The 110,860-nt window shown below is 68.2% G+C and carries 115 protein-coding genes and 1 tRNA gene (2 of these 116 cut by a window edge); 71 read left to right on the forward strand and 45 right to left on the reverse strand.

Annotated features, from left to right (window positions below):
• The 3 genes from NO998_RS04985 to NO998_RS04995 form a co-directional block, all read left to right on the forward strand.
• Positions 1-27 carry the end of a PKD domain-containing protein gene (locus NO998_RS04985; RefSeq protein ID WP_267645965.1) on the forward strand. It extends 2,877 nt beyond the left edge of the window, so the window shows 27 of its 2,904 coding nt (coding positions 2,878-2,904); its start codon lies beyond the left edge, outside the window; it ends in the stop codon at positions 25-27.
• Between the two features lie 99 nt (positions 28-126).
• Positions 127-393: an HAH_0734 family protein gene (locus NO998_RS04990; RefSeq protein WP_267645966.1), complete on the forward strand. Its 267-nt coding sequence runs from the start codon at positions 127-129 to the stop codon at positions 391-393.
• Between the two features lie 91 nt (positions 394-484).
• Positions 485-772, forward strand: coding sequence for a hypothetical protein (locus tag NO998_RS04995; RefSeq protein ID WP_267645967.1), 288 nt, complete (start codon positions 485-487; stop codon positions 770-772).
• A gap of 10 nt (positions 773-782) precedes the next feature.
• On the opposite strand, the gene NO998_RS05000 is transcribed toward NO998_RS04995, so the two are convergent.
• A complete protein-coding gene (locus NO998_RS05000) occupies positions 783-3,155 on the reverse strand; it encodes a DUF2298 domain-containing protein (protein ID WP_267645968.1) in 2,373 nt (790 codons plus the stop codon).
• Between the two features lie 197 nt (positions 3,156-3,352).
• Between NO998_RS05000 and NO998_RS05005 the strand changes: the two genes are divergently transcribed.
• From NO998_RS05005 to sufD, 3 genes are read left to right on the forward strand one after another with little or no spacing between them, the layout of a single operon-like run.
• The gene (locus NO998_RS05005; RefSeq protein WP_267645969.1) at positions 3,353-4,258 is read left to right on the forward strand and encodes an ABC transporter ATP-binding protein; all 906 of its coding nucleotides are present in this window, start codon (positions 3,353-3,355) and stop codon (positions 4,256-4,258) included.
• Positions 4,259-4,261: 3 nt separating this feature from the next.
• Positions 4,262-5,692, forward strand: coding sequence for a Fe-S cluster assembly protein SufB (gene sufB, locus NO998_RS05010; protein WP_267645970.1), 1,431 nt, complete (start codon positions 4,262-4,264; stop codon positions 5,690-5,692).
• Positions 5,692-6,906, forward strand: a complete 1,215-nt coding sequence (sufD, locus tag NO998_RS05015) for a Fe-S cluster assembly protein SufD (RefSeq protein ID WP_267645971.1) — start codon at positions 5,692-5,694, stop codon at positions 6,904-6,906. Before sufB ends, sufD begins: the two co-directional genes overlap by 1 nt.
• 31 nt (positions 6,907-6,937) lie before the next feature.
• Here the strand turns inward: sufD and NO998_RS05020 are convergent, their stop codons facing one another.
• The gene (locus tag NO998_RS05020; RefSeq protein ID WP_267645972.1) at positions 6,938-8,149 is read right to left on the reverse strand and encodes an MFS transporter; all 1,212 of its coding nucleotides are present in this window, start codon (positions 8,147-8,149) and stop codon (positions 6,938-6,940) included.
• 134 nt (positions 8,150-8,283) lie between these two features.
• Between NO998_RS05020 and NO998_RS05025 the strand changes: the two genes are divergently transcribed.
• The 3 genes from NO998_RS05025 to NO998_RS05035 all read left to right on the forward strand — a co-directional run bounded on the left by NO998_RS05025 (position 8,284) and on the right by NO998_RS05035 (position 9,361).
• Positions 8,284-8,781: a ferritin family protein gene (locus NO998_RS05025; protein WP_267645973.1), complete on the forward strand. Its 498-nt coding sequence runs from the start codon at positions 8,284-8,286 to the stop codon at positions 8,779-8,781.
• On the forward strand, positions 8,778-9,212 hold the full coding sequence (locus tag NO998_RS05030) for a metal-dependent transcriptional regulator (RefSeq protein ID WP_267645974.1): 435 nt from the start codon (positions 8,778-8,780) through the stop codon (positions 9,210-9,212). Before NO998_RS05025 ends, NO998_RS05030 begins: the two co-directional genes overlap by 4 nt.
• A 46-nt stretch (positions 9,213-9,258) precedes the next feature.
• Positions 9,259-9,361, forward strand: a tRNA-Gln gene (locus tag NO998_RS05035).
• A 45-nt stretch (positions 9,362-9,406) separates the two neighbouring features.
• On the opposite strand, the gene NO998_RS05040 is transcribed toward NO998_RS05035, so the two are convergent.
• Positions 9,407-11,203: a hypothetical protein gene (locus NO998_RS05040; protein WP_267645975.1), complete on the reverse strand. Its 1,797-nt coding sequence runs from the start codon at positions 11,201-11,203 to the stop codon at positions 9,407-9,409.
• A 196-nt stretch (positions 11,204-11,399) separates the two neighbouring features.
• Between NO998_RS05040 and NO998_RS05045 the strand changes: the two genes are divergently transcribed.
• From NO998_RS05045 to NO998_RS05055, 3 genes are all read left to right on the forward strand, one after another.
• Positions 11,400-12,389, forward strand: coding sequence for a VOC family protein (locus NO998_RS05045; RefSeq protein ID WP_267645977.1), 990 nt, complete (start codon positions 11,400-11,402; stop codon positions 12,387-12,389).
• Between the two features lie 195 nt (positions 12,390-12,584).
• Positions 12,585-12,800, forward strand: coding sequence for a DUF3311 domain-containing protein (locus tag NO998_RS05050; RefSeq protein ID WP_267645978.1), 216 nt, complete (start codon positions 12,585-12,587; stop codon positions 12,798-12,800).
• Between the two features lie 29 nt (positions 12,801-12,829).
• Entirely contained in the window at positions 12,830-14,326 is a 1,497-nt protein-coding gene (locus NO998_RS05055; RefSeq protein ID WP_345781125.1) for a sodium:solute symporter family protein, read from the forward strand.
• Between the two features lie 35 nt (positions 14,327-14,361).
• On the opposite strand, the gene NO998_RS05060 is transcribed toward NO998_RS05055, so the two are convergent.
• Both NO998_RS05060 and NO998_RS05065 read right to left on the reverse strand, forming a co-directional pair.
• On the reverse strand, positions 14,362-14,745 hold the full coding sequence (locus NO998_RS05060; protein WP_267645979.1) for a DoxX family protein: 384 nt from the start codon (positions 14,743-14,745) through the stop codon (positions 14,362-14,364).
• Positions 14,746-14,802: 57 nt separating this feature from the next.
• On the reverse strand, positions 14,803-15,561 hold the full coding sequence (locus tag NO998_RS05065; protein WP_267645980.1) for an alanyl-tRNA editing protein: 759 nt from the start codon (positions 15,559-15,561) through the stop codon (positions 14,803-14,805).
• A gap of 171 nt (positions 15,562-15,732) precedes the next feature.
• On the opposite strand from NO998_RS05065, the gene NO998_RS05070 reads away from it, so the two are divergent.
• Positions 15,733-16,428: an HD domain-containing protein gene (locus NO998_RS05070; RefSeq protein ID WP_267645981.1), complete on the forward strand. Its 696-nt coding sequence runs from the start codon at positions 15,733-15,735 to the stop codon at positions 16,426-16,428.
• A 30-nt stretch (positions 16,429-16,458) separates the two neighbouring features.
• Here the strand turns inward: NO998_RS05070 and NO998_RS05075 are convergent, their stop codons facing one another.
• Entirely contained in the window at positions 16,459-17,451 is a 993-nt protein-coding gene (locus NO998_RS05075; protein WP_267645982.1) for an NAD-dependent epimerase/dehydratase family protein, read from the reverse strand.
• A 194-nt stretch (positions 17,452-17,645) separates the two neighbouring features.
• Here NO998_RS05075 and NO998_RS05080 point away from each other — a divergent pair, with 194 nt between their 5' ends.
• On the forward strand, positions 17,646-17,960 hold the full coding sequence (locus NO998_RS05080) for a hypothetical protein (protein WP_267645983.1): 315 nt from the start codon (positions 17,646-17,648) through the stop codon (positions 17,958-17,960).
• Positions 17,961-17,990: 30 nt separating this feature from the next.
• Here the strand turns inward: NO998_RS05080 and NO998_RS05085 are convergent, their stop codons facing one another.
• Entirely contained in the window at positions 17,991-19,184 is a 1,194-nt protein-coding gene (locus NO998_RS05085) for a pyridoxal-phosphate dependent enzyme (protein WP_267645984.1), read from the reverse strand.
• 134 nt (positions 19,185-19,318) lie between these two features.
• On the opposite strand from NO998_RS05085, the gene NO998_RS05090 reads away from it, so the two are divergent.
• The 3 genes from NO998_RS05090 to NO998_RS05100 all read left to right on the forward strand — a co-directional run bounded on the left by NO998_RS05090 (position 19,319) and on the right by NO998_RS05100 (position 21,912).
• Complete coding sequence (locus NO998_RS05090) at positions 19,319-20,497, forward strand: thiolase domain-containing protein (protein WP_267645985.1); 1,179 nt, start codon at positions 19,319-19,321, stop codon at positions 20,495-20,497.
• Positions 20,494-20,868 (forward strand): Zn-ribbon domain-containing OB-fold protein, encoded by a 375-nt coding sequence (locus NO998_RS05095; protein WP_267645987.1) that lies wholly within the window; start codon positions 20,494-20,496, stop codon positions 20,866-20,868. Before NO998_RS05090 ends, NO998_RS05095 begins: the two co-directional genes overlap by 4 nt.
• 138 nt (positions 20,869-21,006) lie before the next feature.
• On the forward strand, positions 21,007-21,912 hold the full coding sequence (locus NO998_RS05100) for a hypothetical protein (protein ID WP_267645988.1): 906 nt from the start codon (positions 21,007-21,009) through the stop codon (positions 21,910-21,912).
• Here NO998_RS05100 and NO998_RS05105 read toward each other — a convergent pair.
• Positions 21,818-22,405: a signal peptidase I gene (locus NO998_RS05105; protein WP_267645989.1), complete on the reverse strand. Its 588-nt coding sequence runs from the start codon at positions 22,403-22,405 to the stop codon at positions 21,818-21,820. The two genes, NO998_RS05100 and NO998_RS05105, sit on opposite strands and share 95 nt — an antisense overlap.
• Positions 22,402-22,971, reverse strand: coding sequence for a DUF7344 domain-containing protein (locus tag NO998_RS05110; protein ID WP_267645990.1), 570 nt, complete (start codon positions 22,969-22,971; stop codon positions 22,402-22,404). Before NO998_RS05110 ends, NO998_RS05105 begins: the two co-directional genes overlap by 4 nt.
• Positions 22,972-23,445: 474 nt before the next feature.
• Between NO998_RS05110 and NO998_RS05115 the strand changes: the two genes are divergently transcribed.
• From NO998_RS05115 to NO998_RS15720, 3 genes are all read left to right on the forward strand, one after another.
• Complete coding sequence (locus tag NO998_RS05115) at positions 23,446-24,816, forward strand: choice-of-anchor W domain-containing protein (protein WP_267645991.1); 1,371 nt, start codon at positions 23,446-23,448, stop codon at positions 24,814-24,816.
• Between the two features lie 92 nt (positions 24,817-24,908).
• Positions 24,909-25,862 carry a SipW-dependent-type signal peptide-containing protein gene (locus NO998_RS05120; RefSeq protein WP_267645993.1) on the forward strand — a complete coding sequence of 318 codons (954 nt, stop codon included), beginning with the start codon at positions 24,909-24,911 and terminating at the stop codon, positions 25,860-25,862.
• A 105-nt stretch (positions 25,863-25,967) separates the two neighbouring features.
• Entirely contained in the window at positions 25,968-27,095 is a 1,128-nt protein-coding gene (locus NO998_RS15720) for a SipW-dependent-type signal peptide-containing protein (RefSeq protein WP_303648139.1), read from the forward strand.
• 63 nt (positions 27,096-27,158) lie between these two features.
• On the opposite strand, the gene NO998_RS05130 is transcribed toward NO998_RS15720, so the two are convergent.
• Complete coding sequence (locus NO998_RS05130) at positions 27,159-28,175, reverse strand: alpha/beta fold hydrolase (protein ID WP_267645994.1); 1,017 nt, start codon at positions 28,173-28,175, stop codon at positions 27,159-27,161.
• 102 nt (positions 28,176-28,277) lie between these two features.
• Between NO998_RS05130 and NO998_RS05135 the strand changes: the two genes are divergently transcribed.
• The 4 genes from NO998_RS05135 to NO998_RS05150 are packed head-to-tail and all read left to right on the forward strand — an operon-like array spanning position 28,278 to position 31,583.
• Positions 28,278-28,952, forward strand: a complete 675-nt coding sequence (locus NO998_RS05135; protein ID WP_267645995.1) for a metal-dependent transcriptional regulator — start codon at positions 28,278-28,280, stop codon at positions 28,950-28,952.
• 2 nt (positions 28,953-28,954) lie between these two features.
• Positions 28,955-29,728, forward strand: coding sequence for a TMEM165/GDT1 family protein (locus NO998_RS05140; RefSeq protein WP_267645996.1), 774 nt, complete (start codon positions 28,955-28,957; stop codon positions 29,726-29,728).
• A 42-nt stretch (positions 29,729-29,770) separates the two neighbouring features.
• Positions 29,771-30,490 carry a LysE family translocator gene (locus NO998_RS05145; protein ID WP_345781114.1) on the forward strand — a complete coding sequence of 240 codons (720 nt, stop codon included), beginning with the start codon at positions 29,771-29,773 and terminating at the stop codon, positions 30,488-30,490.
• Between the two features lie 46 nt (positions 30,491-30,536).
• A complete protein-coding gene (locus NO998_RS05150) occupies positions 30,537-31,583 on the forward strand; it encodes an NAD(P)-dependent glycerol-1-phosphate dehydrogenase (RefSeq protein ID WP_267645997.1) in 1,047 nt (348 codons plus the stop codon).
• A gap of 391 nt (positions 31,584-31,974) precedes the next feature.
• Here NO998_RS05150 and NO998_RS05155 read toward each other — a convergent pair whose 3' ends face one another.
• Positions 31,975-32,382: an HIT family protein gene (locus NO998_RS05155; RefSeq protein ID WP_267645998.1), complete on the reverse strand. Its 408-nt coding sequence runs from the start codon at positions 32,380-32,382 to the stop codon at positions 31,975-31,977.
• Between the two features lie 84 nt (positions 32,383-32,466).
• Between NO998_RS05155 and NO998_RS05160 the strand changes: the two genes are divergently transcribed.
• Both NO998_RS05160 and nth read left to right on the forward strand, forming a co-directional pair.
• The gene (locus tag NO998_RS05160) at positions 32,467-33,072 is read left to right on the forward strand and encodes a DUF420 domain-containing protein (protein WP_267645999.1); all 606 of its coding nucleotides are present in this window, start codon (positions 32,467-32,469) and stop codon (positions 33,070-33,072) included.
• A 93-nt stretch (positions 33,073-33,165) separates the two neighbouring features.
• A complete protein-coding gene (gene nth, locus NO998_RS05165; RefSeq protein ID WP_267646000.1) occupies positions 33,166-33,849 on the forward strand; it encodes an endonuclease III in 684 nt (227 codons plus the stop codon).
• 32 nt (positions 33,850-33,881) lie between these two features.
• Here the strand turns inward: nth and NO998_RS05170 are convergent, their stop codons facing one another.
• A complete protein-coding gene (locus NO998_RS05170) occupies positions 33,882-34,361 on the reverse strand; it encodes a DUF7321 family protein (RefSeq protein ID WP_267646001.1) in 480 nt (159 codons plus the stop codon).
• 92 nt (positions 34,362-34,453) lie between these two features.
• Here NO998_RS05170 and NO998_RS05175 point away from each other — a divergent pair, with 92 nt between their 5' ends.
• From NO998_RS05175 to NO998_RS05205, 7 genes are all read left to right on the forward strand, one after another.
• A complete protein-coding gene (locus NO998_RS05175; RefSeq protein ID WP_267646002.1) occupies positions 34,454-35,311 on the forward strand; it encodes a DUF7319 domain-containing protein in 858 nt (285 codons plus the stop codon).
• Between the two features lie 104 nt (positions 35,312-35,415).
• Positions 35,416-36,009: a plastocyanin/azurin family copper-binding protein gene (locus NO998_RS05180; RefSeq protein WP_267646003.1), complete on the forward strand. Its 594-nt coding sequence runs from the start codon at positions 35,416-35,418 to the stop codon at positions 36,007-36,009.
• A complete protein-coding gene (locus NO998_RS05185) occupies positions 36,009-36,398 on the forward strand; it encodes a DUF7318 family protein (RefSeq protein ID WP_267646004.1) in 390 nt (129 codons plus the stop codon). The genes NO998_RS05180 and NO998_RS05185 overlap by 1 nt, the downstream gene beginning before the upstream one ends.
• A 3-nt stretch (positions 36,399-36,401) precedes the next feature.
• On the forward strand, positions 36,402-37,208 hold the full coding sequence (locus NO998_RS05190) for a cytochrome b (protein WP_267646005.1): 807 nt from the start codon (positions 36,402-36,404) through the stop codon (positions 37,206-37,208).
• A gap of 4 nt (positions 37,209-37,212) precedes the next feature.
• Positions 37,213-37,974, forward strand: coding sequence for a cytochrome b family protein (locus NO998_RS05195; RefSeq protein WP_267646006.1), 762 nt, complete (start codon positions 37,213-37,215; stop codon positions 37,972-37,974).
• 3 nt (positions 37,975-37,977) lie between these two features.
• Positions 37,978-38,310 carry a DUF7315 family membrane protein gene (locus tag NO998_RS05200; protein ID WP_267646007.1) on the forward strand — a complete coding sequence of 111 codons (333 nt, stop codon included), beginning with the start codon at positions 37,978-37,980 and terminating at the stop codon, positions 38,308-38,310.
• 134 nt (positions 38,311-38,444) lie between these two features.
• Positions 38,445-38,714: a DUF7314 family protein gene (locus NO998_RS05205; RefSeq protein WP_267646008.1), complete on the forward strand. Its 270-nt coding sequence runs from the start codon at positions 38,445-38,447 to the stop codon at positions 38,712-38,714.
• Between the two features lie 453 nt (positions 38,715-39,167).
• Here the strand turns inward: NO998_RS05205 and NO998_RS05210 are convergent, their stop codons facing one another.
• The 3 genes from NO998_RS05210 to NO998_RS05220 are packed head-to-tail and all read right to left on the reverse strand — an operon-like array spanning position 39,168 to position 41,714.
• Positions 39,168-39,608, reverse strand: coding sequence for a DUF7313 family protein (locus NO998_RS05210; RefSeq protein WP_267646009.1), 441 nt, complete (start codon positions 39,606-39,608; stop codon positions 39,168-39,170).
• Positions 39,609-39,634: 26 nt separating this feature from the next.
• Complete coding sequence (locus tag NO998_RS05215) at positions 39,635-40,351, reverse strand: NAD(+)/NADH kinase (protein WP_267646010.1); 717 nt, start codon at positions 40,349-40,351, stop codon at positions 39,635-39,637.
• A gap of 46 nt (positions 40,352-40,397) precedes the next feature.
• Entirely contained in the window at positions 40,398-41,714 is a 1,317-nt protein-coding gene (locus NO998_RS05220) for a M28 family peptidase (protein ID WP_267646011.1), read from the reverse strand.
• Positions 41,715-41,815: 101 nt separating this feature from the next.
• On the opposite strand from NO998_RS05220, the gene NO998_RS05225 reads away from it, so the two are divergent.
• Both NO998_RS05225 and NO998_RS05230 read left to right on the forward strand, forming a co-directional pair.
• Positions 41,816-43,087, forward strand: coding sequence for an FAD-dependent oxidoreductase (locus tag NO998_RS05225; protein WP_267646012.1), 1,272 nt, complete (start codon positions 41,816-41,818; stop codon positions 43,085-43,087).
• Positions 43,088-43,149: 62 nt separating this feature from the next.
• The gene (locus tag NO998_RS05230) at positions 43,150-43,929 is read left to right on the forward strand and encodes a DUF7839 domain-containing protein (RefSeq protein ID WP_267646013.1); all 780 of its coding nucleotides are present in this window, start codon (positions 43,150-43,152) and stop codon (positions 43,927-43,929) included.
• Position 43,930: 1 nt separating this feature from the next.
• On the opposite strand, the gene NO998_RS05235 is transcribed toward NO998_RS05230, so the two are convergent.
• Both NO998_RS05235 and NO998_RS05240 read right to left on the reverse strand, forming a co-directional pair.
• Positions 43,931-44,209 (reverse strand): amphi-Trp domain-containing protein, encoded by a 279-nt coding sequence (locus tag NO998_RS05235; protein WP_267646014.1) that lies wholly within the window; start codon positions 44,207-44,209, stop codon positions 43,931-43,933.
• A 46-nt stretch (positions 44,210-44,255) separates the two neighbouring features.
• Complete coding sequence (locus NO998_RS05240) at positions 44,256-44,936, reverse strand: J domain-containing protein (RefSeq protein WP_267646015.1); 681 nt, start codon at positions 44,934-44,936, stop codon at positions 44,256-44,258.
• 69 nt (positions 44,937-45,005) lie between these two features.
• Between NO998_RS05240 and NO998_RS05245 the strand changes: the two genes are divergently transcribed.
• The 3 genes from NO998_RS05245 to NO998_RS05255 all read left to right on the forward strand — a co-directional run bounded on the left by NO998_RS05245 (position 45,006) and on the right by NO998_RS05255 (position 48,146).
• Positions 45,006-46,808, forward strand: a complete 1,803-nt coding sequence (locus tag NO998_RS05245) for a S9 family peptidase (protein ID WP_267646016.1) — start codon at positions 45,006-45,008, stop codon at positions 46,806-46,808.
• 82 nt (positions 46,809-46,890) lie between these two features.
• Positions 46,891-47,337, forward strand: a complete 447-nt coding sequence (locus NO998_RS05250) for a pyridoxamine 5'-phosphate oxidase family protein (protein ID WP_267646017.1) — start codon at positions 46,891-46,893, stop codon at positions 47,335-47,337.
• Between the two features lie 113 nt (positions 47,338-47,450).
• Complete coding sequence (locus NO998_RS05255; RefSeq protein WP_267646018.1) at positions 47,451-48,146, forward strand: DUF4013 domain-containing protein; 696 nt, start codon at positions 47,451-47,453, stop codon at positions 48,144-48,146.
• Positions 48,147-48,171: 25 nt separating this feature from the next.
• On the opposite strand, the gene NO998_RS05260 is transcribed toward NO998_RS05255, so the two are convergent.
• Entirely contained in the window at positions 48,172-48,336 is a 165-nt protein-coding gene (locus tag NO998_RS05260) for a hypothetical protein (protein WP_267646019.1), read from the reverse strand.
• A 68-nt stretch (positions 48,337-48,404) separates the two neighbouring features.
• Positions 48,405-49,793, reverse strand: coding sequence for a permease (locus tag NO998_RS05265; protein WP_267646020.1), 1,389 nt, complete (start codon positions 49,791-49,793; stop codon positions 48,405-48,407).
• A 317-nt stretch (positions 49,794-50,110) separates the two neighbouring features.
• Here NO998_RS05265 and NO998_RS05270 point away from each other — a divergent pair, with 317 nt between their 5' ends.
• The gene (locus tag NO998_RS05270) at positions 50,111-50,482 is read left to right on the forward strand and encodes an SHOCT domain-containing protein (protein ID WP_379821336.1); all 372 of its coding nucleotides are present in this window, start codon (positions 50,111-50,113) and stop codon (positions 50,480-50,482) included.
• A gap of 33 nt (positions 50,483-50,515) precedes the next feature.
• Here NO998_RS05270 and NO998_RS15815 read toward each other — a convergent pair whose 3' ends face one another.
• A complete protein-coding gene (locus tag NO998_RS15815) occupies positions 50,516-50,671 on the reverse strand; it encodes a rubrerythrin-like domain-containing protein (RefSeq protein WP_345781115.1) in 156 nt (51 codons plus the stop codon).
• 106 nt (positions 50,672-50,777) lie between these two features.
• On the opposite strand from NO998_RS15815, the gene NO998_RS05275 reads away from it, so the two are divergent.
• From NO998_RS05275 to NO998_RS05285, 3 genes are all read left to right on the forward strand, one after another.
• Positions 50,778-51,194, forward strand: a complete 417-nt coding sequence (locus NO998_RS05275) for a cobalamin B12-binding domain-containing protein (RefSeq protein ID WP_267646021.1) — start codon at positions 50,778-50,780, stop codon at positions 51,192-51,194.
• The gene (gene meaB / locus NO998_RS05280; protein WP_267646022.1) at positions 51,191-52,249 is read left to right on the forward strand and encodes a methylmalonyl Co-A mutase-associated GTPase MeaB; all 1,059 of its coding nucleotides are present in this window, start codon (positions 51,191-51,193) and stop codon (positions 52,247-52,249) included. The genes NO998_RS05275 and meaB overlap by 4 nt, the downstream gene beginning before the upstream one ends.
• Positions 52,250-52,372: 123 nt before the next feature.
• On the forward strand, positions 52,373-52,840 hold the full coding sequence (locus tag NO998_RS05285; RefSeq protein ID WP_267646023.1) for an ester cyclase: 468 nt from the start codon (positions 52,373-52,375) through the stop codon (positions 52,838-52,840).
• A 35-nt stretch (positions 52,841-52,875) separates the two neighbouring features.
• Here NO998_RS05285 and NO998_RS05290 read toward each other — a convergent pair whose 3' ends face one another.
• Together NO998_RS05290 and NO998_RS05295 are read right to left on the reverse strand one after the other, a co-directional pair.
• The gene (locus NO998_RS05290; protein ID WP_267646024.1) at positions 52,876-53,871 is read right to left on the reverse strand and encodes an NAD-dependent epimerase/dehydratase family protein; all 996 of its coding nucleotides are present in this window, start codon (positions 53,869-53,871) and stop codon (positions 52,876-52,878) included.
• 56 nt (positions 53,872-53,927) lie between these two features.
• Entirely contained in the window at positions 53,928-54,662 is a 735-nt protein-coding gene (locus NO998_RS05295; protein ID WP_267646025.1) for a competence/damage-inducible protein A, read from the reverse strand.
• Positions 54,663-54,808: 146 nt separating this feature from the next.
• Here NO998_RS05295 and sugE point away from each other — a divergent pair, with 146 nt between their 5' ends.
• Entirely contained in the window at positions 54,809-55,126 is a 318-nt protein-coding gene (gene sugE / locus NO998_RS05300; protein WP_267646026.1) for a quaternary ammonium compound efflux SMR transporter SugE, read from the forward strand.
• Between the two features lie 52 nt (positions 55,127-55,178).
• Here the strand turns inward: sugE and proS are convergent, their stop codons facing one another.
• Entirely contained in the window at positions 55,179-56,666 is a 1,488-nt protein-coding gene (gene proS, locus NO998_RS05305; protein WP_267646028.1) for a proline--tRNA ligase, read from the reverse strand.
• A 126-nt stretch (positions 56,667-56,792) separates the two neighbouring features.
• Between proS and NO998_RS05310 the strand changes: the two genes are divergently transcribed.
• Positions 56,793-57,503, forward strand: coding sequence for a DNA methyltransferase (locus NO998_RS05310; protein ID WP_267646029.1), 711 nt, complete (start codon positions 56,793-56,795; stop codon positions 57,501-57,503).
• A gap of 24 nt (positions 57,504-57,527) precedes the next feature.
• Here NO998_RS05310 and NO998_RS05315 read toward each other — a convergent pair whose 3' ends face one another.
• Positions 57,528-58,058 (reverse strand): 8-oxo-dGTP diphosphatase, encoded by a 531-nt coding sequence (locus tag NO998_RS05315; protein WP_267646030.1) that lies wholly within the window; start codon positions 58,056-58,058, stop codon positions 57,528-57,530.
• Positions 58,059-58,251: 193 nt separating this feature from the next.
• Here NO998_RS05315 and NO998_RS05320 point away from each other — a divergent pair, with 193 nt between their 5' ends.
• Positions 58,252-60,183 (forward strand): beta-CASP ribonuclease aCPSF1, encoded by a 1,932-nt coding sequence (locus tag NO998_RS05320; protein WP_267646031.1) that lies wholly within the window; start codon positions 58,252-58,254, stop codon positions 60,181-60,183.
• A 153-nt stretch (positions 60,184-60,336) separates the two neighbouring features.
• Here NO998_RS05320 and NO998_RS05325 read toward each other — a convergent pair whose 3' ends face one another.
• Both NO998_RS05325 and NO998_RS05330 read right to left on the reverse strand, forming a co-directional pair.
• Positions 60,337-61,209: an endonuclease III domain-containing protein gene (locus NO998_RS05325; protein WP_267646032.1), complete on the reverse strand. Its 873-nt coding sequence runs from the start codon at positions 61,207-61,209 to the stop codon at positions 60,337-60,339.
• A gap of 54 nt (positions 61,210-61,263) precedes the next feature.
• A complete protein-coding gene (locus NO998_RS05330) occupies positions 61,264-61,740 on the reverse strand; it encodes a DUF371 domain-containing protein (RefSeq protein WP_267646033.1) in 477 nt (158 codons plus the stop codon).
• Positions 61,741-62,022: 282 nt separating this feature from the next.
• Between NO998_RS05330 and NO998_RS05335 the strand changes: the two genes are divergently transcribed.
• The 3 genes from NO998_RS05335 to NO998_RS05345 all read left to right on the forward strand — a co-directional run bounded on the left by NO998_RS05335 (position 62,023) and on the right by NO998_RS05345 (position 65,305).
• On the forward strand, positions 62,023-62,946 hold the full coding sequence (locus NO998_RS05335; RefSeq protein ID WP_267646034.1) for a coiled-coil protein: 924 nt from the start codon (positions 62,023-62,025) through the stop codon (positions 62,944-62,946).
• 141 nt (positions 62,947-63,087) lie between these two features.
• Positions 63,088-64,092, forward strand: a complete 1,005-nt coding sequence (sppA, locus tag NO998_RS05340) for a signal peptide peptidase SppA (protein ID WP_267646035.1) — start codon at positions 63,088-63,090, stop codon at positions 64,090-64,092.
• Positions 64,093-64,162: 70 nt separating this feature from the next.
• Positions 64,163-65,305 carry a DUF373 family protein gene (locus NO998_RS05345; RefSeq protein WP_267646036.1) on the forward strand — a complete coding sequence of 381 codons (1,143 nt, stop codon included), beginning with the start codon at positions 64,163-64,165 and terminating at the stop codon, positions 65,303-65,305.
• Here the strand turns inward: NO998_RS05345 and NO998_RS05350 are convergent.
• From NO998_RS05350 to NO998_RS05365, 4 genes are all read right to left on the reverse strand, one after another.
• The gene (locus NO998_RS05350; protein WP_267646037.1) at positions 65,302-66,072 is read right to left on the reverse strand and encodes a hypothetical protein; all 771 of its coding nucleotides are present in this window, start codon (positions 66,070-66,072) and stop codon (positions 65,302-65,304) included. The genes NO998_RS05345 and NO998_RS05350 overlap by 4 nt on opposite strands.
• 132 nt (positions 66,073-66,204) lie before the next feature.
• The gene (locus NO998_RS05355) at positions 66,205-67,443 is read right to left on the reverse strand and encodes a digeranylgeranylglycerophospholipid reductase (RefSeq protein ID WP_267646038.1); all 1,239 of its coding nucleotides are present in this window, start codon (positions 67,441-67,443) and stop codon (positions 66,205-66,207) included.
• Between the two features lie 137 nt (positions 67,444-67,580).
• Positions 67,581-68,444: a 2-oxoacid:ferredoxin oxidoreductase subunit beta gene (locus NO998_RS05360; RefSeq protein ID WP_267646039.1), complete on the reverse strand. Its 864-nt coding sequence runs from the start codon at positions 68,442-68,444 to the stop codon at positions 67,581-67,583.
• Positions 68,441-70,192, reverse strand: coding sequence for a 2-oxoacid:acceptor oxidoreductase subunit alpha (locus tag NO998_RS05365; RefSeq protein ID WP_267646040.1), 1,752 nt, complete (start codon positions 70,190-70,192; stop codon positions 68,441-68,443). The genes NO998_RS05360 and NO998_RS05365 overlap by 4 nt, the downstream gene beginning before the upstream one ends.
• Positions 70,193-70,348: 156 nt before the next feature.
• Here NO998_RS05365 and NO998_RS05370 point away from each other — a divergent pair, with 156 nt between their 5' ends.
• From NO998_RS05370 to NO998_RS05380, 3 genes are all read left to right on the forward strand, one after another.
• The gene (locus NO998_RS05370) at positions 70,349-71,005 is read left to right on the forward strand and encodes an FAD-dependent oxidoreductase (protein ID WP_267646041.1); all 657 of its coding nucleotides are present in this window, start codon (positions 70,349-70,351) and stop codon (positions 71,003-71,005) included.
• A gap of 134 nt (positions 71,006-71,139) precedes the next feature.
• Entirely contained in the window at positions 71,140-71,775 is a 636-nt protein-coding gene (locus NO998_RS05375) for a plastocyanin/azurin family copper-binding protein (RefSeq protein WP_267646042.1), read from the forward strand.
• 212 nt (positions 71,776-71,987) lie between these two features.
• Positions 71,988-72,629 (forward strand): plastocyanin/azurin family copper-binding protein, encoded by a 642-nt coding sequence (locus NO998_RS05380; protein WP_267646043.1) that lies wholly within the window; start codon positions 71,988-71,990, stop codon positions 72,627-72,629.
• A gap of 1 nt (position 72,630) precedes the next feature.
• Here the strand turns inward: NO998_RS05380 and NO998_RS05385 are convergent, their stop codons facing one another.
• Complete coding sequence (locus NO998_RS05385; RefSeq protein WP_267646044.1) at positions 72,631-73,689, reverse strand: glycosyltransferase family 4 protein; 1,059 nt, start codon at positions 73,687-73,689, stop codon at positions 72,631-72,633.
• Positions 73,690-73,978: 289 nt separating this feature from the next.
• Positions 73,979-74,242: an MTH865 family protein gene (locus NO998_RS05390; protein WP_267646045.1), complete on the reverse strand. Its 264-nt coding sequence runs from the start codon at positions 74,240-74,242 to the stop codon at positions 73,979-73,981.
• 142 nt (positions 74,243-74,384) lie between these two features.
• Here NO998_RS05390 and NO998_RS05395 point away from each other — a divergent pair, with 142 nt between their 5' ends.
• Together NO998_RS05395 and NO998_RS05400 are read left to right on the forward strand one after the other, a co-directional pair.
• Positions 74,385-75,431, forward strand: a complete 1,047-nt coding sequence (locus NO998_RS05395; RefSeq protein ID WP_267646046.1) for a M42 family metallopeptidase — start codon at positions 74,385-74,387, stop codon at positions 75,429-75,431.
• 208 nt (positions 75,432-75,639) lie between these two features.
• Positions 75,640-75,771 (forward strand): DUF7560 family zinc ribbon protein, encoded by a 132-nt coding sequence (locus tag NO998_RS05400; protein WP_267646047.1) that lies wholly within the window; start codon positions 75,640-75,642, stop codon positions 75,769-75,771.
• Here the strand turns inward: NO998_RS05400 and NO998_RS05405 are convergent, their stop codons facing one another.
• Positions 75,772-76,224 carry a pyridoxamine 5'-phosphate oxidase family protein gene (locus NO998_RS05405; protein WP_267646048.1) on the reverse strand — a complete coding sequence of 151 codons (453 nt, stop codon included), beginning with the start codon at positions 76,222-76,224 and terminating at the stop codon, positions 75,772-75,774.
• A 36-nt stretch (positions 76,225-76,260) separates the two neighbouring features.
• A complete protein-coding gene (locus NO998_RS05410) occupies positions 76,261-76,899 on the reverse strand; it encodes a helix-turn-helix domain-containing protein (protein ID WP_267646049.1) in 639 nt (212 codons plus the stop codon).
• Positions 76,900-77,038: 139 nt separating this feature from the next.
• Between NO998_RS05410 and NO998_RS05415 the strand changes: the two genes are divergently transcribed.
• The gene (locus NO998_RS05415; RefSeq protein WP_267646050.1) at positions 77,039-77,416 is read left to right on the forward strand and encodes a helix-turn-helix domain-containing protein; all 378 of its coding nucleotides are present in this window, start codon (positions 77,039-77,041) and stop codon (positions 77,414-77,416) included.
• Positions 77,417-77,425: 9 nt separating this feature from the next.
• Here the strand turns inward: NO998_RS05415 and NO998_RS05420 are convergent, their stop codons facing one another.
• Complete coding sequence (locus NO998_RS05420; protein ID WP_267646051.1) at positions 77,426-78,091, reverse strand: helix-turn-helix domain-containing protein; 666 nt, start codon at positions 78,089-78,091, stop codon at positions 77,426-77,428.
• A gap of 125 nt (positions 78,092-78,216) precedes the next feature.
• On the opposite strand from NO998_RS05420, the gene NO998_RS05425 reads away from it, so the two are divergent.
• The 5 genes from NO998_RS05425 to NO998_RS05445 all read left to right on the forward strand — a co-directional run bounded on the left by NO998_RS05425 (position 78,217) and on the right by NO998_RS05445 (position 86,085).
• The gene (locus NO998_RS05425) at positions 78,217-79,857 is read left to right on the forward strand and encodes an NADH-quinone oxidoreductase subunit D (protein ID WP_267646052.1); all 1,641 of its coding nucleotides are present in this window, start codon (positions 78,217-78,219) and stop codon (positions 79,855-79,857) included.
• 109 nt (positions 79,858-79,966) lie between these two features.
• Positions 79,967-81,667, forward strand: a complete 1,701-nt coding sequence (locus NO998_RS05430; RefSeq protein ID WP_267646053.1) for an acyl-CoA mutase large subunit family protein — start codon at positions 79,967-79,969, stop codon at positions 81,665-81,667.
• A gap of 141 nt (positions 81,668-81,808) precedes the next feature.
• Positions 81,809-83,797 carry an acetate--CoA ligase gene (gene acs, locus NO998_RS05435; protein WP_267646054.1) on the forward strand — a complete coding sequence of 663 codons (1,989 nt, stop codon included), beginning with the start codon at positions 81,809-81,811 and terminating at the stop codon, positions 83,795-83,797.
• 116 nt (positions 83,798-83,913) lie between these two features.
• A complete protein-coding gene (locus tag NO998_RS05440) occupies positions 83,914-84,831 on the forward strand; it encodes an NAD(P)/FAD-dependent oxidoreductase (RefSeq protein WP_267646055.1) in 918 nt (305 codons plus the stop codon).
• A gap of 6 nt (positions 84,832-84,837) precedes the next feature.
• Positions 84,838-86,085 (forward strand): ABC transporter substrate-binding protein, encoded by a 1,248-nt coding sequence (locus NO998_RS05445; RefSeq protein WP_267646056.1) that lies wholly within the window; start codon positions 84,838-84,840, stop codon positions 86,083-86,085.
• A 25-nt stretch (positions 86,086-86,110) separates the two neighbouring features.
• Here NO998_RS05445 and NO998_RS05450 read toward each other — a convergent pair whose 3' ends face one another.
• The 4 genes from NO998_RS05450 to NO998_RS05465 form a co-directional block, all read right to left on the reverse strand.
• Positions 86,111-87,460 (reverse strand): MFS transporter, encoded by a 1,350-nt coding sequence (locus tag NO998_RS05450; protein WP_267646057.1) that lies wholly within the window; start codon positions 87,458-87,460, stop codon positions 86,111-86,113.
• A 39-nt stretch (positions 87,461-87,499) separates the two neighbouring features.
• Positions 87,500-88,504: a YeiH family protein gene (locus tag NO998_RS05455; protein ID WP_267646058.1), complete on the reverse strand. Its 1,005-nt coding sequence runs from the start codon at positions 88,502-88,504 to the stop codon at positions 87,500-87,502.
• A gap of 189 nt (positions 88,505-88,693) precedes the next feature.
• Positions 88,694-89,452, reverse strand: a complete 759-nt coding sequence (locus NO998_RS05460) for a GNAT family N-acetyltransferase (protein ID WP_267646059.1) — start codon at positions 89,450-89,452, stop codon at positions 88,694-88,696.
• A gap of 378 nt (positions 89,453-89,830) precedes the next feature.
• Positions 89,831-90,943 (reverse strand): OBG GTPase family GTP-binding protein, encoded by a 1,113-nt coding sequence (locus NO998_RS05465; protein ID WP_267646060.1) that lies wholly within the window; start codon positions 90,941-90,943, stop codon positions 89,831-89,833.
• A 186-nt stretch (positions 90,944-91,129) separates the two neighbouring features.
• On the opposite strand from NO998_RS05465, the gene NO998_RS05470 reads away from it, so the two are divergent.
• From NO998_RS05470 to artA, 7 genes are all read left to right on the forward strand, one after another.
• Entirely contained in the window at positions 91,130-92,161 is a 1,032-nt protein-coding gene (locus NO998_RS05470) for an AI-2E family transporter (RefSeq protein WP_267646061.1), read from the forward strand.
• Positions 92,162-92,209: 48 nt separating this feature from the next.
• Complete coding sequence (locus tag NO998_RS05475) at positions 92,210-92,518, forward strand: DUF7541 family protein (RefSeq protein ID WP_267646062.1); 309 nt, start codon at positions 92,210-92,212, stop codon at positions 92,516-92,518.
• A 68-nt stretch (positions 92,519-92,586) separates the two neighbouring features.
• Positions 92,587-92,823, forward strand: a complete 237-nt coding sequence (locus tag NO998_RS05480) for a DUF6684 family protein (RefSeq protein ID WP_267646063.1) — start codon at positions 92,587-92,589, stop codon at positions 92,821-92,823.
• Between the two features lie 598 nt (positions 92,824-93,421).
• A complete protein-coding gene (locus tag NO998_RS05485; RefSeq protein ID WP_267646064.1) occupies positions 93,422-93,694 on the forward strand; it encodes a DUF7520 family protein in 273 nt (90 codons plus the stop codon).
• Between the two features lie 849 nt (positions 93,695-94,543).
• Positions 94,544-95,299 (forward strand): VOC family protein, encoded by a 756-nt coding sequence (locus tag NO998_RS05490; protein ID WP_267646065.1) that lies wholly within the window; start codon positions 94,544-94,546, stop codon positions 95,297-95,299.
• Positions 95,300-95,704: 405 nt separating this feature from the next.
• Positions 95,705-98,518, forward strand: coding sequence for a DUF7827 domain-containing protein (locus tag NO998_RS05495; protein WP_267646066.1), 2,814 nt, complete (start codon positions 95,705-95,707; stop codon positions 98,516-98,518).
• Positions 98,519-98,669: 151 nt separating this feature from the next.
• Positions 98,670-99,719, forward strand: a complete 1,050-nt coding sequence (gene artA, locus NO998_RS05500; RefSeq protein WP_267646067.1) for an archaeosortase A — start codon at positions 98,670-98,672, stop codon at positions 99,717-99,719.
• On the opposite strand, the gene dph5 is transcribed toward artA, so the two are convergent.
• Positions 99,716-100,513, reverse strand: a complete 798-nt coding sequence (dph5, locus tag NO998_RS05505; RefSeq protein WP_267646068.1) for a diphthine synthase — start codon at positions 100,511-100,513, stop codon at positions 99,716-99,718. The genes artA and dph5 overlap by 4 nt on opposite strands.
• Positions 100,514-100,592: 79 nt before the next feature.
• Here dph5 and NO998_RS05510 point away from each other — a divergent pair, with 79 nt between their 5' ends.
• Complete coding sequence (locus tag NO998_RS05510) at positions 100,593-101,894, forward strand: PrsW family glutamic-type intramembrane protease (RefSeq protein WP_267646069.1); 1,302 nt, start codon at positions 100,593-100,595, stop codon at positions 101,892-101,894.
• Here NO998_RS05510 and NO998_RS05515 read toward each other — a convergent pair.
• Positions 101,887-102,861, reverse strand: a complete 975-nt coding sequence (locus NO998_RS05515; protein ID WP_267646070.1) for an ABC transporter permease subunit — start codon at positions 102,859-102,861, stop codon at positions 101,887-101,889. The genes NO998_RS05510 and NO998_RS05515 overlap by 8 nt on opposite strands.
• Before the next feature lie 154 nt (positions 102,862-103,015).
• On the opposite strand from NO998_RS05515, the gene NO998_RS05520 reads away from it, so the two are divergent.
• The 3 genes from NO998_RS05520 to NO998_RS05530 all read left to right on the forward strand — a co-directional run bounded on the left by NO998_RS05520 (position 103,016) and on the right by NO998_RS05530 (position 105,531).
• Positions 103,016-104,200, forward strand: a complete 1,185-nt coding sequence (locus NO998_RS05520) for an ABC transporter permease (RefSeq protein WP_267646071.1) — start codon at positions 103,016-103,018, stop codon at positions 104,198-104,200.
• A 71-nt stretch (positions 104,201-104,271) separates the two neighbouring features.
• Entirely contained in the window at positions 104,272-105,207 is a 936-nt protein-coding gene (locus tag NO998_RS05525; RefSeq protein WP_267646072.1) for a hypothetical protein, read from the forward strand.
• Positions 105,208-105,249: 42 nt separating this feature from the next.
• A complete protein-coding gene (locus NO998_RS05530) occupies positions 105,250-105,531 on the forward strand; it encodes a DUF7526 family protein (protein ID WP_267646073.1) in 282 nt (93 codons plus the stop codon).
• On the opposite strand, the gene NO998_RS05535 is transcribed toward NO998_RS05530, so the two are convergent.
• The 4 genes from NO998_RS05535 to NO998_RS05550 are packed head-to-tail and all read right to left on the reverse strand — an operon-like array spanning position 105,516 to position 109,662.
• On the reverse strand, positions 105,516-106,199 hold the full coding sequence (locus tag NO998_RS05535; protein ID WP_267646074.1) for a DUF7546 family protein: 684 nt from the start codon (positions 106,197-106,199) through the stop codon (positions 105,516-105,518). The two genes, NO998_RS05530 and NO998_RS05535, sit on opposite strands and share 16 nt — an antisense overlap.
• Positions 106,196-108,709, reverse strand: a complete 2,514-nt coding sequence (locus NO998_RS05540; protein WP_267646075.1) for a heavy metal translocating P-type ATPase — start codon at positions 108,707-108,709, stop codon at positions 106,196-106,198. Before NO998_RS05540 ends, NO998_RS05535 begins: the two co-directional genes overlap by 4 nt.
• Positions 108,706-109,476: a sulfite exporter TauE/SafE family protein gene (locus NO998_RS05545; protein ID WP_267646076.1), complete on the reverse strand. Its 771-nt coding sequence runs from the start codon at positions 109,474-109,476 to the stop codon at positions 108,706-108,708. Before NO998_RS05545 ends, NO998_RS05540 begins: the two co-directional genes overlap by 4 nt.
• Before the next feature lie 3 nt (positions 109,477-109,479).
• Complete coding sequence (locus NO998_RS05550) at positions 109,480-109,662, reverse strand: DUF8131 family protein (RefSeq protein WP_267646077.1); 183 nt, start codon at positions 109,660-109,662, stop codon at positions 109,480-109,482.
• 99 nt (positions 109,663-109,761) lie between these two features.
• Between NO998_RS05550 and NO998_RS05555 the strand changes: the two genes are divergently transcribed.
• Positions 109,762-110,860, forward strand: partial view of a halocyanin domain-containing protein gene (locus NO998_RS05555; protein WP_267646078.1) — the 5' portion only. It continues 119 nt past the right edge of the window; the window shows 1,099 of its 1,218 coding nt (coding positions 1-1,099); it begins with the start codon at positions 109,762-109,764; its stop codon lies off the right edge, out of view.

A 110,860-nucleotide genomic window follows, 5' to 3' on the forward strand; every position in this document is an offset into this window, starting at 1 on the left:
TCCCTCTTGCTGCTCAGACGGGACTGACCTCCGTTCGACGGTCGGCGTTTTCAGACGCGACGCGATGCCGTGTTCCGCGGTATGCGACCGAAGCGATTAAGCACCAAACCACCGAACCTCGTGCGCATGAAGCAGCTTATCGTCCACGGGGACGCGGGGTTCCGACGCGACGCCGTCATCGAGGTCGACGGCGAGGAGCTGGTCTGTTTCGGCATGGCCAAGCAGGGCGACTGGCACGGCCCCGACGAGCCCCAGATGTGGTGTACGGTCGGCACCGCGGACGAGCGCGAGGCCTACGAGAAGCGCCAGTACGTCCCCCACTGGCTCGACACCGAAGCCGTCGACGCCGAGGACGTCGAGGTCCTCAGCGAGAAGAACCCACTGAACGTCTGAGGCGCCGAACGTCGCCACCGGTGCCGACGCGTCGCAGTTTATTTTCACCCGACTACGAGATGCTTTATCGAAGCGCCCCCATACGCTCTCCATGGGGCCCTCCGAACACGACCACGGTGGTCCACCCTTGACCGATCGGCTCGTCACCTACTCCCGGCGTCCCGAGGAAACCGCGGTTGAAGCGATCGTGATGGCATTCGAGGCCATCGACGCCGACGTGACCGAACGCGAGAAAAGCCTCCACGACTGCTTCCCGACTGACGCCGTCAACCGACTGGTCCGCGGCGACGCCGTGTTCCGCCTCCGGCTCTCGGTCTGGGGCCATCCGCTCGTCCTCACCCCGGAAGCGGTCACAGTTTACGCCGCCCCGAGCGAGTAGGGCTGCCCGCTCACTGGGGCAGTTCGTCCCGGTCGACCTCGTACACCACGACGTTCCCCTGCACGAACACCGGTTCGTAGCCCGGGCGTTCGTTGAAGTTCACCAGTTCGCCCCCGTAGCGTCCGCGCTCGGCGGCGCCGACCCAGACGTACTGCACGTCGTACTCACGGATCAGCGACGCCGCCTGCTCGGGCGTGCCCATGTAGAACGTGTCGACCGCCTCGGCGCGTCCGTAGTAGGCGTCGGGGCCGCGGTAGCCGACCTCGTGGGCCCACCCGGCGACGGTGGGCACGCCAGTCAAGCTTGACGCGATCGAGGACTCCCAACTGTACATCCCGGGGGTGCTGCCGGTCGCGGGTGCCGAGACGATCACGGTCTCCCCGTCGGCGTTTCGGTCGAGCCAGTCGACCGCCGCGAGTTCGTCGTCCTCGTAGCCGTGCCAGTCGGGCAACTCCGTCGCGTCGAGGGTCGCATCGCGGTCGGTGTCGAAGTGCCCCGTCAGCGCGAAGCCGCCGTAGAGCGAGGTCGAGACAAGGACCAGGACGACGGCGACGACGCCGACACTGCCGAGTGCGCGCTTCATGGGCGCCTCCGCCCGGTCGGCGGCGGCGCCGACGGCGCCGCGTGCGGCGGCGAAGAGCCCGGCGACGGCCGCGCCCGCGCCGACCGCCCAGAACACCCACACCTGCATGTACACCTTGAACACCGTGTTCATGCGGAGCGGGCCGGCCTGCTCGTTGACGAAGACGAGTTCGACGATGGTCACCAGCCCCGCGCCGGCGACGATGAGCACGGTCTCGTAGCCGACGTCGCCGAAGCGCAGGAGCGCCCACCCGAGAACTAACAGCGGGAGCGTGAACGCCAGCACGTCGAGCGGGAGCACGAGCGCGACGGCGGCGACGACCCCCACGGCGGCGACCAGCGAGAACTGCCGGTCGGTTCGGGTCCGTGAGAGGAGGAACAGGCCGAACACGAGCAGGAACGCCCCGTGGACCGCGAACAGTTCGAACACGCCGCTCCGTGCCGCCGCGGGGAGGAACTCGATCGTTCGGCTGCTCCCGCCGGTCGCGCGGGTCAGGAACGGGAGCGCCAGCGCGGCGGCGACGAGCGTGAGGCCGCCGACGATCCCGAGGGGGACGAGCAGCCGTTCGAGTTCATCGACCGCGCGGCGGGTCGTCGACGCGTCCCCGTCGCCGGCCAGTTCGTCGGCCAGCCGTTCGCGGACGCTACGGACCCGTTCGACGCCGCCGTCGGGGAGCAGCATCGTCGATCCGGCGGGGCTCAGCGCCAGCGCGAGGTAGGTGATCCCGAAGATCGACGGGAAACTCCAGGTGCTCGTGACGATCTGGAAGAAGCCGAGCAGGGGAACCACCGCGAGCAGCCCTAGACGGCGCCGACGCTCGGCTGCGGGGGTCCGGTAGAGCGCGAACCCGATCGCGGCAGCGAGCAGGAGGAACGGCGTGCCCATCATGTGGGCGTGCATGTCGCCGTTGAGCCACGCGAACAGCGGGAACTCGTTGATCGTCGGGAACGTCGTCCCCTCGACGGTGTCGGTGATCACCCGGCTGGCGTCCCAGTAGCTGAACCCCTCACCCGAGAGCGGCATGGGCTCGATGCCGGGGGCGAGCGACTCCCGAAGCCCGGTCGGGAGGAAACCGAGGGCGATCCGTCCGACCGTCGCCAGGTTGCTGGCGAAGCCGACGAAGAACGCCGCGAACGCGCCGCCGGTGACGGGGTCGACGCCGTTGTCGGCGGCGACGTTCGACGCGAGGTCGTAGGCCGCGGCCACGAGCATTGCGTAGAAGCCCGCGAGCGCGAGGTTGTACGCGAGTTCGGGGGCGGTCCCGGTCAGGTAGGTGAGGATCGCCGCGAGCAGGTGGCCGCCGTAGTAGTACGCCACCGGTTCGCCGGCGAACCAGAAGTCCTCCGGCGGGAGCGTCCCCGAGCGCAGGAGTGTCCGGAGCATCCCGTAGTCGAGGTACTTCTCGCCGCCCACGGCGTGGACCGCCGGGTCGGCCGACCGGATCGCCACCAGCAGGAAGAACGCGGCGACGAACACCGTCGCCACCTCGGCGATCGCACGGCGGTTCACGGCGAGGTCGGGCGCCACTCGAAGCTCCCGCTCGCGGAGCGCCTCCCTGTCGAGGCCGAGCGCGGCGGCGACGCCGACGAGGACGAGGACGCCCACGAACACCGTCGCCGGCCCGAACGAGAGTTTCCCCAGCCAGTACACCGGCAGCCAGACCGTCAGCAGCGCAAGCGGGAGGGCGAAGCCGACCCCCGCACTCCGGAACCGGCCGAACAGCCGGGCCGCGAGCGGGTAGCCAAGGACTCCCAGCCCCGCGAAGATGACGAGCCATACGAGCACGGCGAGATACTGCATCGGGAACATCAGCGGTCCGCGGCCGGAAACGCCTTTCGGGTGGCTCCAGCAGTCCCACCCTCGAAATCGCCCCCCACCGGCACGCCCGCCGACGGTTTTTGAAATGCGAAGAATTATTCACGAAGGAAAAACCCCACGGGGGGTGATGCGTAACGTTCATGGGTGTAACGAGCCCACCTACACGCACGAGGCTACGAATGGCAACACTCGAAATCAACAATCTGCACGCGCAAGTCGCCGAGAACGGGGAGCGCATCCTGCGTGGGGTCGACCTGGAGGTCAACTCCGGCGAGATTCACGCCCTGATGGGTCCGAACGGGTCGGGGAAGTCCACGACCGCGAAAGTCATCGCCGGCCATCCGGCCTACGAGGTCACCGATGGGGAGATCCACCTCCACCTCGAGGACGAGGACGTCGCCGACGTCGACGCCGACGAGGACGAACTCACGTGGGACCTGCTCGACCTCGAACCGAACGAGCGGGCCGCACTGGGTATCTTCCTCGCCTTCCAGTACCCTGCCGAGATCGAGGGCGTCACCATGACGAACTTCCTCCGTCAGGCGCTCAACGCCAAGCTCGAAGAGCGCGAGGAGCTGTTCGAGGACGACGACGAGGCCGAGGCAGAAGACGAGGACGAGGGCTACGATACCTCCCCGATGGAGGGCCCCGCCGACGAGGGCGAAGTCGGCGTCGCCGAGTTCCAGCAGATCCTGAGCGAGAAGATGGAGCTGCTCGACATGGACGAGAAGTTCGCCCAGCGATACCTCAACGCCGGCTTCTCCGGCGGCGAGAAGAAGCAGAACGAGGTCCTGCAGGCCGCGATCCTCGAACCCAGCATCGCGGTGCTCGACGAGATCGACTCCGGGCTGGACATCGACCGACTGCAGGACGTCGCACAGGGAATCAACCGACTGCGTGACGAGCAGGGCACCGGCGTCCTGCAGATCACCCACTACCAGCGGATCCTCGACTACGTCGAGCCCGACCGCGTCCACATCATGCTCGACGGCGAAGTCGTCATGGAGGGCGACGCCGAGCTCGCCGAGGAGCTCGAGGAGAAGGGGTACGACTGGGTGCGCGAGCAGGTCTACGAGACGGCATAACCCATGAGTTCAGACCAGGACCACCTCAAAACGACCGACACCGAGGAGCGCTTCGACTTCAAGAAGGACTCCGAGGCCGCCTACGCGGCGGAGAAAGGGCTGACCGAGGAGACGATCCACGCGATCTCCGACGACAAGGACGAGCCCGACTGGATGCGTGAGCGACGCCTCCGCGCGCTCAAGCAGTTCCAGGCGATGCCGATGCCGACCGACTGGCCGGGCCAGCCCGACCTGTCGGAGATGGACATCAACGAGATCGTCCCGTACATCCGCCCGGACATCGAGACCCGTGGCGGCGTCGACGACTGGAAGGACCTCCCCGACGAGATCAAGGACACCTTCGACAAGCTGGGTATCCCGGAAGCCGAGAAGAACGCCCTCTCGGGCGTCGGCGCCCAGTACGAGTCGGAAGTCGTCTACCAGAACATGCTGGAGCGGTGGGAGGAGAAGGGCGTCGTGTTCATGAACATGGACCAGGCGGTCCAGGAGCACGAAGAGCTCGTCAAGGAGCACTTCATGACCGACTGTGTCCCCCCCAGCGACAACAAGTTCGCGGCGCTCCACGGCGCCATCTGGTCGGGCGGCTCGTTCGTCTACGTCCCCGAGGACGTGACCGTCGACATGCCCGTGCAGGCCTACTTCCGGATGAACTCCGAGGGGATGGGCCAGTTCGAACACACCCTCATCATCGCCGAGGAGGGCTCGGAGGTCCACTACATCGAGGGCTGTTCGGCCCCGAAGTACTCCGCGTTCAACCTCCACTCCGGCGGCGTCGAGGTGTACGTCGGCGAGAACGCCCACGTCCAGTACTCGACCGTGCAGAACTGGTCGAAGAACACCTACAACCTCAACACGAAGCGCGCCCTCGTCGAGCAGGACGGGCGCATGGAGTGGATTTCGGGCTCGATGGGCTCGAAGGCGACGATGCTCTACCCCTCCTCGGTGCTGAAGGGTCGGGGCGCGTCGGACAACCACATCACCATCGCCTTCGCGGGCGAGGGACAGGACATCGACACCGGCGCGAAGGTCTACCACAACGCGCCGAACACGAAGTCCACCATCGAGTCGAAGTCCATCAGCAAGGACGGCGGCCGCACGAACTACCGCGGCCTCGTTCACATCGCCGACGGCGCCGAGAACTCCTCGACGGCCGTCGAGTGTGACGCGCTGATGTTCGACAACGAGTCGACCTCCGACACCATGCCGTACATGGAGATCAACGAGTCGAAGGTCGACGTGGCCCACGAGGCGACGGTGGGGAAGATCGGCGACGAGGACATCTTCTACCTCCAGACCCGCGGGCTCGACGACGACGACGCCAAGCAGATGATCGTCTCCGGCTTCATCGAGCCGATCACGGAGGAGCTCCCCATCGAGTACGCGGTGGAGCTCAACCGACTGGTCGAACTGGAGATGGAGGGGAGCCTCGGATAATGAGCGCCACGATCAAGCAGGGCCTCACGGCGGACACCGTCCGCGAACTCTCCGAGGCCCGCAACGAACCCGAGTGGCTGCTCGAACGCCGCCTCGACGCGCTCGACGCGCTCGAGGACGCACAGCTGCCGGACGTGATCCAGACGCCCGGGCGTCGGTGGAGCAACCTCACCGAGCTCCAGTTCGGCAAGCTGGTCGACCCGCTGAACCAGGTCGACGAGACCGAGCGCGTCACCGATGAGGGTATCGAGGTGCTCGACTTCGAGACCGCCCTCGACGAGCACGAGGACCTGCTCCGCGAGGAGTTCGGCGCCACGCTCGACCCGGAGACCAACTACCTCACCGCGCTGTCGGCGGCGCTGTTCACCACCGGCACGCTGATCTACGTCCCCGAGGGCGTCGACGCCGAGGACGTGAAGATCCGGACCGAGATGCGCTCGCGCTCGCTGTTCAGCCACACGCTCGTGGTGACCGAGGAGAGCGCCTCCGTCACCATCCTCGAAGCCATCGGCGACGAAGGTCCCACCGAGGACGACGAGGGCCGCTACTTCAGCAACCTCGTCGAGGTCGCTGCCGGCCCGAACTCGAACGTCCAGTTCGGCTCGCTGCAGGACCTCTCCTCGGACGCCTACTGCTACACGCTCAAGCGCGGCGACGCCGGCGACCACGCCACCATCGACTGGATCGAGGGCAACTACGGCACCCAGATGACCCGGTCGGACGTGGAGACGGAACTCAACGGCGAGGGCAGCGAGTCCCAGATCGTGGGCTCCTTTTTCGGCCACGAGGACCAGCACTTCGACGTGAACGCCCGTGTCTGGCACAACGCCGAGCACACGACGGCGGACCTCGTGACCCGCGGCGTGCTCGACGACACCGCCCGCTCGGTCTACGAGGGTGTGCAGGACGTCGGCCGCGACGCCTGGGACACCTCGTCCTACCAGCGTGAGAACACCCTGATGCTCTCAGACGAGTCCGAGGCCGACGCCTCGCCGAAGCTGATCATCAAGAACCACGACACCGAGGCCAGCCACTCCGCGACGGTCGGACAGGTCGACGAGCAGGACCTGTTCTACATGACCTCGCGGGCGATCAGCCCGGAGCAGGCACGCAACATGCTCGTCGAGGGCTTCTTCGTGCCCGTGCTCGAGGAGATCGCCGTTGAGGAGTTCCGCGACGACGTCGAGGAACTCGTCCAGCAGCGCCTCGACTGAGGCGCCGCGACTCGCCGGCCGCTCTCCCGGCCTAACTGAACATCTTTTCGCGTTGGATCTGGAGCCGGAGGAACGCCGGGATCGCCACCAGCGCCAGCAGGACCTCGGCGCCGCCGGCGAAGCCGAACGCCGCGGGGTAGCCGAGGTCGTCGGCGACCAACCCGCCGCCGACGACGCCGGCGAGGAAGCCCAGACTGCCGGCGATGTTGAACCCCGCCAGCGCGACGCCGCGCTCCCCTGTCGGCGCGAGGTCGACGACCAACGCCATCGTCGCCGGCGCCATCAGCGCGCCGAGGACGCCGACGGCGACCATCCCGAACTGCACCGCCAGCAGCGCCTCGCCCCGGGCGGGGAACACCGACTCGGCGGCCCCGATCCCGAGCACGACGATCCCGTAGAACGCCGAGCCGGCGACGATCGGGACGGTTCGGCCGAAGCGATCGGAAAGCCGGCCGAAGGGGTACTGCAGCAGGCCGAACGGGGCGAAAAACAGCGCGAGCGTGAGCCCCGTTTCGGCCGGCGAGAGGTCGAAGGCGGTGCGGAAGTAGACGGTGCCGACCAGCGCGAAAAAGCCCGCCGTCAGCCGGTCGGCGAAGCCGAAGGCGAACGGGACCGCGAGCGACGGGGTCCGCCGGAGCGCGCCGAACGCCTCGCGCACGCCCTCGTGGTCGCCCTCGGGGGCGTGGTCGGCGACGAGGAACGTGGCGACGCCGATCAGCAGCAGGAGGCCGGCGCCGGTCCAGAGCGGCACGAACGGGCCGACGGAGTAGAGTTGCCCGCCGAGGGGCGCACCGAGTGCGGTACCGAGGCCGATGGCGATGCCGGCGGCGCCCATGTTTCGGCCGTTCCCCTCGCCCAGGTCGGCGAGCATCGACATGGCGAGCGAGAACGCGCCGACGGTCGCAGCCCCCTGGAGGAACCGGACGAGGAGAACGAGTTCGAACGCCGGCCCGGTCGGGCCGAGGAGGGCGAGCACCCCGTAGCCCAGCGCGCCGAGTACCGCGCCGGCGGCGACGAAGGGAATGCGGCGGCCCGCCGTGTCGCTGGCGGCGCCCCAGACGCCGGCGGCGAGGGCGAACGCCGCGAACTCGGCGGCGAGGAACCACGTGCTGGCGTCGAGGTAGTCCCCGCTCCCGAACCCCATCGCGGCGACCAGCCGGTCGACCCCGGGGTAGAGCAGCGTCTGGGAGAGCATCACCGCCCAGACGACGAGTGCGAGCGCGGTCCGGTCGCGGGAGGACACGCGCGGCCGTTCGTGCTCCGCGGGCTTCCGACTTCCGGGTCCGGCCAACCCCGCGAAGGGCCGGGCTTAAGTCCCTCCCTGACAGAGTCGGGACTGATGAGCACGGTATCGGCCGCCAGCCGGGGGAGGTCGCCGTGAGCGTCGACCAGCGGGTCGACTCCGACCACCAACTCGCCCGCCTGCTCCAGATCGGCGTGGTTCTCGAGGAAGTGGTCGAGGCACGCGCGTACCGACACTACCAAAGTCTCGCCGAGGAGGACCGCGACCTCGAGGCCGACGTGGAGGCGCTCCTGGCCGACGCCGCCGAGGAGTCGGCCCGCCACCGCGAGCGCTTGGAGGAACTGGTCGACGAACTCGACGCCGAGTCGATCCCCTTCGGCGACGTGGAGACGCTGGTCGAGGCCCGCTACGGCCGGACCAAGCCCGAGGATTTCGACGGCGTCCTCTACGACCAACTCTGTAACGAGGAGACGGCCTACAAGTTTTACGACGACCTGATCGACGCCATCGGCGCCAGCGACGCCGAGTTCTCGGTCGACCGCGAGCGCCTGCTCGGGGTGCTCTCGGAGATCCGCGACCAGGAGGCCGCGGGCGTCGAAGAAGTTACGCGGATCATGGAGGCTCGGGAATGAACACGGCCGATCAGTACCTCAAGGCGATCTACCTCGTCCAGCGCACCGACGACGGCCCCGCGGCGACGGGTCGTGTGGCCGACTCACTCGACGTGAGCCCCGCGAGCGCGAACGAGATGATCGGTAAGCTCGAGGAGCGCGGGCTCGCAGAACACGAGAAGTACAAGGGCGTCTCGCTCACCGACGACGGGATCGCCCGCGCGGAGGACGCGCTCCGGACGTACTGCATCATCGAGCGCTTCCTCGCGAACGTCCTCTCCGTGGAGGAGTTCCGCGAGGAAGCCCGCCAACTGGAGCCGGTGATCGACGAGACGGTCGCCGACCGACTGGACACCATCATCGATCGCGCCGACGAGTGTCCGGACTGCTTCGACGCCGAGGCCGACGCCTGTTGCTATCTCGCCGGGACGTGTGAGCAGGGCGCGGACTGACCGGAACGGTAATACTCTTGTACGGCGCCCCGCTTCTCCCGAGTGCAGTCCCGTGGTGTAGTGGCCAATCATGAGGGCCTTTGGACCTGCTCGGCGTCGCCGGGCGGGGGAGACAGCCTTCGACGGCGGTTCGAATCCGCCCGGGACTATCCTCTCGGTTCACTGGACCGGCCAGCAGCGCGACCCGTCCGCGCTCAGTTGACCGCTTTCGAGAGCTCCGCACCCGCTTTGAACTTCACGTCGTTCGACGCCGCGTCGGCGTCGACGAGGTGGAGGACCGGCGCATCGAGCGTTCCGATGACACAGACCGGATGGATGTCGGGGTCCTGATCGTCGCAGTCACCGCCGCCGTCGGCGAGCGCCGCCCGCGACTGGACGGCCCAGTAGCTGTGCCCCTCGCTCGGACAGGCCGAGCGGACGTTCGTCGGCAGCGTGTCGCCGTCGTCGTCCTCGTCGGGGGCGAACGCCTTCCGCAGGACGATGTCGCCGTACTTCGCCCGGCCGGGGCGCTTCCGGCGCGTGGCGAGTGACTCCAAATCAGTCCCGCCCTCCTCGATGTCCGACCGTGTGACGCCGGCGAGGACGTTGGGGCCGTCGGCGACGAGGAGCGTCGCACTGTCCTCGTAGAGCGCGCCGTCGTCGAGCAGCCAGCCGCCGGCGTAGAGGTACTGATCGTCGTGGCTGAGTCGTCGCACGTAGAGCAGCGCCGGCATCGGGGACGGGCAGTCCGGCGGCGTCGCGAGCACCGGACAGACGAACGTCGCGGAGGCCGCGACGCCACCTTGGGTCCGCTCGTCGCCCCACGACCCGAGCGTTCTCGGCGCCTCGATACGCCCGTCCGTCGAGATGCGCAGTAGCTCGTGACTCTCCTCCACGGCGGGGCACGCCCCGGTGACGACGACGCTACCCTCCTCGGCGGTCGCGAAGACGTGGCGCTGTTTCTCCGTCTCCTCGGCCAGCGTCGCCGTGAGGAGGTTCCGGCAGGCGAGGTCGCGGTGGACCACCACGGGGCCGTCGATCTCCCCGCAGCGGTCGTCGCCCTGCTCGCCGATCAGGTAGTCGAGCACCCGCCGCGGGGTGAGCTCGTCGGCCAGCGCGGGGCCGTCGTTCGGGAGCCGGGCGTCGGGGAGGCTGACGACGAAGCGCTCGCCGATCGTCCCGTCGCCGTCGAGGTAGGCGTAGAGGTCCTCGGTGCCGTCCCCGAGGCCGTCGCCGTCGCTGTCGAGGTCGCCGCCGATGAGCTTCAGGTCCGAGTCGACGATCTCCCGGGCCTCCCGGAGCGAACTCGCCGCTTCCTCCCACTCGGCGGCGGCGACGGCGTCGCGGGCCGACCGCCCGAGGTCGCGTCGCCCGTCGGCGTGCTCGCGGACGGTCACACATACCTCCGAGCCACAGCGATCCAGCGTCCCCCGGACTTCGGTGACCCACTCGACGAAGCTGTCGAGGGAGGCCGTCGCTTCGGCTGCCGACCGGGCGTCGACGGCCGCGATGGCCGAATCGAGGTGGATCGAGAGCGCCCGCTCCATGTCCAGTACCGTCGCGAGTGTTCTCGCGGCGTCGTCGTAGCCGTCGCCGTCGAGGTCAGGTACCCAGATCGGTTGGGTTCTGTTCGAGCGCGAGGAGTTGTGGTTCTGGGCCCGCGTGGTCGTGCTGGTAATCCAGCCGTCGAGGTCGACGCGCTGGCCGCGGGCTCGGAGCCCCGCCGGCACGTAGCGGACCTCGGTCGCGCCGCTGGGGAGGTGCTGGCGCTCCCCGTCCGACTGATCGGCCCAGAGGGCCGGGTCGCCGCTGTAGAACGCGGCCGGCGACGCCGAGGTGGTTCCCAGCGCCGCGTCGGCGGCGCGGTTCAACACGCCGTCGAGGGCGGCACAGCCGGCCAGCCCCGACAGCGCGACCGCTCCGCTCGCCGCGAGGACGCGTCGACGCGTCGTGTGGAGGGTGCTCTGGGGGCTGTCCGCTGTCCCGGTGGTCGGCTGGCTGTTCGCGTCCATCGGTAGCTGGTACGTCGGCAACGTATATAGGGTAGTACGCTCCTACCGACCGAACACCGGCAATAGTGGGCTCGAAAACCCCGTTTTCGGGATACGGGCCGGAGTCGGGTCGCCGCTGCCGCCGCGCTCGCCGCGAGCCCCGCGGTAACACTCACGTCAGCGCGAACTCAAGTCCCTCCGGCGCCTATTCACGGCCATGGCTGACCCAACACCGACGCCGGGCATCCACCACGTCACGTGCGTCGCCGGCGACCCGCAGCGCAACATGGACTTCTGGGCCGAGACGCTCGGGATGCGACTCGTGAAGCGCTCCATCAATCAGGACGACCCGAGCACGTACCACTTCTTCTTCGGCGACGCCGAGGGGACGCCGGGGACGAGCATGACGTTCTTCCCGTGGGAACACCTCTCGCAGGGGAAGATCGGCTCCGGGCAGGTCTCCCGGGTCGCGTTCCGGGTCCCCGAGGGGAGCCTCGACTACTGGGAGTCGCGCTTCGACGACCACGGCGTCGACTACGACGACCGGGTCGAGCGGTTCGGCGAGACCGTCCTGCCGTTGCGCGACCCCGACGGCCTCCCCGTCGAACTGGTCGAGAGCGACATCGGCGCCGACGACCCGACGACGCCGTGGACGGAGTTCGTCCCGGCCGACGCCGCCATCCGCGGCTTCCACTCCGTGACGCTCTGGCTCGCCGACCCCGACCCGACCGAGGAACTGCTGGAAACGATGGGGTTCGAGCGCCTCGGCACCGAGCAGGCCGAGGGTGACACCCCCGGCGACGAGCGAACTCGCTTCGCCGCCGAGGGCCCCGTCGGGAAGTACGTCGACGTGCTGCCGACGATTCAGGGCGGCCGCAACGGCCACGGCACCGTCCACCACGTCGCGTTCCAGACGCCGACCGACGCCGATCAGGAAGCGATGCGGAAGGCCGTCCGCTCGCGCGGACTCAACCCCACCGCACAGGTCGACCGCCACTGGTTCCGCTCGGTCTACTTCCGCGAGCACGCCGGCGTGCTGTTCGAACTGGCGACCAACGGCCCGGGCTACGACAGCGACGAACCCCTCGACGACCTCGGCGGGCGACTCGTGCTCCCCGGGAAGTTCGAGGCCCGCCGTGACCAGATCGAGGCCGGGCTCCCGGACGTCACGATCCCGCGGGCCGAGACAGCCGAAGCCGACGACTGAGCTCGCAGCGACCCTCTTCCCCACCCCCCGTTTTCTCGCCGACGTGAACGTCGACACCGGCGGCGCTATCCACGCGCCGGGGGCCGACGACTGATCGTGTTCGACGCCGTGAGTGAAGAAGAATTCTCTTCGAAAATCGAGCTTGTTCGAATACCCGGTACAGTTTTCACAGTTCGGCGGCAACGAGCCTCCATCATGCCGGATCGAACCGACTCGCTCGTGTGGGGCGTGGTGTTCGCGCTCCTGTTGTCACTGGCCGTCCCGTGGTTCCTCTGGGACGTGTCGACGGTCGCCGCCGGACTCCCGGTCTGGCTCTGGTGGCACGTCGGCTGGATGGTGCTCGCGTCGGCCGTCTTCGCCGTGTTCACCCGCTACGGTTGGGGCGTCTGGATGGGGGGGATGTCGTCGTGATCCCCCTGCAGTCGGCCGTCGCTATCCAGATGGGCATCGTCGTCGCCTACCTCATCGTCACCCTCGGCGTGGGGTTGGTGGCCTACAGACTGACCGACCGTACTGCCGAGGACTACTACCTCGCTTCGCGCACGCTGGGGACCGTCGTCCTGCTGTTCACGACGTTCGCCACGCTGCTGTCGGCGTTTACGTTCTTCGCCGGCCCGAACATCGCCTACGCGAACGGGCCGGAGTGGATCCTCGTGATGGGGCTGATGGACGGGCTGATCTTCGGCGTGCTCTGGTACGTCGTCGGCTACAAGCAGTGGCTGGTCGGGAAGAAACACGGCTACGTCACGCTGGGAGAGATGCTCGGCGACCGGTTCGGCTCGCCGAGGCTGCGGGCGCTGGTCGCCGGCATCTCGCTGTTCTGGCTGTTCCCGTACGTGATGCTCCAGCAGGTCGGTGCCGGCGGCGCGCTCTCGGCGCTGACCAACGGCGCGGTTCCCTACTGGGCGGGCGCGGGGCTGATCACCGTGTTCATGATCGGCTACGTCGTCCTCTCGGGGATGCGCGGCGTGGCGTGGACCGACACGCTCCAGGGGCTGTTCATGCTCACGATGGTCTGGGCGGCGTTCGTCTGGGTGCTCGGCTCGGTCGGCGGCATCGGCGCCGCCACCGACGCGCTGGCGTCGTCGAACCCCGAGTTCCTCTCGCTGGGCGGTGGCGTCTACTCGGCCCCGTGGATGCTCTCACAGGCCATCGGGATCGCCTTCGGCGTCGCCATGTTCCCGCAGGTGAACCAGCGCTTCTTCGTCGCGAACTCCGAGAAGGTGCTCAAGCGCACGATGGCGCTCTGGCCGCTGGTCGTCCTCCTCCTGTTCGTGCCGGCGTTCATGCTCGGCGCGTGGGCCGCCGGGTTGGGCGTGCCGATGCCCGAGAGCGGCAACATCCTCCCGGGCGTGCTCGCGGAGTACACGCCGACGTGGTTCGCCGCGCTGGTCGTCGCCGGCGCGATGGCGGCGATGATGTCCTCCTCGGATTCGATGCTGCTCTCGGGGTCGTCGTACTTCACGCGGGATCTCTACCGGCCGTTCATCAACGACGCCGCCAGCGCGCGCCGCGAGGACCTCATCGCCCGCGTCGGCGTCGCCGTCTTCGCGACCCTGGCGTTCCTCGCGAGCCTCTACAACCCACCCTCGCTGTTCGTCATCGGCGACACGGCGTTCGGCGGCTTCGCGCAGTTGGCGCCGCCGGTGATCGTCGCGCTCTACTGGCAGCGGACGACGCTCTCGGGGATGGTCGCGGGGCTGCTCGGCAGTCAGCTGTTCTACATGGTCACGACGTTCACGCCCGCCGCGGGCGAGACGACGACGGTGCTTGGCGTCGTCGTCCCGGGGGTGATGGAAAGCTTCGCGGGGTGGTCGTCGTCTATCGCGGGCATGGTCGTCGGGCTTGTGCTGGTCGTGGGCGTCTCGGCGGTCACGGCGCCGGCACCCGCAGAACGGCCGGCCGTCCTCGGTGGGTCGAGCGAGACCGACGACTGAGCGCGGTCCCGTTTTCCCGCCTCAACTCCGCCCGCTCAGTCCCGCCGCCACGCCTCGCGCAGGAACACGAGTACGCCGCCGAACATCGCGAGGTTGCCGAAGAAGGCCAGCCGGTCGCCGCCGCCCTCCCCCTCCTCGGCGTTCCAGAAGTCGTGCATCGTCGTCGTCACGACGGCGAGGAACGTCGCCGCCGCGCCGGTCGCCAGCCGGGGGAGCTTCCAGAGCGCGATTCCCAACCCCGCCGCGAACATCGTCCCCGACGCCAGCGGCGCGAGCGTCTCCGGCATCGGCACGCCCGCGGATTCGGCGTACTCGATGGTGTCGTCCATGTCCCGGAAGTCCTCGAAGGCCTGCAGCGCGAGCCCGAGACCGAGTGCGATCCGTCCAAGCCGCGAGAGCGAGCGGTCGTCGTCCGTCATGGCTGACGGTTTCCGTCGGTACCCCCAAAAGCGTGTCTGCGGCGACGATGGGCCGGGTCAGGCCAGTTCGAACGTCAGTCGCTCCTCCTCGCTTCCCTTCGTCTCCCGGCCGGTCACGGTGACCTCGCCGATTTCCTCGGTGTTGGAGACGTGGGTCCCTGCACAGGCAGTGCGGTCGAACGGCTCGTCGTCGCCTACCCCACCGACCTCGACGATCCGGATCTCGGTGATCGAGTCGGGTAGCAGCGCCAGCCGCGTCCGCTCGGGGTCGAGTTCGTCCTCGGCGGTCTCGCGGTCGAGTACGTACCACTCCACGGGCCGGGCGTCGTCGACCAGTTCGTTCATGCGGTCCTCGATCCGCCGGAGGTCGTCCTCCTCGAAGCGCTCGTAGGCACAGTCGAGCGTTGCTTTGTAGTCCCGAACCTGATTCCCGGTGGTCTCGGCGTCGAACTCGTCGAGGAGCAGCGCCGACAGCAGGTGTTGGGCCGTGTGGTAGCGCATGTGGCTGTACCGGCGCTCCCAGTCGAGTTCGCCCGTGACCGTCGCGCCGGCTTCGGGGAGCGCGTCGGCGCCGTCCCCGTCGACGCCGGCCCCGGGTTCGAGATAGTGGTGGATCCCGTCGTGTTTCTGTACGTCGACGACGTGCCACTCGCGGCCGTCGTCGGTGCGGATGGTGCCGTGATCGGCCGGCTGGCCGCCGCCCTCGGGGTAGAAGTGGGTTCGGTCGAGGACGACGCGGTCGTCGCTCACTGTCCGCTCGACGGTCGCCTCGAACTCCCGCACCGTCGAGTCGTCGAGGTAGAGCTGCTCGGTCATGGTGGGTCGGAGCACGCCGGGGCACCTAACGGTTCGGTCGGCGGCAGCGTCGTCGGGCCTTGCGGCCGCTCGAAGCTCTGTGTTCCCGGTCCCGTAACGACTAAGAGCGAAACGAGCCTCTTCTCAAGCAATGAAACACGACAGCCGAACGACCGAGTCGAGGGGAGGGCCGTGGGCGTCGAAATAAGGGATGCGCCCGTCTCCGCCGAGGAGTTCGCCGCGATGGAGGAGTTCGTTCACGACTACCTCGCCGCAAGCGTCGAGAGCGAGGACGACGGCGGTCGGATGCGCTGGTACCCGTGGCACTCCGCGGACTACCGCTTCAACCACATCCGGAACGTCGTCGAGATCGCCACCGACATCGCCCGGGCGGAGGGCGCGAACGTCCACGTCGTCCGTGTCGCCGCCGTCTTCCACGACGTGTCCAAACTCGAAGCCGAACAGGACCGCCACGCCGACGCCGGCGCCCGGGTCGCCCGGGAGTACCTGACGAGCCGCGGGGACTTCCCGGACTCGTTCATCGACGAGGTCTGCAACGTCGTCTCGGACCACTCCTACCAGGGGCCGCTCTCGGACGTGTCGCTGGAGACGCAGTGCCTGATCGAGGCCGACGTGCTGGACAAGGTCGGCGCCAACGGGACGGTGCTGATGCTCCTGCGCATGGGCTACGAGGCCCGGACCCACATGGACGCCGCGGAGATGGTCGACCGCGTGCTCGAACGCGGGAAGGAACACACCGAGCGCGTCGAGAGCGACACCGCCGAGTCGATCGGTCACCAGCGGCTCAAGCGGGTGAAGTGGTTCCGCGAGTGGCTGGAAGAGGAGGTCGCGGGGATCAGCCCCGAGAGCCGGTCGATGGAGTTCTGAGCGGCCCGACACGCCGCGTTCGGTTCCGTTCTAGAGCGTATCCAGTACGTCCAGCACCGCCTCTTCGTTCTCACGGCCGGGGTCGTACTCGCTCCCGTCGCGATCGCTCTCGCGGTGTTCCTCGACGGTTCGAGCCATCGCCTCGTCGAGCGGCGTCGACTCCCAGCCGAGGTCGGCGAGCTTGTTCGTGTCCAGCAGGTGCGGGTAGTCCCGGTAGAGCACGAAGTCCTCGGGTTCGAGGTCGGCGGCGCCGAGTTCGTGTTTGCCGGCGTGGACGACCTCGACCTCGGTGTCCATCGCGTCGGCGATCAGGCCGAGCATCTCTTCGAGGGTGACGGCGCGCTGGTCGCCGACGTTGTAGAACTCGCCCGGTTCGCCCTCCTCGGCGACGACGCGGAGCGCCTGGGCCACGTCGGCCGCGTAGGCGCGGTGCCAGAGGTTCTGGCCGTCGCCGGGGACGACGACGCGGTCGTGGTTGTCGACGCGGTCGAGCCAGTAGTCCATCCGCTCGGTGTAGTCGTAGGGCCCGTAGACGATGCAGGGCCGGACGGACATCGCGTTCACGCCGTCGTCGGCGGCGGCGACGATCTCGCGGTCCCCCTCGGCCTTGCGGTTGCCGTAGGTCTCCCCCGAGTCGTCGACGGCCTGCTCGTCGGTGCAGGGTCGCATCGGCGTGGTTCCCTCGCGCTTGGGGATCCACTCCTCGCCGTAGGCGTCGCCCGAGGATATGTAGACGTAGCCGTCCACGTCCGAGAAGATGTCCGTGGCGATGGCCACGTCGGCGGGGTAGTAGGCGACACAGTCGATGACGATGTCGGGTTCGACGGAGAGCTTCGCGGCCTTGAGGTCGGTCTCGTCGGTGCGGTCGCCCTCGACGTGGTCGACGCCCTCGCGGTCGGCGAAGGGGTTGTCGTGGTTGCCGCGGTTGAAGATCGTGACGTGGTAGTCGTGGTCGAGCAGTTCCTCGACGGTGTGGCGGCCGATGAAGCGGGTGCCGCCGATGATCAGCGCGCTGTCGGACATGGCTCGGGGTTGGAGGGGGGAGGGGAAAGCGTCCCGGAAGCCGGCCGGACGTTCCGGGGTTCGTTCGCTCCTGCTTGGGGGAGCCCTTGGCCGGGAGCGCCCCGGCCCTGCCACGGCGCCGTTCTGCCGGGAACACGGGAAATCCGACAGTTCGGCCGCCGTCTTCTTCCCACGGGCCCCCGAACCACGGCACCATGCCGATGGAGACGTACATCCTCGTCGTCCGGGAGACCAGCAGGCACGACGGGATCGACGCCGACCTGATCGACGACGACGGACTCGTCGAGACAACCACCCAACTGGCCTACGGCGATTACGACGTGACGGCCGAGCGCGGGGACGACGAGGGACCGGACCGCATCGAGGAGCGGTTCACCGTCGACGCCAGCAGCGTCGGGATCGAAGTCGAACGCGAGGACGGGGAGTTCGTGTTCCGCGCGGTCGCCGACGGCGAGGAAGCCGCCCGGATCGAGGTCTCAGACACCGAGTGGGCGCTGCTTCAGTCCTGACGCCGCCCCGGTCGGTACGGAACCGCCCGGTCAGACGCCCTGGCCCATCAGGTGGCTCCGGAGCACGTCCGGGGCCTTCGTCGCCGCCTCGGTGTTGAGCACGACCGCCTCGTCGTCGGCGCCGAGGGTGCCGTCTTCCGCGAGCGCCCAGAGCCCCGCAGCGGCGACGCCGCCGGCCAGTCCCACCTCGACGGTCTCGGTCGACGCCACCGCAACCGCGCTCTCCAGCGCCTCGTCGTCCGCCACGGTCAGCGCCGCGCCGTCGGTCTCCCGGATCGCCGCGAGGGCGAGCGCGCCGCCCGGCGGGTCGGCCACTTCCAGTTCGCCGACGATGGTGTCGGGGGTCTCCCACGGTTCGGTCTCCCCCTTCCCGACATCGAACGAGGCCGCGATCGGCGCACAGCCCGCCGGCTGGACGGCGTAGACGGGCGGAAGGTCGTCGATCAGTCCCAGTTCCACGCACTCCCGCAGGCCGTCGACGACGCCCACGACCAGTTCGCCCGTGCTCGCGGGGAGGATAACGGCGTCCGGCGCGTCCCAGTCTCGGTCCGCGAGGAGTTCGTAGGCGACCGTCTTCAGCCCGTCGTGGCGATAGGGGCTGGCGAAGGCCCCGAGGTCGAGGTAGTCCGACACCAGTTCGGTCGCCAGCGACTCGACGGCGTCACCGAGGCGGCCGGGGACGACCTTCATGTCCCCGCCGTGGACGTTCACCATCGCCTTGTTCGAGAACGGCGAGCGCGTCGGGACGAACGAGTAGGAACGCAGGTCGGCCTGTCCCGCGTAGGCCGCCATCGACTGTCCGGCGTTGCCCGGAGACGCGCAGGCGATCAGGTCCGCCCCTGATTCGGCGGCCGCCGTGACAGCGACGGAGAGGCCGCGGTCGAGCACCGAGCCGGTAGGGTTCCGGGACTCGTCCTTGATCTCGACGCGCCCCACGCCGAGTTCGTCGGCGATCCGGGGGGCGTCGACGCTCGGGGTGCCACCCTCCGCGGCCGTGAGCGCCGTCTCGGCGTCGAAGGGAAGCACGGTGTCGCGGTCCCACGCCCGCAGTCCCGTTCGGACCGATTCGGCGTCGACGGCGTCGAGGTCGTACTCCGGCACGCGGGGCGCGCCACAGTCCGGGCACGGGCCGGCGCCGGCGATGGCTTCGGGGTCGGTGTCGTCCACCGCGAGAGTGGCGTCGCAGTCGGTGCAGGCGAGTCCGACGAACGCGTCGCTGAACATGGCCCGACGATGGGGCGGGGCCGGGAAGGGCTTGCCGGAACGCCGTCGTCGCCGCCGTCGGCCGCCCGACGGATCAGGCCCCCACGACAGCGACTCCGGCAGCCCTTTAGCCGGACCCGCCCAAGCCCCAAGCCATGTCAGGCGTGCGCGTGGCTGGTGTGGGGCTGACCCACTTCGGCTCGCACCCAGAACGAACCGGCCGCGACCTGTTCGCGGAGGCGGCGCTCTCCGCGAAGGAGGACGCCGGCGTCCCGCTCGACGACGTCGAACAACTGAACGTCGGCAACTTCGCCGGCCCGCTCTCGGAGGGACAGGGACACTTGGCGCCGCTGCTCGGGGAGGCCGCCGGCCTCTCCTGCCCGGCGACGCGCTACGAGGAGGCCTGCGCCTCGGCGGGCGTCGCCGTCCGCGAGGCGGTCCGGACCGTCCGATCCGGCGAGGCCGACGTGGTGCTCGCCGGCGGCGTCGAGCGGATGACCAACCACGACACCCCCGAAGTCACGGAGTCGCTGGCGATCGCCGCCGACGAACTGTTCGAGGTCCGCGCTGGCGTGACCTTCCCCGCGGCCTACGCGCTGATGGCGGAGGCCTACGCCGACAGCTTCGGCATCGACGAGGCCGACCTCAAGACCGACCTCGCGAACGTCGCCTCGAAGAACCACGACAACGCGATCCCCAACGAGTACGCCCAGTACCAGCGCGAACTCACCGTCGAGCAGGCTCTCGACGCACCCCCAGTGGCCGAACCCCTCGGGCTGTTCGACTGCTGTCCGATCACCGACGGCGCCTCGGCGGTCCTGCTCGTCAGCGAGGAGTACGCCGCCGATCACGACCTCGACGCCGAAGTCGCGGTCGTCGGGACGGGACAGGGCGCCGACCGCATGGCCCTCCAAGATCGAGAGCACCTCGCCCGCACGCCTGCCGCCGACGACGCGGCGGCGATGGCCTACGACGACGCCGGCATCGACGCCGACGCCGTGGATGTGGCGGAGGTCCACGACTGCTTCACCATCGCCGAGGTGCTGGCGATCGAGTCGCTCGGCTTCTACGACCCCGGCGAGGGACTCGGCGCCGCCCGCCGCGGGGAGACCCGCGCCGATGGCGACCTGCCGGTCAATCTCTCCGGCGGCCTCAAGGCCAAGGGTCACCCCGTCGGCGCGACCGGCGGCTCCCAGATCGCCGAGATGGCCCGGATTCTCCGTGGTGACCACCCCAACAGCGACAAGGTGGCCGACGCGGAGGTCGGCGTCACCCACAACGCGGGTGGGACGGTGGCCTCTGCAGTAGTTCACGTGCTGGAGGTGGCGGAATGAGCGACGCCGGCTTCGACGAGTGGCTCCACGCCTTCGTCGCCGACGACGGCTACTACGTCGAGTGTGCGAACGGCCATGGCCACCTGCCGCCGCGGCGCATCTGCCCGGACTGTGGCTCGACGGCGTTCTCCGAGGAGGCGCTCCCTGAATCGGGGACCGTCGAGACGATCACGACCGTCCACGTCGCCGCGCCGTCGTTCGAGTCTGACGCGCCCTACGACACCGCCGTCGTGGACTTCGGCCCGGCGCGGGTGACCGGTATCGTCGTCGACGCCCCTACCGGCGCGGTCGAGATCGGCGACGAAGTCGAACCGGACGTCGGCGCGAGCGAGACCACCGGCGACGACGTGCTCGTCCTGCGACCGGTCTGACCGGCCAGAGAGGGTCTCCCCGCGTCCGGGGTCGGGAGGTCGTCGCCGCCAAGACTCGCAGTCGAGTTCTTCGTCGTTGCGGTACTGTTCGTGCTGGTGGTGTTGGCGGTAGAGTTGGTACCGGTAGCGGAGTCGAGTGTGCTGTTCACGCTGCTCGTGTCGTTCGTGGTCGCCGAACCGTTGGTCGTCCCGGTCGCGTTCCGCGTCGTGGAGTCGTTCGTGGTCGCCGAGCCGTTCGTCCCCGTCGGCGTCGAACCGTTCGGGGCGGCGGTCGTGGCGTTCGCGGCCGTCGTGTTCGTCGCTGTGGTGTTCGTCGCTGTGGTGTTCGTCGCTGTGGTGTTCGTCGCTGTGGTGTTCGTCGCTGTGGTGTTCGTTGCCCTCGGCGGAGTCGTCGTAGGCGTGACTTCAGTCGTTGGACCCGCCGTCGCCGTCCTGGTTCCGCCGCCCGTCCTCGTCGGTGTGCCGGCTTCGCCGCCCAGCTTGGCAACGTCGACCGTAACGGGGGCCCGGCCCACGAACTGCCGGTCGTACGTCCACCAGCCGCTGATGACCAGTTCGTACTCGCCGGGCTCGTCGACGAGGCCGGCGATCCGCCGCTCGCTGACCTCCAGCGTGCACTCGCGGTCGCACGTGACGTTCGACGCGGCGACGGGGACGAGCCGGTCGGCGCCCGCGACGGAGAGGGTGAACTCCGAGACGCTCACCTCCTCCGGGGCGCGGACGCCGAGCTCGACGATCACCGTCCCGCTGGCGTTCCTCGCGACCGTTCCGGGGGTCAGTTCCACGGCCTCGACTTCGACGGTCAGGTCGCTCGCGGCGTCGAACGACGATTCGGCAGCCTCCTCGTCGTGGAGGGCGCCCAGCGTCGGGGTGAGCCCGCTCGCACTGACGACCATCCACACGAGCAGGCCCAGGGCGACGAACGCGAGTGCACGGTGGCCGAGATCGGTCATGGATCCCCCTCCCCGGCGTCATCCGCCACAGCGTGACCGGCGCCGTCGCCGCCGTCGCCGCCGTCGGTGCCGTCGTCGCGCGCCGCGGTGACCAGCCCCCACAGCTCCGAGGCGGCGAGGAGGAACCCGGGGACGGCGACGAAGGTGAGGACGCCGGTGTCGCTGTTCGCGAAGGAGAACAGCCAGCCGACCTCCGGGATGCTGAACCGGACCGTGCCGATCAGGGCGTCCGCCGGCACCAAGCGGCCGTCCGGCTCCTCGTTCGCGTCACCCTTCGTCCGGAAGTACCGGTCGCCGTCCCGATCGACCACCTCGACCACGCGGTGTGTGGTCCGCTTCTGGTCCCCCGCGACGCGATCGAACGCGATCACGTCGTCCGTCGCGACCCGCTCCGGTGGCGTGTCCGCGACGATGACCACGTCGCCGGTCCCGATACTGGGCTCCATGCTCCCCGAGAGTACCACGTAGCTGTGGTCCGCGCCGACCACCGCCGGGAACGCCACGATTGCGGTGACGAGCAGCGCGACGACGAGAACGACGGTGCCCGTGATGTTGAGCGCGCGGCGGAGTCGCCCCCCCGTCATGTCGGTGGCTCCTCGCCCGCGCCGAGGCGATGGTTCGTGTCGTAGTGACAGTGGTACAGCGCCGAACCGAGGAACAGGAGCGTGATGATGCCCGCGAGCCAGAGACCGGGGATCCACGTCAGCGGAACCACCCCCAACCCCGCCGAGGCGACCGACATCGCGGACAGCGAGCCGAGGCCGGCGTAGTACTTGCTCCACGGGATCTCCTCGTGAGGGACGACTTCGAGGTACACCTCGAGCTCGGCGGCCTCCTCGGTCAGGACGACCGTCCCGCGGTTCGCGTCGAACTCCACGATCCCCTCGGTGTCGAGTTTCGGCAGGTGGAGCTGCCGGAGGGACGTGTAGACGCGCATGCGTTGGTCGTACGTTACGTCGACTGGCGGCACGCCGTTCTCCCACGCCGCCAGCTGCTCGGAGAGCTCGCGTAGCTCGACGGTCCGGTCGACTTGCAGCAGGTAGTGAAGGACGTGTCGCCGTCGACGTGCGCTGAGCACGTCGAAAGCCACCCGTTGGGTGATGTCCGGTTCGCTCTCTACGGGCTCCCGGGTCGCTTTCGCGGTACTCACGGTCGAATCACTCGGATAGACCGTCCGAAACCGCCCGACGTAGCGACTGACGTGCCCGATCCATCCCACTCCTGTGTGCGCCTGCGGTCTCTCATCTGACTTCGACCGAGCGAGGCTATCAACAGTGTACGGTTTGTTATTCTTCGTGTATCGTTTTGATACACGATCGTTCACGGACGTTTCAGTCGATTAACCACCCTCTTACGCCACCTGAACGGGGCTCTCAGGCTTTGAAACCCGAGAAGCCGGTGTGAAAGCCCGAATTCACGGGTCGGGGAACGGTTACCAGCCGGCTTATCGGGCGAAAGCCGCCCTTTCGCGTCCACTATGGTGGTCCTCGTACTTCTCTCGCCGGGCGTATGAACCCGTCAACACACTCATATATACTGGGGTATCCGGGCAAGGAGTTCCCGTCCGCCTCGGTGGCCCGCGTCGACGACCCGTCGACGCCCCCCGAGGTAGCGACGAGAAACCATGTCCGACGACAACAGCAAGTTCGACCTGACGCGACGCAAAGTCCTCGGCGGCCTCGGCGGCATCGGCGCCGGCGCCGCGCTCGGTGGCACCGGCACGATGGCGTTCCTGAACGACACGGAGGAGACCTCCGGCGTGATGACCGCCGGGGAGCTCGACCTCATCGTGGAGTACTACTCGTACTGGAGCCAGGGAAGCGGCGGTGACTACGTCTCCGGCGAGATCGACGGGGACGCGGTGACCGGCGAACTCAGCGACGTCAAGCCCGGCGACAGCGGGCTGGTCGCGCTCTGCCCGCGTATCGAGACCAACCCCGCGTACCTGTGGCTGTGCGGCGAACTCACCGCGAACAACGAGAACGGGATCACGGAGCCCGAGAGCGAGGTCGACTCGACGGGCGGCGACGGCAACGGTGAGCTCGCCCAGAACGTGGATGTGACGCTCAAGTACTGTACCCTCGACGACGATATCGGCGACGACGGCGGCTTCAACGCGGACGACGTCGAGAGTTCGACCGACATCTGGTCGGGGACGCTCGCCGAACTCTTCGACGCCATCCAGTACGGCGTCCCGCTTGACGGCGAGGGGACCACCCCGGACAACGGCGACGGCTTCTTCGAGCCGGGTGCCCAGGCCCACTACCCGGGTACGGGTGACAACGGCGAGGGGCCCTGCCTCTGTCTCGACTGGGAGGTCCCCTACGAAGTCGGGAACATCATCCAGTCCGACAGCCTGAGTTTCGACCTCCAGCTCTACGCTCAGCAGTCCCGGCACAACGAGGGCACGGACAACCCGTGCGCCAGTGTCACGACCGAGGCCGGCGACGGGTTCGCGAAGGTCGCGGAGAGCTTCAACGGCAACGAAACGATCACCGGCGGCGCCCGCGCCCGCTACGGGAACAACGGTTCCTCCGGCGCGTGGGAGCTAGCCGTCGGCGACGAACCCGGCGTATCCGGCGAGTTCGCGGAGGAGAACTACGTGTGGACGAGCGGCCAAACCGTCGACTGGTCGGTCTCCTACGACGAGAGCAGTGACGAACTCTCGTTCACCTTCGACGGGACCACCATCAGCGACACGCTCGACGACCCGCAGCCGGACGGTCGCATGGCCATCCAGGGGAAGGCCGACGAGGCGACTGTCGAGGCGTCCATCGACAGTCTGTCGATCGGCGGCACCTCGATCTCGCTCAACGGTCCGAACGGGGGTTCGGTGACGAACGACGGTGAGGGTCGGCAGACCCGATACCTCCTCGTCAACACGGCTCTCGACGGGTCGACGGACTTCGAACTCAGCGGCGAGGCGACCGTGACCCTCCAGACCGACTACGCTGGCGGCAACGAGGGCGTCGCATTCGACGTCGTGTTCGAGTAGGACCGGCTGCCCGGCCTTCGCGGGTGCCGGCCTTCCGGGCCGCGGCGGTTCGACTCCGCCGGTGGGTCTTCCCCTTTGGGGGAGTGACGAACATGGACGACAAACTCGATCTAACCCGACGCAAAGTCCTCGGCGGTCTCGGCGGCATCGGCGCCGGCGCCGCCCTCGGCGGTACGGGGACGATGGCGTTCCTGAACGACGCGGAGACCACGTCGGCCGGGGTGACCGCGGGCGAACTGGACATCCAACTCGACTGGCGCACGATGCACAACGGCGAGGAACTCTCCCACCAGGAGTCGCCGGTCGACACGAACAGTCAGAACCAGCCGATCCTGACCCTCGACGACGTCAAACCGGGCGACGACGGCTGCATCGTCATCAGTATCCACAACGACACGAACCCCGCGTGGATCTGGCACCAGATGCGGTTGTCCGATAGGGACGACCACGGGCTGACCGACCCGGAGGCATCGACGGACAGCACCGGCGGCGAAGGGGAGGGCGAACTGCAGGACCACTTGGAGGTGCGTGCGTTCTACGACGACGACGATGACTGCGAGTGGAACCCCGACGAGGAGTGCAAGCTGACGTCGTGGCGGAAACTCACCGAGTACCTCAGCATAGAGACGTTCACCGGGGACGGGATCCTGCTCGACGGGCTCCGTGGGACGACGGTCTACAACAGGCAGGAGGCGATAGACGGCGTTCCGGGGAAGAACATCAATCTGTCCCCGTTTTTCCCCACCCCGGGAGGGGCGGACGACGAGTTCGAACGCTGGTACGACACCACGTTCTCGTCGAGCTACAGCCAGAGTCTCCTCGCGGACCAGACCGGGACCCAGTACATCACCTACCAGTGGCGACTCCCCGAAGAGGTCGGGAACGTTGTCCAGGGCGACTCCGTCGACATCACCATCGAGTTCCACGCCCAGCAGGCCCGCCACAACGGCTTCCCGGAGAACCCGTTCGTCGGCGGCGACCCCGCCTTCTCAGTTGACCTCGCCCCCGGCGTCGATCCAGGTGGTACCGATCACTTCACGGGATAATCCCGGTATGCGGCCACCCAGGCCGCCCTGGGCCGTCCCACGTCCGGTGACTGCACGGCGGTTCGACTCCGCCGGTGGGAGTTCCCCTTTCGGGGAGTGACGAACATGGACGACAAACTCGAACTGACCCGACGCAAGGCCCTGACGGGGCTCGGCGGCATCGGCGCCGGCGCCGCCCTCGGTGGCACGGGGACGATGGCGTTCCTGAACGACACCGAAACGAGCGCCGGCAACACCGTCACCGCCGGCGAACTGGACCTCAAGATCGATTGGGAGGAGCACTACAACGGCAGCATGATCGAGGACCAGGCGCTGACGGACAACCCCGGCCCGGTCTTCGACCTCGGCGACGTCAAGCCCGGCGACAGCGGCGAGGCGACGATCAGCCTCCACGTGTTCGACAACCCCGCGTGGGTCCACATGGCAGGGGAACTCACGAAGAACGCCGAGATGGGCGTCAACGAGCCCGAAAGCCACGCGGCGGGCGAGGACGACACGATGGAGGGCGGCGGCGACGACATGAGCGGCGAACTCGCCGACGAGATCCTCGTCGACGTCTGGTACGACGGCTCCGAGGCGGACGCGGACGGTGAGGGCGGCAACAACGTCTACGAGTCCGAGGAGGTCCCGATCGCGAGCGGGACCCTCCGGGACGTGATGGCCGAACTCGAGGATGGACGGCTTCTCAGCAACCAAGCCCCGGCTGCTACCGACGTGGGAACCGCCAGCAACGGCGGCGAGGCGTGTCTCACCGGCGACGAGTGGAAGATCGACGACACCCCTGTCGTCGGCGACACCACCCCGAACGGCGACATCGAGATCACGGCCGTCGAGGAGGAGGCCGGCGAGGTCGTCGGCGTCGAGTGGGAGAGCCAGCGCGAGATCTGTCTCGTGGCGGTGAAGGGCGGCCCCTCGACGACGACCTACGAGTACGACTGTGCAACCTCCGGCGGCGTCGACTACGCACCCGAGAACGCGGGCAACGACAACCGCACGTACTACGAGATCAGCAACGTGCAGTTCTACTACTGTGAGGGCGAGGACGGGAACGGTGGCGGCGACAACGGCGACGACTGCTGGCCGAACTCCACGACCCAGTACATCGGGTTCTCGTGGGAGCTCCCCTTCGAAGTCGGCAACGAGATCCAGAGCGACGAACTCCAGTTCGACCTGGAGTTCCACGCCCAGCAGTGCCGACACAACGACGACCCGCGGAACCCGTACGCTGACTGATCAGCCGGCGTCACGCTTCCGCCGGTCCCCGTTCGCCGGGTCGGCGACGGGGCCCCGACGTGGCTACTCCTCGTCCTCGTCCGCTGCTTCCGTTTCTACCGCCTCCCCCTCCTCGCTCGGGTCGTACTCCCGGATCACCGAGAAGTCCTCTGGCAGGTCGCCGTCGAGCAGGTAGTCGAGCAGCGCGTCGGCGCGCTCGACGTGGGGGAGCAGCTTCGCGCGGTCGAAGACGAGCAGTTCGGCGCCCGCGGCGCGGGCCAGCTCCTCGCCCTTCGAGACGGGCGTCATCTCGGTTTCGCGGCCCCAGACGATGGTCGTCGGCACGTCGAGGTCGGCGAGCGTGCCGCCGAGGTCGAGTTCGCTGTCGAGGTCGCCCGCGAGGAACGCGGCGGGGGCGAAGCGGGCGTTCTCCTGGTGGGCGGTCCGCCACTCGTAGTCGGCCCATTCGGGCTCGGCGCCGCTGGGGTCGGCGTAGCCGTGATCGGCGTTGAAGTACTCGATGGCCGGCTCGGAGGTGACGAGGTTGAACAGCGCCTCGCCCACCAGCGGCGACCGGATCAGTTCCCGGACGAACGTGCCGCCGCCCGGCCCGGTCGTCGTCGTCGGGCAGATCAGGACGAACCGCGAGACAGGGACGGTCTTCGCGGCGGCGGCAGTGTAGGCGGCGGTGAGCGAGGAGGCCATCACCGCGGGCCCCTCGTCGTCCCCGAACTCGCCGATGAACGACTCGACGAACGCCTCGTACAGCGCCGCGGAGTACCGAACCGGCGGCCGGTCCGAGCGGCCGTAGCCCGGCAGGTCCGGAGCGATCACGTGGTACTCCTCGGAGAGGGCGTCGAACACGCCGCGCCACTCGCCGGATGAGGCGGCGGCGTTGAGGCCGTGGAGCAGGACCAGATCGGGGTCGTCGGGGTCGCCGGCCTCGGTGTAGGCGACGTTCATCCCGCGCCAGCGGTAGGTGCGCTGCATACCGTCGAGGGCGGGCGGGAGGTCGCCCGCGTTCCGCGTGAGGAGGGCGTTCGTGGCCGCGGTGGCGCCGATACCGAGCGTCGCGTAACTCAGGGCGCGTCGGAGCTTCATTCACGATAGGCTAGGGATCCCGGGGGCTTAACTCCACAGTTCCCGACCCGGCGCGCCGGCCACACCAGACCGTTTTTGCCGCGTCGAAACGTACGTTTGTCCATGCTGAGCGATGCGATGGAGGACTACCTCAAAGCCATCTACGTCCTCCAGCGCGAGGAGGGCCCGCCCGTCTCGACCTCCGCGGTCGCGGAGTACCTCGACAAGACCCCGCCGACGGTCACCAGCATGATGGAGAAGCTGGCCGAACGCGGCCTCATCGAGCGCGAGAAGTACCGCGGCGTCGAACTCACCGAGGAGGGCCGAACCGTCGCGCTCGAAGTGATCCGGCACCACCGACTGCTGGAGGCCTACCTCGCGGAACACCTCGACTTCGACTGGTCGGAGGTCCACGACGAGGCCGACACGCTCGAACACCACATCAGCGAGGCCTTGGAGCGCCGCATGGCCGACGCGCTGGGCGACCCCGCGGTCGACCCGCACGGCGACCCGATCCCCGCCGAGAGCCTCGACCCCGTCGACGAGGACGCCGGCGACCGGCTGAGCAGTTTCGGAGTCGGTGACCGCGTCGTCGTCTCCCGGGTCCCGCACCGCGACCAAGCCGAACTCGACTACCTCGCGGAGGCGGGCCTGATGCCCGGAACCGAGGTCGAGGTCGTCGACGTGGCACCGTTCGGGATGGTGACGGTTCGCCTCGGCGACGGGGACGAGCAGAGCCTCCCCGAGGACGTGGCCGACGCCATCAGGGTTCGGCCCACGATGAACGAGGCCACCTGACTATGCCCGCGGCGGTTGCGCTGCCCCTCCAGTCCGGGCTGGACGCCGTCGTCTCCCGGTACTCCGGCAACGGCCCGCTGGCCGCAGCGTTCTTGGCGAACCTCCTCGCGACGTTCGGCGACAAGGGGCAACTGGTGGTGATCACGCTGGCCACCCGTCAAGACGCCAAGAACGTCTTCCTCGGCGCCATGGGGGCGTTCACGCTCTGGTCGGCGCTGGAGGTCGTGTTCGGCCAGTACGTCGTCTCGGTTCTCCCCGCCGGCACCGTGACGCTGCTCACTGGCGGGCTCTTCCTCGTGTTCGGGCTCTGGACCGCTCGATCGGCGGCGACGGCGCTCGGTGACGGGGCGCAGTCCCGGTCGATGACTGCCGGCACCGGCCTCGACGTCGGTCTCACCGGGCGATTGATCCCGGAGCCGATGCTCGCCCGGATCGGGAGCTACGGCGGCCTCCTGACGGCGTTCCTGTTCGTGCTGTTCGCGGAGTTCGGCGACAAGACCCAACTGCTGACGATCAACCTCGCGGCGACGTTCCAGCACGCGCCGGTCGCAGTGTTCGTCGGCGTGATCGGCGCGTTGGGACTGAGGACCGGCGTCGACGCCGTCATCGGCGACCGGGTCGAGGCCGCGCTCCCGACCGCGTACATCGAGGCCGGCGCCGCCGTGGTGTTCCTCGCATTCGGTGCGGTCGTCCTCGGGGCGCCGGTCGCCGTCCTGTACGCTTCCGTCGGGGCGCTGATCGTGGCCGCAGTCGTCGGCCTCTCCCGTCGTCGCTGAGAAACCGGGCGATTTTTCGCGTTTTCGGCCCTTCAGTAGGTCGTGATCGAGGTCGTTCCGACGCTGTTCGCGGGCGCGGTGTTCGGGCTGGCGCTGGCCGCGCCGCCCGGGCCGATGAACGCCGTCATCGCCGAGGAGAGCGTGCTCCGCGGCTGGCTGGCCGGAATCAAGGCCGGCCTCGGCGCCGGGCTGGCGGACTTCGTCTTCTTCCTGCTCGCCCTTGCGGGCGTCGTCGGAATCGTCGACCGCTCGCCGACGCTGAAGGGCGTCCTGTTCGGCGTCGGCGGGCTACTGATGCTCTACTTCGCCTACGACGCCGCCACGAGCGTACGGGCGTCGTTCGCGCCGGAGAGCGTCGACGCCGCCGAGGGCGGGGCGAGTGGGGTCGACGCGGTCGACCACGGGACGTCGACGGGCTTCCGCCGCGCGTTCGCGCTCGCTCTCACGAACCCGTACCAGATCCTCTTCTGGCTGACCGTCGGCGTCGGGCTGCTGGACCCGGGAACCCTCGACGTGCTGGCGGTGCTGCCGGGGGTCGGCGACGCGCTCGCCGGCGTCTTCGTCGTCGAGACCGGCAGCGTCGCGCTGATCGTCGGGCTGTTCGGCGGGATCGGGCTCTGGCTGGCGTGTTTCCCCGCGGCGTTGGTGCGGGCGGGCCGCCGGATCGAGTCGTTCGCGCCGGCGGTCGCCGCGGTGAGCGCGCTGGTGCTCGGGGGGTTCGGCGTCGCCTACCTCTTCGAGGCGTGGCGCGTCCTCGCCTGAGAACCCGTCGCGAACCGTTTTTCACGTCGGGGCGTGACCTCAGCCCATGTTCGACAAATCGTCGTGGATCCGTCTCCCGCGGAACGTCCTCGTCGGTCACGGGATGCTCGACGACCTCGGGGCGGCCGTCGACGAACTCTACCTCTCGGGGAGCCCCCTGATCGTCACCAGCCCGTCGCCCGACCAGATCGTCGGCGAGCGGGTCCGGAGGCAGCTGCCGAACCCCGAGACGGTCATCGTCGGCGAGGCGGGCTTCGACCAAGTCCAGAAAGTCATCGACGCCGCGCGGGCGATGGACGCGGGCTACCTCGTCGGCCTCGGCGGCGGGAAACCGATCGACACCGCGAAGATGGCCAGCGACGAACTCGGCGTCGGCTTCGTCTCGGTGCCGACGGCCGCCAGCCACGACGGGATCGTCTCCGGCCGGGGGTCGATCCCGGAGGGCGACACGCGCCACTCCGTCGCCGCCGAGCCGCCGCTGGCGGTCGTCGCCGACACCGAGGTGATCGCCGACGCGCCGTGGGAGCTGACCACCGCGGGCTGTGCGGACATCATCTCGAACTACACCGCCGTCGCCGACTGGCAGCTCGCCCGCCGGCTCAAGGGCGTGGAGTACTCTGAGTACGGTGGCGCGCTCGCCCGGATGACCGCCGAGATGCTCGTCGACAACGCCGACCTGATCCGGCCGGGGCTGGAGGAGTCGGCCTGGATCGTCGTGAAGGCGCTCGTCTCCTCGGGCGTCGCGATGTCGATCGCCGGCTCCTCGCGACCGGCGTCGGGCGCCGAGCACCTCTTCTCGCACCAACTCGACCGGATCGCGCCGGGCCGGGCGCTCCACGGCCACCAAGTCGGCGTCGGCTCGATCATGACCGCCTACCTCCACGACGGCCCGGACGGGATGTGGCAGGACATCCGCGCCGCGCTGGACAGCCTCGACGCGCCGACGACGGCCGCGGACCTCGACGTGACCGAGGACGAACTGCTGGAGGCGCTGACCACCGCCCACGAGATCCGTGACCGCTACACGGTGCTGGGCGACGGGATCACCGAGAAGGCAGCGCGGGAGATGGCTGAGACCACCGGCGTCATCTGACCGGCCTTTTGCTGTGGTCCTCGTTTTCACCGGCCCCCGGCGAACGCGCTAGCAAAAGGCCCGAGCAATAGCCATCGTCACTTCCTCTGGGGGTTCCTCGGCCCCAGCGAGGGACCGCTCGCCGTCGACGTACCCGAGCCGGCGGCTACGTGGAGTGAGAACAGCCCCGAGCGGGGAGCAATCGCTCGGGTGCTGAGAACCGCCGCGCGACCTGTCCTGGGTCGCGCGGCGAAAGTGGTCGGTCGAGCCGGTGGCGCCAGATCCGCCGCGCCGTGGGGGCCACCCCGTCGCGGCGGGAGTCGGCCCGTCCGACCGGAGACGGGTGCGTCGCCATCACCCGTACCTGACACTGATGCGTGGTCGCTGATAAACTTCGGGGTATCGGCTCGACTCAATCGCGGTCGCGGACCGCGGCAGCGAGGTCGGCGGCGTCGGCGTGGTCCAGCGCGGTGCGGTCGAGCGAGAGCGACACGTCATCGTTGTCAGCCCGTGGAACGAGGTGGACGTGGGCGTGGTCGACCGAGCCGACCAGCGAACCCGAGGTGTAGAAGACGCTGAACCCCTCGGTCCCGAGCACGGCCCGGAGATCACCCGCCAGGCCGTCGACGGCTTCGAAGACGCCGGGAGTGGCCGCTTCACTGACGCCCAGCAGTTCCTCTCGGTGGGATTTCGGCATCACGACCGCGTGCCCCTCGCGTGCGGGGTTCTCGTCGAGGAAGGCGAGGACCCCCTCACGGTCGAAGAGGACGTGGACGTCGCGCTCGCCGGCGGCGATCGAACAGAACTCACAGGCAGCCATACCGGTCCAACGTGGCGGGTCGGGAAAGCGTTGGTCCCGGCCGGAACCCGGAACCGCCTTGTCGCTCCGGAGCCACCCACCGATATGCTCGAAGACCTCCGCTCTCGTGCACGCGCACGGCCGCGAGCGACCGTCGCCGTGCTCTCGGTCGTCGGCTACGCGCTGGTGATCGGCACGTTCGCCGGTGTCATCCCCGAGCGCGTGTTCCCCGACCTGACGAACGCGCAGGTGAACCTCTTCTCCCACGCCATCGCGGCGATCAACACCACCGCGACGGTGCTGTTGATCCTCGGCTGGAAGTGGATCCGCGACAACGAGGTCGACAAACACCGCGCGGCGATGGGGAGCGCCTTCGGCCTGATCATGGTGTTCCTCGTGCTCTACCTCTGGAAGATCGGCGGCGGGGGGACCAAGGAACTGGTGGGCGCGCCCGACCTCGTCTACTACGCCTACCTGCTGATGCTCGCGGTCCACATCATCCTCTCGGTGATCTCGGTCCCGGTCGTGCTCTACGCACTGGTGCTCGGGCTCACCCATACGCCCCACGAACTCAGGACCGAGACGCCCCACAAGAAGGTGGGCCGCATCGCCGCCGGCGCGTGGATCCTCTCGCTGTCGATGGGCGTGCTGACCTACGTGATCCTCAACTGGGTCTACAGCTACGAGTTCGCCGCCGGCACCGGGATGTAGGCCTCGGCGGCCGTCGACGCCACTCGTCCCCGCGTCGACGCCGTTCCGATGCGGGACCGAACCGTTCAACCCCCGGCGAACGGAACGCCGGGTATGGGCGAGCCACTCGACCCCCGGCGCGAGCAGGCGATCGAAGTCATCGACCGTCTCGAAACTGAGTACCCCGACTCCACCATCTCGCTGAACTTCGACAGCCGACTCCAACTCCTGATCGCGGTCGTCCTCTCCGCGCAGTGTACCGACGAGCGCGTCAACGAGGTCACCGCGGACCTGTTCCAGAAGTACGAGACCGCCGCGGACTTCGCGGCCGCCGACGAGGAGCAACTCGCCGAGGACATCTACGGGATCACCTTCCACAACAGCAAGGCCGGCTACCTCAAGAGCATCGGCGAGGACATCGTCGAGAAACACGACGGCGAGGTGCCGGACACGATGGGTGACCTCACCGACCTCTCCGGCGTCGGCCGGAAGACCGCCAACGTAGTCCTGCAGCACGCCCACGACGTGGTCGAGGGCATCGTCGTCGACACGCACGTCCAACGGATCTCCCGCCGGCTGGGCCTGACCGAGGAGGAACGGCCCGAGGCCATCGAGCAGGACCTGCTCGAGTTCGTGCCCGAGAACTACTGGCAGCAGTTCACCCACCTGTTCATCGACCACGGCCGTGCCGTCTGTACGGCTCGAAACCCCGACTGCAGCGACTGCGTGCTGGCGGACATCTGCCCTTCCGAGAAGGGCGACAGCGCGGTCGATCTGGCCAGCGGCGAGGCGTGGTGAGCGCACTCGGCTCCTAACTGGTCACTAGACTCTTAGAACACGTATCGCGTGAGGTACTGGTAGACCCCGAGGACGTAGGCGAGTAGCCAGAGGAACGTGTAGCCGAACACGCCGACTCGGAGCCGTCGGCGCCACGCACCCATGTTCTCGTGGAGGGCGTCGATGTCGGCGTCCGGGTCGGGGTTGCGGTAGAGGTCGGCCTGTCGCTTGGCTTGGAAGATACGGACGATCCCCGTGAGCGCGAGCGCGAGCAGCGCGTACGCTTGGAGCCCGAGGAACGCATGTAGCGCGGTGACGCCGCTCATCTGCTGGAAGAGCCGCGGGATCATCCACAGCACCATCGGCGCCGTCGTGAGCACGAGTCCGGTGCCGACGAACTTCAGGTGATAGACCAGCCGGTCCCACGTCATCACCTCCGTCTCGATCGCGTACCACGCCCCGTAGAGGAAGAAGGGGAGACTGATCGTGACCGAGAGCGCCGCGAGCCCCGCGGCGGTCGACTCCGAGACCATCAACCCGGGCTACGCGGGTCGAGTGCCTAAAGGGTCCGACTCCGGCGCGCCGCTCGCGAAGCGCTTAACGGCGCGCCAGCCCAACGACGTCCATGGCCGACACCGCCGACGACGACCCGGCTGGCGCGCGCGAGCGCCCCGACGAGAGCGGCGGCGACGACGACGCCGACGACGTCGAGGGGCGAAGCCCCGCGGACGGTCGGGCCCCGCTCGACGATACCGAGTCCACCGACCTCGACGAACTACGGGAACAGGTCGAGGCCCGGTACGACTTCGAGGAGTTCGGTCCCGCCGACATGGCGGAGATGGAACGCGAGGAGTGGGAGGCGGTGTTCGACCCCGACACGTGGATCACGGGGCCGGAGCTGATCGACCGGATCGAACGGGACCTGCAGAACCGGATCGCCACCCGCGAGGTCTTCGCGCGGCTGGAACGCCACGGCGGCCCCGAGGGCGACCGGCTGCTCGCGTACTCCGACGAGGGGTACGCGATCATCAACCCCGACGGCAGTATCGAGGGTGAGGGGACCGTGCTCCGGGACGTGGAGCCGACGGTGGCACTCTGTTCGATGGAGGACTACGAGCCGCCGGAACCGCCGGCGAACGCGACGCTCCCCGATCCCGAGGACGTGGAGTCGGGCACCGGCGAACTCGGGAACACGATGCTGCAACTGATCGCGGCCGCGCAGGTCGTCGCCGGGCTCGGGCTGTTGGCCGGCTGGCTCTTCCTCGACCTCCAGCCCGACATCGTGCAGGGGGACGTGATCGCGCCGGCGGTCGGGATCGGGTTCCTCCTGATCGGCGTCTTCCTCTTCATCGTCGTCGCCAACGCCCGCCTCTCGGACCGTTTCCGGGCCGAGGAGTACCGCGACCGGCTCCGAGCCGTCGACGAAGCCGGCGAGCGCCCGGAGTTCGTTCCCCAGTTGAGTGACGACGGGGAGCGCGAGTGACTGTCGGTCGACCGTCCAAGCGCTTCGGTTCCGGCCACTGATTGGGGGTTCGGGGCCGGGTGAAACGGTGGGTTTAAGCGCAGCCCGTTCCAGCTTTTGGCCGTATGAAGAGGCGGGATTTTCTCCGAGCGACCGGCGGCTCAGGCGGGGCCGTCGCCATCGGTTCGGGGGTCGCAGCCGGGCAGGAAAGTACCGGCACCGACACCGGATCGGGAGGCGGCGGTAGCGGGCCGACCGAGACAGTGACCGTCGGCCCGGGTGGGAGCCTCGTGTTCGAGCCGGCAGAGCTCACCATCGCGACCGGGACGACCGTGAACTTCGTCTGGGACAGCAACACGCACAACGTGGTCCCTACCAGCCAGCCCGAGGGCGCCGACTGGGCGGGCGAGGGCGAACAAGGGGTCACGTTCGACTCGGGCCACGAATACTCCTACACGTTCACCACGACGGGGGCCTACGAGTACGTCTGTACGCCCCACGAGTCCGCGGGCATGGTCGGCTCCATCGAGGTCGTCGAGGAACTGGAAGCCGCCGGCGGTGGTGGCGAGCGTGAACTCCACGATATCGGTGCCCCGATCCACCCCCACTGGGTGGGGGTCGGTACCATCCTGATGATGTTCGTCAGCCTCGTGTTCACGTTCTACATCCTGAAGTACGGCGAGTCACCGAACACCGGTAACACTGGAGGTGGCGAGTAATGTCCACATCTGGATCCACCTACGGCGACATCCACCGGTACGAACCGGCGCGTGAGAGCACGGCGGCGGCCATCGCCATCGTGCTGCTGACGCTGCTCGAGATCGTCTTCGTGTTCATGTTCACCTGGGGGCTGGTGTCCGGGTGGGCACTGACCGCCGACGGGAACATGTTCCTCGGCGGCCTCCTCGCCGTGGTGTTCATCGACCTGGCGTTCATCCTCGCCATCTACCGGAAGGAGTTCCTCCCGGACGTGATGGTCGTCAAGAAGCGCCGCCGCAAGTGGGAGGACCTCTACGTCCGCGGCGAGGACGTCGACGGCGAGCAGCTCGAAGGCGCCGGCGTCTGGGACCAGGTCAAGCGCGCGGTCTACCCCTACTACAAGCGATAACCAATGAGCCTCAAAGAGAAAGACGAACACGACCACCTCGGCTGGATGGAGGGCAAGCAGCTCTCCGCCATCGAGCGAGGGTACCTGTTTACCCTCATCTGGCTCGACAAGCGGTTCCGGGTCGTCGACTACCTGGAGATCCTGGAGTCGCTCTACTACAGAGTGAACCTCCAGATGCCCAAGAGCCACACCGAGCAGTACAACCTCGACAACAAGTTCTGGTACTGGTACCCGCTGTACGCCCTGGGCTCGTTCTCGACGATCGCGTACGTCGTCGCGGCGTTGTCAGGCGCCCTGCTAGGGTTCTACTACACGCCAGCCGTCGGTGCCGCGGGACCGGGTGAGGCGACGATCGCCTACAGCCAGATCGCGTTCATCATGCAGGACCTCCAGTTCGGCTTCATGCTGCGCTCGATCCACCGCTGGGCGGCGCAGGTGATGACCGCCGCGGTGTTCCTCCACATGCTCCGTGTCTACTTCACCGGCGCGTACAAGGAACCCCGTGAACTGAACTGGCTGCTCGGCATCGTGCTGATCAGTCTGACCATGGGCTTCGGGTACACCGGCTACCTGCTGCCGTGGGACCAGCTCGCCTACTGGGCGGGCCAGATCGGCGTCGAGATGGCGCTGTCGGTCCCGCTGATCGGCGAGTGGGCCGCCCAACTGGTGTTCGGCGGCTTCTCGCTTGGCCCACCGACGCTCCAGCGGATGTACATCATCCACGTGTTCCTGCTGCCGTTCGTGGTCACCACGCTGATCGCGATCCACATCGGTATCGTCTGGATGCAGGGCATCGCGGAACCCCACTGATACAATGAGCGACGACACCCAACACGACGCACGAACCGACGGTGGCACGGGGATCGTCCCCCCCGACGACGACACGCCCACGTGGAGCGAGCGCAAGAGTCGTCGGGCCGGACTCCCCCGTCTCACGTACGAGTACTTCGAGCGGGCCCGCCGTGAGGACCAGGACCTCCGGCAGGAGTCCACCTACGTGGAGCGCGACGTGCTCGCGTTCCCGACGTGGCCCCACGAGCTGATCCGCAACCTCGCGCTGACCAGCTTCTTCGTCGGCATGCTGCTGCTGCTGTCGGCGACGCTCCCGCCCCACATCGGCGACCCGGCGAACCCGAGTTCGACGCCGTCGATCATCCTGCCCGACTGGTACCTCTACTGGTCGTTCGGTCTGCTGAAGCTCAACGACCTCAACCCCGCCATCTCGCTGCTGGGCGAGCAGAAGCTGATGGCCGACCGCACGTTCGGCGTGCTCGCGAACGTCGTCGTCGTCGGCGCCATCTCGGTCGTTCCGTTCCTCAACAAGGGGAGCGCCCGACGACCCGTCGAGCAGCCGTTCTGGGCGGCGATCGGGATGGGCGGCGTCACCTTCGCGCTGACGCTCTCGCTGCTCTCGATCAAGAACCTGATGCCGATGGACGTGCACCTGCTGTTCGACCTGACGTTCCTCGCACCCATCGTCATCGGCTGCCTGACCTACGCGGTGCTGAAAACCATGCGGGAGGGGTACATGTACGACCTCAACCGCCGCTACTACCGGCTTCGGCCGCCGAAATAGGTCGTGACCGACGACGATCGCGGACCCGACGGCCGCGGGGGGCGTGACGTGGAGGTGCCCCTGCGGCTCTACAAGACCGTCACCGTCTTCTCGACGATGATCGCGGTGTTCGCGGTCGTGTTCGGCTTCCTCTTACTCGACGCCGCGGCGCTCGGCACGGGACTCATCCGGGGAGCGGTGCGGTCGCTCCTCTCGGCGCTCTCCCTGTCCCCCTCGGACTCGCTGCTGTCGGCGCTGTTCGCCGTTCTCGGCCTGCTCTCCATCGCTATCGGCGCCGTAGTGTACGTTCTCGGCACGCGGTTCCAGGCGGCGGGGATGGGTGACGGCGACAACTGAGTCCGGCCGGCGCTCACGCTCGTCCCTTCCACCCTCGCCCGGTCGGCCTATCGGTGTCCTCGATACGGCCTCGTGGTCGGTGTCGGCCGGCGGGATGGGAAACGCTGAAGAGGGTTCGCAGCCCACTTCCGATAATGGCTGACGAGTTCATGAAGGGGTTCGGGCTGTTCAGTATCGCCAGCTTCCTCTGGCTGATCTCGGCGAGCTGGTACCGAACGCCGAGCTTCGAGAGCAACCGACAGTTGATCTCCCCGCCGCCCGCCGAACCGGGAACGGTGTTCGACTCCGTGGGGATCTTCCTCGGCGACCTGATGTTCTGGACCGCGCTGGTCGGCGCGTTCACCTTCTGGGTCATCATCCCCGCCGGGCGACAGGCCCGCAACGCGATGGTCGTCGACGAATAACCACGCTCTCTCTCGGCGGCGTCTCGCCGCCACGCTCGTTTCTGTCCTCCCGAGAGGCCTCTATCCCACAGTGCCTTCCGGAGGCGCGTTCGCCGTACGTTCCATCCGTGGCTCACGTCCCACCCTGCTCCCCCTCCCACCTCACAGACGGCTCTCCTCGTTGATAGCGTCGCCGTGGTAGCGTGTGCGGTATGGAGCGCGTGATGCCCGACCAAAGCACTAGCAACCGGCCCCATGGACACACGACGCCGCATGCGAGAATCAGGTACTAATCGAGGCCGTATGGGACCGACGCCGCCGGGTCGACCGCCTACCGATGTTGACGACCGACTGTCTATCGCCGCTGACGACAGCCTATCGACGCCGACGTGCCGGATACAGCCAAGCGTGTACCGTACTCAACGGGTAGAACTGCTCGGGCGGAAAACGAAGGAAACCGACGGGGCTGTGACCTCAGACGATGGAGACCCACTGTTCCCGAACGATCCAGAACAGGGAGATGTAGGCGGCGTAGCCGAGCGAGAGCAGGCCTGCCGCGATCGCGGCCTTCGGCCGTTCCAGTTCGAGGTCGTTGCGTGCCTCCACCAGTCGGGACTCGAACTCGAAGAAGTCCGTCAGCACCGTCCCGGTGACGAGCACGGATATCACCATCCCCGAGTGCGGGTGGACGATCATGTACAGGAACGAGGCGGCGACCGCCAGCGCCGAGACGACGACGTGGGGGACCGAGCGACTCAGCGACTCGGCACCATCGTCGACGGCGCGCTCGTGGCTACTGTACTCGAAGTGTCGCGTCACGAGGCTCAGGACGATGAACGCCAGAATCGCGTAGGGCAACTCCCCGGCGACCGATTCGAGCGCCCCGACCGGGACGGCGAACTGCAGTGGGCTCATATACTCCCACATCGGCACAGGACGGTTTAGTGCTTTTCCAATTCCGCGCGCCCCCCCGCCAGCGGCCGGAGCGCGGTGAACCCATCGACGACGGCCATGCCGACCCGGTCCCCCGGCGCGACATCGCCGTGTTCGGCCCCGTCGACGTACAACGACACCGCGCCCTCGTCGCGTTCGACGGTCAGTGAGAGCGGGCCGGGGACCACCCACGGGCTGGCCCGTGTCGAGAACGGGGAGACGGGGACGACCGAGAGGCCGCCGCCGGGGGCGACCACTGGGCCCCCGGCCGCACGACCGTACGCCGCCGAACCGAGCGGCGCGGAGACGACGATACCGTCGGCACGCACGTCGAACAGCCGCTCGTCTTCGACGGCGAGGGCGTACTCCGAGATCCGTGCCGGCTCGGCGGTCATGAGCGTGGCGTCGAACACGCCGCGGGTGACCGGCTCACCATCGACTGTCACCTCGAAGACGGGGTGAGAGACGGTCCGGTAGTCGCCGTCGGCCAGCGCCGCGCCGGCGGCCAGGAGCCCGTCACGGTCGGTCCCGTATCGGCCGTCGTCGACGCCGACGACGAGCACGGGCGTCGACGTGTCGGACAGCGCCGCGTCCCCGACCGCCGCGTCGTCGAGGGCGACGATGGCGTCGGCGTCCTCGTCGGCGTCGACGGTCTCGAGCGGGCCGAGGTCCGCGTCCGGGGCGCCGTGTAGGCTGACCCGACTGATCGGCGGCGACTGCGTCATGCTCGTTCGTCCGACGGCGCGGGTAAAAAACAGCCGTGGTCCGGCGCTACTCGAAGTCGTAGGGCCAGCCGCCGGTCTTCTTCATCCCGATCGCTTGGTCCTCCTGTTTCAGGTAGTCAGCCATCGTCTCTGGCTCCTCGTGAGGGATCTCCACGCTGCCGTCGGCGACTTCCACGACCAGTTCGGTGAGCAGGATCGACTGCTCGCGCAGCGTGCGGGCCTCGAGCTTGTCGAGCGTGTCGGCGCTGGTGTGGCCCCAGCCCCGACCGGCGCTCTCGGACTTGCTCGACACCATGTACCCCGGGACGCCCCAGCGGACGAACGGCCAGTGGTCGGAGTGGGGGACCGTCCGTGGAACCGTGGCGATCGGGTGGTCGAAGCGCTCGGCGACCCGCCCGGCGGCCGCGTCGAGTTCGTCGAAGCGGTGGGTGGTGAGTTCGAGCGTCCGGTCGCCCATGTTGGAGTCGACGTTGACGATGGCCTTGATCGCCTCCAGGTCCGCGTTCTCGGCCTCGACCTCGGAGCCGACCAAGCCGACCTCCTCGGCGCCGTAGGCGATACACTTCACGCGGGTGTCCAGTTCGTCCTCACGGGCGGCCAGTGCCTTGGCGACCTCGACGATGGTCGCGGTCCCGGCGCCGTTGTCACGCGCGCCCTCGGCGATGTCGTGGGCGTCGACGTGGCTCGAGAGGATGACGTACTCCTCGGTGTCGGGGCCGAGTTCGGCCACCGCGTTCCCCGACTCGGCGTCGGGCGTCTCACAGTCGACGGAGACGGTCACGTCGGCGCCGTCGAACCGGCGCGCGAGTCGGGCACCGGTTTCGGACGACACGCCGACCGCGGGGATGTCGCCGATGGGGCCACCATCGCTGCCGCCGACGCTCCCCGTGGGGGGAAGCTGACCGGGGACGTGGTTCGCGTAGACGAACGCCGCCGCGCCGCCCTCGACGGCGTAGTGGTACTTCTCCGTCCGATGGATGTACCGGTCGAAGTAGCTCGGTACGTCGGAGGTGACGAGGACGACCTTCCCTTCCACGTCGGCGCGCTCGAAGTCCTCGGGGAGGCCCGCACCGAGGTCGATCAGTTCGGCGCTCACGTCGCCGGCGGGGCTGCGCGGGAGTCCGATCGACTCCTCGATCGTCTCGGGGGTCGTGACGGAGCTGTCGCCCCGGACCCAGCCCTGGAGGTCGAACGTCTCGACACGAGCGTCGCGGGCGCCGGCGTCGGCGAGCGCGTCGCGTGTCGCTTCGAGACCCGCCATCTCGCCGGGCTGGCCCGCCATGCGGTTGCCGATGTCGACCAGCGTCTCGAGGTGGTCCCAGCCGGCGTCGCTTCGGAACGTCTCCGCGATCCAGTCTGCCATGGGCTCCCAAACGGGGCGGGACAGTTACCACCTATTGACTCCGGCCGGGTTCGCCGGTTCTCCGGCGGCGGAGCTATGGGGCTCCCGGTCGAAGCCCGCCCATGACCGAAATCGCCGTCGTCGGTGCCGGGTTGGCCGGGCTTGTCGCCGCCCGCCGACTCGCCGACGCGGGCCACGACGTGACGCTGTTCGAGGAACGCGAGACCGTCGGCGGCCGGGTCCGGACCCGGGAGGTCGAGGGGTTCACCTGCGACCGCGGCTTTCAGGTGCTGTTCGACGCGTACCCGGCGGTTCAGGAGGAACTTGACCTCGCCGCCCTCTCCCTGCGAGCGTTCGCCCCCGGCGGCACCATCTGCCGTCCGGACAGCCGATCGACCCTCTCCGACCCGTTCCGTGACCTCGGGTCGCTCCTCCCCTCGGCGTTCTCCCGGGAGGTCACGCTGGGGGACAAACTCCGGACGCTCCGCCTCCGTCGGGGGCTGACCCGGGGTGACTGGCCCGAGTTCGGCACCCCGGACCGCTCGATCCGGGCGCTCCTGCAGGACGAGGGGTTCTCCGAGGAGTTCGTCGAGAACTTCGCGGCGCCGCTGTACGGCGGGATCACGCTCGACCGCTCGCTGGCGACCTCCGCGAACGTCTTCGAGTACACGTTCCGTGCGATGTCGCTCGGACGCATCGTCGTCCCCGCCGAGGGGATGGCGGCGATCCCCGAGCAGTTGGCCGAACGCGCCCGCGATTCCGGGGTTGAAGTACTGACCGGCGTCGGCGTCGACGCCGTCGACGCGGCGGACGACAGGGTGCATCTCGACACGGAGGACGGTTCCGTCGAGGCCGACGCTGTGGTCGTCGCCGCCGACCCGCCGACCGCGAAGCGGCTCACCGGCGTCGACTCGATTCCGACCGAGGGTGCCGGCGTCGTTACGCAGCATTACCGACTCCCCGGACCAGCGCTCGACGCCGGTACCCGGATCATGCTCAACGCCGGGGACGCGCGGCCCAACACCGTCGCCCAGCTTACCGCTGTCGCGCCGGAGTACGGCGACGGGAGCGACGATCAACTGCTCGTCGCGTCGTTCGTCGACGAGGGGGCACAGGACCGTTCGTCGGGCGACCTCGCGAGTGACACCCGCGAAGCGCTCGCCTCGTGGTACCCCGAGCGTGACGTGACGGGGCTGGAACCGATCGCGACCGACCGTATCCCGTTCGCGCAGTTCGCTCAGCCGCCGGGAGCCCACGCACGACTGCCCGACACCCGTGACCCCGCGGGACCAGTCTACCTCGCCGGCGACTACACCCAGTGGTCCTCGATCCAGGGGGCCTTGCAGAGCGGCCGAGTCGCCGCCGAAGCCGTCGACGCCGATCAGTCGGACTGACTCCCCCGTTTCGCTGGACGGGGACGCCGGTGTTTATGTGGGGCCCGACCCAGCCTTCCCGCATGACTGACGCGCTGGCGGACAAACGCACTGCGAGCCGCTTTCGCATCCTCGCCGAGATCGCCGACCGCCAGCCGGCGGTGAGTCAGGGCGAGATCGCCGACGCCGTCGGCGTCACGAGTCAGGCGGTCAGCGAGTACATCCGTGAACTGGTCGACGACGGCCTCGTCGAGAAGGAGGGCCGCTCGCGCTACCGCGTGACCAAGGAGGGCGTGGATTGGCTGTTCCGCGAAGCTAAATCGCTCCGGCGGTACGTCGACCACGTCACCGACGACGTACTGGAGAGCCTGCAGGAGGACGCCGCCGTCGCCGTCGAAGCGATCGAAGCCGGCGAACCGGTCTCGCTCTCGCTCCAAAACGGACTGCTCCACGCGACGCCCGGCGACGAGGGGCCGGCGACTGGTGTAGCGACTACCGACGCGGAGGCCGGCACCGACGTCGGCGTGACGGGGTTCGAGGGCGTGATCGACATGGCACCCGGCACCGTCACGGTGTTTCAGGTGCCGCCGGTCCGGGCCGGCGGGAGCCGCGGCGTCGACGAGGCGGCGCTGGCGGAACTCTGTTCGGCGGCTGACCTCGTCCTCGCCAGCGGGGTCGAAGCAGTCGTCACGCTCCGCGGGATCGACCACCCGCCGGCCGTCGCTGCCGCCGCCGGCGAGGTGGCCGCGGAGGCGGCCGGGCGCGGGCAGGAGGTCGTCGTCGCCGTCACCCGCGACGAGGTCGGTCGCGTCACCGACGCGCTCCGCGACGGCGAGACGGAGTACGTCGTCGAGGGGAACTGACTCACTCGATCCGGAGGTCGCCGTCCGCGTCGCCCTCGGCACCCTCGTGCCACTCGATCTCCAACTCGATGCTCTTCTCGGGGTTGTCGGGGTGGCCCTCGCGCTCGACTTTTACCTCGAACTCCGCTCGCTCCGGCGGGTCGATCGCTACCGACTCAGTCGCGGAACTGAGGGTTACCTCCCCGCCTGCTGCGAGGGAGTCAGCGACGCTGTGCAGGTATTCGGCGATCTCCTCACGGCTCCGAACGCTCTCGGATTTGAACAGGACTGTCTCGGGCATACACGATTAATTGGGCGCCAGACGACATAAATCCGCGCCGGGGTGCTCAGTCGGCGTGCTCCTTCGCGGTGCTGTAGGCCTCCTGAAGCCGCTGGAACTCCTCCTGACTGCCGCCGTGGTCCGGGTGGACCTCCTTGACCTGGTCGCGATACGCCGCGCTGACCGCCTCGGCGTCGGCGTCGCGCCCGAGTCCGAGCGTGTCGAAGGCGTCGTCGATGGGGTTCTCACGCTCCCTGCTCGCCCAGGGGTCGCGGTCCGCCCGTCGGCTTCGACTCCGACTCCGCCCCCGGTCCCGCCCCGACGCTGTCCGTCGGTCGGCGTCGATACCGAGGTCGAACGGGAGGAGGCGGCCGATCATCGACCCCGGCATCTCGTACTCACAGAGCACCACGTGCGTCTCGCCGTCTGCCAGTCGGAGGTACGCCCGCGGGTCGAACGTGATCGCTACGTCCCGGTCGGGGAGGTAGAACGCCACCCGCGTGGTGCCGAGTCCGTAGTCCTCGAGGAACGGCTCGTCGGCGCGCCGGAACACCGCCCGGATCTCGGCACGTTGGCGCTCGGCGGCGCCGACACGGCGACCGCTGGAGTCGGGTTCGGGGTCGGGAATGTAGCGCTCCCCGAGGACGAACACCACAGCGATCACGACCGACGCAGCTACCCCCAACAGGAGCCCGGACAGGAGCCACGACGGCAGGGTCGAGAGCACGCGCGCGTCTTGGGGCGGCATCCTCTTCAACGCCCCGCCGGGGTGACCGGGACCCGAACTACCTTTGTGGTTCCGTGTCAACCCCTCGTCGTGACAACCTACGACATCGAGCGGTACCTCAACATCCGGAGCGCGTACGGTGGCTCGTTCGCCCCCGACGGCGAGCGGCTGGCGTTCCTGATGAACACGACCGGTACCGCACAGGTCTGGACCGTCGACGGGCCCGGCGAGTGGCCCGTTCAGCGAACGTTCTACGACGACCGGGTGACGTTCGTCGACTACTCCCCCGAGCGCGAGGAACTCGCGTTCGGCAAGGACCAGGGCGGCGACGAGCGCGCCCAACTCTACACGCTGAACACCGAGACCGGCGAGATCACCAACCGGACCCGCAGAGCCGGCGCCAAACACCGCTGGGGCGGCTGGGACAGCGACGGCGAGCGCTTCGCGTTCGCCTCGAACCGCCGGGACCACGAGGTGTTCGACATCTACGTCCAGGACCGCGACGGCACCGGTGACGACGCCGAACTGGTCCACGAAGGGGAGGGCTGGCTCAGCCTCTCGGGCTGGTCGCCCGAGGACGACCGGCTGATCGTCCACGAGGCCCACTCCAGCTTCGACCACGACGTACACGTCCTCGACGTGACCGACGGCGGCATCAGCCACGTCACGCCCCACGACGGCCGCGCCCGGTTCAGCAGCGTCGAGTGGGGGCCGGACGGCAACTCGCTGTACCTGGTCACCGATCACAACTCCGATACGCTCCAACTCGAACGGCTCGACCTCTCTACCGGCGGCTTCACCGTCGTCGAGGACGGTGGCGAGTGGAACGTCGACGGCGTCTCCATCGACGAGGAGAGCCGCCGGGTCGCGTACTCGCGCAACGTCGACGGCTACACCGCCCTCACGGTCGGGGAACTCGTCGACGCCGACCGGATCGACCCCAACGAGTCACCCTCGTTCCCGGAGGGCGTCATCGGCGGCGTCTCGTGGGGCCCCGACGGCGAGCGCTACGCCACAACCGTCACGGCCAGCAGCGACAACGCCAACGTCCACGTCGCCGACGCCCGCACCGGCGAGAGCGCACGCTGGACGAACGCCGCGACGGCGGGTATCCCACGGGACACGTTCGTCGAGCCCCAACTGGTCCACGTCCCCAGCTTCGACGGTCGGGAGGTCCCCGGCTTCTTCTCGGTACCGGAGGACGCCGAGGGCGAAGTGCCGGTCATCGTCGACATCCACGGCGGCCCCGAGAGCCAGCGACGGCCCTCCTTCAGCACCGTCAAGCAGTACTTCCTCAACAACGGCTACGCGGTGTTCGAGCCCAACGTCCGGGGCTCCTCGGGCTACGGCAAGGAGTACGCGAGCCTCGACGACGTTCGCAACCGGATGGACTCGGTGAAGGACCTGAAAGCCGGCGTCGAGTGGCTGCAGGAACACCCCGACGCCGACGCCGACCGCATCGTCGCCTACGGCGGCTCCTACGGCGGCTTCATGGTGCTCTCGGCGATGACGGAGTACCCGGACCTCTGGGCGGCGGGCGTCGACGTGGTCGGCATCGCCAACTTCGTCACGTTCCTCGAGAACACCAGCGACTGGCGGCGCTCGCTCCGCGAGGCCGAGTACGGCAGCCTCGAGGACGACCGGGAGTTCCTCGAGGAGATATCGCCGTCGAACAACATCGAGCACATCGCGGCGCCGCTGTTCGTCCTCCACGGCGAGAACGACCCGCGCGTGCCCGTCAGCGAGGCCGAACAGATCGTCGAGGACGCCCGCGAGCAGGGCGTCCCCGTCCGGAAACTGATCTTCCCCGACGAGGGCCACGGCTTCTCCAAACTGGAGAACCGTATCGAGGCCTACTCCGCGGTCGTGGAGTTCCTCGACGAACACGTGTAGGCCCACCGCGGGCAGCCACACGCCGGGGGTTTCCCTGCGAACGTGGTCGCTACCTTTCCCCTTCGAGCCCCTAGCGTCGGCTATGAGCCACGACCACCCCAACGAGATGACCGACGAAGAGCGAATCGCGTTCCTCGGTGCGGGCGGAACGGGCGTCCTCTCACTGAACACCCAGCGCGGCCCACCCCACTCGGTACCGGTGTCCTACGGCTACGACAGCTCGACCGGGGCGTTCTACTTCCGGCTCGCGGTCGCTCCCGACAGCAGGAAGGGTGACCTCGCGGGCCGGCCGGCGACGTTCGTGACCTATGGACAGGCAGATGATCGCTGGCAGAGCGTCGTCGTTCAGGGGGAACTAGAGGACACGACCGAGGGGTCGATCGCGATCGAGACCCTCGAAGGACTCCGCGGCGTCGACCTCCAGTACGTCGACATCTTCGGCGAACCGCTCCGGACGGTCGAGTTCGAGTTCTACCGCCTCACGCCGGATACCGTCGGGGCGCGTCGCGAGTCGTACACGGAGGCGTAGGCCCGACGACCCCGGCCCCGAACCGAGGGCCGATCGCCAGCCGCGACAGTAGTGTAGTGCGGTATACACATCGGGAAACGGTTAAGTTCGTGTCGGGAACTTATCCGGGAGAGATGCTCGAAGACGGACTTTCTTACCCCATTAGCGGGGACAGCGCGGCGGGTCGTATCGTGATCGGTGGACTGCTCGGGTTCGCCAGCGTACTGGTGATCCCCGCGTTCGCCCTGCTTGGCTACCTGGTCTGGGTGCTCGGCGGCGCCGCTCGCGGCGAAGAGGAGCCCCCAGCCTTCGAGGACTGGGGCGACATGATCGTCGACGGCCTCAAGGCGACGGCCGTGACGATCGTCTACGGGATCGTCCCGTTCGCGCTGGTGTTCCTCAGTGTCTTCGTCATCGGTGCCGGCGGCGCCTCCGGCAGCGACGCCGGGATGAGTATCCTCGGTGGAATCGGCCTGATCGGCATCCTCGTGAGCATCCTCGCGATGTTCATCCTCTACTACCTGATCCCGGCCGCGCTGACCAACATGGCCCTCGAGGGCGAGTTCGGGGCGGCCTTCGACTTCGGGACGATCAAGCAGGCGGTGCTCTCGGCCGACTACCTCGTCGCGTGGCTGATCCCGTTCGTGCTCGCGGCGGTGATGAACGTCGTCGTGTTCTTCCTCGCGGTGACCATCGTCGGCCTCATCGTGGTGCCGTTCATCCAGTTCTACGTGCAGGTCGCGGCGTTCTACATGTTCGGCGCGGCGTTCGGCAAGGTCGTCGGCGTCGAGGGGACGAACACCGGCGAGTTCGACGGCACCGTCGCCTGACGCTCGCTCTCCCGCCCAACCCTTCTCAATTCGTTTCGAACACAACTGTTCCCGCGGCCAGATCGCCGAGGCACTGGCCGCGGTCGGTGAGGACGCCCATCGTGGCGCCGACGAGCACCGTAGCGGCGACGCCGAGACAGATTCCCAGCAACAGGCCGTCGAGGATCACCGCGCCGGCACGTTGACCCAACGTCGTGCCCTCGGTGTCGAGTCGCGGGGGCGGTCAGTCCGCCCCTCCTTCGACCCGTCGACGCGCCGTCAGTGGTCGTGCTCCTGACCGGCGCCGACTTCGGGGTCGTGGTGGGCGTACTCCCCCGGTTGTTCCTCGAAGGCGCGCTTGCAACTCCGCGAACAGAAGTAGTAGCGGTCGCCGTCGTGGGTCACGCTGGGGCCGTCGTCGTCGACCCGCATGCCACAGACCGGATCGCGGAACTGTCCGGGCGCACCGAGGCCGCGACGGTAGACCGCCGCGAGGAAACCGACGAGGCCGAACGCGAGCAGGTTCAGGGCGAGGGTGTAGTCCACCTCGAAGTAGGTCTGCTCGCTCGCGGTCTCACCGCCGGCGAGGTCCGGGACGACCCCGAGCGCGTCGAACAGCAACTCCATCAGGAACCCCGTGAACGCCATCGTGACGAAGAACACGCCGAGAACGTACAGCATGACCTTCCAGCCGTAGTACTTCCGGTAGACGTTCAACACGGGCACCGTGATGAGGTCGGCGTAGACGAACGCGATCACCCCCGCGAAGCTGATCCCGCCGCCCCAGAGCGCGACCGCGAAGGGGACGTTCCCCATGCTGCCCACGAAGCTGAGGACGGCGATAGCGACGCCCATGGTCGCGTTCTCGGCCGTGGCGAACAGCCCGTCGCCGCCGAGAAACAGCGCGTTCCAGACCGACTGGGGGACGAACACGATCACGAACCCCGAGATGAGGAAGCCGGCGATCACGTCGGTCCAGATCATCGACCACTCCTTTCGGAACTGGTTGGCGACCTTGTACCACCCGCCCCACGACCGAAGCTCCTCGCGCCAGCCGCCGGTGCCCGCCGTCCGCTGTCTGTACGTCTCCAGACAGCCCTCCGAACAGAACTGCAGGGTCTCGCCGCCGTCGGTGGTGAGAGTGTGCTCCGGGCTCCCCTCCATCCCACAGGTGGGGTCCTCGTCGACGCCCGCCGCGCGGTCACGCTCGTTCAGGCGTTCGCGGACCTCCTCGAAGTGGCTCTCGGGGAGTGTGAGGTGGACCAGCAGCGCCATCACCGCGATCAGCACCAGCCCGCCGAGCAGTTCGGCGACGAGGAACTCCCACCCCAACAGGAGCAGGATCATCAGCCCGAGTTCGACGATCAGGTTCGTCGATGCGAACATGAACGCGAGCACGTTCACGACCGCCGCGCCCTTCTTGAACAGCCCCTTCGCGATGGCGACGGCGCCGAAGCTACAGCCGCTGCTGACCGCACCGAACACCGTCGCCTTCGTGAGGCCCTCGAAGTCACCCTCCCCCAGCACGTCGGCCATCCGCTCTTTCGAGACGAACGTCTGGACGAGGCTGGTCACGGTCAGCCCCATGACGATCGCCCACGCCGCTGTCCAGAGGAAGCCGACGCCGATCCGTAGGGACTCGATCACGCCGTCGACGAGCGCGCCCATACGTACAACGACGGCTACATCGACTATTGCGGTTACCCTTACAGAACCGAGCCGGGGGGGAATCGCGTCGCCCTCGAGAAGTCTCCCCGGTGACACCCACCGCAATCCGTTGGTTTTCGGGAATCCCGGCGCCGGGTGCGGCGGCGCGAGCCACTCCTCGACCGACGGAACGAACTCGCCCCGCCGGTGGCACTTTGGTTCCCAAAGTTCTCTCCGTTCTGGCTCCACGTTCGAAAGGAATCGACGGTACAGAGTCGATGTATTCGAGTAACAACCGTATTGATTTGGGAGGCCCTATTTTCGCACGGTGAAACACTGTGTCTCAGAACAACGATAGCCGGACGGTGGGTGTGATCCTCCTGGTCGCCCTCGCGGTCTTCTTCCTGCTCCCCCTGTTGTTCATGGGGTTCGGGATGATGGGAACCGGGATGATGGGCGGCACCTGGGGCGGCCACATGTGGGGTGACGGCCAGACCAGCGGCTGGTTCCCCCTCGCAGGCATCGCCATGCAACTGCTGTTCCTGCTGGTCGTCGTCGGTGGCGGCTACCTCCTCTACCGGGGTCTCACCGACGACGACGGGAGTGACCCGGCGATGGAGGAACTCCGCTCGGCGTACGCTCGCGGGGAACTGAGCGATGAAGAGTACGAACAGCGCCGCGACGCGCTGACACGCGACCGACGCGACTGATCTGTGGGCCGCCCTTCGTGTCGGGCGGCTGATTCACTCTGCCCGTGCCTTCGTCAGGTTCTCGACGGTCCCGCCGCAGTCCGGGCAGACGGCGAGCCGGTCTTCGCTTGTGTGGTGCTGGAGACAGTCCACACATTCGTACAGTTTCGTTCCGGTTCCACCTCCGTTCCGACTACCAATGGGAGACATGTGTTACCGATTGTCGTGCAGAAGCTTGAATCCTTCGCCGACCCGAACTCTCGCCGGCACGGGGGACCCGTTAGAGTGAAACCGACGCCGGGCGAACGGCCTCCTTATGAGTGCAGACTCCGAGCAACGGACCATCCGCTGTCTCGTCGCCAAGGTGGGCCTGGACGGCCACGACCGCGGCGCACACGTGATCGCGCGGGCGTTCCGCGACGCCGGCTTCGAAGTGATCTACTCGGGGCTCCACCGCGCGCCCGAAGAGATCGTGCAGGCCGCCGTACAGGAGGACGTCGACGTGCTGGGCATCTCGATCCTCTCGGGCGCCCACAACACGCTCGTCCCCAAGGTTATCGAGGGGCTGAAGGAGTACGACGCGTTCGAGGACACCCTGATCCTCGTCGGCGGCATCATCCCCGACGAGGACAAGGAGACGCTGCTCGATCTGGGGGTCGCGGAGGTCTTCGGCCCCGGGACGCCGATGGAGGAGACCGTCGAGTTCGTCCGCGAGAACGCCCCCGAGCGATGAACGCGGCCGCGGAGACCGAACTGGTCGAGGAACTGCTCGCGGGGAAACACCGCGCGCTCGCCCGGGTCATCTCGAAAGTCGAGGACCGCGAGCCGGGCTACCGAGACATCGTTTCGGCGCTCCACGAGCACACCGGGACCGCCGACGTGATCGGCGTCACCGGCTCCCCCGGGGCGGGGAAGTCGACGCTCGTCGACAAGCTTGCGGCCCACTACCGCGAGCGCGGGGAGACCGTCGGCGTCATCGCCGTCGACCCCTCCTCGCCGTACACCGGCGGCGCCGTCCTCGGCGACCGCATCCGGATGGCGAGCAACGTCGGCGACATGGACGTGTTCTTCCGCTCGATGTCCGCCCGCGGCACGCTCGGCGGGCTCTCGACGGCGACCGCCGACGCGGTCAAGGCTCTCGACGCGTTCGGCAAGGACCGCATCATCATCGAGACCGTCGGCGCCGGCCAGAACGAGGTCGACATCGTCCGCACCGCCGACACCGTCTGTGTCCTCGTCCAACCCGGCTCTGGTGACGACGTCCAGATGCTCAAAGCCGGCATCCTCGAGATCGGCGACCTCTTCGTCGTCAACAAGGCCGACATGGACGGCGCGACCCGCACGGTCGCGGACTTAGAGGAGATGCTCCACATGGAGCGCGACCCCACCGCGAAGCTGAACACCGGCGGCTTCGACGCTCCCGAGCACCCCGACAGCGGAGACGGCGCCGACGCCGACGGATCAGCGAGTATCTGGGAGCCGAAAGTGCTCGAAACCGTCGCCAAGAGCGGCGAGGGCGTCGAGGAGCTGATCGACACGCTCGACGCCCACTCCGCGTGGCTCGACGAGACCGGCCGACGGGAGGCCAAGGCGAAACAGCGCTACGCCGCCGAGATCCGCCAACTGCTCCGGGCCGACGCCGCCGAACTGGTCGAGGGGGAGTTAGCGCGCCGCGGGGGCGTCGAGGAGATGGCCGAGCGGGTCCACGAGCGCGAAACCGATCCCTACACCGTCGCCGACGACGTGCTCGGGCCGATCGAAGAGTGCGTCGAACAGGAGCGCGAGTAGGAAGCATACCCTTTTGCGGTCTGCTCGCAGACCCACCTTTACGCCAGTAGGGCGGCTGAATCGGGTGATAAGTGGCGTATTTACAATACGCACAGCCGCCGTGAGTTCGCCCGGTGATGAACGATGTCGACTACTGCTGAGAACGAGAAGATCGCTCGCCGAATCATCGAGGAGGCGTGGAACGAACAGGACCTCGGGGTCGTCGACGAGCTCTACAGCCCGGAGTACGTCGGCCACTGGTTCCTCCCGGGCGGCGAGACGGCTGACCGGGAGGCGCTGAAGGGGTTCATGCAGGCCGTGTTCGAGGGGTTCCCGGACTACCGGATGGACATCGCCTTCCTCCACGCCGACGAGTCGTACGTCACCGTCGGCTTCACCGGAAGCGGGACCCACGAAGGGGAGTTCATGGGGGTCGCGCCGGGCGGTACGAGCACCGATATCGACCGCCCCATCCCCGGACACATTACTTCACGCATCGAGGACGGACAGATCGTCGAGGGCTGGGCGACCTGGGACGCGCTGGGCATGATGCAGGAACTCGGGGCCATCCCGGGGGACCTCGAGGCGGGCCTTCCTGCCGACGACGACTGATCGACGGCGTCCGTCGCCCGGTTCGCGCCCCCGGGTCAGTCGCCCCCCCGTGCCGCGTCGATGAGTGCTTCTTCGGTTTCCCGATCCGGCCCGTTCACCGTGCCGTCGCGTCCGTGCTCACGATGAGCCTGTGCAGTCGCGGCGACGGCTTCCTCGGGTGGCGTCGACTCCCAGCCCAGCGCCGAGAGCTTCTCGGTGGCGACGACGGCCGGCGTCGGCGTGTAGAGCGGGAAGTCGGTCGGTTCGACGCCCGCCGCGTCGAGGTCGGCCGGGCCGGTCTGGACGACATCGACATCCGTGTCCAGCGCGTCGGCGGCTAGTTCGAGCGACCGCCCGAGCGAGAAGGTGTTCCGGTCGGCGACGTTGTACGCCTCGCCGGCCTCCCCCTCCTCGGCGACGACCCGGAGCGCGCTCGCCACGTCCTCGACGAAGACGCGGTGGAGCAGGCTGTCGCCGTCGAACGGTACCGCAACCTCGTCGTACTCGGCGACGCGGTCGGTCCAGTAGGCGAAGCGCTCGGTGTAGTCGTGTGGGCCGTAGACCAGCATCGGCCGGACCGCCATCGCGTTGACGCCGTCCTCGGCGGCGCGGGCGACGACGCGGTCGCCCTCGGCCTTTCTGGGCCCGTAGCTCTCGACGGTGTCGTCGGTGGCCTGCTCGGGCGTGCAGTCATGGAGGGTGGTTTCGTCCTCCCGCATCGGCACGTCCGGGGCGTCGTAGGCCGACCCGGAGGAGACGTACACGTACGCGTCGGCGTCGGCGAACACCTCGGTCGCGGCTTCCACGTCCGCGGGCTGGAACGCGCAGGTGTCGATCACGATGTCGGGGTCGACGGCGTCCCGTGCGGTTTCGAGGGCGTCGCGGTCGGTCCGGTCGCCGTGAACGGAATCGACGCTATCGCGGTCCTCGAAGGGGTTGCCGGACTCGCCGCGGGTGAAGGTCGTGACGCGGTAGTCGTGGGCGAGCAGTTCCTCGACGGTGTGGCGGCCGATGAACTTCGTGCCGCCGACGACGAGTGCGGTGTCGGACATAGGTGGGGCTGTCGTGCCACCGGCAAAAACGCGCGCCCCGCGGCAGCCGAGGCGTCTCACTCGGCGTCCGGGGTCGCCACCCGCTCGCGGAGCCACTCGATCCCTTCGGCGACCCGCTCGGGATCCGTTCCGGTCACCTTCAGCCGGTTGTTCCCCTCCGTCGAGGGGTAGCTGCCGACCACGAGGTCGAACCGCTCGCGGAACGCGTCGAGAGTGTCGGTGAGCGACGCCTCGGGGGCGGTCGTCTCGATGCTCGTGCTCACGGCGTCGCCGCCGAACTCCTCGGCGACCAGTTCGAACATCGCCTCGAACTCCGCGGGCGGGCCGGGCAACACGTAGACGTTCTCGATCACACAGCCCGGCGAGAGGCCGGCGGGGTTGAGCAGGGGCCGAGAGCCCTCGGGCGTGGCGCCCCACGCGTGCAGGTCCAGATCGAGCGAGTCGGGATCGAGATCGTCGCGGTCAACGCCGCGGTACTCGGCCATCCGGTCGAGCAGATCCTCGCGCACGTCGGCGTCGAGGCCGAGGTCGCGCCCGAACGCGTCGCCGACGGCGTCCATCGTGATGTCGTCGTGGGTCCCGCCGAGGCCGCCACCGACGATCACGGCGTCGAACTGCTCGCGCCAGTCGGCGACGACGTCGGCGATCAGTTCCCGGTCGTCGGGGATCGTGAGCATGCGGGCGACGTTCGCGCCGCGCTCGTTCAGTCGACGGGCGAGTCGCTCGGCGTTGGTGTTCCGGGTGTCGCCGGCGAGGATCTCGTCTCCGACCGTCACGATGGCCACGTCCATAGCCGACCCACGGGCGGCGGGCCCCTGAGTCGTTCGGCTCCGACGCGAGCGACGCGGGCAGCGCGGTCGTCGGTGCCAGCACGGTCGCCGGTGTCGACGCCACGGTCGAACGCCGGAGCTATGAGTCGCTGCCGACCAGTCCGGACATGGCGTGGTACATCCTGATCCTTGCGGGGCTGTTCGAGGTAGCGTGGGCGATCGGACTCGAGTACTCCGAGGGGTTTTCGCGACCGATCCCGACCGCCGGCACCGTGCTCGCGCTGGTGATCTCGATGCTGCTGCTCGCGAAAGCCGTCGAGGAGCTGCAGGTCGGCACCGCCTACGCCGTCTGGACCGGCATCGGCGCCGTCGGGACGGCGCTGCTCGGGATCGGGCTGTTCGACGAGTCCGCAAGCCCCGAGCGGCTGGCGTTCATCGGCGTGATCGTGGTGGGGATCGTCGGCCTCCACTCCGTGTCGGCCTGAGAAGAACCGCGGTACGAGCGGTGGCGGCGGTCGCAGACCGCCGGTCGCTCGTTCAGTAGGACTTCGCGAAGTAGGCGGTCTCGTCGGCGCCGTCGCCACAGACCGCACACTCGGCACCGCCGGCGAGGACGGCCTCGTGGTGCTTCTCCTCGTCCTCGGGGAAGGGCACCATCACGATCTCGGCGGCCATCTGGTCGCCGATGGCCTCCTCACAGGCTTCGTCGCCACACCACGGCGTGCGGACGTAGCCGCCGTGCTGGCCGAGCGTGCCGAGGATGCCCGCGCGGTCGTCGGCGTCGCGGACGTTCTCCTCGATGTTCTCCTCGGCGGTGGCGAACAGCTTCGCGTAGACGGTGTCGAGCTCTTCCTGCACGGCGTCGGCGACGCCCTCGCGGTCGAGGGTGACCTCCTCGCCGTCGGGCCGGTGGACCGCCGTGATCTCGCCGTCCTCGACCTCGTGGGGACCGATCTCGAAGCGGACGGGGACTCCCTTCAGCTCCCACTCGTTGAACTTGAAGCCGGGGTTGCGCTCGTCCCGGTCGTCGAGTTCGACGCGGACGCCGGCGTCCTCGAGGTCGTCGGCGACGCCCTCGGCGTAGTCGAGCACCTCGTCTTTGGTGTCGGACTGCCAGATGGGGACGATCACGACCTGCTCGGGTGCGACGGTGGGGGGCAGCACGAGCCCCTGCTCGTCGGAGTGGGTCATGATCAGCGCGCCCAGCGAGCGCCACGAGAAGCCCCAGGAGGTCGTGTGGGCGACCCGCTCCTCCTCGTCCTCGTCGGAGTAGGTGATGTCGAACGCCTCCGCGAACGACTGGCCGAGGTGGTGGGAGGTCGCGCCCTGCACGGACTTTCCGTCGGGCATCAGCGCCTCGACGGTCGTCGTCGTGTCGGCGCCGGGGAACTTGTCGTGGTCGGGCTTCTGACCCCGCATCACGGGAATGGCGAGCACGTCCTCGTAGACCTCCTCGTACTGGTCGAGCCGGGTGAGCGTCTCCTCCCACGCGTCCTCGTCGGTCTCGTGGGCGGTGTGGCCCTCCTGCCAGAGGAACTCCTTGGTGCGGAAGAACGGCTTCGTTTCGGTCGCCTCCCAGCGCACGACGGAGGCCCACTGGTTCACGCGCAGGGGGAGGTCACGGTGGCTCCGGACCCACTGGGACATGTAGGGGGCGATGATGGACTCGGAGGTGGGCCGGACCGCGAGGCGCTCCTCCAGTTCCTCGTGACCGCCGTGGGTGACCCACGCGACCTCGGGGTCGAACCCTTCGACGATGTCCTTCTCCCGTTCGAGGTAGGACTCGGGGATGAACAGGGGGAAGTAGGCGTTCTGGACGCCCGTCTCCTTGAACCGCGCGTCGAGTTCACCCTGTACCCGCTCCCAGAGCCCGTAGGCTCGGGGTCGGGCGACGATGAACCCGGACATCCCTTCGGGGCCGTAGTTGGTGAGGCCCGCCTTCTGACAGACTTCGGCGTACCAGTCGCCGGTGGCGTACTCCTTGGACTCGGTGATCCCGAGCGTCTGACTGTCGTCGTCGCTCATACGCCGAGGGAGTGTCGGTCGCGGCTTAAAACGTCCGAAGGGTCGTCCCCGTGGCAGTGGGGCTCGTCGGATCGGTCCGGGCTCGCGACCAGAAGACAGTTCACACAGTTCTCGCTCCACACATGCATGCAGACCCATCTCTCACTGGCGTACGACTACCGGACGCCGACGCCACCCGACCTCGACGACGACATCCGGACGCCCCACGCGCTGGTCGAGACGTTCCTCCGGGAGTACACCGACCCCGGCGACACAGTTTTCGACCCGTTCGCGGGCTACGGCACTACGCTTCGGGTCGCCGAACGACTGGACCGGACACCGTACGGACTGGAGTACGAGACCGACCGTGTCGAGTACATCACCGAGCACGTCGACGCGCCGGCGAACGTCCGGCAGGGCGACGTCCGCGAGTTCGACGGCGACTGGCTCCCGCCGATCGACTGTTGTTTCACGTCGCCGCCGTTCATGGTGCGGGCCGACCACCGCAACCCGTTCCGGAACTACACGGGCGAGAGTAGCTACGACCAGTACCTCGACGACGTCGAGGCGGCGTTCGGCCGGGTCGCCTCGGTGCTCGCGCCGGGCGGCCACGCCGTCGTCGATATTGTCAACATGAAGTACGAGAGGCGGGTGACGCCGCTGGCGTGGGACGTGGCCGACCGCGTCGGGAACGTCCTCGACTTCGAGGGGGAGGTCGTCGTCGCGTGGGAGTCGGTGGCCGGCGACGGTCCCCTCGATGCCGACCGCGATGCCAGCGTGGCCGACCCCACCGGCGGCGTCTACGGCTACGGCTACGACCACTCGTACTGTCTGGTGTTCAGGAACCCCGAGAACTGAGCTGCCCCGACCCAGCAGCGCCGCTCAGTTGTCGCGAACGTCGACACCGAACGTCACGTCGACATCCGCCGGCTCCCCATCGCTGTAGACGAACCGCCCGCGGAACGTCCCGCCGTCGAGGACGACGGGCAGCCACTCGCGGTCGGTCTGCCACATCTCCGAGAGGGGAAGATCGTCGACGGGGAACCACGCGGGGTCGGCCTCCTCGGTCTCCTCCGGCGTGCCCGCGTACTCGGTCGCGCGGAACACGTGAACGACGGCGTCCCAGTCGTCAGAGCGGTAGACGAAGACGCCGGCCTTCTCGGGGTCGAGCACGTCGATACCGACTTCCTCGCGCACCTCGCGGACCACACACTGTCGGGGCGTCTCGCCCGGTTCGACTTTGCCGCCGGGGCCGACCCACTGTCCACTCCCGACGCCGCGTTTCTTCCGGATGAGCAGCGTCTCGTCGTGGGCCGGCCGACCGTCCTCGCCGCTCGGCTGATCGTCGTCGTCCCCGTCGACGAGGTGACACAGCGTCGCTGCGGGCAGTTCGTCGGCGTCGTCATCGAGCACGAGGGGCCCTTCGTCGGGGGGCGAAAAAGCGTGTCGCCGGCAGAGCCCCGTAGGTTTGGGAAGGCTTTTACCACCGCGCGGGGATACCTCCGGGTAAGCGGGTTCTCGCCGTACTTTCCCGCACGGCAACACCGGAGAGAATCACCGCCACTCTCGCGTCGGGTAACGCTGCCGACGCGAGCGTCTTCGACACATGAGTCAAGTAGATACGCAACTCGAGGAGTTGAAACGTGAGATCGAGGCAGAGATCCCCAGTACGATCTCGATTACCGACGTGAAGTACGAGGGCCCGGAGCTCGTGGTCTACACCCGGGACCCGAAGGAGTTCGCCGGCGACGGCAACCTGGTGCGACAGCTCGCGTCGAAGCTGCGAAAGCGCATCACCGTCCGCCCGGACCCGCAGGTACTCTCACGGCCCCGCGAAGCCCGTGAGAAGGTCATGGAGGTCATCCCGGAGGACGCCGGCGTCTCCGATCTTGACTTCCACGAGGACACCGGCGAGGTCGTCATCGAGGCCCAGAAGCCCGGCATGGTCATCGGCCGCCACGGCTCCACGCTCCGGGAGATCACCCGGGAAGTGGGCTGGACCCCCGAGGTCGTCCGCACGCCGCCGATCGAGTCCTCGACGGTCTCGAACGTCCGGAACTTCCTCAAACAGGAACGGCAGGAGCGCCGCGAGATCCTCGAACGGGTCGGCCGACAGATCCACCGCGAGGAGATGCAGGACGAGCAGTGGGTCCGCATCACCACGCTCGGCTGCTGTCGCGAGGTCGGCCGCGCGGCGTTCATCGTCAACACCGCGGAGACGCGCGTGCTGGTCGACTGCGGCGACAAGCCCGGCGCCGAGGGCGAGGTGCCGTACCTCCAGATCCCCGAGGCGCTGGGCGCCGGCGCCCAGAACCTCGACGCGGTCGTACTGACCCACGCCCACCTCGACCACTCCGCGCTGATCCCGCTCCTGTTCAAGTACGGCTACGACGGCCCCATCTACTGCACCGAGCCGACCCGTGACCTGATGGGCCTGCTGACGCTCGACTACCTCGACGTGGCGTCGAAGGAGGGTCGCACGCCGCCCTACGAGTCCGCACAGGTGCGCGAGGCAATCAAGCACTGCATCCCGCTCGAGTACGGCGACGTGACCGACATCGCGCCCGACCTCAAGCTCACCTTCCACAACGCGGGCCACATCCTCGGCTCGGCGGTGAGTCACTTCCACGTCGGCGACGGGCTCTACAACGTCTGTTTCTCGGGGGACATCCACTACGAGGACACCCGGCTGTTCAACGGCGCCGTCAACGACTTCCCCAGAGTGGAGGCGCTCGTGATGGAGTCGACCTACGGCGGGCGCAACGACTACCAGACCGACCAGGAGGACTCGGAGCGAAAGCTCATCGAAGCGATCAACGAGGTCCACGACAAGGGGGGGAAGGTGCTGATCCCCGCCTTCGCCGTGGGTCGGTCACAGGAGATCATGCTGGTCATCGAGGAGGCGATGCGGACCGGCAAGATTCCGGAGATGCCCGTCCACCTCGACGGGATGATCTGGGAGGCGACGGCGATCCACACGACCTACCCCGAGTACCTGCGTGACGACCTGCAGGACCGGATCTTCCACGAGGACGAGAACCCGTTCCTCGCCGACCAGTTCAACCACATCGACGGCGGCGAGGAGGAGCGACAGGAGGTCGCCGACGAGGGGCCGGCGATCATCCTCTCGACCTCCGGGATGGTCACCGGCGGCCCGATCATGTCGTGGCTGCGCCACCTCGGCAGCGACCCCGACTCGACGCTCACCTTCGTCGGCTACCAGGCACAGGGGACGCTCGGTCGCCGTATCCAGAACGGTTGGGACGAGATCCCGGTGTCTGACTTCGGCTCGGACCGCTCGGGCCGCGGGTCGACGCTCACCCTGGAGATGGACGTGAACACCGTCGACGGCTTCTCCGGCCACGCCGACCGTGAGGGCCTGATGAACTTCGTCCGGAACATGAGCCCGCGCCCGGAGAAGGTGCTCTGTGTCCACGGCGACGAGAGTTCGGTGCAGGACTTCTCCTCGGCGCTCTACCACGAGTTCAACATGCGCACGTTCGCGCCGAAGAACCTCGAAACGTTCCGCTTCAAGTGAACCGTTTTTGCGGGGGCATGTCCTCGGCGGCGTAACCGCCGCCTGCGGCCAGACCCCCGCAAAACCCGTTCATGCAAAATCGCTCGTCCTGCGGACTTTCTCGCGCCGAAGAACCTCGAACCGTTCCGCTTCAAGTAGCGGCGACCTTCCCTCTCAGTCGTCCGCGACGACGTCGGCCGGGTCCACGACCTCGCCCGACAGTTCGTCGATGCCGACTTGGTCGCAGTACTCCACCAGCGGGCACGCCTCCGGGCCGTCGAGGCAGGCCGGCTTCCGGGCGGTACAGTACTCCCGGCCGAACTGGATCATCGCCGTGTGGCCGAAGCCGCACTTCTCCGGTGGTACCGCCGCCTCAATCGCTTCCCGTACCTCTTCGTGGTCGGCGTCCGCGGGCGCGAGCCCCATCCGGCGCGCGATGCGGTGGACGTGGGTGTCGACGGGGAAGACGCCGTTGCGGCCGCCCGCGAACAGCAGCACGCAGTCGGCGGTCTTCGGGCCGACGCCCTTCATCTCCAGCAGGGTGTTCCGAACCTCATCGGGCGCTTCGGACTTCACGAAGCGGTCGAAGGCGTCTGCACTACCGTACTCGTCGACGACGCGCCCGGCGAGGCGGATGATCGTCTCGGACTTCTGGTTGTAGAGGCCGGCCGAGGAGATCGTCTCGGCCAGTTCGTCCTGCTCGGCGGCGGCGAGCGACTCCGCGAGGTCAGCGCCCTCTCCATACCGCGCCATCAGGCTGTCGTGGGCCGGCTGGCTCGCCTTGTCGCTCGTGTTCTGGCTCAGGATCGTCCGCACGAGACACTCGAAGGCGGCCTGTCCGCCGTAGGCCTTCTGCCAGTACATCTCGCCGAGTTCGTCGACGACGGCCTCCGCGCGAGTCGCGGGCGCGCCGTCGTCGGTGTCGGCGTCGCCCTCCGTGGGCCGCGGGTCATCGACCTCGCCCTCGATGTGCTCGCCGCCCCCGCCCGGGCCGCCGCTGATGTTCTCCGCCGGCTCGTCGGGTCGCTCGTCGACGCCGTCGGTCATGCTCGTACGTTCGGCGGCTTCGCGCAAAAGGTGTCCGGCAGCGGCGGTCGGCAGTCAGTTCTCCCCCGGCTCGACGCGGAGCGTGAGCCTCAGCTCCGCCCCCTCGTCGAGTGCGTCGATCAGGTCGCGGTCCAGATCGGCGGCGGCGCCGTCGGCGCCGACGAAGACGGTCCGGTCGTCAACGTACTCGCTCGTCCGACCGACGAGGCTTCGGTCGCCCTCGAAGGTGAGTTCCGGGTCACCGCGGGCAGTGAGGGTGTCAGTGAGCGTTCCGTCGTCGGTCTCGACGGCGAACTCGGCGGTTATCGTCGCCGACTCGGACTGACAGGCTGCGACGAACTCGTCGTCGAACTCGGCGGGCGTGGTGTCGGCCTCGATACCGACGATGCAGTCCCCGGCGGGGGTGAGCCAGTCGTCGCTGGTGAGTTCGACCGTGCTCGCGTGCTCGCCGCTGACGTGTTCGTGACCGCGTGCCCGAACCCGCTCGATACGGGCGGCGGCGCCGTCGTCCGTCGTCTCCGTCTCGCTCATACCGCCGAGTCGGCGACGACGAGGCAAGTGCCTGCCGGACCGGAACGACCATCGGGGCAGGTGTGTGGGTGCTTGACGGGCGGTAGCGGCCGTGTGAGGCAATTACACCCTGAGCTCACCGAAGAATTTAACTACGCCAAAAGCATACGTTCGTTCACCAGAACGCCTCCGGCGCTGGTGGCACCGCACGCAGAATGATCGGGAAATCTTATTCACGTTCCGTCGCGGTTCCGCGAGCGTCCGCTGCGTCCGGAGGGCGGATGGTACAGAGGTTTGATTAGCATGGTAACGAAAGAGGACGTACTCCAGAAGTACGACGTGGCAGCACTGAAAGACGAAGACAACGTTGATCTCCCCGACGAGAAGCTGGAAAGCGGTTCGAAGGGCGAGCTGATCAAGCTCGCCGGCCAGCTTCGGGATCGGCGAAACGACCTGAACCAGCTCGCATCCGAGCGAGCCTCCAAGCGTGACGACCTGAACGCGAAGACCCGCGAGAAGGTCGACGAGGCTCAGGAGCACCGCGAGAAGCGCGACGAGCTCAACGAGCAGGTCCAGGAGCACAAGGAGAAGCGAAACGAGCTCAACGCCGAGGCGAACGAGCTGTTCGACGAGGTCGAGGATATGAAGGAGGACCTCGAACTCGACGACGGCAAGGACGCCGAGCAGCTCCGTGAGGAGATCGAGGACCTCGAGTTCCGCCAGCAGACCGAGGTGCTCTCCGCGGAGGACGAGCGCGAACTCATCGAGGAGATCGAGGAGAAGCGCGAGCAGCTCGCCGAGCGCGAGGAGAAGGTCGACCAGAGCGGCGAGCTCGAGGAGACCGTCGAGGAGGCCGAGGAAGTCCGCTCCGAGGCGAGCCAGCACCACCAGAAGGTGACTGAGCTGGCCGACAAGGCCCAGGAGCACCACAACGAGATGATCGAGGCCTACCGGGAGGCCGACGAGATCCGTGACGAGGCCGACGAGATGCACGAGCTGTTCGTCGAGGCCCAGGAGGCGGCCGACCGCCACCACGAGGACTTCGTCCGCGTCCAGAAGCGCCTGCGCGAACTGGACAAGGAAGAAGAGGAAGAGCGCAAGGACGAGCGCGAGCAGAAGATGGAAGAGGAGAAGGAGGAAGCCGAGGAGATCTACCAGAAGTTCAAGGAAGGCGAGACCCTCGACACCGAGGACCTGATGAAGCTGCAGAAGACCGGCCTGCTGTAAGCTTCGGGAACACGTTTTCGTTTTTCGACTGTACCGCGATCGGGTAGCCTCGGCGTCGTCGGTGCCGCCGGCGCCGTTCGCGCCGCCGCGTTCGGGAAACTCGGCAACTATTTTTTGTACCACGGCGCCGCAGTACCGGCCATGTCTGACACGACCGACCAGTTCGGGCGGCTGTTCGTCGTCGTCGCGGGGACGCTCCTCGCGCTCGCCGCCGGCTGGCTGCTGTTCGTCGAGTATGCGGGTGACCTCGCGGACATCCTCGGCATCCTCCTCGCGCTCACGCTCGGCGGTATCGCCCTCAGGATCGCGGCCGGGATCGCCGAGAGCCAGTTCCCGAGCTACAACGTCGCGGAAGTCGGAGTCGAGGGGCCGATCACCCGTGACGGCGGCGGGAGCCGACCGATTCCGACGGGTCCGGTCGGCGCGACCGCCGACGAGATCGCCGACCAGATCGACGCGGCCGACGACGACCCCGCCGTCGACGCGCTGTTGGTCAAACTCAACACGCCCGGCGGCGAGATCGTCCCCAGCGAGGACATCCGCAACGCCGCGGCCGACTTCGACGGCCCGACCGTCGCCTACGCGACCGACGTCTGTGCGAGCGGTGGCTACTGGATCGCCGCCGGCTGCGACGAGATATGGGCCCGCGAGCCCTCGCTGGTGGGCTCGATCGGCGTGATCGGCTCCCGGCCCAACCTCGCCGGCCTCGCCGACCGGCTCGGGGTCAGCTACGAGCAGTTCACCGCCGGCGAGTACAAGGACGCCGGCACGCCGCTGAAAGAGATCGAGGAGCACGAACGCCAGTACCTCCAGGACATGATCGACGAGAGCTACGACCAGTTCGTCGAACGCGTCGCCGAGGGCCGCGGGCTAGCCGAGGAAGCGATCCGTGACACCGAGGCTCGGGTCTACCACGGCGAGGCCGCGCTCGAACTGGGGCTGGTCGACGAGATCGGCACCCGTGAGGACGTAACCGATCGGGTCGAGGAACGACTCGGCGAAGAAGTCTCCGTCCGGGAGTTCTCCCCCCATCGCGGCCCGCTCGCTCGGGTCGGCATGGGTGCGCGATCACTGGCCTACGCGTTCGGCGCCGGCCTCGCCAGCCGCGTCGACGCCGACGGGCTGGGGTTCGATCTGCGGACGTGAGCGCTCACGTCTGGGAACCGAGCGTGAGAGCGACCCGAAGCTTAACGTCGCGGCGCCCGTCCCCTCCCCTGTGACCACGCTGGTCCTCTGTGTTGACCGCTCCAACGACGTCGGCGCCAAGTCGGGCGCGTCCATGCCCGTCGCCGGCTGGGAGGCGGTCCGCTCGCTCGTCACCGACGTGGGGTTGGCAGACCCCGAGGATGCGAGCGTCAACTGCCTGCTCGAAGCCCTCCGCGTCGCGCGCGACCTCACCGATAGCGGCGACGACGCCACCGTCGCGGTCGTCTCGGGCGGCGGCGAGTCCCGGGTCGGTGCTGACCGCGCCATCGCCCAGCAGATCGACGACCTCATCGAACGCTACGACCCGGAGTCGGCCATCGTCGTCGTCGACAGCGCCGAGGACGAACGGGTCGTCCCGATCGTCGAGTCCCGCGTCGGCGTCGACGGCGTCGACCGCGTCGTCGTCCGGCAGGCCCGCGACATCGAGTCCACCTACTACCTGCTCAAACAGTTCCTCGGCGACGAGGAGATGCGCCAGACCGTCCTCGTACCGCTCGGAGTCGCGCTGCTCGTGCTGCCGGCGCTCGCCATCCAGTTCTCGACGCAGGTGGCGATGGCGGGGTTGGCCTCGCTGTTGGGTGCCGTCTTACTGTACAAGGGGTTGGCCATCGACGACCGACTCGAGAACACGCCCGAACAGGTTCGTGAAGCCCTCTACTCCGGGCAGGTGTCGGTCGTCACCTACGCCGTCGCCGTCGGGCTCGCACTCGTCGGTGCGTTCCTCGGCGGGCTCTCGGCAACCGACGCCGCCAGTGAACCGGCGCTGATCCGCGTCGCCTTCTTCGCCTACGACGCGGTTCCGTGGCTCGCGCTCGCGGCGTTGACGGCGTCCGCCGGTCGGCTGGTCGACGAGCGCATCCGCGACGAACGACTCACCTCGCCGGTGTTGAACCTCCCGTTCGGCGTCGTCGCCGTCGGGCTGGTCGTGCGGGGGTTCACGGGCTACTTCCTCGAACGGCAGGCCGGCGTCGACCACCTCCGGCTCGCACTATCGGGCACGGAAATCACGTTCCAACCGGGCCAGCGGCTGTTGGGGTTCATCGTTGCCGGCGTCGTCGTCTCGCTGATCGGCGTGCGGGTGGCCGCACGCGTCACCGAGGACGTCGAAGAAGCGGACGGTATCGAGGCCGACGCCGAGCCCGAACAGTCCTAGAACTGCCCCGGCGTCCCGGACCGACTGCTCGTCTCGTCGCCTTTCGGTCGGATCACGTCCGCCAGCGCCACCACGCCGCCGAGCAGCCAGCCAAGCGGGACGGCGATGCCGAACCACATGGCGACGTACGCCGGCCCGCGGAGGGCGAAGTTGTCCCGGATGATCTGGTTGAGTCCCCCGACCGTGAGCACGTTGTCGAGGATCCAGATGGCGAGGTTGGTGCTCCCGGTTAGGACGCCCGCCAGCGCCGGCGAGTAGAGCGCTGCGACCACCGGCGGCAAGAACAGCGCGGTCATCGCGGCGGGATACGCGAACAGGACGCTCGTGAGCCGGCCGCCCCGGCTGGAGAACACGTACGCCAAGGCCGCGGCGACGGTCGCGACGCCGCCGGCGGCGGCGACGGCGATCAAGCCGTCAGTCGAGAACTGTCTGAGCCACGCGCCGACGGTGAGCAGCCCCCACACTACTGCCGCGAGGCCGACGACGCCGACGATGCCCAGCCGGGTCGTCGCCGAGTCGAGCTTCCCCGCGTAGTAGCGCGTAGCGAACCCGAGGAGGAGGAGCGGGTAGCCGATCACCACCAGCGGCAGCCCGAGCGCGGCCCAGCCGTAGTAGCTCACCTTCTGGGCGCCGCTCTCTGGCTGCCAGCGGCCGAGCACGCTGCTGGGGTTGAGCTGCCTGGGGAACAGCAGCTCCATCCACGTCGCGTGGAGGCGCGCGACGTCGATGCGGATGGCGTCGATCAGTCCGGTTCGTTGCCCTTGCATTGGGCGTGGAGAGTAGCCGCGCCGAAGTGAAAGTTGCGGTGCGGTGGACCCGTGCAGTTCGTCCCGTTTTCAGCCGGTAGAAGGACTCAAACGCAGGTATCAGTATCGACCTATCAACGCAGTACGGTGGTGCTAGCGCGACTCGGAGAAGCGTTCGCGGGCGAACCGCGCCAGCAGCGGCACGTCGCTCAGCCGAAGGAGCTTCCGCATCGCGCCGACGTTGCCGGCGTTGACCTTCGCCAGCGTCTCCTCCTCGGTCGCGTTCAGGTCCGCCATCAGCTTGTCGTAGCGGGAGTTCGGCGCGAGGTAGAGCAGTTCGGTCATCAGCAGGCGCTCGCGCATCCGCGGGGCGACTTCGCTGTGCCAGAGCTTGTTGTACACCGCCATCGCCGCCGCCGAGGTGTCGGGCTCCTCGGGCGTGAGACAGCGGTCGGCCGTCGTCGCCGCCGCGCGACCGGACTGCATTCCCTTGTGGATGCCCTCTCCCCACAGCGGGTCGATAGAGGGGACGGTGTCGCCGACAGCCATGAAGTTGTCAGTGCTGAGTTCGCCCGGCATCTGGATGTGGGCCGAGCCGCGGTGGACCTTCCCCTCCAGCCGTTCGGCGTCCTCGAAGCGCGGGTCGGTGTCCATCCAGTACTGGAGGTAGTCGTCGATCCCCATCCCGTCCTTGCCGTGGTCGCGGTGGCTCTGGTTCTGGATGTAGCAGATCCCGACCTTGGCCTCGTCGCCGCCGGTGTGGAAGATCCACGAGTAGCCGCCGGGCGCGAGGTCGTGGTCGAGTCGGAGCATCATCGAGTCGGTCAGGTCGGCGTAGTCGGGGTGGTCGATCTCGACGCCTTCGAGTTCGTACTCGACGCCGATGGCCTGCTTGCCGCGTTCGAGGTCGCTGACGCCGAGGTCCTTGGCCAGCGGCGCCGCCGGGCCGGTGGCGTCGACGATGATGTCGCCGTAGACCTCCTCGTCGCCGTTGTAGCGGACGCCGACGGCCGCGCCGTCCTCGGTGATCGGTCGGGAGACGCGGGCGTCGAACCAGACCTCGGCGCCCTTCTCGCGGGCGTCGGCGACGAGCCACTGTTTGAACTCGGCGAACTCCAAGACGGCACCGGGCTGGTTCTGGACGTAGTGGTCGTTGGGTGACTCAAGCACCACGTCGTCGGTGTAGTTCATCACCACGTCGTCGGGGACGCCGAAGGCGGCCATCATCGACGGGAACGTACCGGCGGTCGACTTGTTGCTCTGACGCGGGAACTCGTCCTCCGACTCAAGTTCCAAGAGGACGACGTCGTAGCCTCGCTGGGCGAGGTCTCGGGCACACTGTGCGCCCGCCGGACCCGCCCCCGCGACGACCACGTCAAAACGGTCGGACATGAACACACGAAGCGCGGTGCGCGTAATGAGTGTTGCTAACTACGCGGCGACCCCTGCGAGAAGGTGGCGCACGCAGCCGTTTTCCGTCGCCGCTCGTGGGTCGGAACGTCCGTCGAAAAAAGCTCGCGCCGGCGGCCTCAGTAGAACTCCCGAACGAGGTCCGTGGCGTTCTCGGGGGCGCCGTCGGGGATCTCGGTCATGTCCTCGGTGACGCCGTGGGCCTCGTGGTAGGGAACCGAGTTCTCGTCCTGGTAGAGCACGCCCTGGTACTCGCTGTCGCCGTCGAGGATGCGCTCTTTGGCCTGGTCGAAGTCGCTCGCGTCGTGGTCGGTCTCCGCGAGGTCCGTGAGGTTGTCGCGGAAGTAGTCGTACGTGTCCGTGTCGTTGAACGTGACACACGGCGAGAACACGTTGACGAAGCCGAAGCCGTCGTGCTCGATGGCCTGCTGGACCAGTTCGGCGTGGCGCTGGGCGTCGGAGGCGAACGACTGGGCGATGAAGGTTCCACCCGCGGAGAGCGCCAGGGCGAGGGGGTTGACCGGCGGCTGCTTGGGCCCCTGGGGCGTCGTCGCCGTCTCGAAGTCCTCGCGGCTCGTCGGCGAGGCCTGGCCCTTGGTGAGCCCGTAGATGCGGTTGTCCATCACGACGTAGCTCATGTCGACGTTCCGGCGCACTGCGTGGATGAAGTGGCCCGACCCGATCGAGTAGCCGTCGCCGTCGCCGCCGGCGACCATCACTTCGAGGTCGGGGTTGGCCATCTTCACGCCCGTGCCGACCGGTAGCGCCCGGCCGTGAACGCCGTGGAGCGCGTAGCTGTGCATGTACGTGCCGATCTTGCCCGAACAGCCGATGCCGGCGACGACGAACGTGTTGTCGGGGTCGTTGCCCGTGTTCGCCAGCGCCTTCATCATGCCGTTCATCGTCCCGAAGTCACCGCATCCGGGACACCAGGTGGGCTGCTTGTCGGATTTGAAGTCGATGAATCGAGTCTCGCTGCTCATTGGAGCACCTCCGTGATCTCCGCGGCCAGCTCGTCGGCCTTGAAGCCGACGCCGTTGTACTTGTTCACCCGGTCCACGCGCTGGAGCGTGTCGTGTTCCAGCACGTCCGCGAACTGCCCGGTCGCGTTACACTCGACGACGACGACCTGCTCCGCGGCCTCGAACGCCTCGGTCAGGTCCGGCCGCGGGAAGAGGTACGGCACCGAGAGGAACCGGAACTCGGGGGCGTCCTCGTCCATGAGGTCCATCGCCTCGTTGATGGTGCCCTCGTTGGACCCCCACGAGACCACGAGGTTGTCGGCGTCGGGGTTGCCGAACTCCCGGGGGCTCCAGTCCTCGCGCTCCTTGGCCGTCTCGACCTTGCGCTCGCGCTTGTGGACCTGCTCCATCCGGACTTCCGTGTCCTCGGTCCGCCGGCCGAGTTCGTTGTGCTCCAGCCCCGTGGACATGTGGGCGCCGTCGGTCGTCCCCGGCTTCGCGCGGGGGCTGATGCCGTCCTCGGTGGCGGCGTGGGCGCGGAAGCGGCCCTCCTCGTCGAGCCACTCCTCGACCTCGTCCTCGTCGACGAGTTTCCCGCGGTCGATCTCGACTTCGTCCATGTCGAACGCTTCCGGCGGGAACGTCTGTTCGGTGACGGCCATCTCGAGGTCCGAGACCAGGTACACCGGCGTCTGGTACTTCTCGGCGTAGTTGAACGCCTCGACGGTCTTCCAGAAACACTCCGCGATGGTCGTCGGCGCGACGACGAAGCGAGGGATCTCGCCGTGGCCGCCGTAGAGGGTCATGTTCAGGTCGCCCTGCTCCTGTTTGGTCGGCATCCCCGTCGAGGGGCCCGAGCGCATTACGTCACAGATCACCAGCGGCGTCTCGCTCTGGGCGACCAGCCCGAACGTCTCGGTCATCAGGTCGATCCCGGGACCGGAGGTCGCGGTCATCGACCGCGCGCCGGCGCGGGCCGCACCCAGCGCCATGTTGATCGCCGAGAGTTCGTCCTCGGCCTGTACGACGTGGCCGCCGTAGCGCTCCAGCCGGCCGGTCAGGTACTCCATCACGTCCGTCGCGGGCGTGATCGGGTAGCCCGAGTAGAACCGACAGCCGGCCGCGAGCGCGCCCATCCCGATGGCCTCGTCGCCGTTGATGAGGACGTAGTTCTCGTCGGTGGTTTCGAGTTCGTACTCGAACTCCGCGCTCGCGGCCTCGTAGTTCTCCTCGACGAACTCCGCGCCGAGGTCGGCGGCGGCCTTGTTGTTCTCGACGATGGACTGGCCCTTGTCGCCGAAGCGCTTCTCCAGCGAGGAGGCGAGGTGCTCGATCGGGAAGTCCGTGACCTCACACGCGGCGCCGAGGGCGACGATGTTGCGCATGATGGCGCCGCCCGCGTCCTCCGCGAGGGACTTGAGGGGAACGTCCATCCCGACCATCCCGTCGGGGATTTCGAGGTCCTGCATCGACGTTCGCTCGCCGTCGTAGATGATGACCGATCCCTCGTGGAGCTCCTCGAGGTTCTCGTCGACGGTGCGCTGGGTCAGCGCGATCAGGACGTCGAGACGGTCCACGGTGCTCTCGACGGGGTCGATGGCGGTCCGAACCTTGTAGGCGGTGTAGCCACCCCGGATCCGTGAGGCGAAGTCCTTCGAGGTGAACACGTGTCGACCGGCTCGGGAGAGTGCTCTCGCGAAGATCTTCCCGGTCGAGTCGATGCCATCGCCGGCCTCGCCGCCGATGGCCCAATTGAAGTCCGCTGGCATGCTGCGATTGAGTTCCCACGGACGGTGCAAAAGCCTTCTGAAGCGTGTCACCATCCGGCAGATTCTCGCCACGATCTTCGCGCAGAACCGACCGTTCGTACGGGGCGGAACCGCCGGAGGCGGAAGCGGCTTTAGGGCCGAGGGAGAACCGCGTGTATGGACGCAACCGATGTCGAGGTGGTCGACCGGGAGACGGTCGGCCCCGACACGTTCACGCTCACCTTCGAGACGCCGGCCGGTTTCGAGGGGCTGGCGGGACAGTTCGTCAGGCTCTCCGCGGACGTGGCCGGCGACAGCTACGCGCGCTTCTACACGCTCTCCTCGCCCGACACCGTCGACACCTTCGAGGTCACCGTCGAGGTCCACGAGGACGGCGGCCCCTTCAGTGAACACCTCGCAGACCTCACCCCCGGCGACGAACTGACGATGGCCGGCCCCTACGGCGACGACTACTACGAGGACGAGGCGCGTGCGGTCGTGCTTGCAGGCGGCCCGGGCATCGGCGCCGCCGTCGCCATCGCCGAGGCGGCACTCGCGAACGACGCCGAAGCGGCCGTCGTCTACCGCTACAGCGACGAACCGGCCCACACCGACCGACTCGACGCGCTGGTCGACGCCGGCGCCGACGTGGCGACGCTGGGCGACGACGCGGACGACGAGGCGTTCCACGCGGCCGTCGATGACGCCCTGACCAACGCCGACGGCGAGGGGCTGTTCGTCTACGGCTTCGCCGACTTCGTCGATCTGGCGACCGAAGCCATCGAGGCCGCCGGCGGCGACGCGGACGGGGCGAAAGTCGAGAGCTTCGGGTAAGCGCAGTCGCGGCGCGTGAGCAGCGAGGGAGCAGGACGCCGGAACGGGTGGATGAGGTCGTCAACGAGCGCCGGCATCCACTGAGGTCCAGTAGGCTGTTTATACTCAGTATCGGCTGTCCGCAAACGGGACGCATGGAGAACGAGTGCGCGGTCTCTCGCCGCACGTTCCTTCGAGCGGGCACCGCGAGCGCCGCCACGACGACGGCGGCCGGGACCGCAGCGGCACAGGAGAGCACCGAGAACGGGACGGCGACCGCCGGCGGCGGTGGCGGTGGGACAACCCACACCGTCGACATGACTGATGATCTCGTCTTCGACCCCGCGGAGGTCACGGTCGCGGCCGGTGATACCGTCGTCTGGGAGAACGTCGGTACGATCGGGCACAGCGCCACCGCCTACGAGGACGAGATTCCCGAGGGAGCCGAGTTCTGGGCATCCGGCGGCTTCGACGCCGAACAGCCCGCCCGTGACGGCTACCCTGAACAGGGGGACATCCCCGGGGGCGAGAGCTACGAGCACACGTTCGAGACGGTTGGGACACACGAGTACTTCTGTATCCCCCACGAGAGCGTGGGCATGCTCGGCACCCTCGAAGTCGTCGAAGACCTCGAACCGACGGGAGCCCCCGAGGCGGCCGGACCCGCGGTCCCCAGCGGCGCGCGGACCCTGGGCGTCGGCGTCGCGTTCGCGATGTCGGCGACGTTGGTACTCGCCTACTTCTTCCTGAAGTTCGGCGGCGACAGCCCCGGCCACGAGACCGAGGAGTAAGCGGGAGCGACTCGTCGGTCCGCATCGACTCGTCGTCGACGGACGCCGAAATCGCGGCCGGAGACCCTCGGATGGGGGTTACGTCGCGTCTTCGGCGACATAGAGATGTCCACACGGGCTTCGGCGACCGCTGCTCGATCGAGTCGCCTCCGCGACCTCGCGCTCGGCCCGGAACCAAAGTATTCACTATCGGGCGTGTACAAGCCCGGTGTATGGAGAACGACGACGCCCTTTCTCGCCGCTCGTTCATTCGTGCCGGCACCGCCGGCGCCGCGGCGACGACGGCGGTCGGGACGGCGGCGGCACAGGAGGGTACCACAACCGGGACCGCGACCGGAACCGAGTCGGGCGGTGGCGGCGGCGAGACACACGTCGTCGACATGACCGACGACCTCGTGTTCGCGCCCAAGGAGATCACGATCGCACCCGGCGACACGGTCGTCTGGGAGAACGTGGGTTCGATCGGGCACAGCGTGACCGCCTACGAGGACGAGATTCCCGAGGGAGCCGAGTTCTGGGCATCCGGCGGCTTCGACGCCGAACAGCCCGCCCGTGACGGCTACCCCGAACAGGGGGACATCCCCGGGGGCGAGAGCTACGAGCACACGTTCGAGGTCGAAGGGGAGCACGGCTACTTCTGTATCCCCCACGAGCAGGTCGGCATGGTCGGGACCGTCATCGTCAGCGCCGACGCGGGCGGTGAGGGCGAGGGCGAGGCCGCTGGCCCCGCAGTGCCCGACAGCGCGAAGACGCTCGGCGTCGGCGCCACCTTCGCGATGGCGGCGACGCTGCTGATCGCCTTCTTCTTCCTGAAGTTCGGCGGCGACAGCCCGGGCCACGAAGCCCAGGAGTAGCTCAGAACAGTCCGCGTTCCGCGCGGATCTCCTCGTAGCAGTCGAGATACGTCCGTAGGACCGCGCCGTGGTCGAACGACTCGTAGCGCTCGTTGTACTCGCGGTGGGCGACGGCCCCCGCCTCGGTGATGACCCGCGCCATCTCCTCCGGGCTGGTGACCCGCCGCCCGCGCTCCCGGCCCTCGACCAGTTCGTGTGCGCTGGAGCCCGCTTGGTACTCGACGACGCCGAGACAGCCACAAGCCAGCGCGCGGAGTAGTGCCGTGGCGAACGGCTCCGAGGAGGCGGTCTGGGCGAACACGTGGGCGCCCTTGTAGATGCTCGCACGCTCCCGTTCGGACAGCGCGCCGGTGAACGTGATCCGGTCGTCGATGCGGAGCTCCCGCGCGGCCGTCTCCACGGCCTCGCGCTCGGGGCCGTCACCGATGATCGCCGCCGACCAGTCCCGCTGTCGGCGTTCAGCCAGCGCAAGCAGGAGCGTCCCGACGTTCGCGTGTTCGTCGAGCCGTCGGGCGTACACCACGTCGAAGCGGTCGTCGACCGGCGCCTCCTGAATCAACTCCACGTCGATGCTCTCGGGGACGACCCGAACCGCGCCGTCGTCGACGCCGCGCTCGCGGACCCGCGTGCGGATCAACTCCGAGGGCGTCGTCACGATGTCGGCGCCGGCGGCCGCCCGCCGCTCGCTGCCCGGCTCGCTCGATCCGTCGCCGAACCAGTCGACGAGGACCGGCGTCCGCAGGAGCGTCGCGACCGTCTCGGTGACGGAGACGTGTCGGGGGACTCCCTGCACGGCGTGGATCACGTCGGCGCCGGCGCGCCACAGCGCCGCCGGCAGTTTCGCGGCGAACGCGCGGCTGGTCGGCTCGGTCGTCACACGACGGTACTGGATCCCCTCGTGTTCGAACGACGGGACGGCGTCGCCGCCCCACCACTGGGCACAGAGGAAGGTGACTTCGTGGCCCCGGTCGGCCAGCAGGCGCGCGGTCCGTTGCGCTCGCTCCAGTCCCCGCCGGTCGCGGTGATGGGCGGTCTCCATGGAGACGAACGCGACGTGCACGTGGCGTGGTAGCTTCCCGGGGGGTAAAAACTGCCCCGACTCGGGGCGACTCTGCCACGGCCGACCCACTACCCGGGAGCGACCGGTACATAGGTAAGGGTCGAACGCTTAGCGTCGGCAATGGCAAACTCACCGACCGATATCGACCAACAGTATGCCAAGCGACTGTTCATCCTCACCGTGCTCTGGCTCGTGCTCGTGCTGGGCGCTGGTGGGGTGATGGTGTACTTCCTGTAGAACTGCGGTCCGCCGGAGCACGGCGGCTCCGGCCGGGTGTCACCGTCGCGGTTTAGAGCATCCCTTCGGCTTCCAGCCCGTCCATCACGTCGTCGACGAGCGACTCCACGTCGCTGTAGGGGAACTCCTGTTGCCCGCCCAGCTTTGCGGCGAGCTCCATCGCGGTGAACGACACGTCGCCAGCCTCGAAGCGCGTGCTCGGCCCCTGCGGGAGCGCGGGCACGAGGTCCATCTGGCTGCCGACCGGGAAGTCAGCGCCCTCGAAGGCTTCGGTGAGCTGTGCACGGAGTTCGCGTTCGGTTTCCTCGTCGACCATACCCCCTTATGCCGCCGAACGTCGGATAAGCGTTTCCGAAACGGTGCAGAACCCGCCGCGGGTTCCCACTCCCCGCCCACGGAACCCCGGCCGATTGACCGGAACCGTCCCCCTTTAGACCGGTGCGCCCGGTGTTACGAGCATGGCGTTCGACTTCGATTTCGACCTGCTGCAGGACCTCACAGAGACCAGCGGCGTCCCCGGCTACGAGGACCGCGTGCGTGACCTCGTTCGCGAGGAACTCGAAGCCAGCACCGACAGCGTCACCACGGACGCGATGGGCAACGTCGTCGGCACCATCGAGGGCGAGGGCGACTACGAGGTCGCCGTCGCCGCCCACATGGACGAGATCGGCTTCATGGTCAAACACATCGACGACGACGGCTTCCTCAAGATCGACGCCCTCGGCGGCTGGGACGCCCGCGTGCTGCGGGCCCAGCGCGTCGTCGTCCACGGCGAGGAGGACATCACCGGCGTCTTCGGCTCGGTCCCGCCCCACACGCTCGACGAGGCGCCCGACGGCGAGGAGGAGGTCGGCGACCGCGTCGTCGACCTGGGCCGCGACGCCGAGGAGGTCGAGGAACTGGTCAGCGTCGGCGACATCGTCACGATGGAGCAGTCGACGATCCAGATGGGCGACTCGGTGACGGGCAAGGCCCTCGACGACCGCGTCTGCCTGTTCGCGATGCTCGAAGCCGCCCGTGAGATCGAGAGCCCCGACGCGACGATCCACTTCTGTGCGACGGTGCAGGAGGAGGTCGGCATCCGCGGCGCGACGGCGCTGGGCGTCGACGTGGCCCCGGACCTCGCCATCGCCCTGGACGTGACCATCGCGAGCGACATCCCCGGCGTCAGCGAGGACAAGCACGTCACCGCGCTCGGCGACGGCGCCGCGATCAAGCTGAAGGACAGCTCCGTCATCACGACGCCGAAGGTCCACAAGCGCCTCCGGAGCGTCGCCGAGGGCGAGGAGATCGACTACCAGCTCGAAGTGCTCCCCGCCGGCGGTACCGACACGGCCGGCTTCCAGAACACCAACGGCGCCATCCCCGTCGGCGCGCTCTCGATCCCGACGCGCTACCTCCACACCGTCACGGAGACCGCCAACGGCGACGACATCCGGTCGACCATCGACCTGCTGACGGCGTTCCTCGAGAGCGAGGACGGCCAGCACGACTACTCGCTGTAACCGACCGCGCCGAGGAGAAACACAGTTTTCGCCTGCGCGCCGCGGTCGTCGATGATCTGTGGCCGCGCGTCCCCGACCACGGCTCCCGGTCGGCGACGACGCGGGCGGCCGTTCCCGCGGTGTAGGAACGGCCGACAGGGACTCACAAGTGGAAACCCCTTTCTCGGTCAGGGGCGAACCACCCACGACCCCGCCGAGTGACTGACCGATGAAGGAGCACGAGTTCGTCTGCCAGGACTGTGGCCAGCACATCGAGGTCAACGAGCCGATGCATCAGGCCATCCTGCAGAACGGCTGTCCGGTCTGTTCTGCGTCCGCCGAGCCGGCGGATTTCGAGTAGCTACTCCCTGTCGAATTCGGTTCGGCGACCCGTGAGTTCGGTCGTCTCGAACTCGTAGAGTCGGATGTCGAGTTCGGCCTTCGGCTCGCCCCAGATCTCGAACAGCGGGCGCTTGGCCTCGCCGTACTGCTGGATCTGTTCGACCGACAGCTCCGCCGGATCGATCTCGTGGAGCCTCCCCGCGGCGACGACGCTCCGGTACTCTCCCTCGCCGTCGTCGTCGTAGACGGCGAAGCGCGCGGACGTGTCGGGCCGGAGGAAGCGGCGCTTCTCGCTCTCGGGCGTCGAGACCAGCCTGAAGTAGAACGTCCGACGCTCGGGGTCGTAGCCGTACGAGACCGGCGCGGCGTAGGGGTCGTCCGCTTCGGCGAGTGAGAGCACTCCCGTCTCCTTCTCACCGAGGAACGCGTCCGTCTCCTCCCGCGTCATCTCGGTCTCTCGGGCGAGTGGCATGGCTATCCGGACTCAACAGAGCTTGGTGCTAAGCCGTTACGGTTGCGTCGGCGGCCCCTCGTCGAACACGTCGGCGAACAGCTTCCGCTGGGCGGCGACGAGATGCTCGGTGAACGTCGAGCGGGATATCCCCAACTGCTCGGCGAGTTCGGTCGCGTTCGCCCCTTTCGGCCGTTCGAAGTAGCCCTCGTGGTAGGCCGTCCGGAGGACCTCCGACTGCCGGTCGGTGAGCTTCCCGCGGTTGACGAAGCGCCTGTCGTCGGGGCTCCCCGACAGCGGCGGCTGGAGGAGCCGCTGGACGTTCGCCGAGGGGAACCGGTCCCGGAGCGCACCGATCACCGTCTGTAGCTGTTCGAAGGACTCGGCGTGGAACACGAGGGTGAGTTCGCCGCCCTCGGCGAGATAGCGGTGGATCGGGCACTCGAACTCCCCCAGACAGGCACAGGGGCAGTCGGCGTCGTGTTCGACACGGTATACGTCGGCCGCACCGTAGGAGAACATCGGCTCGGCGTCGACGGTGTCCGGCGACCGGTCGAGCAGGAACTCCGTGACCGGCTGGCCGTCGGTCGTGACGCTCGTGGCGACGCTGTCGACGACACCACCCGCGGCGACCCGAGCCACCGGGCAGCCTGCAGGCGCGTCGAACCCCACCGTCGCACGGATTCCCGATCCCATCGTTGCGAGTTGATGATGAATGCCCGCTGACTTTAGTTCGGCGGTCGCTGCGTGGATTGGTGACAGCCAACACTAGCACTTAAACCACCCACGATATGCGTGCCCTACCCTTGTGGGGTATCGTCCCCCACCCAGAAGTATGAGCTACGCCGTCCCGGTCACTGAGAACCGCGGCCAGAACGCGTCGGGCGAGGAACGGGTCCACGGGGAGGGAAAGATCACCGACCTCCTCGACGCACTGGACGACCCGGACTGCCGGGCGGTACTCGAAGCAACCGGCGAGCGGCCCCTCTCGGCGAAGGAGATAGTCGAACGCTGTGAGATACCCACCTCGACCGCCTACCGAAAGATCGAGCGACTCGTCGAACTCGACCTGCTCCGCGAGGGTATCAGGGTCCGGAGCACCGGGAACCACGCCAAGGAGTACAGTCGCCGCGTCGAGCAGGTCGCGCTCTCTATCGACGACGGCGGGACGGAGGTCCGCATCGTCGAACGCGACGCCGCACCGGCACCGTAGCCCGCGGCGTCACTCCGGGGCGTCGACGGCGCTTCGGACCAACGCGGCCTCCGCTTTTCGCAGGTGTTCCGCGGCCGTGCTCGCGCCGCAGTCCAACTGCTCGCTCACGTCGTCGAGCGTCGCCTCGCGTGGCTCCTCGTAGTAGCCGACCGCCAGCGCGGCGCTGAGGACTTCCCGTTGCCGGTCTGTCAGCCCCGTCTCGCCGCGTGCCACCGCGCTCGCCCCGCTCCGGATTCGCCGGACCGACACGGTGGCGCCGTCCGGCGTCCGGTCGAGGCAGCGCTGGATCGCCCCCGAACGCCCGACGACGGTCAGCCGCATCGACCGGTCGGTGTCGTAGACGATGGGCGGAACGACGACGAGGTCGCCGTCGGTGAAGCTCTCGACCAGCGCGCGGTCGCCGCCGTCGAGTCGCTCCTTCACGAAGAGGTAGAACCCGTCCTCCCCGGCCGTCGTCGACGGCTCGACGGCCTGAGCGCTCGGCACGTCGGCGATGGCCTCGGCGAACGGCTCGCGCGGGCCGTCGACGTAGAACAGCAACACGTTCGCCTCGAAGCCGTGGGGGTTCCACTGGAGCAGCCGCGTCGGCCCGTACGCCGGGTGGTCGGCCACAAAGGCGTGCATCGGGTGCACCAACGCCTCGTCGATGCCGAGTTCCAGCACCACCGTCTTCATCGCCGGCACCATTCGGGCCGACTCACTTAAAGAGTGGCAGATGTGGGGCAGAACGCGCACCTCCGAACGGGACGGATGGGAACGTGCGGGCCGGGCCCTCATTCCCATCCGGCCCGTTCGCCACTATGAGTTTACAGCGCCCCCGGCCGGACGCCGACGCCGCGTCGCTCGGAGACCGTCTCGCCCCGTACGTCGTCGACCGTGACGACCACCGGAACGCGCCCGCGTTCGTCGTCCGGCCCGACGAGGTGCAGGCCGTGCTCGAGGTCCTCCGGGCCGAGGCCGGCTTCGACCACTGTGCCTGCGTCACCGCACAGGAGTACCCCGACCGCTACGAGACCATCTACCACCTGCGCAAGTACGACGACCCGACAGACGAGGTCAGCGTCGTCGTCCCGACGGACCACGAGCGCCCGGTCTCGGAGAGTGCGTCTCCGGTGTACGAGACGGCGGCGTGGCACGAACGGGAGGCCTACGACCTCGTGGGGATCGAGTACGGCGACCATCCGGACCTGCGTCGGATCCTCCTGCCCGAGACGTGGCAGGGCCACCCCCTCTCCCGTGACTACGAACAGGACCGGTCACAGATCGTTCCCCTCGCCGAGAACGCGAACCCCATCGAGGACGACCAGCGCGAGGGCGACACGATGTTCCTCAACATCGGTCCACACCACCCGGCGACCCACGGCGTACTCCACGTCGAGACGGTCCTCGACGGCGAGCAGGTCGTCGACGTGAACCCCGACATCGGCTACATCCACCGGTGTGAGGAACAGATGGCCCAGAACGGCACCTACCGCCACCAGATCATGCCCTACACCGACCGCTGGGACTGGAGCGGCGCCGGCCTCTGCAACGAGTGGGCGTACGCCCGCGTCGCCGAGACGTTCTTCGACATCGAGGTGCCCGAGTACGCACAGACGATCCGGACGATGGCGGCCGAACTCTCGCGGATCCTCGGCCACATGCTCGCGGTCGGCACCTACGCCCTCGACGTGATCAGCGAGTTCACGGCGACGTTCATGTACGCCATCGAGGAGCGCGAGCGGGTCCAAAGTCTGCTCGAGGACCTCACGGGCCAGCGGCTGATGTTCAACTACTTCCGGGTGGGCGGACTGGTCTGGGACCTGCCCGAACCACGGGAGGCGTTCCTCGACGACGTTCGTGAGTACGTCGACGGCGTGAGCCGCCGTATCGGTGAGTTCTACGACCTGCTGACGGCCAACGAGATCATCCAGCTCCGGACCGTCGGGACGGGCGTCCTCGATCCGGAGACCGCCAAAGCGTACGGCTGTACCGGCCCAGTCGCTCGCGCCTCCGGCGTCGATTACGACCTGCGCCGGGACGACCCCTACGGCGCCTACGACGACCTCGACTGGGACGTGATCACCGAGGAGGACGGCGACAACTTCGCCAGACTGCTCGTCCGGATGCGCGAGGTCGAGGAGTCCGCCCGCATCGTCGGCCAGTGTGCCGACCGACTCGCCGACTGGCCCGAGGCCGAGCGCAACATCCAGGCGAACGTCCCCCGCACGCTCCGGCCCGACGACGACGCCGAAATCTACACCGCCGTCGAGGCGGCGAAGGGTGAACTCGGCATCTACATGCGTTCGGACGGCACGGACTCCCCCGCCCGGTTCAAGATCCGGGGTCCCTCGTTCTCGCACCTTCAGGCGCTCCCGTCGATGGCCGAGGGCGAGTACCTCCCCGACCTGATCGCCACGCTCGGGAGCCTCGACCCGATCATGGGCGAGGTCGACCGGTAGCTCCCGCCCGACCACGCGGTTCGCTATCGTACGTTACGGTGTACGGTCCCCCGTCGACGCCGCCGCGATACCCGAACCCTTCATAATCGTTCCGGCGGAACAGGGGGCTATGTACGACGAGGAGGACCTCGCGGAGATACGCGAGTCCCGCGAGGAGTGGGAAGACGAGACGCTCGACCCGACCCTCGACGCCTACGGCGAACGGAAGGACCGCTTCGCCACGGTCTCGAACCTCGAGATCGACGGGCTCTACGACCCGAGCGACGTGGCCGACCTGGACTACGAGGAGGACCTCGGCAACCCCGGGGAGTTCCCCTACACCCGCGGCCCGTACCCGACGATGTACCGCGGGCGGACGTGGACGATGCGGCAGTTCGCCGGCTTCGGCTCCGCCGAGGACACCAACGAGCGGTTCCACTACCTGATCGACGAGGGCCAGACCGGCCTCTCGACGGCGTTCGACATGCCCTCGCTCATGGGGATCGATTCGGACGACCCGATGGCGCTCGGCGAGGTGGGCAAGGAGGGCGTCGCCGTCGACACGCTGCGGGACATGGAGATCCTCTTCGACGGCATCGACATCGGCGAGGTCTCGACCTCCTTCACGATCAACCCCTCGGCGTCGGTCATCTACGCGATGTACCTCGCGCTGGCCGACCAGCAGGACGTGCCCCGCGAACAGGTGCGGGGGACCCTCCAGAACGACATGCTGAAGGAGTTCATCGCCCAGAAGGAGTGGGTGATCCCGCCGGAGCCGAGCCTCGACATCGTCACCGACACCATCGAGTTCGCGGCCCAGGAGACGCCGAAGTTCAGCCCGGTCTCCATCTCGGGCTACCACATCCGGGAGGCCGGGTCCACGGCGGTGCAGGAGCTCGCCTTCACCCTCGCCGACGGCTTCGCCTACGTCGAGGACGCGATGGACCGCGGGATGGACGTCGACGAGTTCGCCCCACAGCTGAGCTTCTTCTTCAACAGCCACAACTCCATCTTCGAGGAGGTGGCGAAGTTCCGCGCCGCCCGGCGCATCTACGCCCGCGTGATGGACGACTGGTACGACGCCGAGGCCGAGCAGTCCAAACAGCTGAAGTTCCACACACAGACGGCCGGCCAGTCCCTGACCGCCCAGCAGCCCCTGAACAACATCGTCCGGGTGACGATCCAGGCGCTCGCGGGCGTCTTCGGCGGCACCCAGAGCCTGCACACCAACTCCTACGACGAGGCGCTGGCGCTGCCTAGCGAGGAGGCCGTTCGCGTGGCCCTTCGGACCCAGCAGATCATCGCCGAGGAGTCCGGCGCCGCCGACAGCGCCGACCCGCTGGCGGGCTCGTTCATGGTCGAGAGCCTCACCGACGAGATCGAGGAGGAGGCCATGGAGTACATCGAGACGATCAAAGAGATGGGCGACGGCTCGGTCCGGGACGGCGTGCTCGCGGGGATCGACGAGGGCTTCTTCCACCGCGAGATCCAGGAGTCCTCCTACGAGTACCAGGAGCGCGTCGAGGACGAGGAGGAGGTCGTCGTCGGGGTCAACAAGTACGTCTCCGAGGAGGACACCTCCCCCGAGGTGCTCCACGTCGACGAGGAAGTCGCCGAACACCAGCGTGAGCGCCTCGCCGCGGTCAAGGCGGAGCGCGACGACGACGCCGTCGAGGCGGCCCTCGACGACCTGCGCGAGGCGACCGAGAACGGCGAGAACGTCATGCCCCACGTCGTCACCGCGGTGAAAGCCTACGCGACGATGGGCGAGATCATGGACGTGTTCGAGGCCGAACACGGCCAGTACCGCGAGAAGATCGGGCTGGCCTGATCGGTGATCGGTGTCGACGCCGGCCGACGGCGACGGCCGCCGTCGACACCCTACCGCCCCACCGACGCCGCGCAGTTTTTCGACGCGCCCCCTCTCCCGGGGGTGGGTTTATGGTTTCGCCGGCACACGGTAGCGGTGACTATGTCGAACGATGACACGGAACTCGAAGCGCGACTCGAAGCACAGGACAGCTTCGAGCCGCCCGAGTCGTTCGTCGAGCAGGCCAACGTCTCGGACCCCGGCGTCTACGAGGCGTTCGAGGAGAACTGGCCGGAGTGTTGGAACGACGCCGCCGACATGCTCGACTGGCAGTCCGACTACGAGCAGACGTTCGATGGCTCGAACCCACCCTTCTTCGAGTGGTTCACCGGCGGCGAACTCAACGCCTCCGCGAACTGTCTCGACCGCCACCTCGACGAGCGCGGCGACGAGGTCGCCATCGAGTGGATCGGTGAGCCGACCGAGGAGGCGAACCGCACGTACACCTACGAGGACCTCCACCGCGAGGTGAACGAGGCCGCCGCCGCGCTGCGCGAGATGGGCGTCGGCGAGGACGACGTGGTGACGATGTACATGCCGATGATCCCGGAACTCGCGGTGGCGATGCTCGCGTGTGCCCGCATCGGCGCGCCCCACTCGGTCGTGTTCGCGGGCTTCTCCGCGGACGCGCTGGCGACCCGGATGAACGCCGCCGACTCGGAGTACCTCGTCACCGCCGACGGCTACTACCGGCGCGGCGACCCGCTCGACCACCTCTCGAAGGCCAACGAGGGTCTCGACGCCGTCGAGCACGACACCGAGACCGTCGTCGTCGAGCGACTCCCCGAGGCGGACTCGTTCGGACACGACCTGCGCGAGGACCAGCGGCTCTGGGTCGACGCCGTCCACGCCCAGAAGGGCGCCGAGGTCGACCCGGTCGCCCGCGACGCCGAGGACATGCTGTTCCTGATGTACACCTCCGGTACGACCGGCCAGCCGAAGGGGGTGAAGCACACCACGGGCGGCTACCTCTCGTGGGCCGCGTGGACCTCCCACGCCGTACTGGACATCAAGCCCGAGGACACCTACTTCTGCTCGGCAGACATCGGCTGGATCACCGGCCACTCCTACATCGTCTACGGGCCGCTCGCGCTCGGGACGACGACGATGATGTACGAGGGGACGCCCGACTACCCCGACCGGGACCGCCTCTGGGAGATCATCGAGGAGTACGAGGCGACCCAACTGTACACCGCTCCGACGGCGATCCGGGCGTTCATGAAGTGGGGGTCGCAGTACCCCGATTCACACGACCTCTCCAGCCTGCGGCTGCTCGGCACCGTCGGGGAACCGATCAACCCCCGCGCGTGGAAGTGGTACTACACCCACATCGGCGACGAGGCGTGCCCGATCGTCGACACGTGGTGGCAGACCGAGACCGGCGGGCAGATGATCACCACTCTCCCCGGCGTTGGTGAGATGAAGCCCGGCTCGGCGGGGCCGCCGCTTCCCGGCGTCGACGCCGAGATCGTCGATACCCGTGGCGAATCGGTCGAGGCCGGCCGCGCGGGCTACCTGACAGTAAACAAGCCGTGGCCCGGGATGCTCCGGACGCTCTACCGCAACGACGACCGGTTCGTCGACGAGTACTGGCGGGAGTACTCCGACACCGACAGCGACGACTGGCGCGACTGGGTCTACTTCCCGGAGGACGGCGCGAAGATCGACGAGGACGGCTACATCACCGTCCTCGGTCGCGTCGACGACGTGATCAACGTCTCGGGCCACCGCCTCGGGACCATGGAGATCGAGTCGGCCATCGTCGGCGTCGAGGGCGTCGCCGAGGCTGCCGTCGTCGGCGGCGACCACGACGTGAAGGGCGAAGCCGTCTACGCCTACGTCATCACCGAGGACGGCTACGACGAGAACGAGGAACTCCGTGAGGCCATCGTCGCCGGCGTCGAGTCGGCCATCGGCCCGATCGCCCGGCCCGAAGCAGTGATCTTCACCCCCGAACTCCCGAAGACCCGCTCGGGAAAGATCATGCGCCGCCTGCTCGAGGACATCGCCAACGGCGACGACCTCGGGAACACTTCGACGCTGCGCAACCCCGAGGTCGTCTCGGCCATTCAGGAACAGGTCGGGGAGTGAGCCCCGCTCGCTGACGAGTGATCGCCGACCGCGGCTCCCGCCCGTCGATCGCCCACCCGCTTTCGGCCGGCCTAAGGACCGGAACTGTTTTCATCGTTTAGGCTGGCCTAATTCCCATGGCGACGGACACCGGCGAGGACGAGTACGACTACGACGTGGCCGTCGTCGGCGGCGGGCCGGCGGGGTCGGCGGTCGGTGTGTTCAGCGCCCGGTACGGGCTGGGAACGCTGATCTTCGACCGCGGCCGATCGTCGATCGGACAGTGTGCCCACCTCGAGAACTACCTCGGCTTCCCCGGCGGCGTCGACGCCGAGACGTTCTACGAGTTGATGCACGACCACGCCGAGGAGGTGGGCGCGACGATCGAGTCCGACCTCGTCGAGTCCGTCGAACCCGCCGACGCCGGCGAGGGGTTCGTCGTCCGACCGCAGACCGGCGACCCGGTCACGGCCCGCCGCGTCGTTGCCGCGACCCGATACGGCGGCGAGTACCTCCGTGGGCTCGACGACGGGACGATGTACCAGACCCACGAGTACGACGGCGAGACCCACGAGGAGTTCGACAAGGAGTACGCGAACGCCGACGGCACTACCCCCATCGAGGGGCTGTACATCGCCTCGCCGTACGCAGAGACCAGCCCGCAGGCACTCATGGCCGCCGGCCACGGCGCCCGCGTCGGCGTGAGCGTCGTCGAGGCGGTCCGGCGCGAGCGCGGCTACCCCGACTCCATCGCGGACTACTACGACTGGGTCCGGCGCGAGGCCGAACGGACCGAGGAGTGGAGCGACCGCGACCGCTGGCGCGACCTGTTCGATAGCCAGTTCCCGGACGACCACGACCTCCCCGACCAGCGCGTCGACGAACTCCGGGAGCGCGAGGTCGACCGCCGACTCGACGCCTACATCCCCCGCGAAGACGCCGACCAGCGGGCCGAAGCCGGGCAACGGCGGCTGCTCTCCCACATCGACGACGACCTCATTCTGGACGCGGCCGCGGAGATCGACGCCGAGCGAGCGGCGCGGACCGACGACTGATCAACCATGACCGACGACTCCCACCCGACACGACGCGAGTATCTCACCTACGGAAGCGCCCTCGCCGGGGCCGGCCTGCTCGCCGGCTGTACCGGCGGCGACGGCACCGACACGCCAGCCGGCGACGACGGAACACCCGTGGACGGGACGCCCGCCGACGGAACCGACCAGCCCACCGACGACAACACCGCGACGCCGAGCAGCTACACGGCGTCGATGGCACCGGCCGGCGAGGTCGAGTTCTCGGCGGTCCCCGAGAGCGTGATGGTGTACAGCCTCATCTACGCCGACATGGCCGTCGCCTACGGCCACGGCGACGCCGTGAACTCCCTCGGATTCAGCGCTGAAGCCGGCGGGAACACCCTCGACGCCTACTACGAGCGCCTGCCGGGCGTCTCGTTCGACCACGAGGGGATCGAACAGCTAAACAGCGGCAACAGCGGCGTCACGATCGACAAGGAACTGGTCTACGAACTTGACTCGGACCTCCACCTCGTCGACCCGTGTCTGGTGATGAGCTTCGACGGCTGGGAGGAAGCGGACATCGAGGAGACCGAAAGCGTCGCGCCGTGGTTCGGCAACACCCTCAGTCGGCGCAACACCGAGCCGCCCGAGGCGTGTGCCGACGACTACGAGTACTACACGCTCTGGGAGATCGCGGACAGCGTCGCCGACGTGTTCCGTGCGGGCTCGACCTACGAGGAACTCGCCACCGTCCACGCCGACCTCACGGCGACGATCGAGGCCGACCTGCCCCCCGAGAGCGAGCGCCCGACGGTCGCCTCGGTCATCTTCATGAGCGACACGTTCTACCCCTCGAAGATCAACACCGCGGGGTTCAGCAACGCCCACGTCCGGCCCCTCGGCGCCACCGACGCCCTCGCTGGCGGCGACGTGAGCTACCAGACGGCCTACGACTACGAGCAGCTACTGGAGATCGACCCCGACGTGATTCTCCACCGCTACGGGATCAACTCCTACTACGACGTGGGCGACATCCGGCAGACTATCGCTGACCACCCCGTCGGCGGCGACCTCACCGCGTCACAGAACGGCCGGATCTACGCCGGCGGCCACCCCGTGCAGGGGCCGCTGATGAACCTCTTCCAGTTGGAGATGACTGCCAAACAGCTCTACCCCGAGCAGTTCGGCGAGTGGCCGGGATACACGCAGGGCGAGTCGTACCCGGAGATCCCCGAGGGCGAGCGCCTGTTCGACCGCCAGCGTGTCGCGGACATCGTCGGCGGCGAGTAGATCGGCCGACAGACAGCCGTTTTTCCTACCTGTACGCTTCGAACTCCTCGCCGAACGCGAGGAAGTACGCCGTCCCGGCGACGCCGACGACGGCGGCGACGGCGAACGCCAGTTCGGGGCTGACGAACTCCCAGAGCGCGCCGCCGACCGCCGCGCTGGGGATGACGACCGTGTTCCTGAGGAGGTAGTACGTCCCCGTCACGCGCCCGCCGGCGTCCTGCTTGGCCGGGCCGACGATCAGTGCCTTGTGCGAGGGCAGGCCCGCGAAGCGCAGCCCCGAGAACGCGAACAGCGCCACCATCGCCCACTGGAGCGACATCGCCGGCGCGAGTACCTCGGGACCGTAGATCAGCACCACGGGGAACGCGCCGTACACGAGGAAGCCGAACGCGACGACGGGCTTCAACCCGACCCGCTCGGCCAGTTTCGCGGCCGGCACCATCGTCGCCAGCGCGACGAGCATCTCGACGCCGAGCAGGTAGCCGAAGAAGGCCGCCGGCGAGAGGGAAACCGCATAGGAGGCGCCGAAAACGGCGAGCGTCGCGTCGAACCCCACCTCGTAGAACTGCGTAACCACGAGCACGAAGAAGACGTACACCATCCCGTTGGCGAAGCGGACGAGCGTGTCGCCGATCAGCAGCGGCCGGAGTTCGTCGGGCATCTCCCGAAGGTCGGCGCGGACCTGTGAGACCCCGCCGAAGGAGTCGCCGATGGTGTCGCCGCTCGGGTCGTAGAGGAGATGCTGCACGACGGTTCCCACCGCGCCGCCGCCGACGCCGACGGCGAGCACGTAGCGGAAGCTGACGGTGAAGTCGGGGTGGAGGCCGATGAGTGCCGCCGCGAGCACGGGACCGATGAAGAAGGCCGTCCGGCGGAACGTCTCCGTGCTCGCGAAGCCCGCGGCGAGCTTCGAGGGCGCGGTTGCCTGCTTGACGACGGCGAACGTGGCGCCGAGCCCGAAGGACTTCCACGCCTGAGCGAACAGCAGTCCGACGAAGACCCAGAGCCACGGGTCGAGGGTGAGGCTCCCGACGGCGATCGGCCCGATAGCGGGGGCGACCAGCCAGATCCCGAATCCGAGCGTCGAGACGAGCCCGAACAGCGTCAGCGCGTAGCGCGACCCGAGCCTGTCGGAGATCGCGCCACCGGGGTAGGGGTAGACTGCGGAGATCACGTTGCCGAGCGTCCCGTAGAGGCCGACGAGGAACCCCGAGGCGCCGAGCGCGACGAGGTACTCGGGGAGGTAGCGGTTGGTCATCTGGAAGCCGAGGCTGAACGCGAACATCGCCAGCGAGAGCACGAGCACGTCCCGTTCCAGCGCGAAGAACTGCCGGAACTGGTCCCGAACCGTTGGCTCGCGCTCGTCGGTGGTCATCGGGTGGCCGTTCTTGCGAGGGCGACGAATAGCTACTGGTTAGAACACCGCCTGCACCACCGCCAGTCCGAGCGACGAGACCGCGAGCAGCGCCACGAGCACGACCAGGACCGGCCGGTAGCCCGTCTCCCGGAGGTCGTCGAGTCGGATCTCCATGCCGAGCCCGGCGAACGCGAGCAGGAACAGCCAGTCGGCAGCGTTCCCGAGCGACGTGATCCCCGCCTCGCTCAGCAGGCCGAGGTTGGCGACGGCGACGACGGCGACGAAGCCGACGACGAACTTCGGGAACGGCTCCCAGACGCGGACGAGCAGGCCCCTATCGGTGCTGTCGTCGCCGTGCTCCCGACGGCGTGCGTAGAGCACCGCGTAGCCCACGGCGACGACGCCGATGGCGGCGTTCCGCGTCAGTTTCACGAGGACCGCCCACTCGCCGGCGGTCTCGGACACCGCGAAGCCCGCGGCCGCCACCGGCCCGGTGCTGAACATCGTGAGGCCGGCCCAGACCCCGAAGACGCGGTCGGGGAGGGCGAGGGCGGCGCCGACGAGCGGGTAGGCGACGAGCGTGAGCGCGTCGAACAGCAGGATCGTCGTCGCCGCGTAGGCGACCGCCGCCTCGTCGGCCTCGATGCTCTCGGCGACGGCGACGACTGCCGAGACGCCACAGACGCCGGAGCCGGCGGCCAGCAACGACCCCGTCTCGTCGTCGATCCGGAACGCGACCCGGGCCAGCCCCTCGACGAGGAGGATCGTTGCCGTCACGGCGCCGGCAACGAGCAACAGGACCTGCGGGCCCGCGGCGGCGACGCGGTCCAGCGCGACGCTCGCGCCGGTGAGCACGATCCCGGTTTTGAGCCAGAGCTTGTGCGTGCCCACGCCCGCGCGGACGATTCCCGGAACGCCGACCGTGTTGCCGACGACGAGGCCGAGCAGAATCGCCAGCACGAGGTGGTTCGCGGGGGTGACGCTTCCGAGCAGCCGCGCGGCGAGGCCGAGACCGAGCAGGAGCGCCAGTCCGGGGAGGAGCGACCGGCGCACGCTCACCACGGGATCGTGAGTCCGAGCCGGACGGCGAGCACGAACAGCAGGCCCAGGAGGACGGCCTGCCAGCCCTCGCCCAGCTCCATCCATCGGCGCGCTACGTCGTCGGCGTCAGTCACGACTGGAAGGTCGGTGGTCCCGGTAAAACGGCTTGCGCTGTCGGTACGGTCGTCGCCACGACCGACCCGAACACGCTCACCCGCCGTAGGCGGCGTCCCAGCGTCGCGGCCGGCGCTGGTTCCCGCAGTTGCCACAGACGATCTCGCCCATCGTCCCCATGTTCACGTTGAGGCTGTCGCAAGCGCCACAGTGCCACCCGAGGCGCTGTTCGCGGGCCTCGTCGACGTAGGTGGGGTGGAACGGCCCCTTCGTCCCGTGTTCGCTCTCGTCGGTGGCGATCACGACCACGCGGCCCTCGTCGGTACCCTGCCGTTCGGTGCCCGCAGGGACGGTCTCGGTGGTCGCGACCAGCGTGAGTTCGGCGACGTCATCGTCACCGATCCGTACGTCCCGGCTGTCGTGGAGTTCGTAGCCGTGTTCCTCGTAGAACGCGCGGCCCTCCTCGTTGGCTTCGATCACGCGCGCTTCGATCCGCTTGGCCCCCGCGTCGACCAGCACGCTCTCGACGCGCGCGAGCAGGTCGTCGCCGATCCCGGCGTCGCGGTGCTCGGGATGGACGTGGATCCACTCGATTCGGCCCACGTCGCCCGAGCGGTACGCTTGGGCGAAGCCGACGATCCCGTCCCCGTTCTCGGCGACGAGCATGACGGTCCGCTCGTCGTCCACCTCCTCCTCGAGCGGGGTCGGTGGGCCGTCCTCGGTTCCGTACCACGACTCGATCGCCTGTTTCCGGGCGTCGGCGTCGATCACGTCGGCGTACGAGGCGGCCAACGAGCGGTCCGCCACGTCCCTGATGCCGGGGAAATCGCTCCGGGTGCCTGCGCGGATGTCCATGCGTGGTACTGGGACCCACACGTGTTGAAGCTTTGCCGCGTCTGGGCTTGTCGTGAGGGGCAGTCATAGGGGGTGAATAGACCAGGATCCCCGCCGTGTACGGCGTTGAGAAACCCCTAATCACGTTCGTCCACTAGGCGCTCTGTAGGCAAGTGCAAATCAGACAAATAGCGGACGAACCAGCCGCTTTGGGGTTGTGCGAATTCTCTCGTCGACTATACGACCATGACCGGCACACAACGTCTGTACGAAGGGCGAGTCAAGTACTTCCGCGAGATAACGCAAGAAGCCGTCCGGCTGCAGTCACTCGTTGACCAGGCGTAGTACAACAGCCCCCGGATAGGTTCGTTGTACTGATGCCGGACAGTCGGCCAGGCGTCATTTCCGAACGATGATCCGCAGTTCGTCCTCATCGGCGAGTTCGTGCTGTAGCCCCACCTGCTGGTCGTTGTGTTTCGCGGACGGCCCACTCACCCGCGCGAACCGGAAGCGGTTCAGGAACTCGTCGCCGCCGATGTCCAGACAGGCGTCCTCGACGGTCGACTCCGGCGGGAGCACCAACGGCTCCTCGTAGTCGACGCCGCGGCCGGGCTTGTCCATGTAGACCCGTATCAGGCCGAGTTCCTCCCAGATCCGCTCTTTGAGCCCTTCGAGACCGCGCTCCTCCACGGCCGAGATGAAGATGGCCGTCTCGGGGTCGATGTCGTGGCTCCGGAGGTCCTCCTTCACCGTCGGCAGGTAGTCGGGGTCGATCAGGTCGGCCTTGTTGACCGAGACGATCGACGGCAGGTAGACGCGGTTGTCCATGATCGCGTCGATCAGTTCGTCGATCGAAGGGTCGCCCCGGACCGTCACCTCGGCGTTGACGTAGCCGTGCTCGCGCAGCACGTCCTTGATCGTCTGGTGCTCCATGCTCACCGAGTCGCTCGTGGTGACCCGGAGGCCGCCGGTGTGGCTCTTGGTGATCGACACGCTCGCCGGCTCGGTATCGAGCCGGATCTTGTTCTGGTAGAGTTCCTCCGAGAGGCGCTCGTACTGGTCGATCTCGAACACCGAGAGCACGAACACCACCAGATCGGCGGTTCGGACGACCGAGAGCACCTCCTGTCCGCCCCCGCGGCCGCTGGCAGCACCCTCGATCAGCCCCGGCACGTCGAGGATCTGTATGTTCGCCCCGCGGTGTTTGAGCATCCCCGGGTTCACGTCCAGCGTGGTGAACTCGTACTCGCCGGTCTCGCTCTCGGCGTTGGTGAGCGCGTTGATCAGCGTCGACTTGCCGACGCTGGGAAAGCCCACCAGCGCGACCGTGGCGTCGCCGGTCTTCTCGACGGCGTAGCCGTGGCCGCCGCCGGAGGAGGACTGGTTCTGTAGTTTCTCCTTTTTCTCCGCGAGCTTAGCCTTCAGACGCCCGATGTGGCTCTCCGTGGACTTGTTGTAGGGCGTGTTGGCGATCTCCTCGCGGAGTTCCTCGATCTCCTCCTCCAGTCCCATCGGTCGGAAATCCGCCGTCGGCGTCGTTAAAGTTGTTCTTTCCCATCAGCCACGACGAGGGCTCGCCGGGGCGCAATGCTGGCCGTCGGCGCCGGGAGCGTCGTCCGTCCTCACCCCATCACGTCGTCGCCGCGACCGACCGTCCCCACCAACGGACTCTTTGCGGCCGCTTCTGAAACGGACCCCATGTCGGACGATCCCACGATTCCCGGCCCTCGCCCCGGGCTGACGGCACTCGCGTTGGCGAGCGCGGTGATCGGTCTCCTCGTGATCCTCCCGTACCTCCAGTACGTCCTCTTCGGCGTCGTCTTCGCGTACATGCTGTACCCGGTCCAGAAGCGTGTCGAGGAGCACGTCGAGCCGACGACGGGGGCCATCGCCGTCGTGGCCGGGACCGTCGTGGTCGTGCTCGCGCCGCTGGTGTACGTCGTCACGGTCGCCACACGACAGCTCATCGACATCGTCCGGGTGTTCCGAGCCGGCGAGTTCGATCTCCGAGCGATCGAGTCGATCCTCGAGACCAACGGCTACGAGGTCGATCTGGTGAGGCTGTTCGAGGCCAACCAGGACCGGATCGTCGATGGCCTCAGACAGCTCCTCACGGGCGCGTTCGACCTCGCCGGCACGGTTCCGAGCCTCTTCATCGGCATCACCGTCTCGCTGTTCGTGCTGTTCGCGCTGCTCCGTGATGGCGAGTCCCTCATGGCGTGGGGGCGGTGGGTGGTCCCGGTCGGCGACGACGTGCTCGACGACCTCGTCGAGGGCGTCGACGAACTCATGTGGGCGTCAGTCGTCGGCAACGTCGCCGTCGCTGCCATCCAGTCGGTGATGCTCGGCGTGGGGCTGTTCGTCGCGGGCGTGCCCGCGATCGTCTTCCTCACCGTGATGGCGTTCGTCCTCACGCTCCTCCCGCTCGTGGGGCTGTTCATGGTGTGGGTGCCCGCGTCGGGCTACCTGATCGTCGTCGGGCGCCCGACCGCCGCCGCCGCGGTCGCCGTCTACGGGCTGTTGATCATGTTCTCCGACTCCTACCTCCGGCCCGCGACGATCGGTCACACGAAGGCGTACAACTCCGCGACCGTCATCGTCGGCATCTTCGGCGGACTGGTGCTGTTCGGCGCGGTCGGACTGTTCATCGGCCCGGTCGTACTCGGGGCCGCGAAGCTCGCCCTCGACTGCTTCGCCCGCGAGCGCTCCCACCCCGAGGGGGCGACGTAGCCGTCCACGAAGCGGCAGTTTCCTCACTCCCCGTCGCCAACGACCGATGTGGCGACCAACTCGACGCCGTGGCCGCTCGCGCTCGCGCTCGGGCTGGCGATGGCTGAACTCGGCGTCTTCCTCGGCTTCGCGGCGATCGCGGCGCCCGGCGTCGTCTTCTTCACCGTCAGCCTCGCCGGCGCCATCGACGAGGCGGGCTACGGCCGATCACGCCCGTTCTTACTGGCCGTCGTCGCCGCGGCCGTCGCGCTGCTCGGCGTCGTCGCCGCGGCCGTCGCGCTGCCGATCCGTGGCTACTCGATGGTCATCGGCGCCGTCGCGGTGCTCCCGCTCGCAGTCCTCGACCATCGGCGCTGAACCGGGCCCGAGCGGACCGAACCGGCACCGACCCCAACCCTCATGCCCGGGGAGTGAGTGGCTCGGCCATGGCTCGGGGCCTGGACAAACACACGCTGGCTGACCTGACAGTCAACTTCGTGCCGCTGGTGATCATGGCGCTGTTCGGCGGCCTGTTCCTGCTGTACAGCCCGTGGGGCCGACTCGGGCTGGCGTCGGCCATCCAGTTCGGTCTCCTCGTCGTCCTCGGCGTGCTCCTGTTGTGGGTCTCGCTCAAGAGCGGCGCCGCAGTCGCCGACGGCGACCCCGACGCTGACGCGGAATGACCGCCTCAGCATGCGGTAACGCAGAGCCTCCGTCCTCAAGGGCGAGCGAAGCGAGCGTTAGGGCGGAGAGGAAACGCGTTCAGAGAGATTTAACAGCACCCATGGGGTATCTCGTAATACTGCCGTCCTCGCACACGTCGGGGTCGGGAAGTGCCACCAGTAAACTGGCACCCGTGGTGCGGAAGTACCGCATCCTGAACTCGGGAACGACGACCGCGAACGGGTTGAACTCCCGTTCCCAGCTTGGGGATAGAGCGCGAGGACACCGGGAATTAAATCGGCGGGACAATCCTCGTCGTCGGTCGAAGTGGGAGGCGTCAAAAACGCGCCCACGCCAACGGGAGGACGGTAAGAGGAAGCCGGACCGCGTCCTTGCATGGGGTCGCGGGGCACAATGTCGTTGCGGTAAAGCCCCGTCCTCAAGGAGTGACCGACCGTCGCAAGGCGGGAGAGAGCGAGTAGGGCGGGGTAGTTTACAGCACCAGAACCACCGTCGTTGCCGCCATCAGCAGCGCGACGACCCCCAGCAACAGCCCCAACAACTCCGTCTCGCTCATACCGCCCGGTTCGCACCGGACCGGCAAAACCTCACGGGGGCGTGCGCGCCAGCGTACTCGAGGGTCCCGACCCACCACGGATGATCCGCGGTCGCCGGGTCGTGCTGACGATCGTCGCCACCGTCGTCGCCATCAGCGCCGGGGTCGGGGCGACCGTTCCACTCCTCCTACCCGAGATCAGGGGGCCACAGCTGGTCAGCGTCCTCGCGCTCCCGCCGACGCCCCTCGGCTACGCCCTCTACGGCGGCCTGACCACGGGAGCGCTGCTCGGGGTCGGGCTGGTGGCAGTGGAGGCGGCGTCGCGCGCCGAATGACATCCACCCTGGCGTGAACGCCGGGGATTCCTCGCGCTGGGGATATCCACTACTGGCCCACGGAGGCAACTTGCCGGTCGTTGTTGTACAGGCGATGTGGTTGTTCGAACCGATATCCAGAGAGGCCATTCCATTGGCCAGTGGCTGTGGCAGTCGAGAATTATCGATAATTAATAGCCTTAACCACTGATCGCTATTTCAGTAGAAGCGTTCCGTCGAGATATTCATCAACAAAAACGCTAGCAACGAACCGATTATGACTGTCTCCAAGCACGGCTTCCGGTCGAACGAGCCCTCATAATCGGCCGAAATCCCCGCAAGTACAGCAATATGTGGCCCACTATCTGTGGGTATGACCCGGCCCGGGAAATCGAGAACCCTCCGGTATTAGCAGGTCTGGACGTCGAAGGCCTCGTTCTGGTCCTCTTCGGGTGGCGTCGATGCATACTGAGAAGGGCTGATTTCCGTTCATAATCGGTTGCCCGCTATCGATTACGTTCTTCTCCCCCGGATTCCCTCAACTACCGGTTTGCCGTATAGACACGCTATCGCGGCCGCTGACGCCCGATCTCTTGATCGACACTCCCCCCATCGTGGATATCTCCCCTGATTGGATCCTGCAAACGTCCCAGGTACACCCCTTGCGGAGGCCGAATCCGATTATGAAGCGCGTAGATGCCGACGGCAAGGCGCTACTCCGCAATATCGGCACAACGCTGACTATGAACCACAGGCCGTCCCACCGTGACATCCATCGGCGCCCCCATCCGGACCATCAGCCAAGCTTATGTCTCGGCTCTCCACCGCCTTCGGTACGCTTTTCGCTCTTACGGCCCCAGTTTCGCCCGCATGAGCCACACGCTGGACCACGTCATGATGCGGGTCGAGGACCTAGAGGAGACGCTCGACTGGTACACCACACATCTGGGCTACGAGGAGAAGGGTCGATGGGAGGCGGACACGTTCACCAACGTCTATCTCGGCCCGGAGGACGTCCACGAGGAGGGCGCCGTCCTCGAACTCACCTACAACCACGACGGCCGCTCCTACGAGATGGGCGACGCGTGGGGCCACATCGCCGTCCGCGTCAAGGACGTCGAGGAAGCCTACGAGGAGCTGATGGACGGCGGCGTCGAGGACTACCGCCCGCCCGCGGAGAACCCCGGCTACGCGTTCGTCAAAGACCTCGACGGCCACGAGATCGAGATCGTCGAACGGGACCACGGCGCCCGCTACAGCATCGACCACACGATGATCCGCGTCGAGGACGCCGACGCCGCCATCGGCTGGTGGACCCGGAAGATGGGCTACCAGGCCGACGGCCGCTGGGAGGCCGACAGCTTCTCGAATTACTTCCTCACACCCGAGGGTGCCGCCGAGGAGGCGATGACGGTGGAACTCACGTACAACTACGACGGGCGCACGTACGACATGGGCGACGCGTGGGGGCACCTCGCCGTCGAGTGTGACGACCTGGAGGAGTTCTGGGGCACGCTGATGACCCGCGAGGCCGAGGACTACCGCGATCCGGAGTCGTGTGACTACAACTACGCCTTCACGAAGACGTTCGGCGGCCACGAAGTCGAAGTGATCACGCGGGAGTAGGGCCGGTTGTCGCTTTTCCGCGGTTTCTCGGCGGTAGTGTCGGTGCGTAGTACGGTCAGCGAACGAAACGACCCTGCTGAGCACCGCGATCACCCTCAGTCGGCGCCGATGCTCACACCGCGGGCGAGGCGTCGACGCTGGTCGGTGACGTCGACGGCAATAAAGCCCCCCTACTGGCACACAAGATACTTAAGCAACCCATCGCCTGAGTCGGCCGCTCGCGGGCAATATAGGGGTTGTGACGGTGTAACACGCCACTTGGTTCACCACAAGACATTTATAACGAGCTACGCTTGTTTCGAACACCCCTACCCATGGTGGCAACAGTGAGTATCGCCGTACGATCCGATTCGTTCGGCGGGGAAGTTGGCGCCGCCGCTTGCAGTGCGGAACCCTAATACAACAATGACAGACAACTCAGACAAGATTCGCAGCATCGTTCTGGCTGCGCTGATGGTTTTCTCCGTCTTCGCGGGGACCGTCGCGCTGACCGGGACTGCGGCTGCGGCTGACTCACCGACCCTCAACGAGTTCACCAATACAACGGTGGATGAGGGCACTACGGTGGATCATACAGTGAACTTCACAGTATCGAATATTAGTGACGACGGAAACACCGACTCGTTCGAGGTGACTCTGCCGACCGAAGCAGAGATATCTGCTGCACCGAGTGGCGGCGACTTCTCCATTGTGAACGAGAGTGGTGATACTGTTAGTACCACCAGTGGTCCGTCACTCGCGGACGCCAATGGCGGCACTAATAACCAGATCACCTTCTCGGTTTCTCCCGACACGAGCGCTACCAACCAGACTCTGACGGTCAACTTTACCGCTCAGGTCAACTGGGGCAACGTTGACGGAGAAACCACTAAGGACGCCACCCTTACGGTGACGGATAGCGGTAACTCCGACATCAGTGAGGCAGCGGTCCAGACAATCACCATCCAGGAGACGAGCGGATCCCAGACTGGTGCACCTTCGGTCCGTAAGGCTACCCACTATGTCGACAACGACGATGGTGCCATCATCGAACTTGCTTTCGACGAAAGCATCTCGACGGCACCCTCGGAGGTCACTGTCAACCTTGCGGACGGTAGCACCGCGACGGCCTCGGTCGAGGACGATGACGGTGACGCCCGCATCGTTCTCAACACGTCCGGTAATGTTTACAGCAACGTCCAGAACGTGACGATCGCTGAGGACGCGTTCCAGGACGACGGTGGCAACGCCGTTGCCGCGGACGATTACGAGGTCCGCTTCGCTCCTGTCACGGTTGAGCAGCAGAGTGGCGGCACCACTGAAGGTTACATCGGCTCGAACGTCGCGTTCGAGGCTAACAATGTTGAGACCAGTGTCCGTTTCGACGGCCCGGGTATCAACAGCTACACGCGTGGTACTGGCACTGGTAGTCAGGTCTACGTCGTCGACACGGACGACTGGGGCGAGACGGGGAACTACTCCGCCCGCTTCGGTGGCTCCGGTGGTGACACGACCTACCTTGAGCTGAACGACCTCGGGCTGTCCGTCTCGGCTGACAACGTCACGACAGAGGAGAACGTGACTGCGACTGTCTCGGCCGACGACATCGACCGCGAAGTTGTGGTCGAACTTCTCAACAGCGACGACGAAGTTGAGGAAACGACCACGCGTACAATCGACTCGGACGGTGAGATCTCCGTTGAGTTTGACCAGTACGCTACTGGTGACTACTCGGTCGTCGTGACCGACACGGCCACCGGTGTCGAAGCAAGCGACTCCCTGACGGTCACCGAGGCTGCAGTCGGCGCAGTCGAGTTCGCACAGGGCTCCTACTCGGTCGACCAGGGAGACATCGCGGAGATCGACGTTGAACTGACTGGCGGTGCCTCTGAGGGTACCCTCGTCATCGGTCGCGAGGCCCAGTCGGGTTACAACGCGAACGTTACGTTCTACGACAACGACTCCGACGGTCAGGTCACGATTCAGTTCAACACGTACCTGGCTGGCGACACGGACACCGAGTTCGTCACCGCCGCTGGTGACGACACCGCCTACGCTCAGAACGGTAACACGAGCCTGAACGGCGGCGAGGACCTGCTCGCACAGAGCGGGTACGACCTCGCAGTCCGAACGGGTGCAGACCTCAATACGACAGAGGTCTTCGAGAGCAGCGCCTCAGACTTCAGCTCGCTGGGCATCAACGCCGGCTCCGTCGAGGGCTTCCAGCTCTGGACGGCGCCCCGCTCGGCGGCCCCGGCTGACGTCTTCGACGCAACGCTGACGCAGGACACGACGATCGCGAGCGACGACTGGGTTGTCCACCAGCTCAGCGCGACCGGCATCGAAGGTCTGGTCGCCGCGAACGACAACCTCTCGGCTACAATTGGTAGCGGCCTGAACGTCACGGTCGAGCAGACCGAGGAGACGACGCGGGCCAACCGCAACACGAAGGTGCTGAACATTTCCGAGTCCGGAGACGCAGTGCAGCTGCTGGCTGACTCGGACAATTCCTCCTACTACATCGCTGTGAATACCGAGGACGCAATGTTCGACCGCGGCTCGCAGAACGCCGTGGACCAGGGTGTTCGCGACGGTGAAGCCTACGAGGCAACGGTGACCATCGACGACGAGAAGCTCGTCGGTGACGACCCGATGTCCATCAACGGTACGTTCGAGATCGTCGAGCGTACGTACAGTCTCGACAGCACGCCGGTGACCGTCGAGGCAGCTGAGGGCCAGAACATCACGGGTCAGAGCTCGGTCGCACCGGGCACTGAGATCCGGATGACGATCCGCAGTGGCGCGGACGTGAGCCCCGGCTTCTACAAGAACCCGTCCACGACCGTGAACGCTGACGGTACGTTCACGTTCACGGCTGACTTCTCGGACACCTCCGACGGTGACACGTTCACCATGACTGGTGCCGAGGATCAGATCGACGCGGAGGGTCAGGTTGGCGCAATGGAGACCGCAGAGCCGACCGCGACGGCAACTGCAGAGCCGACCGCGACGGCAACCGCGACGGCAACGGCCACCGCGGAGCCGACCGCGACGGCAACTGCAGAGCCGACCGCGACGATGACCGCAGAGCCGACGGACGAGCCGACGGCTGAGCCGACGGACGAGCCGACGGACGAGCCGACGGATGAACCCACGACGACGACGACGCCCGGCTTCGGCGTCGCTGTCGCCCTCGTGGCCCTGCTCGCCGCCGCTCTGCTGGCCGGTCGACGAGAGTAACTGACTCTCCCGACCCGCCGTAACTAACACCGGCTTCACGCCGGTCTTCCCGTTTTCACTTCTTTCGACGCGCCACACCCGATAGCGACAGCCGTGTGCGCTCGATCCGCACAACGGTAAGGGATTTACCCGCGGGATTCGTTCTTCAGGTATGGCCGGTATCGCGGGTAGCGTTCCGCCGTGGCTCCTCGACGTGACCGACGTGCTGGCGTGGATCGTCATCGGGGCGTTCACGCTCGGAGCGGTGCTCGAAATCACTGCGCGCCGCCGGGACCGAAACGCCCAGCGCGGCTCGCTTCAAGCAGCGATCGGCGCCGGACGCCACCAGCTCCGTCACGCCCGAACCGCGGCGACGGCGGGGTGGGGATTGTTCGCCGTCTTCTGGCTGCTGTTGTTCCCGCACTTCGCGTTCGTCCACAAGAGCTACGTCGAGGGTGTCCTCGCCCTCCTCGCCGTTCCCGCCAGTCTCTACGCGGGCTACCTCCTGTGGCAGGGCCGGGACACGCTGTTCCTGCTCTCGCGGTCGACGGCGATCATGGGGCTGGTCTACCTCCCCTTCGAGACCATCCCCGCGATCAACCTCGGCGGCGTCCGCATCCCCTCGCCCCGTGAGGTGCTGATCGAGACCGTCGCCGCCCAGACGGGGTTCATGATCCGCCTGTTCGGCTCCGATCCCGAACTGATCGCCGGACCGCAGGGCTACATGAACACCTACGAGTTCATCGCCGCCGACGGGCATGTCCTCCAGTTCTCGGTCGTCCTCGCGTGTACTGGACTGGGGAGCATCGCCATCTTCGCCGGGCTCATCGGCGCCGTGCGGGCGCCGCTGCGCCGGAAGCTGCGCGGGCTCGCCGTCGCCGTCCCCGTCATCTACGGACTGAACCTGCTCCGGACGACGTTCATCGGGATCACCTTCGGCGAGCAGTTGCTCCAGGTCTTCCCGAACCTCGTGTTGACGATGTTCGGCGGCACCGATCCCTACCGGGTCTCGTGGTACGTCTCCGACCGGATCATCAGTCAGGTCCTGGCCGTGGTGGCGCTGGTCGGCGTCACCTACCTCGTCGTCCGGGAACTACCGGAGATCCTGACGATCATCGAGGACGTGCTGTTCATGGTGACCGGCGACGAGTACGACCTCTCCGAGGCACTGGAACTGCCCCGGACGGCGACTGACGCACAGCTCCCCGAGACTGGCGACTAAAAGAGCGACGACGGGGCGCCGGCGAGCGCTTCGAGCGCTTCTTCCTCCAGATGGTGTGGCGCTGCGGGCACGACGAGCAGGTGTAGCGGACCACCGAACTCCCGCGTTGCCAACTCCGAGAGCCGATCGGCCGCGACCACCGGCTCCGGACTCCCCGCGCGGGCGACGACGACGGCGAGTTCGTCCGTCCACTCCTCGGCGAGCAGCCCTGCAGCGTAGTCGGCGGTCATGTAGCGTTCGTCCTCGCCCAGCCCCGCGGCGTCGGCGGTCGGGTCGTCGACCTTGATGTCGAGGTAGACCAGCGTGTGGAGCCCCCGCTCTCGGTTCCCCTCGATGGTGTCGATCACGCTGTCGGGCACGTCGCCGCCGCCGTGGGCGCCCGGGAACGGCAGCGTCGTCGCCTTCCCGAAGCGGTAGTTCTGGAGGCCGGTCAGCCCGGAGGCGGCCGACTGGGCGGAGACACCGTGGATCACTCGGGTCTCGATCCCGCGCTCGTGGGCGCGCAGGCGGAGGTCGACGTGTGTCGTCGAGATCATCGTGTCCCCGGCGGTCAGGAACGCCACGTCCTCGGTTTCGGCGGCATCGAGGATCGGCTCGGGGTCGCGTTCGACGCCCGCCCGGTCGCGCACCTCGATGTCGATGTCGTGGAACGCTTCGAGCTCCTCGACGGTCGTCCCAACGAGCCGGCTGGTGTAGAACTCCGCGAACGCGCGGTCGGCGGCTGCGAGGGCTTCCCGCCCCTCGACGGTGATCGACCGCTCGTCGTAGAGCCCGAGTCCGACGAAAGTGAGCATACCCGAGTTCGTCGGTGCGGGCCCAAAGCCGTGTTCATCGGCGGCAAGGAATACGTGGCTCGGGTTCGCAGGGGGTTGTATGACTGATACTGACCCGGTCGAGTCGGCGACGACCGACGGCCGGGACCTCTACGACATCGCGACGTGGGAGCCCCGAACGGTCCTCGACCGGGCGGCCGTGGGGCTCCACAGCGCGCTCGCGGGAGGGGCTCGCCTGTTCGTCGTCCTGCTGGCCGCGTTCGTGTTCCTCGCACAGATCGGGGGTGTCGTCTGGCTGGCGAGCCGGCGGCCGACGCTGGGGGCGGTGGCGTTGCTGTCCGCGTTGCCGGCGTTCCTGCTCGTGGCGTTCGTCTGGCGGCAGGACGTCGTCGAGAAGGAGCCACTCGACACGCTTGCGATCACGTTCGTGCTCTCGGTGCTGTTCGCCAGCTTCGCGGCGACGGCCAACACCTACCTCCAGCAGTGGTTCGGCCTCATCCCCGTCGTGGGGATGACGCTGTTTTTCTTCCTCGTCGTCGCCCCCGTCGAGGAGACCGTCAAGTGGCTCGCGATCCGGCTCCACGCCTACCGGCGCCCGGAGTTCGACGCGGTGATCGACGGCGCGGTGTACGGCGCCGTCGCCGGGTTGGGGTTCGCGACCATCGAGAACACCCTCTACGTCGTCCGCGGGTTCATCGAGGCCCAAGAGGCGGGCGTGACCCAGGCCATTGGCGCCGCGCTCGGCACCGCCACCTCGCGGGCGCTCGCGGGACCGGGACACGTCATCTACTCGGCGTGGGCGGGCTACTACCTCGGGCTGGCGAAGTTCAACCGCGATAACCGCGGACCCATCGTCGTCAAGGGGCTGTTGATCGCCGCACTGATCCACGGCACCTACAACACCGTCGTCACCTACGCTCCCCTCTCGATCCTGCCCGGTTGGGGGTACGTCGTCTTCGTCATCGCCTTCGACGGGTTCTTCTTCTACCTACTCTACCGGAAGCTCAAGCGCTACCGGCTGACCTACCTCGATACCGTCGACGAGGGCAGCGAGAACGACGGCACTCCCGAGGTGGAGACGGCTACTGAGTCCCAGGACCCGGAGTCGTCCAGTGACCCTGGCCCCGTCTGGGACGCTCCGAACCGAACGGACGGTGAGAGCAGTGACGACCGACGCGACGGCGAATTCGGTAATGGAGAGTCCGCCGGCGGCGAGCCCGGCGGCGACGGTACCACCGATAGCGAACCGGCTGACGTGGCTGGTCCTGCCGACGACGGTACTACCGACGACGAGAGCGATGTCTCGGCGGCGGACGACACAGGAGCGGGCGAGGCGTCGCCCGACGACGGCGGTGAGACGGCCGACCGGGCCGGGGAGGAGGACGGAGCGGGGCCTAACTGACCGGATCGACACGCGGGTCGATCAGGTCGTAGTAGGCGTCCTGCAGGAAGTTCATCGACACGATCAGCCCGACCGGGAGCAACACCACGCCGAAGATGAGGCCCGGATGCCGGCTCCCGACCGCGTCGATAGTGAGCGTCCCGAAGCCGGGGGTTTTGGTCACCCACTCGACGGCGTAGAGGCCGACGAGGACGATCCCGAGCATCTCCGAGGAGAGCACGGTGAGCAGTCGGGCCGCCGAGTGGGGGAAGACGTGCCGGCAGATCCCGAGGATGCCGACGCCCTTCGCCCGGGCGGTCTTCACGAACGGTTCGCCGGCGTACTGCTCTAAGTCCGTCCCCGCCGCCCGGAGTTGGATGGCAAAGAGGTAGACCGTCATCGTGAGGAACGGCCAGATCAGCGCCCGGAGGTTCTGTATGGTGAGCGGACTCGACTGGGCGTCGTAGCCGAGCTTCACGATCGACCCGGAGAGCCGGAACACGACCACCGGCAGGTAGATGTGGACCAGGTAGGCAAAGAGGAACACCGGAGTGGCCACCGCGGCCGCGCCGAGGAGCGTGGTCTTGGTGGTCAGGTCCCGCCGTTCGAGGGCGACGGCGAGTAGTTGGATCAGGGTCCCGGCGGTCACCGCGATGATCGCAGCCGGGATCAGGTACAGTAGCGTCACGGACAACGAGTCCACCAACACCGCCGTGATCGGCTTCACGCCGGCGGCCGTTTTGATGGTCCCGAGGTCGAGGGTCAGCAGGCGGCCAGCCCACTCGACGAACTGGCTCAGGAGCGGTTCGTTCTGGTCGACGAACCGTGGCTCGGGGTAGGTGTTGACGAACGACCGGGGGACGTACCCGCGCGGGCCGGTGTTCGGGTTCGGGGTGTACGCCATCGCCACGAACGAGATGACGAACGCGATACACAGCGAGACGACCGCCCGTCCCGTTCGTGCGAGGAGCGATCCGGCGCCGCTCATCGGCGTCCGGTGTGGCGACTCCGTTCGTCGGCGACGCATCGACGTGTGCACGGTCGCTCCGTGGAGGGCTGCGTACGGGGCAACATACGTGTCTGTGTGACGAACACACAATCTATTAGTCGTGTCGGCTCCGTCCGAATGGCACACGTCCCCGATGAATCGAGAGTTCTCCCCCGATTCCGGCCGCTTCGAGGCGGTCGACTGGAACGAGTACGACTCGAGTGACGCCGCCGTCTCGCTCCCACGGTGGCTCCCGGCAACGGCGGTCCTGTTGGTCGCCGCGTTCGGCTACGACTACCTCTCCGCGGGGCTCCCCGTGGCGATGGACGGCCTCGACTGGCTCCTGATCGCCGGCCTGTTCGTCGTCGGCACGCTAGTGGCCCTCCCGGTGAGTCAGAACCCCGAACAGATCGGTACCTACTGGACCCAGTTCCGCACCAACCGGCTGGCGGTTGCCTGTCTGGCGTTCCTGACTGCCTTCTTCCTCGTCGGCCTGCTCGGCCCGCTCTACTTCCAGGAACCGCGGCTCAACGTCCTCTACTCCTCACAGCCGCCGGTCTGGGGCAGCATCGACACGATGTACGTCCCGCAGTGTTACGGCCCCGTCGTCGACGGGCGCTGTCAGGGCACGTGGACGTTCCCGCTCGGGACGAACGCCATCGCGGGCAAGGACATGGTGCCGTTGCTCGTCCTCGGCACCCGGACCAGCCTGAGTGTCGTCCTCGGGGCGACGGCAATCGTCGTTCCCGCCGGCATCGGTGCCGGCGTCGCCGCCGCCGAGATCGGTGGCCACGTCGAGACGGCCCTGATGTGGCTGGCCGAACAGCTCCAGACGTTCCCCGCGATCCTGATCTACTTCCTGCTGTTCTTCTGGATGGTCGAGGGCCGACTCCGCCTGCTGATCGCCGTCCTCGGGTTCGTCAGTTGGGGCGGGCTGGCCCGACTGGTCAGAAACGAGATCCGCGTCCGCCGGAACGAACAGTACGTCCAAGCGGCCGAACTCGGCGGCGTCGGCTCGGCGCGGCTGCTGGGTCGGCACCTGCTCCCCAACATCGCGCCCTCGGTCCTGACCAACGTCGCCCTGCAGGTACCGCTGTTCGTCCTCGTCGAGGTGTCCGTCTCGTTCATCGTCATCGCCATCTCGGGCGGGACGACGACGCTCGGGGACCCGACGAACTTCTCGTGGGGGGAACTGATCTACAACGCCCTGTTCTCCGTCGGACCGCCCGCGGCGTGGTGGCTGGCTGGGTTCCCGCTGGTGTTGCTGTTCCTGACGGTGTTCTCGTTCAACGTCGTCGGCGACGCGCTCGTCGACGCCCTGGAGCCCCGGAGCGACTGACGCCGGCGCTGTCGCCGCACACCCCGGGAAGCGAACGCAACGCTTTCCGGCGCCGTCGGCCCACCTCGACCGTGGAGCGTCACCGACTCCCCGGCTACGCGGGGCTCGCCCTCACCGCGTTCGTCCTCCTCGCCGCCAGCACGGCCGCCGCCGAGGGGTTTGCCCCGCGACTCCCGCTGTTGGCCGGAACCATCATCGCCGGCGGCATCACTGCCGGAACGGAGTTCACCGCCCTCCGGCGTACGAACACGCTCGCGTTGGACCGGGGCGACCTCGGCGACGGCTTCGCCGTCGTCGGCGGCGCGGCGCTGACGTACGTCCTCAGCGTCGACGCCGGACTCGGCCCCGTCGTCGCGTCCGCGGCCGTCGGCCTCGCCGCCGGGGTCGCACTCCCACGGGTCGACAGCGCGGCCTACTGTGGCTCGTTCGTCGGGATGGTCTCCCCGGCCGTGTTCTCCGACCTCGACCTCGTGGTCGCCGCCGGACTCGCCGCCGGCGCGCTGTTCGTCGCCGGCCGCGGGGCGTTCGACGGCTTCGGCGGGAAACTCGGAACGACCGCCCTGTTCGGTTGTCTCGTCGTCGCCGCCGGCTCCGGTGTGAGCTTCGCCGCCGGCTCAGTCCCACCCTGGGGCGAGGCAGTCCTGGTGGTGCCCGTCGCCGCCGTCGCCGCCGCCGCGACGGTGGCACTCGGCGTGCGCTACGGGCTGGGTGCCGTCATCGCCTCCGCCGTGGTCGGACTGGCCGGCGGCCTCGTGCTCCCGCCGATCCACCCCCGCGGTGAACTGCTGGCGACCGCAGCCTTCTGTGCCAGCTTCGTCGGGATGGTCGCCCCGGCCCGTATCGACGGCGAACGCCGGGTCGGCGCGGCCGGCGCGCTCTCGGGGGTGCTGTTGCTCGCTGTCTCGCCGGTCCTCGCGGGCGCCGGCGGCAAACTGGGGACGACCGCTTTCGTCGCCTGCCTCGCGCTCGTCGGCGCCGACGAGGCGGCCGATCGGCTGGCGAACTGACGGTTCCGACACGGCCTTTCGGCTCGGGCCCGAGGACCGAGTATGAGCGAGCGAATCGAGGCCGAAGTGATCCACGCGGTGCCGCCGAGCGAACAGGGGGACCACGACCTCGAACCCGACCTGCAGGAGTTGGCTGGCTCCGGGCACGTGTTGGTCTGTCGGCGCGGCGGCCACCCGTCGATCTTCGAACTCGTGTGGGCGATGCTCCGCCGGAAACCGATCGAACCGGTGACCGTCATCAGCGAGACGGGGGCGGTGGAGGGCGAGACGATCGACGCAGTCGTCGAGGAAACCGCTATCGCGGGCGTCTACCGCGTGGTGTAACGGTCGAGCGGCCGCGCGGCGAGCACCCAGGCCGCGAGAACGTACGCAAGCGTCCCGAACAGGTATGTCCCGCCCGCGACGCTGGGAACCGCGCCGAGGCCGATGCCGGCCCCGCCGAGCGCGCCGACGGCGCTCGTGACCAGCGGCAGCGCACAGCTCGCACACGAGCCGAGCGCCACGACCCCGCCGATTCCTGCCGAGAGACCGTTCCCGATCACGTCCCGCGCCGAGAGCGACACGAGGTAGCCGAGCGCCGCGACGCCGACCGCACGGTACGGGAGCAGCGAGACGGCGAGTTCGGCGCCACGGTAGCGAACCACCGGCCCCCAGCCCGGTGGGAGCAACACCACGTCGAGACCCGTCGGCACGCCCATCGCCGGCCCCAGCGCGCCGGTCAGCCACGCGAGACCGACCGCGTAGGCGACGCCGATGGCACCGGAGACGATGGCCCCCGATCGACCGACTGCCGGGCGCTCGGCGTGCCGAACGGCGACGACGGCGACGGTGACCCAGACCACGGGCACCGCCAGCGTGCGCGGCGCCGCAAGCCCGGCGTCGGTCAGCGTGAGGTAGAGCAACGCCAGCGCCGACTGGACGCCGAGTGCGGTGATCCCGGTCCTGACCGGTGCCGGCAGCGACCACGCGGGCGCACGGACGGTACGGGTCACGCCCGCTCACCCCCGTCGGCGACTGCGGGCTCCCGCGTCGATCCGGCCGGTTCGATCGTGGGGTCCCGCCCGTTCTCGCCGTCCCGATCCGTCGACGCGCGCTCGTCCGGGCCGAGCGAGCGAGTCGTGTTGCCGACGACGAGCAGGCTGGAGGCCGCCATCGCGAACGCGGCGATCAGCGGCGTGATGACCCCCAACGCCGCCGCGGGTACGGCGACCGCGTTGTAGAGGAACGCCCACGCGAGGTTCTCGCGGACGCGCCGCCGCGTCGCCGAAAGCGTATCGAGGGCGCGGTCGACCGCGGCGAGGTCCTTCCCCACCAACACCGCGTCGGCGGCGTCGGCGGCCAGTTCCGTGCCGGTGGCCACCGCGATACCGAGGTCGGCGGCCGCCAGCGCGGGCGCGTCGTTGCTCCCGTCGCCGACCATCGCCACCGTCCCCTCCGCACGGAGCCGTCGAACCGTCTCGGTCTTGCCCGCCGGCGGGAGGCCGGCGTACACGTCGTCGATCCCCGGCACGTCCCGGAAGCGATCCGCCGCCGGCCCCTCGTCGCCGGTGAGGACGACCACGCGGCGATCCTCACCCAATCGCTCGACGGCCTCCCGCCAGCCGGGGCGGGGGTCGTCGCCGGCGACCAGCACGCCACGGACGGTGCCGTCCCAGCCGACGTAGGCGGCCAGGTTTCCGGACCCCTCGGCGTCCGCGTAGCGGCTCCGGAGGTCGTCGGGGACCGTCGCGTCGGCGAACAGCGATTCGTCCCCGACCGTCACTCGCGGGCCGTCGGCGACGCGTCCCGAGACGCCGCGGCCGGGATGGCTCTCGAAGCCAGCGACCGACGATTCGGGGCCGACAGCCCCCGACGAACGGCTCGCGGCGTCGACGACGGCGGCCGCGACCGGGTGGTCCGAACGGGCTTCCACCGCCGCGGCCCGGCCGAGCACCGTCCCCTCGTCGACGCCGTCGGCGGTCTCGACCGCGTGCAGCGCCATCTCCCCGGTGGTGAGGGTGCCGGTCTTGTCGAGGGCGACCACATCGACCTGTCGGGCCGTCTCGACGGCGCTCCCGTCGGTGAGCACGACGCCGTCCGCGAGGAGCGAGCGCGTGCCGGCGGCGATGGCCAACGGCGTCGCCAACCCCAGCGCGCAGGGACAGGAGACCACGAGCACCGCCAGCCCCGTCAGCAGCGCCTCGGTCAGCGGCGCGCCGAGCAGCAGGTGGACGGCGAACGCGAGCGTCCCCAACACGAGCACGACGGGGACGAACACCGTCGCCAGCGCGTCGGCCAGCCGCTGGGGTGCGCCCTCGCCCCGCACGTCCCAGAGCAGCGAGACCACGCGGTCGAGCGTGCGCTCGGCGCCGTCGGCGGCACGAACGACGAGGCGGCCGTCCGAGACGACCGTGCCGCCCCGAACCGCGTCACCCCGGCCGCGTCGGACGGGGAGCGACTCGCCCGTGATGAGCGACTCGTCGACCGCGGCAGTGCCGTCGATCACCTCGCCGTCGACCGGAACGCGCTCGCCCGGGCGGACGATCAGTTCGTCGCCGCCGTCGACGGCCTCGATCGGAACTGACTCGCTCCCGTCGGCGGTCCGGAGCCGCGCCGTCGAGACGCGCTCGCGGGTGAGGTCGGTCAGTTCGCTCAGCGCGCGTTCGGTGATCCGGCCCTCGTAGTAGCTCCCGACGGTCACCGCCAGCACGACGACGATGGTCACGTCGAAGTACACCTCGACCCGACCCGAGAGCACCGCGAGCGCGCTGTAGCAGTAGGCGGTCGTCGCCGCCAGCGCGACGAGCAGGTCCATGTTGGGCTGGCGGGTCCGAACGGCGACGTACGCCCCGCGGAGCAGCGGCGCGCCGGTGTAGCCGAGCACGACCGTCGCCGAGAGCCAGACGTTCGCCAGCAGGAACCTCCCGGCACCGTCCCCGAGGTCGAACAGCAGCGCCTCCGGCGGGAGCCCGAAGTAGACCGGGTAGAGAAAGAGGACGTACCACATCATCGCCATCATCCCGAAGAACCCCCCGACGAGCAGTCGCCCGACCGTCGCGTCCTCGCCGTCGTCGTGGGGTTCGTCGGTCGTCGGGCCGGCGGTGTAGCCGACACCCGAGACGGCCTCGGCGATAGCGGCCGGGTCGGTGTCGTCCGGGTCGTAGTGGACCCGCATCGCGTTCGCTGGGGAGTTCGCGTCGGCGGCCGCGACGCCGTCGCCGTCGGTCGCCCGCCGTTCGAGGAACGCCTCACAGCTGGCACAGTGCATCCCGTCGACCCGGAGGTACGCGGTCTCGGCGTCCTCCGGGACCGGGTCGGACTCCGTCGACCCCCGGACTGCCTCGCGGGCGTCCTGGGCGGCCATCGCCGACGGGTCGTCGAGGCTCCGGGCGACTTCGAGACAGCCCCGACAGCAGAACACCCCCTCGACCTCGCCGGCCTCGTCCGGGCTCCCCCGGAGGTCCTCGGCGGTCAGGGGCTGGTCGGGTGTCGGCAGCCCACACAGGGTGCAGCCGTCGCTCATGGCGTCGGCACCTCCGCGTAGTGGGGCAGTTGGAGGTGTGGCACCGGGACCCCGAGCAGCGCGAGCCCGTGCAACAGCGGCAGCAGGCCGAGCGCGAGGAACGCGACGCCGAGGACGCGGTGGAGCCGTGAGCGGACCGGAGCCGGCACGGCGCCGAGCACCGTCGCGTAGCCGACCATCGCCGGCGCCGTGCCGACGCCGAGCGTACCGAGCGCGAGCGCACCCGCGAGCGGCGATCCGCGGGCGAACGCGTAGAGGTACGCCGGGTACAGCAGCGGACACGGCAACAGCGCGTGGATCGACCCCAACAGCGCGATCCGGGGGCCTCGTGCCCACGTCTCCGCGCGGTCGCGTGCCAGCGTCGCGAGCCTCGCGAACGCCCCCGAACTGCCGGGGATCGGGAGCCGGCCCGGATCGATCGGCCGGCCGCGGACGTAGCCCGCGCCGACGACGAGCACGACGGCGCCGGCGGCGACGCCGACGAGGCCGCGGACCAGATCGACCCCGGCGAAGAGCCCCCCGCCGGCGACCGTTGCGCCCCCGAGTGCGCCCAGCACGGCGCCCACGAGCGCGTAGGTACCCACGCGACCGACGGTCAGCAGCCCCTGCTGTCGGACGTCACGGAGGGTGACTCGGCCCTGCCGGCCGCCGGCGTCGCCGGCGTACGCCGTCACGAGGGGGCCACACATCCCCAGACAGTGGGCGCCGCCGAGCAGGCCGACCAGCAGGAACGCCCCCAACTCGACGGCGCCGCCGACCCCGGTCATGGCTCAGTGCCCGCCGGCGTCGGGGGTCTCGTGGGGTCCGAACATCATGTAGAGGCCACCGACGATCAGCAGCACACACGCCGTCGAGGCCAGCCCGACGCCGACGCCGCCGCTGACGCCGAGGGCGTACACCCACACCGGGACGAGCGAGGCGAGCGAGATCCCGATCAGTTTTCGTGCAGACATAGGAGTCAGTAGGGGTTCCCCGTGGTACTCCCCTGCGGCGGTTCCTACGCCGTGGGAACCGCCGGGGTCGGTTAATGAACCGAGGTACAAGGCGGCGACATGGAACAGAACGGCGACAGACAACCACGGCCGACACGGCGACGGTTCCTCGCCGCCGGCGGCGTCGCGGCGACCGGGGCGCTGCTGGGCGCGACCGCCCCCGCGGCGGCCCAGTCGTCGACGTTCGACGGCTGGTTCGACGACGTCGACAACTACGACGGCGTCGTCGACCGCACCGGGCAGGACGAGGTGACCGTCGAGGTCGGCGTGGACAACGGCGGCCAGCCCTACGGGTTCGGGCCGGCAGCGGTCCGGATCGACCCCGGGGCGACCGTCGTCTGGGAATGGACCGGACGGGGAAGTTCACACAACGTCGTCGCGGAGGACGGCTCCTTCGAGTCCGACCTCTCGGCGGAGGAGGGATACACGTTCAGCCACACCTTCGAGAGCGAGGGGACGTTCAAGTACGTCTGCACGCCCCACCAGTCACTCGGGATGAAGGGGGCGGTCGTCGTCGGCGGTTCGGACGGCGGCAGCGTCTCCGAGCCCGACTACGGCGGCTGGTTCGACGACGTGAGCAACTACGACGGCACCGTCGACCAGCGGGGCCAATCGGAGGTGACCGTCGAGGTCGGCGTGGACAACGGCGGCCAACCCTACGGGTTCGGGCCGGCGGCGGTCCGGATCGACCCCGGCGCCACGGTCGTCTGGGAGTGGACCGGGCGGGGGAGCTCACACAACGTCGTCGCGGAGGACGGCTCCTTCGAATCCGACCTCTCGGCGGAGGAGGGCTACACGTTCAGCCACACCTTCGAGAACGAGGGCGTCTTCGAGTACGTCTGTACGCCCCACCAGTCCCTCGGGATGAAGGGGGCAATCGTCGTCGGCGCCGTCGGCGGTGGCGGCGGTGGCGGCGGTGACGGCGGCGGCGAGGCCGAGACGGAAGCGGCCGGGAACGACGGCTTCTCGGTTCCCATGCCCTCGGACTTCGTCGGCTGGCTGGCGACGCTGTTCGGCGGCGGCACTGCTCTCGCAGTGGGGAGCGTCCTCGGTGCCGAGTCCTACACCGCCTACCGCGAGCACCAGCGAAACGAGCGGGCCTACACTGGCGAGCAGGCCACGGAGGCGGTCGGGGCCGAGCCAGTCGAAGAGATCGACG

Source organism: Halolamina litorea (assembly GCF_026616205.1).
Taxonomy (GTDB): domain Archaea; phylum Halobacteriota; class Halobacteria; order Halobacteriales; family Haloferacaceae; genus Halolamina; species Halolamina litorea.

Coding starts and splice junctions, on each gene's coding strand:
- NO998_RS05095 (WP_267645987.1), top strand. CDS start 20,494: ATGAGCGACGCCGGCTTCGACGAGTGGCTCCACGCCTTCGTCGCCGAC.
- NO998_RS05395 (WP_267646046.1), top strand. CDS start 74,385: ATGGCGTTCGACTTCGATTTCGACCTGCTGCAGGACCTCACAGAGACC.
- NO998_RS05285 (WP_267646023.1), top strand. CDS start 52,373: ATGTCGACTACTGCTGAGAACGAGAAGATCGCTCGCCGAATCATCGAG.
- NO998_RS05290 (WP_267646024.1), bottom strand. CDS start 53,871: ATGTCCGACACCGCACTCGTCGTCGGCGGCACGAAGTTCATCGGCCGC.
- NO998_RS05250 (WP_267646017.1), top strand. CDS start 46,891: ATGAGCCACGACCACCCCAACGAGATGACCGACGAAGAGCGAATCGCG.
- NO998_RS05425 (WP_267646052.1), top strand. CDS start 78,217: ATGAGTTTACAGCGCCCCCGGCCGGACGCCGACGCCGCGTCGCTCGGA.
- NO998_RS05225 (WP_267646012.1), top strand. CDS start 41,816: ATGACCGAAATCGCCGTCGTCGGTGCCGGGTTGGCCGGGCTTGTCGCC.
- NO998_RS05135 (WP_267645995.1), top strand. CDS start 28,278: ATGCTGAGCGATGCGATGGAGGACTACCTCAAAGCCATCTACGTCCTC.
- NO998_RS05160 (WP_267645999.1), top strand. CDS start 32,467: ATGCTCGAAGACCTCCGCTCTCGTGCACGCGCACGGCCGCGAGCGACC.
- NO998_RS15720 (WP_303648139.1), top strand. CDS start 25,968: ATGGACGACAAACTCGAACTGACCCGACGCAAGGCCCTGACGGGGCTC.
- NO998_RS05405 (WP_267646048.1), bottom strand. CDS start 76,224: ATGCCACTCGCCCGAGAGACCGAGATGACGCGGGAGGAGACGGACGCG.
- NO998_RS05530 (WP_267646073.1), top strand. CDS start 105,250: ATGAGCGAGCGAATCGAGGCCGAAGTGATCCACGCGGTGCCGCCGAGC.
- NO998_RS05375 (WP_267646042.1), top strand. CDS start 71,140: ATGGAGAACGAGTGCGCGGTCTCTCGCCGCACGTTCCTTCGAGCGGGC.
- NO998_RS05490 (WP_267646065.1), top strand. CDS start 94,544: ATGAGCCACACGCTGGACCACGTCATGATGCGGGTCGAGGACCTAGAG.
- artA (WP_267646067.1), top strand. CDS start 98,670: ATGGCCGGTATCGCGGGTAGCGTTCCGCCGTGGCTCCTCGACGTGACC.
- NO998_RS05355 (WP_267646038.1), bottom strand. CDS start 67,443: ATGTCCGACCGTTTTGACGTGGTCGTCGCGGGGGCGGGTCCGGCGGGC.
- NO998_RS05545 (WP_267646076.1), bottom strand. CDS start 109,476: ATGACCGGGGTCGGCGGCGCCGTCGAGTTGGGGGCGTTCCTGCTGGTC.
- NO998_RS05230 (WP_267646013.1), top strand. CDS start 43,150: ATGACTGACGCGCTGGCGGACAAACGCACTGCGAGCCGCTTTCGCATC.
- NO998_RS05050 (WP_267645978.1), top strand. CDS start 12,585: ATGCCGGATCGAACCGACTCGCTCGTGTGGGGCGTGGTGTTCGCGCTC.
- NO998_RS05390 (WP_267646045.1), bottom strand. CDS start 74,242: ATGGTCGACGAGGAAACCGAACGCGAACTCCGTGCACAGCTCACCGAA.
- NO998_RS05195 (WP_267646006.1), top strand. CDS start 37,213: ATGAGCGACGACACCCAACACGACGCACGAACCGACGGTGGCACGGGG.
- NO998_RS05520 (WP_267646071.1), top strand. CDS start 103,016: ATGAATCGAGAGTTCTCCCCCGATTCCGGCCGCTTCGAGGCGGTCGAC.
- NO998_RS05155 (WP_267645998.1), bottom strand. CDS start 32,382: ATGGCTGCCTGTGAGTTCTGTTCGATCGCCGCCGGCGAGCGCGACGTC.
- NO998_RS05540 (WP_267646075.1), bottom strand. CDS start 108,709: ATGAGCGACGGCTGCACCCTGTGTGGGCTGCCGACACCCGACCAGCCC.
- NO998_RS05400 (WP_267646047.1), top strand. CDS start 75,640: ATGAAGGAGCACGAGTTCGTCTGCCAGGACTGTGGCCAGCACATCGAG.
- NO998_RS05350 (WP_267646037.1), bottom strand. CDS start 66,072: ATGCAAGGGCAACGAACCGGACTGATCGACGCCATCCGCATCGACGTC.
- NO998_RS05090 (WP_267645985.1), top strand. CDS start 19,319: ATGTCAGGCGTGCGCGTGGCTGGTGTGGGGCTGACCCACTTCGGCTCG.
- NO998_RS05335 (WP_267646034.1), top strand. CDS start 62,023: ATGGTAACGAAAGAGGACGTACTCCAGAAGTACGACGTGGCAGCACTG.
- NO998_RS05310 (WP_267646029.1), top strand. CDS start 56,793: ATGCAGACCCATCTCTCACTGGCGTACGACTACCGGACGCCGACGCCA.
- NO998_RS05045 (WP_267645977.1), top strand. CDS start 11,400: ATGGCTGACCCAACACCGACGCCGGGCATCCACCACGTCACGTGCGTC.
- NO998_RS05065 (WP_267645980.1), bottom strand. CDS start 15,561: ATGACCGAGCAGCTCTACCTCGACGACTCGACGGTGCGGGAGTTCGAG.
- meaB (WP_267646022.1), top strand. CDS start 51,191: ATGAACGCGGCCGCGGAGACCGAACTGGTCGAGGAACTGCTCGCGGGG.
- NO998_RS05550 (WP_267646077.1), bottom strand. CDS start 109,662: ATGTCTGCACGAAAACTGATCGGGATCTCGCTCGCCTCGCTCGTCCCG.
- NO998_RS05075 (WP_267645982.1), bottom strand. CDS start 17,451: ATGTCCGACAGCGCGCTGATCATCGGCGGCACCCGCTTCATCGGCCGC.
- NO998_RS05185 (WP_267646004.1), top strand. CDS start 36,009: ATGTCCACATCTGGATCCACCTACGGCGACATCCACCGGTACGAACCG.
- NO998_RS05030 (WP_267645974.1), top strand. CDS start 8,778: ATGAACACGGCCGATCAGTACCTCAAGGCGATCTACCTCGTCCAGCGC.
- NO998_RS05510 (WP_267646069.1), top strand. CDS start 100,593: ATGACTGATACTGACCCGGTCGAGTCGGCGACGACCGACGGCCGGGAC.
- NO998_RS05430 (WP_267646053.1), top strand. CDS start 79,967: ATGTACGACGAGGAGGACCTCGCGGAGATACGCGAGTCCCGCGAGGAG.
- NO998_RS05360 (WP_267646039.1), bottom strand. CDS start 68,444: ATGAGCAGCGAGACTCGATTCATCGACTTCAAATCCGACAAGCAGCCC.
- NO998_RS05105 (WP_267645989.1), bottom strand. CDS start 22,405: ATGACGGGGGGGCGACTCCGCCGCGCGCTCAACATCACGGGCACCGTC.
- NO998_RS05040 (WP_267645975.1), bottom strand. CDS start 11,203: ATGGACGCGAACAGCCAGCCGACCACCGGGACAGCGGACAGCCCCCAG.
- NO998_RS05465 (WP_267646060.1), bottom strand. CDS start 90,943: ATGGGACTGGAGGAGGAGATCGAGGAACTCCGCGAGGAGATCGCCAAC.
- NO998_RS05140 (WP_267645996.1), top strand. CDS start 28,955: ATGCCCGCGGCGGTTGCGCTGCCCCTCCAGTCCGGGCTGGACGCCGTC.
- NO998_RS05440 (WP_267646055.1), top strand. CDS start 83,914: ATGGCGACGGACACCGGCGAGGACGAGTACGACTACGACGTGGCCGTC.
- NO998_RS05005 (WP_267645969.1), top strand. CDS start 3,353: ATGGCAACACTCGAAATCAACAATCTGCACGCGCAAGTCGCCGAGAAC.
- NO998_RS05180 (WP_267646003.1), top strand. CDS start 35,416: ATGAAGAGGCGGGATTTTCTCCGAGCGACCGGCGGCTCAGGCGGGGCC.
- NO998_RS05370 (WP_267646041.1), top strand. CDS start 70,349: ATGGACGCAACCGATGTCGAGGTGGTCGACCGGGAGACGGTCGGCCCC.
- NO998_RS05325 (WP_267646032.1), bottom strand. CDS start 61,209: ATGACCGACGGCGTCGACGAGCGACCCGACGAGCCGGCGGAGAACATC.
- NO998_RS05150 (WP_267645997.1), top strand. CDS start 30,537: ATGTTCGACAAATCGTCGTGGATCCGTCTCCCGCGGAACGTCCTCGTC.
- NO998_RS05415 (WP_267646050.1), top strand. CDS start 77,039: ATGAGCTACGCCGTCCCGGTCACTGAGAACCGCGGCCAGAACGCGTCG.
- NO998_RS05295 (WP_267646025.1), bottom strand. CDS start 54,662: ATGGACGTGGCCATCGTGACGGTCGGAGACGAGATCCTCGCCGGCGAC.
- NO998_RS05085 (WP_267645984.1), bottom strand. CDS start 19,184: ATGTTCAGCGACGCGTTCGTCGGACTCGCCTGCACCGACTGCGACGCC.
- NO998_RS05215 (WP_267646010.1), bottom strand. CDS start 40,351: ATGACGCAGTCGCCGCCGATCAGTCGGGTCAGCCTACACGGCGCCCCG.
- NO998_RS05410 (WP_267646049.1), bottom strand. CDS start 76,899: ATGGGATCGGGAATCCGTGCGACGGTGGGGTTCGACGCGCCTGCAGGC.
- NO998_RS05480 (WP_267646063.1), top strand. CDS start 92,587: ATGGCTCGGGGCCTGGACAAACACACGCTGGCTGACCTGACAGTCAAC.
- NO998_RS05175 (WP_267646002.1), top strand. CDS start 34,454: ATGGCCGACACCGCCGACGACGACCCGGCTGGCGCGCGCGAGCGCCCC.
- NO998_RS05080 (WP_267645983.1), top strand. CDS start 17,646: ATGCCGATGGAGACGTACATCCTCGTCGTCCGGGAGACCAGCAGGCAC.
- NO998_RS05000 (WP_267645968.1), bottom strand. CDS start 3,155: ATGCAGTATCTCGCCGTGCTCGTATGGCTCGTCATCTTCGCGGGGCTG.
- sppA (WP_267646035.1), top strand. CDS start 63,088: ATGTCTGACACGACCGACCAGTTCGGGCGGCTGTTCGTCGTCGTCGCG.
- NO998_RS15815 (WP_345781115.1), bottom strand. CDS start 50,671: ATGTCTCCCATTGGTAGTCGGAACGGAGGTGGAACCGGAACGAAACTG.
- NO998_RS05190 (WP_267646005.1), top strand. CDS start 36,402: ATGAGCCTCAAAGAGAAAGACGAACACGACCACCTCGGCTGGATGGAG.
- NO998_RS05445 (WP_267646056.1), top strand. CDS start 84,838: ATGACCGACGACTCCCACCCGACACGACGCGAGTATCTCACCTACGGA.
- proS (WP_267646028.1), bottom strand. CDS start 56,666: ATGAGCGACGACGACAGTCAGACGCTCGGGATCACCGAGTCCAAGGAG.
- NO998_RS05055 (WP_345781125.1), top strand. CDS start 12,830: ATGGGCATCGTCGTCGCCTACCTCATCGTCACCCTCGGCGTGGGGTTG.
- NO998_RS05470 (WP_267646061.1), top strand. CDS start 91,130: ATGTCGGACGATCCCACGATTCCCGGCCCTCGCCCCGGGCTGACGGCA.
- NO998_RS05210 (WP_267646009.1), bottom strand. CDS start 39,608: ATGAGCCCACTGCAGTTCGCCGTCCCGGTCGGGGCGCTCGAATCGGTC.
- NO998_RS05330 (WP_267646033.1), bottom strand. CDS start 61,740: ATGAGCGAGACGGAGACGACGGACGACGGCGCCGCCGCCCGTATCGAG.
- NO998_RS05115 (WP_267645991.1), top strand. CDS start 23,446: ATGTCCGACGACAACAGCAAGTTCGACCTGACGCGACGCAAAGTCCTC.
- NO998_RS05365 (WP_267646040.1), bottom strand. CDS start 70,192: ATGCCAGCGGACTTCAATTGGGCCATCGGCGGCGAGGCCGGCGATGGC.
- NO998_RS05265 (WP_267646020.1), bottom strand. CDS start 49,793: ATGGGCGCGCTCGTCGACGGCGTGATCGAGTCCCTACGGATCGGCGTC.
- NO998_RS05380 (WP_267646043.1), top strand. CDS start 71,988: ATGGAGAACGACGACGCCCTTTCTCGCCGCTCGTTCATTCGTGCCGGC.
- NO998_RS05275 (WP_267646021.1), top strand. CDS start 50,778: ATGAGTGCAGACTCCGAGCAACGGACCATCCGCTGTCTCGTCGCCAAG.
- nth (WP_267646000.1), top strand. CDS start 33,166: ATGGGCGAGCCACTCGACCCCCGGCGCGAGCAGGCGATCGAAGTCATC.
- NO998_RS05170 (WP_267646001.1), bottom strand. CDS start 34,361: ATGGTCTCGGAGTCGACCGCCGCGGGGCTCGCGGCGCTCTCGGTCACG.
- NO998_RS05420 (WP_267646051.1), bottom strand. CDS start 78,091: ATGAAGACGGTGGTGCTGGAACTCGGCATCGACGAGGCGTTGGTGCAC.
- sufB (WP_267645970.1), top strand. CDS start 4,262: ATGAGTTCAGACCAGGACCACCTCAAAACGACCGACACCGAGGAGCGC.
- NO998_RS04990 (WP_267645966.1), top strand. CDS start 127: ATGAAGCAGCTTATCGTCCACGGGGACGCGGGGTTCCGACGCGACGCC.
- NO998_RS05130 (WP_267645994.1), bottom strand. CDS start 28,175: ATGAAGCTCCGACGCGCCCTGAGTTACGCGACGCTCGGTATCGGCGCC.
- NO998_RS05515 (WP_267646070.1), bottom strand. CDS start 102,861: ATGAGCGGCGCCGGATCGCTCCTCGCACGAACGGGACGGGCGGTCGTC.
- sufD (WP_267645971.1), top strand. CDS start 5,692: ATGAGCGCCACGATCAAGCAGGGCCTCACGGCGGACACCGTCCGCGAA.
- NO998_RS05205 (WP_267646008.1), top strand. CDS start 38,445: ATGGCTGACGAGTTCATGAAGGGGTTCGGGCTGTTCAGTATCGCCAGC.
- NO998_RS05220 (WP_267646011.1), bottom strand. CDS start 41,714: ATGGCAGACTGGATCGCGGAGACGTTCCGAAGCGACGCCGGCTGGGAC.
- NO998_RS05120 (WP_267645993.1), top strand. CDS start 24,909: ATGGACGACAAACTCGATCTAACCCGACGCAAAGTCCTCGGCGGTCTC.
- NO998_RS05460 (WP_267646059.1), bottom strand. CDS start 89,452: ATGGACATCCGCGCAGGCACCCGGAGCGATTTCCCCGGCATCAGGGAC.
- NO998_RS04995 (WP_267645967.1), top strand. CDS start 485: ATGGGGCCCTCCGAACACGACCACGGTGGTCCACCCTTGACCGATCGG.
- NO998_RS05450 (WP_267646057.1), bottom strand. CDS start 87,460: ATGACCACCGACGAGCGCGAGCCAACGGTTCGGGACCAGTTCCGGCAG.
- NO998_RS05060 (WP_267645979.1), bottom strand. CDS start 14,745: ATGACGGACGACGACCGCTCGCTCTCGCGGCTTGGACGGATCGCACTC.
- sugE (WP_267646026.1), top strand. CDS start 54,809: ATGGCGTGGTACATCCTGATCCTTGCGGGGCTGTTCGAGGTAGCGTGG.
- dph5 (WP_267646068.1), bottom strand. CDS start 100,513: ATGCTCACTTTCGTCGGACTCGGGCTCTACGACGAGCGGTCGATCACC.
- NO998_RS05255 (WP_267646018.1), top strand. CDS start 47,451: ATGCTCGAAGACGGACTTTCTTACCCCATTAGCGGGGACAGCGCGGCG.
- NO998_RS05240 (WP_267646015.1), bottom strand. CDS start 44,936: ATGCCGCCCCAAGACGCGCGCGTGCTCTCGACCCTGCCGTCGTGGCTC.
- NO998_RS05320 (WP_267646031.1), top strand. CDS start 58,252: ATGAGTCAAGTAGATACGCAACTCGAGGAGTTGAAACGTGAGATCGAG.
- NO998_RS05495 (WP_267646066.1), top strand. CDS start 95,705: ATGACAGACAACTCAGACAAGATTCGCAGCATCGTTCTGGCTGCGCTG.
- acs (WP_267646054.1), top strand. CDS start 81,809: ATGTCGAACGATGACACGGAACTCGAAGCGCGACTCGAAGCACAGGAC.
- NO998_RS05235 (WP_267646014.1), bottom strand. CDS start 44,209: ATGCCCGAGACAGTCCTGTTCAAATCCGAGAGCGTTCGGAGCCGTGAG.